The organism is Mesorhizobium sp. M1312 (genome assembly GCF_040318115.1).
In the GTDB taxonomy this organism is placed as follows: Bacteria; Pseudomonadota; Alphaproteobacteria; order Rhizobiales; family Rhizobiaceae; genus Mesorhizobium.
In genome coordinates this window covers 1-112,172 of record NZ_JAMYLQ010000017.1, presented here as the reverse complement: position 1 = coordinate 112,172, position 112,172 = coordinate 1, and the positions used below count along the sequence as shown (strand labels likewise).

Genomic DNA, 112,172 nt, shown 5'->3' with positions numbered 1-112,172 from the left:
GCCATGCCCGATATCGCCTGGGCGGCGTTGTGCAGCACGACACGAGACAGCCGGTTCAGGCCGGCCATATCGGTCACCGACGGCATCATGACGATGTCGGAGACATCGACGTAAGGCGCCGTGTCACCCGAGGCGAGCGTCGAGACCATGATCTTCGGCAGGCCGAGCGGCAGAGCGCGCATGCCTGATGTGATGATCGAAGTGCCGCCACCACCGCCGATGCCAATCACACCTGATATATCGGTGCGCGATTGGACAAACCGGGTGAAGGCGATGGCCATTGCCGCGACCGCGGTGCCGCGGTCGTCGATGCCCAATACGGCACTGCTGCCACCGGGATGGTAGCCGGCGACTTCTTTGGCCGCGACATCGACCGGCGCGGTGGCATCGCGCGTTCCGACATCGACGCGGGCGACAGCAGCACCGGTGGCAGCGACCGCATCGGCCAGAAAAGCGAGTTCCTCACCCTTAGTGTCGGCGGTGCCCACCACATAGACGCGCTTCATTGCGTTTCCCCGATCCCTGGGCGCGCTCGGCGTTGCCGCCTGCCGCTCTTTTGCCCGGCCGTTCGGCAGCGCGAAGGCCATTGCAATTTTTTGAGACGCGCGTATCGTATTGACATGAATGTCTCACGTCAACAAGCGGCGGTTTCCGACGACGCCGGCTCTGGAGCTGCGCGCGGACCGCGGGCACGCACAAGGCGGTTGATGCTGGAGACGGCGACAAGGCTGATGCAGGCGGGCGCCACGCCCTCGGTCAGCGAGGTCGCCGAAGCGGCGGAAGTCTCGCGCGCCACTGCCTATCGGTATTTTCCAAGCCAGGCGGCGCTGGTGCAAGCGGTGGTCAACGAAGGCCTCGGGCCGATCCTCACCTGGAAATCAGCCTCGACCGATCCCGAGCGCCGCGTCGTCGAACTTTTCGAAACGGCCATGCCTCGCATCGAGGCCTTCGAGGCGACCTTCAAGGCGGCGCTGAAGCTGTCGCTCGACCAGTGGGCGCGCCGGCAGGCGGGCACGCTGGGCGGCGAGCCGGCCTTTACGCGCGGCCACCGCGTCGATCTGCTCAAGGACGCGATCGCACCGCTCAAGGACCGGCTGCCGCCACGCGAATTCAAGCGCCTGGCCCAGGCCCTGTCGCTGATCTTCGGCGTTGAAGTGCTCATTGTGCTGAAGGATATATGGGGGCTGGACAGCCGCAAGAGGATGTCGGTAGCACAATGGGCAGCCGGCGCCCTGGTACGAGCTGCAGTGGTGGAATCGATGGCCAAAGGAGACAGAAGCGCGCCGGCGATAGCCGCGAAATAGTATCGATCTGGTTCGACCAGATTGGGATATCAAGTACCGACAATAATCGTGGCGCCGTAGCCAAAACAAGGCTCTTGCGTATCAAGGAGTAGGAAAATTTAAGAAAAACAGGCAGATTGCTGGAATCCGCTTGTCTGAGGGCCTGCCATCGTTCAAGAAAGAGCTTGACGTACGCCGGAAATTGGTAATACCAGATCAGGACAATAAAGCGGAATAAATGTGAGGGCTGCGAGCCATTTTCGGCTGGGCGAGGAGGCTCAAAACCGGAACGCTGCCATCACGGGAGGAACTACCAGGGTCGGCCTCGCCGCCGGCTCGCATGATACGGTAGAATGCGCACAAGGGAGGAAATCATTATGCGCAAGACAATGACCAGCATGCTTGCTGGTATCGGCTTAGTGCTCGCCTGCGGAACGTCCGTCTACGCGCAGGATAAGGAACTCACCATATTCTGGGCTGAATGGGATCCGGCGAACTATTTGCAGGAACTCGTCAATCTTTACGAAGCCGAGAGCGGCGTGAAGGTCACGGTCGAAACCACGCCTTGGTCCGACTTCCAGACCAAGGCATTCACCGAGTTCAACGCCAAGGGCAGCGCCTACGACATGGTCGTCGGCGACTCGCAGTGGATCGGCGCCGCATCCGAGGCGGGCCACTATGTCGACCTCACCGACTTCTTCAACAAGCACAATCTGAAGGAGGTGATGGCGCCGGCGACGGTCAAGTACTACGCCGAATATCCGTCCAACTCCGGCAAATATTGGTCGATCCCGGCCGAGGGCGACGCGGTCGGCTGGTCCTATCGCAAGGACTGGTTCGAAGACCCGAAGGAGATGGAAGCCTTCAAGGCAAAGTATGGCTACGATCTCGGCGTGCCGAAGGACTGGAAGCAGCTGCGCGACATCGCCGAATTCTTCCACCGTCCCGACGAGAAGCGCTACGGCGTCGCCATCTACACCGACAACTCGTATGACGCTCTGGTGATGGGCGTCGAGAACGCCATCTTCTCCTTCGGCGGCGAACTTGGCGACTATGCCAATTACAAGGTCGACGGGATCATCAACTCCGAGCAGAACGTCAAAGCGCTCGAGGCCTATAAGGAGCTCTATTCCTTCACTCCTCCTGGCTGGGCCAAGAGCTTCTTCATCGAGGACAACCAGGCGATCACCGAGAACCTGGCGGCGATGAGCATGAACTACTTCGCCTTCTTCCCGGCGCTCATCAACGAAGCCTCGAACCCGAATGCCAAGGCCACCGGCTTCTTTGCCAACCCTCCAGGGCCGAACGGCGACCAGTTCGCCGCGCTCGGCGGCCAAGGTATCTCCGTCATTTCCTATTCCGAGAACCAGGAAGAGGCGATGAAGTTCCTGGAATGGTTCATCAAGGAAGATACGCAGAAGAAATGGGCAGACCTTGGCGGGTACACGGCAAGTGCCAAGGTGCTCGAGTCGCCTGAATTCCAAAACGCCACACCTTACAACAAGGCCTTTTACGAAACCATGTTCAAGGTGAAGGACTTCTGGGCGACGCCGGAATATGCCGAGCTGCTCATCCAGATGAACCAGCGCGTCTATCCGTACATCACCGGCAATCAGGGCACGGCCAAGGAAGTGCTCGATTCGCTGGCCGCGGACTGGAACGCGACGTTCAAGAAATACAACCGCCTGAAGTAAACGGCACTAACGCTCGGAGGGGGCGGTAGCCCGCCCCTTCCGTTTTCTTTTCCGGACAAGGAAGGAACGGGCCTTGGCCACTGCAGTCATGACCACTCTGGATCCCAATTCGCGCTCCGCCGCTCGCGGTATGAGCGATCTCACGATCCGCAATCTCTTCATCATTCCGACGATCGTTTTCCTGATCGTCTTCAACATCTTTCCGCTGATCTATTCGCTCGGCTATTCGTTCACCGACTTTCGCGCGTCGAGCCCGGCGGCGGCCAATTTCGTCGGACTGCAGAATTACCGCGAGTTGCTCAACGACCCGTTCATCTGGTCGAATTTTGCCATCACCGCCAAATATGTCATCGTCTCCGTAGTCGGCCAGGTCATCGTCGGCTTCGGCGTGGCGTTGCTGCTCAACCGCGATATCCCGTTGAAGGGCCTGCTGACGACCCTGCTGCTGTTGCCAATGATGTTGTCGATGGCTGTAGTCGGCCTGTTCTGGAAACTGCTCTACGATCCGTCCTTCGGCATCATCAACTATACGCTCGGCCTCGGCACCTTCGAGTGGCTGTCCAACCCCGACATGGCGCTCTACGCGGTTGCCATCACCGACATCTGGATGTGGTCGCCTTTCGTCATGCTGCTGTCACTCGCCGGCCTGTCGGCAGTGCCGAAGCACCTCTACGAGGCGGCGGCGATCGACCGCGCCGGCTCGTTCTATACCTTCTTTCGCATTACGCTGCCCTTGGTCGCGCCGATCCTGATGATCGCGATCATCTTTCGCACCATGGAGGCGTTCAAGACCTTCGATCTCGCCTACATCCTGACCAGCCAGCCAACCACTGAGGTGATCTCGATCCGGCTCTACAAGATGGCGTTCCAGGAATGGCAGACCGGGCGCTCCTGCGCGCTCGCCTACATCGTGCTGATCATGATCCTGGCGATCACCAACATCTACGTCAAATACCTGAACAAGGTGAAGGAGCGCTAGAATGGCCGCTGTCACCACCTCTACCGAGCGTTCGCTCAACAAGCTGGCCATCGTCGGTGTGCTGATCATCACAATGATCTTCCTGGCGCCGATCTATTGGATAGCCTCGACGGCATTCAAGCCGCGCAACCTCGCCACCACCATTCCACCGACGGTGATGTTCCAGCCTGAGATATCACCCTTCGTAAAGCTCTTCACCAAGCGGTCGCAGTTGCGCACTGCGCCGACGCCGGAACAATACGCCGCCGCCCCGTGGTGGGAGCGGCTGGTGTTCGACGGCGGCGAGAAGGTGGTGCGCTCGGGCAGGGGCGAGGTGCAGTGGTCGGGTTATCCGAGCCGCTTCATGAACTCGCTGATCGTCGCCATCACCTCGACCGTCCTGGCCGTCGGCATGGGCACCTTCACCGCTTACGGGTTCTCGCGCTTCAAGATAAAAGGGGAACAGGACCTGCTCTTCTTCATCCTGTCGACGCGCATGCTGCCGCCGGTGGTGGTGGCGATTCCGATGTTCCTGATGTATCGGGTCGTCGGCCTCAACGACACGCATTGGGGCCTGATCATCCTCTACACCGCCTTCAACCTCAGCTTCTCTGTATGGCTGATGAAGGGGTTCATGGACGAGATTCCGAAGGAGTACGAGGAGGCGGCGCTGGTCGACGGCTATACGCGCATGGAGGCCTTCTTCAAGATCGTGCTGCCCGAGGCGGCCACCGGCATCGCCGCGACCGCCGTGTTCTGCTTCATCACGGCGTGGAACGAATATGCCTTCGCGCTGATCATGACCAACCGCCGCGCCCAGACGGCACCGCCCTTCATCCCCAGCCAGGTCGGTTCCGGCCTGCCGGACTGGACGGTGATTGCCGCCGGAACCTTCCTGTTCCTGCTGCCTGTCGCGATTTTCACCTTCCTGCTCCGCAACCACCTCTTGCGCGGCATGTCCTTCGGAGCGATCCGCAAATGATCCGCCATGCTACAATCCAGCGCACGGCCGAGATCGTGATGGTGTGCGGCATCATCGCGCTCTGCCAGCCGTGGAATCTCTTTCTGCACCGCTACGGGCTGACGATCATCATCGTCGGGCTGCTGACGTTCATGATCACCGGCTGGGTCGGTCCAAGACAGAAGCCGCAGGCGACCGGCACCCCGGAAAAAGAAGGTCACGCATGACCCAGATCGAGCTTCGTGGCGTCCAGAAATTCTTTGGCGCCGTTCAGGTCATCAAGGACCTCAATCTCAAGATCGACGACAACGAGTTCATCGTGCTGCTCGGACAGTCGGGCTGCGGCAAGACGACGACGCTTCGCGCCATCGCCGGGCTGGAGACGATCGACGGCGGCGATGTTCTCATCGACGGCAAGCCGGTCCAGCATCTCAAGGCTGCCGACCGCGACATCGCCATGGTGTTCCAATCGTTCTCCCTCTATCCGCATATGAGCGTCTACGAGAACATCGCTTTTCCGTTGCGCGCCATGCGCAAGAGCAAGGCGGAGATCGACGGCGAGGTGCGCTCGGTCGCCAAAGTGCTGCAGATCACCGACCTGCTCGGCAAGAAGCCGTCGGCGCTGTCGGGTGGCGACATGCAGCGCGTGGCGATTGGCCGGGCGCTGGTGCGGCGGCCGAAAGCGATGCTGATGGACGAGCCGATCGGTGCGCTCGACGCCAAGCTGCGCGAGGAGATGCGCGCGGAGATCAAGCGGTTGCACATCAAGCAGGGCTCGACCACCATCTACGTCACCCACGACCAGATCGAGGCGATGAGCCTAGCCGACCGAATCGTCATCATGCATGAGGGCGTTCTGCAACAGGTAGGCAGCCCATCGGAAGTGTATACGCACCCGGCCAATTTGTTCGTCGCGCAATTCGTCGGCTCGCCTGTGATGAACGTCGCCAACGCGGCGGTGACGATGAACGGCTCCGGCGCCAGGGTCACCGTCGACGGGGCCGCGGAAGGCTTCCTTTTCCCGGCCGAACTGCTCGGCCAGCTCGGCGCCGCGAACGTCGGGCAGGACCGCCTTGCGCTCGGCATCCGCCCCGAAGGAGTGATGGTCTCGCGCGAGGCGGCGGACGGTTATCTGCCGGTCGAGGCGCACATCATCGAACCGCTTGGCTCCTACGACATTGTCGACCTCAAGGTTGGGGCACAGATGTTGCGCGCCCGCACCCGTTCCGGTTTCGTCGGCAAGCCCGGCGTCCAGGTCTTCGCCAAGCTCGACCCGGCGCAGGCGCACTTCTTCGACACGACAAGCGGCAATTCGCTGGGGGTGAGACTCTGATGGCTCATATCCAGCTCAAGAACATCTCGAAGTCATTCGGCAACCACACCGCATTGACCGGGCTCAATCTCGACATCGCCGACGGCGAGTTCTTCGTGCTGCTCGGCGAGACCGGCGCCGGCAAGACGACGACGCTGCGTATGATCGCCGGCCTGGAAAAGCCGGACGAGGGGCAGATATTCATCGACGGCGCTGATGTCGCTGACTGGGGTGCGGCCGAGCGCGACGTGGCGCTGGTTCTGCAGCAATATTCGCTTTATCCGCGCTACACGGTGCGCGAAAACCTCGAATTCCCACTGAAGCCAAAAATCCGCCGCATCGAGCCCGACGAGATCAAGACGCGCGTCGACCGCGTTGCCAAGACCTTGCGCATCGAGCATCTGCTTGACCGCAAGACGGATCGCCTCTCCGGCGGCGAGATGCAGCGCGTCTCGATTGGTCGCGCCATCGTCAGGAAGCCCCGCGTATTCCTGATGGATGAGCCCCTTTCGGCGCTCGATGCCAAGCTGCGCGAGGCGCTGCGCACCGAGTTGAAGAACATCCAAATGAACCTTGGTCAGACCTTCCTGTTCGTGACGCACGACCAGATCGAGGCGATGTCGATGGGCGACAAGGTCGGCGTGCTCAACCATGGCCGCATCGTCCAGACCGGCACGCCGTATGAGATCTACAACAATCCGCGCGACACCTATGTGGCGAGCTTCGTCGGCTCGCCGCCGATGAACCTCATGGACGGCAAGCTCGTCAACGGCCGCGCGGTGATGGCACCGTTGAATTTCGAACTGCCTTTTACGGGGGGGGCCAAGACGAGCGGTGCGACCGACGGTCGCCCGCGCGTCTTCGGTATTCGTCCTGAGGATGTCTATCTCGAGAGCGGGGCGCCGGTGGAAGCGCGCGTCCACGATGTCGAGAACCATGGCGTCGAAAAGATCCTGACGCTGCGGGTCGGAGATGCCATGCTGCGGGCCACGGTGCCGGCCAGAACCGATGTCGAGATCGAGCAGCCGGTGCGCTTTGCCTGGGATCCGGACAAGGTGGTGCTGTTCGACAAGGCTAGCGGAATAAGCCTCCGTCACAGCTAGAGCGGTTCATCGTTTCACGGAAACGCCGAACCGCTCTATCTCTTTGTTTTTGCGCAGTTCCAGGGAAAGCGCTAAGCGCTTTTCCCGGGAAAACCGCTTCACACTTTTCCTGGAATTGCTCTAAAGCACGTCTGTTGGGCGGGGAGATGCTAAGCGGCTTGAAGCCCCTGGCCAGGCTTAGCCGGCTTGACGGGGCTCAGCCTGTTCCTCGGCCCGGAAATGGCTGGGAGCCGATCCGATGACGCGCTTGAACGCCCGACTGAAGGACGCATCGGATTCATAACCCAGGCGCGCGGCGACGACGGAAATCTTCAACCGGTCGCGGACCAGCCATTGTCGTGCCTGGTGCATCCTCACCTGGGTGACATATCTGGCCGGAGTTTCGCCGACGATCGTCGCGAAGCGTTCCGCGAAACCCGATCGCGAGGCGCCCATCATCCTGGCGAGCGTTTCCACGGTCCAATCGCGGTCCGGTTCGAGGTGGATCGCGGCCAGCACGCGTCCAATCTCCCGATCTCTCACCGCCGCGATCCATCCGGACGAGTCGCCGCAGCCGCGCTCGACCCATGACCGGATGACGGTGGCGGCGAGCACGTCGGCAAGCCGTGCCAGAATGCCGCCGGAGCCGACACGCTCCATCGTCACTTCGCGCGCCATGGCCTCCAATAAATGCGGGATGCCGGGTTCATAGGCTTCCAACTCGTGCGTGCGCATCACGTCCGGCATCATGCCGAGCAATGGGTGCAAACCGTCGAGATTGAAATACATGCTGCCGAAAAACAGCAACGTCCCCGGCCGGCGACCTTCATTGGACATGCAGTAAACGTCCTTGCAGACCTCGGCGACCTTGTAGCCCTGGATCGGCGAAGCCTCGATACCCGGCTCGCTCGCCAGGACGTGTGCTGCACCGCGCGGCAGAAGCACCGCGTCGCCCGCCTTGAGCTCCACCCATTCGCCGGAGGGCTGCAGCAGCCAGCATCCCTTGCGGCCGATGAAATGAAACCGCGCCGCTGTCTGGGCCGGAAACTGGAGGCCCCAGGGCTCCTGCATTTCACAGCGGCCGTATTCGACGCCGTCGAGCCGTAACCCGCGCAATATGTCTGTCAGCGGATCGCCGGTGATCGGAACTTTGGACGAATAGTCAAGCATGATGGTGTTTCTAGCATGGAAACTCCAGGCGGTCACTCCCTATGTTGCATTGCAGCCAAATGCTGCGCTGCAACCAGATCGGAGATTCCATCATGACCGAACCCGCGACAAGCGTCATGGACGCCGTTCTTGATCCCGCGGAAACCGACGAACGAGCCGAGCCGGCGTGGGGGGCGGTCGTATCCCTTGCGCTTGGTGTGTTTGGGCTGGTGACCGCAGAATTCCTGCCTGCCAGTCTGCTGACGCCGCTGGCGCAGGATCTCGGTGTGACCGAAGGCACTGCCGGCCAAGCTGTGACAGCGCCGGCCGTTGTCGGCGCGATAGCCGCTCCGACCATGGCCATCGTCACCAAACGGCTGGACCGCCGGCTGGTCATGTGGGGACTGACGGTGCTCCTGATCCTGTCGAACCTCCTGGCGGCGTTTGCCTCGTCGCTTCCCGTTCTTCTGATCGCTCGCATCATGCTCGGGGTCAGCCTCGGCGGCTTCTGGTCGATGTCGGCGGCCATGGCGATGCGGCTTGTTCCGATGCGGCTGATGCCGCGCGCCATGTCGATCATTCTCACCGGCGTTTCGGTGGCGACCGTCTGCGCCGCCCCGGTTGGTGCTTATGTCGGCGACATCTGGGGATGGCGAACGGCCTTCATGATCGCGGCTGTTGTCGGCGCCCTGGCGCTGCTCGTGCAGATCGCCACCCTTCCGAAGCTGCCGCCGGCGGGCGTGGCAAGTGTTCGGACCTTGCTGGAGGTGATGAAGCGGCCGATGATCAGGGTTGCGCTTCTGGTGGTCCTGCTGGTCGCCTCGGGACACTTTGCCGGCTTCACCTATGTCCGGCCGTTTCTCGAGAAGGTGCCCGCGCTGGACATCGAGACGATCTCGCTGGTGCTGCTCGCCTACGGCATCGGCGGCTTCTTCGGCAATTTTGCCGGCGGATTCATGGCCGAGCGCAGCCTCAAGACCGCCGTCGGTCTGGCGCCTCTGCTGATTGCGGTGGCGGCGCTCTTGCTGCTGACCATCGGCGCCTCGCCCGTGGTGGCGGCGATAGCGGTAGCCGCCTGGGGCTTTGCCTTCGGCGCGGTGCCGGTCGGGCTGCAAACCTGGCTGGTGCGAGCCGCTCCCGATCAGGCTGAAAGCGCCGGCGGACTGATGGTCGCCACCTTCCAGGTGGCCATCGCGCTGGGCGCCGTTTTCGGCGGCCTGCTGGTCGACAATGCCGGCGTTGCCAGTGCTTTCGCCTATTGCGGGATCGCGACCTTGCTGGCGGCCTTGGCGGCGTTCCTGCTCGGCCCGAGGAGCGCAACCTAAGCCATCCGTAGGTGCGTCCCACGTGGGAGGCCTCCAAGAAATGGCCCGAAAATCGGTTATTGTTTTCGGGCCGTGGCGATTGCGGCGACGAAAAGGCCCAGACTGTCTTCGACGTAGGATGCAACTTCGACTTTCGGGTCGAAACTCCACCAAAGCAGCGAACCTTGCCAGTGCGATGCCATCAGCAGGCCGATGTCCAACGGCGTGTCGACGACAGAGGCAAAGCAAGAGTCGAGGATGTTGCACAGGGATGCCTTCCACGACGCCCCCCGCGCGCGAAGCACCGGATCGCGCAGATCTTCGCGCAGGACGAGCAGGCCCTCGGCATAGGATTCGATGCCGCCATAGTCGCGTGACAGCGCCACCAGCAATTCGATCGCGCCAGCAGGGGTCCTCGGTGTCGCTTCTGCGAGCGTTGTCGTCTTCGCGTCCAGCCTGTCCCATGCCTGCAGCAAGGTTCTTTGCCTGAGCGTGGCCTTGTTCTTGAAACGCTGCACCAGGGTCGAGCCGGAGAGCCCGCAAGTTTTGGACAGCCGTTCAAATGTGAGGCTCTCCGGGCCATGCCTGTGGATCAGCCGGTGCGCCGCTTCCAGCACGTCCTCGTCGGATTGCGTTTTTTGCCGAGGCATCTTGACATCCATTTATAACCGAATGATCATTTATATATCTTAACTTTGAAGAAGGCCAGCATTGGTTGGTCAAAGCATTGGTTGGTCAGAGTCTGGGGAGGTTCAATGACGCTTGAGGGAAAGGTCGCTTTGGTCGCTGGCGCCACGCGCGGTGCGGGGAGAGGCATTGCTGTCGAACTGGGTGCCGCGGGCGCGACGGTCTACGTCACCGGGCGGACGACACGCGCGCATCAGACCGAATACGCCCGCCCGGAAACCATCGAGGAAACGGCGGAGCTTGTTTCAGCGCAAGGCGGCCATGGCATCGCTGTGCAAGTCGACCATCTGGTTGCCGAAGACGTGCGCAAGCTGGTCGACCGGATACGTGCCGAGCAGGGCCGCCTCGATGTGCTGGTCAACGACATTTGGGGCGGCGAGAAACTGTTCGAATGGAACAAGCCGGTCTGGGAACATGATCTCACGAATGGTTTGCGCATGTTGCGGCTGGGCATTGACGCGCATCTGATCACCGCGCATTACGCGCTGCCGCTTCTGATCGAGCGCCCGGGCGGCCTGCTGGTCGAAGTCACCGACGGCACCGCGGAGTATAATGCCGAGCATTATCGGCTCTCGCCGTTCTATGACCTCGCCAAAGTGTCGGTGACCCGTATGGCCTGGGCCCATGCCAAGGACCTCGCCCCGCACGGCGCCACCTCGATTTCGCTGACACCCGGCTGGCTGCGTTCGGAAATGATGTTGGAAGCTTTCGGGGTGACCGAGGACAGCTGGCGTGATGCGACAGCAAAAGTGCCGCATTTCGTCATTTCCGAGACCCCGCGCTTTATCGGGCGCGCAGTGGCGGCGCTTGCGGCGGACCCGGACCGTTCGCGCTGGAACGGACAGTCGCTGTCGAGTGGCGGGCTGGCGCAGGTCTACGGCTTTACCGATCTCGACGGCTCGCGGCCTGACGCGTGGCGCTACGTTCCCGAGGTTCAGGACGCCGGCAAACCAGCCGATGTGACTGGCTATCGCTAGAGCCATCGACGTCAGTGGGCTGGGCTGTTCGGGCGACAATAAAAAAGTAGACTGTGCCATGCAATCAGCCCGCGACCGCCTCGAAGCCGTCCTTTCGCGTCTCGCCGTCCGCGCCGACAATGAAAGCGTGTTCGTAAAACTCTATCCGGAAGCCGCACGAGCAGCAGCCGACGCCGCCGATGCCAGGCGCAGAGCCGGCGTGACGCTCGGGCCGCTCGACGGAACAATTCTGTCGATCGAGGACCTGTTCGATGTCGCCGGCGAGCCGACCACGGCCGGTTCATTGTTGCTCAGCATCGCGGCGCCGGCGCTGCGGGATGCCGTCATCGTGCGGCGGCTGCGGCAAGCGGGCGCGGTGATCTTCGGCAAGACCAACATGACCGAATTCGCCTTCACCGCAATCGGCGTCAACCCGCATTATGGCACGCCCGGCAATGCGACCGACGCCGGCCGGATCGCGGGTGGTTCATCCTCCGGCGCCGGTGTTTCCGTTGCCGAAGGCACGAGCGAGATCTCGATCGGTTCCGACACCGGCGGCTCGGTGCGTATTCCGGCGGCGCTGAACGGTGTCGTCGGCTTCAAGCCGACGGCGCGGCGGGTACCGCGCGATGGCGTCTTCCCGCTGTCCGACACGCTCGACTCTATCGGCCCGCTTGCGCGCACCGTCGCCGAATGTGCGGCAGCCGATGCGGTGATGGCGGGCGAGCAGCCTGTGGCTCTGGTTCCGCTTCCGTTTGCCGGACTGCGCATCGGCGTTCCCCACGGCGTGCTCTTCGAGGATACCGAAGAAGAGGTCGCGGCGGCGTTCGAGCGATGTGCTCGCAAGCTGGAACTCGCCGGTGCACGGCTCGCTGATCTGTCCATCGATGACCTCCTTGCCGATTTGCGCGCGGCAACCAGTCGGGCCTCGATCGCGGCAATGGAGGGCGCCGCGGTCCATGCAGATTGGCTGGCGACAGGTCCGACGACGCCGGTCGATCCGCGGGTGAGCGAGCCGTTGTCGCGCGCCGCCGCCGTTCCGGCCACGGCCTATATAAGGGCAATCCGCCGCCGCAGGGCGCTTGTCGCCGCCATGGACGAGCGGCTGGCGTCCGTCGATGTGCTGGCCCTGCCGACCACGCCGGTCACCGCGCCGACCATCGTGTCGATGACCAGCGACGAAGCTCTGTGTGAGCGCACGGAAGGCCTTCTGCTGCGCAACACGCAGGTCGCCAACCAGTTCGACCTCTGCGCGATCTCGCTGCCGATGCCGGGAATGGCGCGCCCGGTCGGGCTGATGCTGGTGGCGCGCAACGGCGACGACCACCGTCTGCTGCGCATCGCGGCGGAAGTCGAGGCACTGCTTGGCCGCTGAAGATGTGAACGTTATTGCGACGAACAGTGGCCGCGTTCCTTGTCCGTGGACGCGCGTTCGATACCGGTCGCGACCAGCCATCGCAGAGTGTATTGCTTGCCGTTGAGGGTCTGGGTTCGGTTCTCGATGGAGCCAACAACGACGACCTTGCCGGCGTAGAGCTTGTCCGCAAGATCGAGCGCCTTGTCCTGCTGCGGCAATTCCTCGATGTCGATCGACACGCCCTTGATGACCTTGCCCGTGGCAAGATCGAGCGCGCTGTTCGACGGACAGGGCGCCATCACGCACCGCAGGCCGTTGCGCAATAGACATAACTGCTCTCGGCCGCAGCGACCGAGTGCAGGACGCAGATCGAAACGATCGCAACGAGCAGCGGCGTGCGGCGAAAAACGAGCATGGGGTGCAGCGTCGTGCAGAAATTGGGCGATACGGCGACGGCGTTACGCGTCGGCCGGGAACCGCCGCCGGTAGTGCTCGACCACTTCGGGATTGCGCAGGTTGACCGGCAATTTGTTGGCCAGCACCAGCAGGGTTTCATCAGCCGAACCGACGCCCATGCGCATCATCGACTGCTCGGTGATGCCGGCCATATGCGGCGTGACAATGACATTGTCGAAGCCGAAATAGGGGTGATTGGGCGGTAGCGGCTGCGTCGCAAAGACATCGAGCGCGGCACCGCCGATACGGTCATTCTGCAGCGCTTCGATCAGCGCGTCGTCGTCAATCACCGGCCCGCGCGAAATATTGATCAGCAGCGCATGGGGCTTCATTCGGCCGATGCGCCCGCGGTTGATCAGGCCGCGCGTCTCCGCTGTCAGCGGACAGCACAGAACGATGATGTCGCTCTGCTCGACCAGTGCGTCGATCGACAGGAAGCCGACCCTGTCCGGCGCCGGCCTCATGCTGCGCGTCGTCGCCACCACGTTCAGGTCGAAACCATGCGCCGCGATATGGCCGACTGCCTGTCCAATGGCGCCGAAGCCGACAATGCCGATCGTCTTGCCGGCGAGCTCGCTGGCGAGAATGGTGTGGTCGCGGCCGGCCAGCCAGCCCTTCGCCCGCAAGTCGCGGTCCACCATGCGGAAGCGCCGCAGCAGTGCCAGGGCCGCGAACATCACGTATTCGGCGACCGACCGCGCATTAACCGCCGGCACGTTTGCCACCAGCACGCCGGCTGCAGTGGCCGCTTCCATCGGGACCATGTCGAGCCCGGCGCCGTGGCGGATCGCGGCCCGGAGCTTCGTCGCCCCTTCGAAAAGCGCTGATGGCAGTGGCGCGCGAACGATGATGATATCGGCGTCCCTCGCTTCAGTCGCCAACGTGTCCGCATCGAGGGCGGAGGCGACGACGAGTTCGCCGGCACCAGTCAGCATGGCGGAGGCGCGCGGGTGCAGCGTGTGTGTCGTCAAGAGTTTAGGCATATCAGACCTGTTCGAGCGCTGGGCTGTGAGGTTCTGCCCCGCCGCCCTCGATTAGGCCTTTCCAGTAGCTTTCCGCGCCTTGCAGATGGGCGCTCATCAGCGCCTGGGCGAGGTTGCCGTCGCGGCGCAGCAGCGCCTCGTAGATCTGGATGTGCTCGGCATGCGAGCGCACGCTGCGTTCGGGATCGTTGAAATAGATCGGCAGGCGTTGCTCGCCCATCATGTAATAGACGCTGCATATGTTGTGAAAAACGCTGTTCTTGGTTGCGCGCACGATCTCAAGGTGAAATTCGCGATCCTCCTTGGCGAGACCCTCGCCCGCCGCAATGCGCTCTTCCGAAGCCTTCAGGATTTCGCGCAGCCGCTCGAAATTTTCCTCGGTGGCACGTGAACAGGCAAGCTCGGCGGCCTTGATCTCATGGATCTTGCGCAACTCGACCGTCTCATAGATCTGGATCGGATCGAGCGGCAGGCCGGCCCTGGCAAAAAGCGCCATCGCCTCGACGCTGGCCTGCTTGGTGTCGATGTAGATGCCGGATTTTGCCCTGCGCTCGACGATGCGCATGGCTTCGAGGATGGCCAGCGCCTCGCGGATCTGGCCGCGGCTGACGGCGAAATGCTCCGCCAGTTCACGCTCAGACGGCGTTCGGCCCGTCGCCTTATCGGAGTGGGAGAACAGATAGGCGGCGAGTTCCGCGAGAAGGTTCTTTTCTTTCATGATCAGCCGCGTAGCGCGTGCGCCTCCAGGAACCGTTCCGAAAGGGTGAATCCCAGTCCGGGCTTCTCGGGGATCGCTATCATACCGTCCTTTGCTTCGACAGTCTCCTCGATCAGATCGTGGATCATCGGGTTGGCGCCAAGCGAATATTCGACGGTAAAGCTAGCCGGCGAAGCAGCGCAGACATGCAGCCCGGCGAAGAAGCAGGGGGCGCCGGCCCACAAATGCGGCGCGAAGCGCAGATTGAAGGCGCTGGCGATGGTGCCGATCTTCATCGCTTCGCTGATGCCGCCGCAGAAGGCGGGGTCAGGCTGGAAGATATCGGCGGCCTTGAGCGTGGCGAGGTCGCGGAAAGCATAGCGCGTCGCCTCGCTTTCGCCGGTGGCGATCGGGATGGAGCCGGACGCCCGCACTTCGGCCATCCCAGGCTTATCGTCGGCGATGACCGGCTCCTCGAACCAGGCCAGATCGAGATCGCCAGCGAGATGGATGAAGCGTTTGGCTTCCGCCACCGTATAGGTGCCATGGGCATCGACCATCAGGTCGACTTCAGGGCCGAGCGCCTGTCTGGCGGCGCGCACGCGGGCGGCGGAAACGTGCGGAGCGCCGTCCATCGCGCCGATCCGCATCTTAAGTGCCTTGAAGCCGCCCTTGGCGATATAGGATTTCAACTGGTCGCCGATCGCCTCGGTGGAGGCCCAGCCGCCGGAAGCATAGGCGGGCATGCGGTCGAGCTTGCGGCCGCCGAGCAGCCGCCAGACTGGAACCCCCTGCGACTTGCCCAGAATATCCCACAACGCGATGTCGACGGCGCTGATCGCAGCGACGCTGATGCCGCGCCGCGCCAGTTGCGGCATGGCGTGGCCGTTTTGCGCGGCACTGTCGTGGCGCACGCCATTGTAGAGCATCTCCCAGATCACCCCGATGTCGGCCGGATCGCAGCCGATCAGCTGCGGGCCGACCTCGTGGTTCAGCATGTGGACGAGCGCGCCATAGCTGCCGGTGCTGCCGGCAGCATTCTTGCCTTCGCCCCAGCCGACCAGCCCGTCGTCGGTCTCGATGCGCAGGATGGCGGCGTCAAACGTCGTCACCTGACCGAAGTCGCTGCGATGCTGCTTCGCTGCGTCGATCGGTATGCGGACCCACCAGGCTTGGACCGTCTTGATGCGCATGTTCTTCCCCGGCCCTGCCGCCGGTCAGGGCGGAAGGCTCATTCCCAAACGGATCGACTACTTGATCAGCGGCAGCAGCGTTTCGGCGTTGATGCGCATTTGATCGGTGTAGAACTTTTCCGTCAGCACGCTGGAACCATGGTCCTGAATGAACTTGAGCTGCTCCGGCGAGATGTCGACCGGATTGCGTTCGACCATGTCGGGATAGGGAGCGGCCGGCGTGCGGTCGACAGGGGCGACGAACTCGTTGGTCAGCGCGCCGTCGTAACCGACTTCCTTCAGCGTGCCGACGATCTTCGGCCAGTCGATCTGTCCGAGGCCGGCGGCGAAGCGGTTGTTGTCGGCGACGTGGAAATCAAACAGGCGCTTTCCGACCTGCCGGATGGCGTCATAGACGTTAAATTCTTCCATGTGGATGTGGTAGGCGTCGAGGCAGACACCGCATTCAGGGCTGACCGCATCGGCCAGCGCCAGCGCCTGGGCGCCGCGGTTGAACAGATAGGTCTCGAAGCGGTTGAGCGGCTCGACCGCAATCTTGACGCCCACTTTCTTGGCATGGGTGAAGCATTCCCTCGTGGCGTCAACCACCCATTTCCATTCTTCTTCTTCGGTGCCGTCCGGCACCACCTTGCCGACGGTGGCGGGAACGAGCGTGATGATCTCACCGTTGAGCTCGCTGACCATGGTCAGCACGTCCTTGACATATTGCACCGAACGTTCGCGCTGGCCCTGGTCCTTGGCGGCGAGATTGCGTTCGCCCAGCATCAACGTCACCGCCCCCCAGCAGCGGATGCCGTGCTCCGTCAGGAGCGCGCGCGTCTCGTTGGTCTTGTATTGCGCGGGCTCGCCGGAAATTTCGATCGACTCATAGCCGAATTTCTTGATGCGCTTGAGCGTCGTCTCCAACGGTTCAGCCCGCATCCAGTTGTGCGTCGAAAGATGCATGGTCTGTCCTTCCCAGAATTCGCCTGTAACAGATCGCCTGCAACGCACTCCACCAGATTGCGTTGCATGATTCCTCCCCAAGGTGCTCCAGCATTTGTCGTAAACTGGTTCTACCAATTGGGCGTGAAAAGAGGTCTACAGCAATTTCATCTGAACGGCAAGAAATCCTGCAAGGCAGCCCCGGATCATGATTATTTCCTTGATTAAACTGGCGTATTTGCCCGCTATCCGGGGATTTTCGCAGCGCTGGTTGCGAGCGGCGCCGCTTGACCAAATGACCATATTTGGTAATACCAGAATGACGGCGCCTTCTAGCGCCTGTCGAGAAAAGACCAAAGAGGCTGGCCCTGCTTTCAATCGGCGCTATGCTTGGTCGTGGACAATGAGGGAGGATGCCGATGCCGTCGACAATGAAGGGTCCTGGGCTGTTTCTGGCGCAGTTCGCGGGCGATGCCGCACCGTTCAATTCGCTGCCTTCGATCACCAAATGGGCGGCCGGGCTGGGCTACAAGGGCGTGCAGATCCCGACCTGGGACAGCCGGCTGTTCGACCTCGAGAAAGCGGCGTCTTCCCAGGCCTATTGCGACGAGGTGAAGGGCATCTGCAGCGATGCCGGCGTCGAGATTGCCGAGCTGTCGACGCACCTGCAGGGGCAGTTGGTGGCGGTGCATCCGGCTTATGACGCGCAGTTCGACGGCTTCGCGCCGCCTGCGGTACACAACAACCCGAAGGCCAGGCAGCAATGGGCGGTCGAACAGATGAAGTTCGGTGCCAAGGCTTCGAAGAATCTCGGGCTCAAGGCGTCGGTGTCGTTTTGCGGAGCGTTGGCCTTCCCCTACCTTTATCCTTGGCCGCAACGGCCGGCGGGATTGATCGAGGAAGCATTTTCTGAACTGGGAAAACGCTGGAAGCCGATCCTCGACGTCTATGAGGACAATGGCGTCGACATCGGTTACGAAATCCATCCAGGCGAGGACGTGTTCGACGGCGCGACCTTCGAGATGTTCCTCGACGCGGTGGGCGGCCACAAGCGCTGCAACATCAATTACGACCCGTCGCATTTCCTGCTGCAGCAACTCGATTATCTCGAATTCATCGACATCTATCACGAGCGGATCAAGGCGTTCCACGCCAAGGATGCCGAGTTCAATCCGACCGGCCGGCAAGGCGTCTATTCCGGTTATCAGAGCTGGACAAACCGGGCCGGGCGTTTCCGCTCGCTCGGCGACGGACAGGTGGATTTCGGCGGCATCTTTTCCAAACTCGCCCAATATGACTACGATTCATGGGCCGTGCTGGAATGGGAGTGCTGCCTGAAGCATCCGGAGGACGGCGCGGCCGAAGGCGCTCCCTTCATTCAGCATCACATCATCAGGGTGACGGAAAAGGCATTCGACGATTTCGCCGGCGGCGCGACCGATAAAAAGGTGCTGCGCGCCATGATGGGAATCTAGCGCCGCTATCCCTCCCCCTCGAGGGGAGGGTGGCCCGAAGGGCCGGGTGGGGTCGGTTCATGCCGAGCTCCACGCCCGGCGACCCCACCCCGACGCTACGCGTCGACCCTCCCCGCAAGGGGGGAGGGTAAGAAACAACGAGGGAGAAAATCATGGTCGGCGCATCGAAGTCGGAAACGGGAGGCGGCCCGATCCGCTACGGCATGGTCGGCGGCGGGCAAGGCGCCTTCATCGGTGCCGTGCACCGGATCGCGGCGCGCATGGACAATGAGTTCGTGCTGGTCGCCGGTGCCCTGTCATCCGACCCGGCGCGTGCCAAGGCATCGGCCGAGGAGCTCGGGCTCGATCCGGCGCGCAGCTACGGCTCCTTCGCCGAGATGGCCAAGGCCGAGGCGAAGCGGCCGGACGGCATCGAGGCGGTGGCCATCGTCACGCCCAACAATGTGCATGTGCCGGCGGCGAAGGCGTTTCTCGAAGCCGGCATCCACGTCATCTGCGACAAGCCGCTGGCGACGACGTTGGCGGAAGCGAAGAAGCTGGCGGCACTGGTCGAAAAGACCGGCAAGGTGTTTGTCCTCACCCACAACTACACCGCCTATCCGATGGTGCGGCAGGCGCGCGAGATGGTGGCCAAGGGGCAACTCGGCGACATTCGCATCGTGCAGTCGGAATATCCGCAGGACTGGCTGACCGAGGACCTCGCCGCTACCGGCCAGAAGCAGGCGGCGTGGCGCTCCGACCCCAAGCAGGCTGGTGCCGGCGGTGCGCTGGGCGACATCGGCACGCATGCCTACAATCTCGCACGCTTCGTCTGCGGGCTGGAGCTCGATTCGCTTTCCGCAGATCTCGACGCCTTCGTGCCGGGGCGGCAACTCGATGACAATATCAACGTCATGCTGCGCTTCAAGCCGGTCGGCAAGTCGCATCCGGCCAAGGGCATGATCTGGGCGAGCCAGGTGGCGCCCGGCCACGAGAACGGGCTGAAGCTGCGCATATACGGCTCGAAAGGCGGGCTCGAATGGGGGCAGGCCGACCCGAACTATCTCTGGTACACGCCGTTCGGCCAGCCGAAGCAGTTGATCACCCGTAATGGCGCCGGCGCGCTGCCCGTCGCCGGGCGCGTCAGTCGCGTTCCGTCAGGCCATCCGGAAGGCTATCTCGAAGGCTTCGCCAACATCTATCAGGAGGCGGCCCGCGCCATCCGCGCAGCGCGCCGCAAAGGCGGCAAGCCGGCTAAGGATGTCATCTTCCCTACCATCCAGGACGGTGTTGAAGGCATGGCCTTCATTGAAGCCTGCGTGAAGTCGTCGAAGAAGAATGGGGCGTGGACGAAGCTCTAAAGAATAACAACCGGAACTCAGGGGGGAGGGGGCGTCGATGAAAATCGGCATGTGCATGTTTTTGTGGACGACGGCCGTGTCGAAGAAACACGAGCCATTGCTCCGGGATATCAAGGCGACCGGTTTCGATGGCGTCGAGATACCGGTCTTTTCAGGCACCCCGGACGATTACAAAAAGCTCGGCGCGCTGCTTGATCGCATCGGGCTGGAGCGCACCGCCGTTTCAGCGATGGGCGATCCGGCGATGAACTTGATCTCGGCCGATGGCTCAACGCGCAAGGCCGGCATCGACTATATGAAATGGGCGATCGACTGCTCGGCTGCGCTCGGCGCAAAAACGTTGAGCGGCCCGCTGCATTCGACGCTCGGCGCCTTTTCCGGCAGCGGGCCGACGGCGGCGGAGAAGAAGCGCTCGGTCGCCTCGCAGCGGGCCATCGGCGACTATGCCGGCAAGAAGAACGTCACCATCGGGTTGGAGGCGCTCAACCGCTTCGAATGCTATCTGCTCAACACGATGGACGATCTGTCGGAGCATATCGACGCGATCGACCGGCCGCACATCAAGGCGATGTACGACACCTTCCACGCCAATATAGAGGAAGCCGACCCAATCGGCGCCTACACGCGCAACCGCAGGAACGTCGTCCATATCCATATTTCGGAGAATGATCGCGGCGTGCCTGGGCGCGGCCACATTCCGTGGCAAGAGACGTTTTCGGCGATCCGCAAGAGCGGCTATGACGATTGGCTGACGATCGAGGCCTTCGGCCGCTCGCTGAAGGATTTGGCGGCGGCAACCAAGGTCTGGCGCGACTTTTCGGAAAGTCCGGAAGCCGTCTACCGCGACGGCTACAAGCACATCAAGAGCGGCTGGAAGAGGGCTGGCGCTTAGCACGCAGCCGAGTTTCCTGTCAGGCGATCTGAGCCGCCGGCGGCAAGCCAGTTGGTGCGCGCCCGCGCCGCTCATCGTTGCCGTCTGCGACTATCCCCATCAGTTTGCGGCGGAGAAAACTGGAAATGTTGTCGAAGACAAAAACCACAAGCAGGATCAGCAGAACCATATAGAAAACATTGGCCCAATTGGTGTTGGTGCGCATCGCCTCCCACAATTTCAGGCCGATGCCGCCGGCGCCGACAGCGCCTATGATCGTCGCTGACCGCGTGTTCGATTCCCAGAAATAGAGGGATTGGCTAAGGAATACCGGCAGAACCTGGGGCAGCACGCCATAGCGCTGCACCATTGCCGGCGTGGCGCCAACCGAGCGGATGCCCTCGCGCTGCTTGTCGTCGATGTTTTCCAGCGCCTCGGAATAGAGTTTGCCCAAGGTTCCGGTGTCGGTGAAGAAGATCGCCGACATGCCGGCCAGCGGTCCCGGACCGAAGCCGCGCGTGAAGAACAGCGCCCAGATCAGCATGTCGACCGAGCGCAGGAAATCGAAGAAGCGCTTTGTTAGCTGGTTGGCTATCCGGCTCGGCGTGACGTTGCGCGCAGCCAGGAAGGCGAGCGGAAAGGCGACGATCGAGGCCAGCACCGTGCCGACAAAAGCCATGACGATGGTTTGCAAGAGTTTCAGCCACACGTCGCCATGCTGCCACTCGGCGTTGTTGAGGACGTTGTCCCAGGCGAGCGCTGCGTTTGACCGCGACGGGTCGATGCGTGCCCCGGAAACGATCAGTGAAGCGACTTCGCCGAACGGCTTTCCCCAGAATGGCGAATTCGTGTCGAACACGAAATTGGCCCAACCGAAGAAACGTCGCCAGGCAACCACTTCGTCATCTTGCACCTCGGCGCGGCCGAGAAAGCCGAACGAGACGTAGGCTGTCGAGCCTGGCCTGCGTTGCTCGATCCAGTCGGGCAGCGGCGTGCGCGGCGTGACAGAACTGTCCCTGGCAATATCGAAGATGACGCTTTCGGTGCCGCGCGTCACGGCGACGAGGTTTGGCGTGATGGCGATCCGGCATTGCCAAGGGTGACGGTCGCCGCTACGACGGCGTTTTCGCGCACCGTTTCAGGCGCAGCCGGGGCGGATTGGTCCGACGGGGCGGCCGGCTTCTCGGCGGTTGGCGCCCCAGGCGCCATGAACGAATCCTGCGACGACTTGTTGGTCGCGATCGCCGGTGCTGGCGCTGCGTCGACCCGCCGCTCGATCACCGCCACCTGCTTGGTCACCCAGTCGGGATCTGGATTGGACCCCAGATTGGAAAAGCGGGAGTAGTCGATCGTCAGATAATTGTCCTTGAACTCGATGTCGGGCCGGATTTCGTAGGACACCCAGTCGGCGAGATCAGCGCCGGCAAGGTTCCAGTTCGCCTTTTCGAGAACGGTGCCGATCGAGAAGACCATGAACAGTAAAAGGTGTAGAGAATGCAAAGAAGGATGCCGATCGGGGCGGCATAGCGCTTCCATAGGGATCGCCGGAACGCATCCGGATGGCGAGTGGCGATGTCGTTGATGGCGTCGGCGTTCATCGCATTACTCTCCGCGCCCGTATGCGAACGCTTGCCGGCCGACAAGACGATGTCTCAGCCATACCGAAAACTGGTCGACGGCGACAATCGTGCAGAACAGCAGAAAGACGATGGCAATCGTCTTGGCCTCATGGCCTCGGCCGATCGAAAGGCGCAGCGATTCGCCGATGCCGCCGGCACCGACGGCGCCGAGAATGGTCGAAGCGCGCACATTGATCTCGAAGCGGAGCAGGAATAGCTCATGAAGTTGGGCAGAACCTGAGGCACGATGCCGAACCACACCCGTTCGACCCAATTGGCGCCAACGGCGCGCAAGCCTTCTTCAGGTTTCATGTCGGCATTCTCGACCACTTCGAAGAACATTTTCCCGAGCGCGCCGATGGTATGGATGCTGACCGCAATGATCGCCGGAATGGGTCCAAGCGAGAAGATTGCCAGAAAAAAGCCGGCAATGACGATTTCCGGAAAGGCGCGGACGATTTCAAGGAAGCGGCGCGTGACGAAACGGAGCCAGCGGTTGGCCGTGATATTGCTCGCAGCGAGGAAGCAGAGCAGGAAACCGAATGTGGAGCCCACCAAGGTTGAAAACAGGGCCATGTTCAGCGTCTCGATCATCCGGTGGAAATACTCCGGAATGTAGATGCTTTGGGTCAGGTAGACCCGGCCTTCTGGGTAGTCGAACTCGAGGCTGCCTTCGTCGTAAGGGGATGGCAGGTCGAACAGCGCGCGCACCGGCTCGAACCAGTCGCGCGGCTTCAACTCGCCGAAAAAGTCGGCGACGTGGGGAAGGCGGTCGAAGAACTTTCCGGCGTTGGTTTCGTTTGCGAACCAGAGCGAGCCAGAGAGTGCAAGAAGCAGGAAAACCAGGCCTCCGATCGTGTAAAGGCGCCGGCGGGCGGCGAGGTCGCGCCAGTGCCGCTCGACAGTGGCTCCCTCCGGTGAAAGCGCAGGCACACGGTAAACGTCGGTCGCACTCATCGATAGATCCCCGGCCCCTGATGCGGCAACGCCGCCGGCGGCGCATGGCCCCGGCGGCGTTGTGGCAGTTTGCTTACGAGCCGATCTTCGCCTTGCGGGCGTCGATGATCGGCTGATAGAACTCTGGGGTGACCGGTGAATAGCCCTTGTAATCGCCGCCTTGTATCGCCGAGAAACAGGCCGGATCGGTTTCCGGAAGCTTGGTCAGGAAATCGGTGATCTTCTGCTTGGCGCCGGCGTCGATCGACGTACGCACGACCAGCGGGCCGTTCGGGATCAGCGGCGACTGCCACAATTCGACAAGGTCGTCCATTTTGAGGACGCCCTTGTCGACCATCTTGCGCAGGTTGCCCGAGCTGTAGCCGTCGTTGAAGTCGCCGACACCGGAGGCCCAGGTGGTGCCGGCATCGAACGTACCCTTCAAGACTTCAAGGACAAGCTGTTCATGGCCGCCACCGAAACCGGTCGACGCGAAGTAGCTCTTCACATCCATGCCGATGTCCTTGGGCAGTGACGTGACCGGGATCAGGTAACCGGAAGTCGAATCGGGATCGGCGAAACCGAGTTTCTTGCCCTTCATGTCGGCGAGCGTCTTGATGCCGGAATCAGCGCGGGCGACCATGACCGCACGGTAGCCGGTCGAACCGTCGGTCTGGATCGTCGTCAGGATCGGTTCAACCGCGTCCTTGTTTTCGAGATAGACCTTGGCGTAGGCGGAAGCGCCCAGCTCGGCAAAGTCAAGTGTGCCGCCGAGCAAGCCCTGGATGACGCCATCGTAGTCGGCGGCCGGGAACAGCGAAACTTTCTCGACGCCGAGGACGTCCTTGATGTGATCGGCGAAGCACTGGTAATTGCGCAGACGGTCGGCTTCGTTCTCGCCGCCCAGAATGCCGACGCGGAACTCCTTCAGGCCCTGAGCCTGAACCGCGCCCACCGCCATGGCGAGGATGGAAACGGCACCGAAAAGTATCTTTCTAAACATTTCGCGTCTCTCCTGTTGGTTCCGGCATCGCGCCGGCAGCGTTCGAATTTTGACAGCGCCAGGCGCTCATTCTGCTTTCGTATATTCGTATACCGGTATCCACTTGCCGGATCGTGGGCCTAGTAGCCGGGAAATGCGGGCTCGAGCGGTCCGGCGGATGCGGCGATTTTTTGCTTGATGATCACGCTGGTCGAGGTGATGGCCTCGGAGATTTCGCCGCCATTGCTGTCGGCGCCATAGACCGTGCGCACGGCCTCACGGTTGAGGTCCTCGGGCGGGCCGTCGAACACCACCTTGCCGGCGGCCATGCCGATGATGCGGTTGCAATAGGTGCGCGCGGTATCCAGCGTGTGCAGATTGGTGACGACGGTGATGCCCTCGCGCAGATTGATGTCCTGCAGCGAATCCATCACCACCTTGGCATTGAGCGGGTCGAGCGAGGCGATCGGCTCGTCGGCGAGGATGACTTTCGGCTGCTGCATCGTGGCACGTGCAATCGCGACGCGCTGCTGCTGGCCGCCGGACAAGGTGCCGGCCGGCTGCAGCGCCGTGCGGGCAATGTCGAGACGCTCCAGCGCCGCGATCGCCTCGGCCCGTTCCTCGCGGGAGAAGACACCGAGCAGATTGACAACGGTCGAGCGGTGATTGAGCCGGCCGAGCAGCACGTTGGTCAGCACGTCGAGACGCGGCACCAGGTTGAATTGCTGGAAGATCATGGCGCAATCGCGCTGCCAACGCCTGAGCAGCGAGCCGCGCAGGCTGGAAACTTCGGCGCCGTCAAAGAAAATCGACCCTTGGCTCGGGTCGATGAGGCGGTTGATCATCCGCAAAAGCGTCGACTTGCCGGCGCCCGAGCGGCCGATGATGCCGACCATCTGGCCGTGCGGGATCAAGATATGGACATTGCTGACGGCGGTGTTCTTGCCAAACCGGCGGGTGACGCCGCAGATTTCGAGCGTGGCTGAGGTTGCTGACATAGGCAAGTTCCAGTCCAGTCGCGTTTCGAAGGTCTGTTAACCTTCGCTAGCGCAGCCGCATGAAACTGCGGTGTCGGATTGATGTCAGTTTTGTTACTGCCCACAGGCTTGGGCGGCGCGCCGTGAATGGTGAATGTGAAATGGGTGAATAGTGAATGGTGAATGGTGAATGGTGACAGTGGCGGCCAGCAGAGGCTGGTGGAAGCTCTTTCTATTCACTATTCACCCCCTTCAGCCGCCGTACTTCTCCAGAAACGCCTCCGCCGAAAGCGCGCGAAAATCGCCGAGCGCCGCGCGCAGGCGGGCATGGTCCCAATCCCACCAGGCAAGTGCCTGATAGCGTTCCGCCGTGCGGCGGTCGAAGCGTTCGCGGATCGGCTTCGCCGGCACGCCGCCGACGATGGTGTAGGGCGCGACATCTTTCGATACCACGGCGCCGGCACCGACTGCCGCGCCGTCACCCACGGTGACGCCAGGCAGGATGGTCGAGCCGTGCCCGAGCCAGGTGTCATGGCCAATGGTGACGCGTTTGGCGCGTCGCTGGGCGAAGAATTCGCTCTCGTGCTCGGCGTCGTCCCAATAGTGCGAGGCGCGATAGGTGAAATGGTGCAGCGTCGGCCGCCAGGTCGGGTGGTTGGTGGCATTGATGCGCACGCTGGCGGCGATGTTGGCGAACTTGCCGATCGTCGCGCACCAGACGCCGCAGTTCCTGCATCATGTAGGAATAGTCGCCGATTGTGCTCTCGGAAACTCGGCAGCGATCGGCGATCTCGGTCCAGCGGCCGAGCGTCGAGTTCTCGACATCCGCCGTCTCGTGGACAAGCGGCGTTTCCGACAGTTTCCTGGTCATGCGGCGATTTTTCCGGCGGCAAAAGCGGTCACGTCGATGACGCGATCGGCCACTGCCTCGCGCACGTCGTGGTCATGGAAGATGCCTAGCAGGGCGACGCCGACCGACTTCTTGGCCGCGATCAGCGTGATCACGACGTCGCGGTTCCTGGCATCCAGCGAGGCGGTCGGTTCGTCGAGCAGCAGGATCGGATGCTCGGTGATGAAGCCGCGCGCGATGTTGACGCGCTGTTGTTCGCCGCCGGAAAAGGTCGCCGGCGGCAATGCCCAGAGTTTTTCGGGCAGGTTGAGCTGCGCCAGCAAGGCGCGCGCCTTGCCGCGCGCGACCTCACGGTCCTCGCCGCGCTCGACCAGCGGTTCGGCAACGACGTCGAGGGCGGAGACGCGCGGCACTGTGCGCAGGAACTGGCTGACATAGCCGATGGTGAGGCGGCGCACGGCAAGCACGGTGCGTGGGCTGGCCGTCGCCAGATCGATGAGCCCGTCCTCGTGCTGGACGATGATCTGGCCTTCGTCGACGGCATAGTTGCCGTAGAGCATCTTCAGGATCGAGCTCTTGCCGGCGCCGGACGGGCCGCCAAGCACGGCGCACTCGCCGCTCCTGATCGAGAACGACACGCCGGCGACGACAGGCAATTTGATGCCGTCGCGCAGATGCATGGTGAAGCTCTTGGCGACATCGGAGACGACGAGAGGGGTCGGCATGATCACACCTGCAGAATGGAAGAAACGAGGAGCTGGGTGTAGGGCGCGCGCGGGTCGTCGAGCACGCGGTCGGTGAGGCCGCTTTCGACGACGCGGCCGTCCTTCATCACCATCATGCGCTGCGACAGCAGACGCGCCACTGCGAGGTCGTGGGTGACGACGATCGCCGCCAGGCCAAGGTCGGTGACCAGGCCGCGCAACAGGTCGAGCAGGCGCGCCTGCACCGAGACGTCGAGGCCGCCGGTCGGCTCGTCCATGAACACCAGCCGCGGCCCGGTGACGAGGTTGCGGGCGATCTGCAGGCGCTGGCGCATGCCGCCGGAAAAGGCGCGCGGTTCGTCGTCGACGCGGTCCTCATCGATCTCGACGCGCGACAGCCAGTCGACCGCCGTCGCACGAATCCTGCCATAATGGCGGTCGCCGACCGCCATCAGCCGCTCGCCGACATTGGCGCCGGCCGAAACGGTCATGCGCAACCCGTCGGCGGGGTTCTGGTGGACGAAGCCCCAGTCGGTGCGCATCAGGAAGCGGCGCTCGGCCTCGCTCATGCGGTAAAGCTCGCGCAACTGGCCGTCGCGCATGCGGTAGCTGGCGGTGCCGGAGCTCGGCAGCAGCCGGGTCGACAGGCAGTTGAGCAGCGTCGTCTTGCCGGATCCGGATTCGCCGACCACTGCCAGCACCTCGCCCGGCCACAGGTCGAAGCTGACGTTCTCGCAACCAATGCGCGAGCCGTAGAACTTCGACAGCGCAGAAACGCGCAGCAGTGGTTCGTCGGTCATTGCGCCGGCTCCGTCGTCTCGGGCGCAAGGTGGCCGCGATGGCCTTGCTCGCGCCGCTTCTCGCAATGATCGGTATCGGAGCAGACGAACATGTGGCCGCCATGGTCGTCGAGGATGACCTCGTCGAGATAGACGTTCTCGGCCGCGCACAGCGCGCAGGGATGGTCGAAGGTCTGCACCTCGAAAGGATGGTCCTCGAAGTCGAGACTGACGACTTCGGTGAAAGGCGGTAGCGCATAGATGCGCTTTTCGCGGCCGGCGCCAAACAGTTGCAGAGCCGGCGAACGGTGCATCTTCGGATTGTCGAATTTCGGCGTCGGCGAGGGATCCATCACATAGCGGCCCTCGACCTTGACCGGATAGGCATAGGTGGTGGCGATGCGACCGTGCCTGGCAATGTCTTCGTAGAGCTTCACATGCATGAGGCCGTATTCCTCCAGCGCATGCATTTTCCGCGTTTCCGTTTCGCGCGGCTCGAGGAAGCGCAGCGGCTCGGGGATCGGCACCTGATAGACCAGCACCTGGCCTGCGGTCAGCGGATGTTCGGGAATGCGGTGGCGGGTCTGGATGATGGTCGCCTTGCCCGTCTCGGTGGTGACGGCGACATTGGCGACCTTCTTGAAGAAGGCGCGGATCGAGACCGCATTGGTGGTATCGTCGGCGCCTTGGTCGATGACCTTCAGCACATCGTCCGGGCCGATGATCGAAGCGGTAACCTGGACGCCGCCGGTGCCCCAGCCATAGGGCATCGGCATCTCGCGTGAGGCGAACGGCACCTGGTAGCCGGGAATGGCGATGCCCTTGAGGATCGCGCGGCGGATCATCCGCTTGGTCTGCTCGTCGAGATAGGCGAAGTTGTAGGTGGCGATGTCGGTCGGTTGTGCGGTCATTCCGCGGCCTCCCTTTTTTCTTCCATCTTGCCGTTCTCGCGGGCGTCATGCTCGGCGCGCATGCGGCGCACCAGGTCGAGCTCGGCCTGGAAGTCGACATAATGCGGCAGCTTGAGGTGCTCGACGAAGCCGGTCGCTTGGACGTTGTCGGAATGCGAGATGACGAACTCCTCGTCCTGGGCCGCGGCGACGACGTCCTCGCCGAATTCGGTTGCACGAAGAGCGCGATCGCAGAGCGCCATGGCCATCGCCTTGCGCTCGCTCTGGCCGAAGACGAGGCCGTAACCGCGGGTGAACTGCGGCGGTGCCTTGGCCGAGCCCTTGAACTGGTTGACCATCTGGCACTCGGTGACACGCAACGAGCCGAGCGGTACGGCGAAGGGCAGCTCCGGCACGTCGAGTTCCAGCTCGACCTCGCCGATGCGAACCTCGCCGACAAAGGGATGGTTGCGGGCATAGCCGCGCTGGGTGGAATAGCCGAGCGCCAGCAAAAAACCCTCATCGCCGCGTGACAACGCCTGCAGGCGAATGTCCCGTGCCATCGGAAATTCCAGCGGCTCGCGGGTGATGTCGCCTGGGACATGGTCTTGCGGCATGTCGCCATCAGGCTCGATCAGGCCTTCGCGGGCAAGGATCGCGGAGACGCGCGGTATGGCTTCCGCCTCGCTGGCACGCTGCAGCGGCTCGGCGACATGGCCGCCCGCGGCGAGTTCGGGATCGAGCAGCCGGTGGGTGTAGTCGAAGGTCGGGCCGAGCAGCTGCCCGCCGGGCAGGTCCTTGTAGGTCGCCGACACGCGCCGCTCGACCAGCATCGCGCCGGTGTCGATCGCCCTGGTGTAGCCGAAGCGCGGCAGCGTCGTGCGATACGCGCGGACCAGGAAGATCGCCTCGATCATGTCGCCGCGCGCCTGGACGATGGCCAGCGCCGCCAATTCCCTGTCGTAGAGCGAGCCTTCGCTCATCACCCGGTCGACGCCGAGCGCCAGTTGCTCGACGATCTGGTCGAGGCGAAGCGCCGGCACCGAGCGGTCGCCGCGGCGACGGTCGGCGAGCAGGGCGTGGGCGTTGGCAATGGCCGCTTCGCCACCTTTTACCGCGACATACATATCACGCCTTCAGCGTCTTGATGCGCGTGGTACGCGGCAGGCAGGCAACGCCGTCAGGGGTGGAGAGGACGATGTCGACACCACGCGGAAAACGCTGGTTGTTCTGCTTCCATTGTTCGACGAAGTGGCGCGGCATCTGCGCCGGCGCGATGGTCGCGGTTCTTTCGATGCCAGGACCTTCGAGCAACAGAGGGGCGCCTGAAACGAGATCGCCGACCTGCAGGATCAGCGTCGTCGAGCGGTCGGGATAGTCCTGGGTGCCTTGTGAAAAGCCGTCGAGCGCCATCATCTCGGCCGGCGTGGCGATCAGCGCGAAATGCGCGTCGGCCGGCGTATTGGCCAGTGGCGCGCCGGTGTGGAAGCCGAGCCAGGACCTCACCGTCGCTGGAGCCTGCAAAACGAGGTCAAGCCAGAGCGGCGTGTCGTTGTCGCACAGCGCCAGCGCGATGGCGCCCGCGGTGGCCGACAGCGGCGCCGGCGGACGGGCAAAGACCGGCAGGGGCTGCAGGGTGCCCGGCCGCGCCATCGCATCCATCACGGCGCGGAACACCGTCTGGGCGTTGAACACCGGATCGGAAAAGCCGCCCTCGATCGCTTGCGTTGCGATGTCCATCAGTCTTCTCCGCGTACCATGGTGAAGAAATCAACCTTCGTTGCCGCCGTCTCGGCGCGCCGCCGTTCACGTTCGCTGGCCAGTGCGGCCTGCAGCGGCGCAATGAGTTTGGTCTCGACCTCGCTACGGCGGGTGGGATCCTGCCAGAGCGCGTCGGCGATTGCCGCCAGTTTTGCTTTCTGTTTGTCACGGCCCAGCGCGTAGCAGTGGCCGACCTGTCCGGATGCGAGCCGGACGGTAGCGCGGGTGACTGTCGCCTCGCCGACATTGAACGGCGCGCCGCCGCCGCCGATGCGGCCACGCACGGTGACAAGGCCGGTTTCGGGGCCGCGCAGGAGTTCTGCTTGCGAAGGCAGGCCGGCTTCGTTCCAGAGGCGGACGATATCGTCGCCGGTCGACTGCGCTAGCGTCGCCATGACGGCCTTGCGCTCAAGCTGCTGATCGCGCGCTTCCTGTTCTCGCATGGCCGCTGTTCCTTCTCGTTCCAATTTGTATAATGATGTAGACAATTATACAAATCATACCTATTCTCTAAAGCCTGTCCATGACGGATGGATGACAGGGCGAAAAAGCTCGGGGCAAAGAGATGATCGGTCAGCAGATGGCCAGCAGCTTGGAGCGGCGCAGCGGCGTCTCGCTGTGGCGGCAGATCGCGGACCAGATCCTGCATTCGATCGCCGTCGGCGACTTTGCCGAGAATGCTGCGCTGCCACCGGAAATCGCACTGGCCGAGCGCTATGGTGTCAACCGACATACGGTGCGCAGCGCCATCGCAGCCCTGGTGCAGGATGGCGTGCTCAGGGCCGAACAGGGGCGCGGCACTTTCGTGTTGTCGCGCAGGCGCCTGTCCTATCCGATCGGAGCGCGCACCCGTTTTTCGGAGGGCCTGCAAGGGCAGGCGTCGGAGCGCCGCAGCGTGCTGCTCGAATCGGCGGTCGAGCCGGCCAGCCGGCGCGTCGCCGAAGGGCTGGGGCTTGCCAAGGGTTCGAATGTAGTACGCCTCGAGACACGCGGCGAAGCCGATGGGCAACCGGTCTCGCGTGCCACCGGCTGGTTCGACGCGGGACGCTTCGCCGGCATCGATGCCGTCATGGCCGAAACCGGTTCGATAACCGCCTCATTCCAGCGTTTCGGCATCGGTGACTATCTCAGGCAATCGACGGTGCTGTCGGCCCGCCACGCGGACGCCGCCGACCTTGCCGATCTCGATCTGCAGCCCGGCGCCATCGTGCTGGTCACGGTCGCCGTCAATGTCACGCCGGACGGCCAGCCGATCCAGTTCGCCGAAACGCGGTTTCCGGCTGAGCGGGTCGAGCTCAAATTGTCGGCGAACGAGTAGCGTCGTCATCCTTGGGCGAAGCAGGAGCGCAGCTCCGTCGCGGAGACCCAAGGATCCATGCCGTAACATTGGTCGAGGAGTGAAGCGAAGCAGAATTCTGCACCGTCGCGATACTTCAAGGTCACGGCATGGATCCTATGGTCTGCGCCGCGTCGCTTCGCTCCTTGCTTCGCCACAGGATGACGAAGCGATGGATGTTTCGACTAATCGCCAAAGCGCACCTATCGACCGCCGAATTTTTATGTCAGAATCGGCATCTCATCCGACCTGGATGACGGCCTTGATCAGGCCGGATTTCTCATGCGCCCAGCGGGCGATGTCGCGCGGCGTGTCGCCAAGCGTCGTGCGATGGGTGACGAGCTTTGCCAGCGGCACAGCACCATCGCGGATCGAGGCAGCGACATGGTCGAAGTCGGCGCGCAGCGCGTTCCGGCTGCCGATCAGCGTCATCTCACGCTTGTGGTATTCAGGATCGGAAAAGACGATGTCGTCCTTGACGACGCTGACCAGGACCAGCGTCCCGCCATGCGCGACATGGGCGAAGGCCGACTGGACGGACTGGGTGTTGCCGGTGGCATCGAAAATCACGTCAAAACCTTCGCCGTTGGTCGCCTCGCGCACCAGATCGGTCGCAGACTGCCGCGAACCGTCGAGGGTGGCGAAGCCGAGTTCGCTTGCAGCAAAACCCAGCCTCTCGGCACTCATGTCGAGCAGCGTCACGTCGAGACCGGCGATACGGGCAAACAGCGCCGTGCCGAGGCCGATCGGCCCGGCGCCGATGACCAGCGTGTGCGCGCCGGGATCAGCCAGCGAGCGGCGCACGGCATGCGCCCCGATCGCCAGGAATTCGACGGCGGCGGCGTCGGCCAGCGACAGGCCGCTGGCCGGATAGAGATTTTGCGCCGGCACCAGGATCCGTTCGCACATGGCGCCGTCGCGGTGTACGCCAAGCACTTCGATCTTGACGCAGCAATTAGGCTTGCCTTGGCGGCAGGCGATGCATTTGCCGCAAGCGAGATAGGGATTGATGATCACCGGCTCGCCGATTGCGAGATCGACGCCTTCGCCGGCCTCGATCACGGTGCCGGAAACCTCGTGGCCCATGATGCGTGGATAGGCGAGGAACGGATGCTTGCCCTCGAAGATGTGATAGTCGGTGCCGCAGATGCCGACATGACTGACCGCGACCAATGCCCAGCCAGAGGGCGGAGTGCCTGGGGCCGGGCGGTCTTCCAGAACAAGCTCACCGGGCGAACGGCAGACGACGGCTTTCATGCTTTTATCCAGTCTGTGCATGGACCCGCCGGCCCCGCTAGCGCCGGGCCGGCGGTTGTTAAGATAGTCTACTTGCCGCGGCGGCGCAGGCCGTCGAAATAGACGATGACGATGATCAGCACGCCGGTAATGATGCGCTGCCAGAAGGCATTGACGTTCAAGAGATTGGCGCCGTTGTTGATGGTGGCGAGGATGAAGGCGCCGAGCAGCGGCCCGTGCACCGAGCCTACGGCGCCAAATAGCGAGGTGCCGCCGATCACCGACGAGGCGATCGCCTGCAATTCCCAGCCCTCGGCCTGTATCGGATTGCCGATGCCAATGCGCGAGGCAAGCAGCACGCCGACAAAAGCCGCACAGAGGCCCGACAGCGTATAGGCCATGTAGATGGTGCGCTGGACGTTGACGCCGGACAGACGCGAGGCCTCGGCGTTGGAGCCGACCGAGAACAGATACCGGCCCCAGCGGCTATGGTGCAGGAAGATATAGGCGGGGATGCCGACCAGGATCACCATCCAGAACAGATTGGGAACGCCGAGGAACGAGCTGCGCGAGAAAAGCTGGAAGGCATCGTTGTTGATCGAGATCGAGTTGCCGTTGGTCATCAAAAGGCCGATGCCGCGCAGCGAGGTCAGTGTCGCCAGCGTGATGATGAAGGGCGGCAGGCCCATCTTGACGATGCCGAAGCCATGGAACATGCCGATGGCGACGCCGACCAGCAAGGTGACCAGGATGGCGAGGAAAATCGGCACGCCGGCATTGATCAGCATCGCCACGATGACGGTTGCAAAGCCAACAACCGCGCCGACGGAGAGGTCGATGCCGCCGGTGATGATGACGAAGGTCTGGCCGACCGCCAGGATGGCGATCATCGAGCCCTGCCGCAGCAGGTTCGAGATATTGTTGGCGGAGGCGAAGCTCGGCGTTGCCACCGACAGGATGATCCACAAAAGAACCAGCAGCGCCAGCAGTGTCAGCCCGAACAGGGCGTTGTAGTTGCGTTTGGGCCTTTCGGCCGGGATCGCCTCGGTGCTCATATCTGTCCTCCCGGTTTTTCTTGTTTCTCGGCCAGCGCCTGGGTGAGGATCTCCTCATGGTTGGCGGTGTGGAAACCATGAGTGGCCACCAGCTTGCCGCGCCGGAACACATGCAGCGTGTCGGCCAGTTCATAGACCTCAGGCAGGTAGGACGAGATCAGGATGATGCCGGCGCCCTTGGACAAAAGCGCACTGAACAGGCGGTAGATCTCGGCCTTGGTGCCGACGTCGACGCCAACTGTCGGCTCGTCGAAGATGAACAGCTTGGCGCCGTGCGCCAGCCATTTGCCGATGACGATTTTCTGCTGGTTGCCGCCGGACAGGCTGGAGGCGAGCGCGTTGCGCGTCGGCGTCTTGATCCTGAGATTGGCGATCTGGCGATCCGCCTCGGTCTTCTCCTGTGCGCTGGAGATCAGCAGATTGCTGGAGATGCGCTTGTAGATCGGCAGATTGAGATTGACGCCGACCGGCAGGTTGAGGCAGAGGCCCTGGTCACGGCGGCTTTCCGGCGCCAGCGCCATGCCGAGCCTGATAGCGTCATGCTCGGAGTTGACCTGAACCTGCTTGCCCTCCCAGAGGATCTGGCCGGCTAACTTGCGATGACGGCCGTAGAGCGTGGTGACGAACTCGCTGCGCCCGGCGCCGATCAGGCCGTAGAGCCCGACGATTTCGCCGGCACGGACCGTCATCGAGACATTTTCGAAACCCTTGCCGGAGAGATTTCTGGCTTCGAGCAGCGTCGCGCCCGGGGTAAAATGATCCTTGTGATAGACTTGCTCGATCGAGCGGTTGATCATCATCTTGACCAGCTCGGCGTCGTTGGTCTCGGCGATGTTCCTGGTGCCGACAAGCGTGCCGTCGCGCAGCACCGAGACGCGGTCGGCGAGTTCGAACACCTCTTCCATGCGGTGGCTGATGTAGATGATGGTGACGCCTTCGCCCTTCAGCCGGCGGATCAGCGTGAACAGCTGATCGGCTTCCTTCCGGGTGAGATAGGCAGTCGGTTCGTCGAAGATCAGGAACTTGGTGCCGCGCACGGTGGCGCGGGCGGCGGCGATCAGCTGCTGCTGGCCTATGGTCAGGTCACCCAGCACGACATGCGCCGGCAGATCGAAGCCGAGATCGTCGATGATCTTCTGCGCTTCCCGGACCATGGCCCGCTGCTGCAGGATGCCGAAGCGGGAATCCTCCTCGCCGAGGAACATGTTGGCCGCGACAGTGAGATGGCGGCACAGAACGACCTCCTGGTGCACAGCATTGATGCCCAGCGCCATCGCCTCATGCGGCGTCGCCAGCGCTGCTGGCTTGCCCTCCCAGATGACGTCGCCAGAGGTGCGCGGCATGACGCCGGTCAGCAGCTTGATCAGGGTGGATTTGCCGGCACCGTTCTCGCCGACGATGGCGTGAATTTCGCTGGCCTTGAAGGCGAGGTTAACCGGCTTCAGCGCGTGCGTGCCGGGATATCGCTTCTCCAATCCCTTGAGTTCGAGGATCGTCCTGCCCGGTCCCAGCGTTGGGGCCGGATGCAGTTCCTGCGCCGTCGACGTCATGACAATCCTCCCAGATCGGCCTCACAGATTGGCCTCACGATTGGCACGTAGCGCTGCTGGCCGGGTCGCATCGTCAAGGGTATCGAAGCCGGCTGATTTCGAAGCACTTTCAGGGTATTTCCGGGGCAACGAGGCCCCGGAAACGGTGCGCCAATGCCGGTGCTCAGTCGAGCTTCGGATTGAGCAGCGCGTCGATCTTCGGTTCTTTCATGTTAGCCTTGGTGACGAGGTTGGCGCCGGTGTCGACATTGGCCTCGACCTTCTCGCCCTTCGAGGCAGCGAGCGCCGTCTTGATGCCGTCATAACCCATCCGGTACGGATCCTGGACGACGAGGCCGGAAATGACGCCGTCATTGAGGAACTTGACCAGCTTCTCGTCGCTGTCGAAGCCGATCAGCCCAACCTTGCCGGCAAGGCTGTTCTCGGCGATCGCCTGACCGACGCCCTGCGCCATGATCAGGTTGGAGGCGAAGATGCCCTTGAGGTTCGGGTTGGCGGTGATCAGGTCGGTCGCGATGTTGAGGCCGGTGGTGGCTTGGCCGTCGGCGTATTTGTCGGCAATGAGCTTGAGGCCGGGATATTTGGCGGCAAGCTGTTCCTTGAAGCCCTGGGCGCGTTGTTCGAGCGAGCCGGCGCCGGGAAGCGCGGTGATCAGGGCGACGTCGCCCTCGATTTTGCCGCCATTGGCTTCGCCGATCGCGGCCGCCAGCCCGTCAGCGGCGACGCGGCCGCCCTGAATATTGTCTGTGGTCAGGAACGAGGTGAAGGCCTTGGAGTCAGCGCCGGAGTCGATGCCGATGATCTTGACGTTGGTGGCTGCCTCATCGATCGGCTTGCCGAGCGCCTTGGCCTCGGTCGGTGCGATAACGACGGCAGCCGGGTTGCCGGCGACGGCGTTTTCAAGGATCGAGATCTGGCCGTTGACGTCGGTTTCCGCCTGGGCGCCGAGTTCTGGCACGTTGACGCCGAGGTCCTTGCCGGCCTTGCGGGCGCCGGCCAGGACGATCTGCCAGTAGAAAGAGGTGGTGTCCTTGACGATGATCGGAATGGTTACGTCCGCCGCCGAAGCCGGGGCCGAATGCATCACGCCAGCAAGCATCGAGGCGGCGGTGAGCGCCACGAATGCGCGGCGGTTGAGAATGCTTGTCACGAATTTCATTATGCTTCCTCCCTAGGTCGCCCGGTGAATGTTGCGGAAGTCGGTTTGGATAGGCGCTGCCCAAACAGAACTTTATCAATAAAAAACATTTACCGCATTTTGATAGTGCATAGGTTGGGCCGGCGCAAGCGGTGTTTCGTATCGGTCTCATATGGCTAGACCGGAAGGGGAGCTTCCTTTCCGATCCTCACTGCCACCCAACAGATCCTCTCCGAAAAGTATGGAATATTAATTCCAATGACCCGTCAAGATGGAATATTCATTCTTTTTTGGAGCGTACGATTGTGACGCCTGCTGATCGCACCTTCCGCCGTTTAACCGGCGAAGGCGAAGGCCGCAGCGCATCAGCCGAGTTTCTGTACGACCGTGTAGGGATCATATTTGGCGAATTCTGTTTCGGGCACCTGGATGTCGAGCAGTTGGAGATTTCGCGCCAGATTGGCCGGTTTGGCGGTGCCCGTCAGCACAGAAGCTACCACAGGCTCGTGCAGCGGGAACTGGAACGCCGCCGCGGCAAGCGGATAGCCGCCCTCGGCGGCAATTTTTTCCATGGCGCCGACGCGGTCAAGAATGTTCTGGGTGGCCGGCAGGTAGTCGAAATGCGCACCCGGGACCGGGCCGGTCGCCAAGATGCCGGAATTGAAGACGCCACCGATGATCAGCGAGGTCTGCCGTTGCCGGCAAAGCGGCAGCAATTCGGCTTCGGCGGTGCGGTCGAGCAGCGAATAGCGGCTGGCGAGCAGGATGCAGTCGAGCGGCGCCTGGCGCAGCACATCGAGACAGATCTGCACCTCGTTGACGCCAAGGCCGTAGGCGGAAATGGCCTTGGACGACTTCAGCTCTTCCAGCGCCTTCAGCCCGCCATCCATCAGCTGGCGGAAATGCAGCTTCGTTTTCTCGACGCCATGCGTGTAGACGCCGATGTCGTGGACGAACAGGATGTCGATTTGATTGAGGCCAAGCCGCGCATAGCTGAACTCGACCGAGCGCATGATGCCGTCGTAGGAATAGTCGTAGTCGAGCGCAAAGGGCAGCGGATCGACATAGGAATGGTCCGGAACCTGGCCTTCCGGCACCGGCCGGAACAGGCGCCCAACCTTGGTCGACAGCACGTAGGAGTCCCGCGGCTTGTCGCGCAGGAAATCGCCGAAGCGGCGTTCCGAAAGGCCGAAGCCGTAGAAGGGCGCCGTATCGAAATAGCGCAAGCCGGTGTCCCAGGCGACCTGCAGCGTCTGCATCGCCGCTTCGCGCGGGCAAGCTCGGTAGAGGCCGCCGACCGCCGCGCCGCCGAAGCTGACCTCGGTTATTTCCAGCGCGGTGCTGCCGACACGGCGTTTCTTCATGCAAAGCCCTCCCACCGGCCATTTGCCTGGCCCGCGTCTTGAGTCAGTTGGTGGCTGTTCTAGAGGGTCGCTCCGAGGTGCCACGGCACGAACTCGTTGTCGCCGTAGCCGAACTCCTCGCTCTTGGTCTTGCGGCCGGAAGCCGTCTCGACGATCAGCTCGAAAATCTCGCGGCCCATGCCGGCAATTGTCTTTTCGCCCGAGGCGATGACGCCGCAATTCACGTCCATGTCCTCTTCCATCGTGTGGTACATGGTCGAGTTGCTGGCGACCTTGATCGACGGCGTCGGCCGGCAGCCGAAACAGGAACCGCGGCCGGTGGTGAAGACGATGACGTTGGCGCCGCCCGCGACCTGGCCGGTGGCGGAGACCGGGTCGTAGCCGGGCGTGTCCATGAACACCAGCCCGTGCCCGGTGACCTTTTCGGCATAGCCGAAGACGCCATTAAGCGGTGTCTGGCCGCCCTTGGCGACCGCGCCAAGCGACTTCTCCAGGATGGTGGTCAGGCCGCCGCGCTTGTTGCCGGGCGACGGATTGTTGTCGATGGAAGCGCCGTGCTTGGCGACATGGTCTTCCCACCACTTCACATAGCCATCGAGCTTGGCGGCGATCTCCGGGCTCGCCGCACGGTAGGCCAGCAGATGCTCGGCGCCGTAGATTTCTGTCGTCTCGGAGAGGATGCCGATGCCGCCGACGCCGGCCAGGATGTCGACGGCGGCGCCCAGCGCCGGATTGGCGGTGATGCCGGACATGCCGTCCGAGCCGCCGCATTGCAGGCCGACGACGATCTCGCTGACCGGGATCGGCTCACGCTCAAGCTTGCCGACCTCCTCGGCGATCTCGGCCAGCACCAGCAGCGCCTTTTCGACCGATTTGCGCGAGCCGCCGGCTTCCTGGATGTTGAAATGGCGTTTCCCCGCGGCGACGCCCTTCTGGCCATAGAGGGTGAGCTGGTTGACCTCGCAGCCGAGCCCGACCATCAGCACGCCGCCGAAATTCGGATGGCGGGCATAGCCGGCAAGCGTACGGTGCAGCACCATCATGCCGTCGCCGGTGGCGCTCATGCCGCAGCCCTGGCCGTGAACAATGGGAACGAAGCCGTCGATACCAGGGTATCTGGGCAGGAGCGTGCGGTTCGCCTCGTCGGCGATGGCGTGGCAAACGGTGGCCGAGCAATTGACGCTGGCGAGAATGCCGATGAAGTTGCGTGTGCCGGCACGGCCATCGGCGCGACGGTAGCCCATGAAGGTGCGGGCGCGGTCGGCCTCGGTCGCGTGCACGGCTTCGCTCGGCGGCACCACCGGCAAACGCCCGGACTCAAACACCAGATTGTGCGAATGAACATGCTCGCCGGGCGCGATGGCTTCAGTGGCGCGGCCGATCGCCTGGGCGTATTTGACCACGGCCTCGCCGGCGGCGATTGGCTTGATCGCCACCTTGTGGCCGGGTTCGATCAATGCTGTGGCAACGGCGCCGCCCGGCAGTACCGCTCCGATCTCGATGCGGCCATTGGCAACCGCGACATTGTCGGCGGGAGACAGAAGAATGCTGTTTGCGGCGTTCACGGGCAGTTTCCTGGGTATGTTCCTGGGACGGCAAGTGCATTGACACGCGCCTGGTAAAAGATAATGTCTTTTATCGTGAAAAAACAGTTTTGCGTCAATTGTTTTTTCGTGACAGCGCCGCGCGTAAATCCGGAAGCGCAGAGGATCAGCTAGTCCTGATGCTGGAAGGTGATTCCACTTTTTGAGGGCGTGCGCTAGGAACTTTTATATCATATCGCGCTTCAAGCTGGCCGCCGCAAGCGCCGGCGCGCAACGGGGCAGGGATGTCTAAGAGCAACAACGTCTACAAGGACGCCTACAATCGCGGTCTGCGGCTGCTCGACGAAACGAAAAGCCTGCCGTCGGAGCCAGAATTGGGTGCGCTGCTCGGCGTCAGCCGCACGACGATCCGCTCCATCCTTACGCGTATGGAAGAGACGGGGCTGATCGCCTGGAACAAGCGCAGCAAGACGGTTTTGCGCGTGCCGCGACAGGACGATTTTTTCCCCGAGGAAGAGACCGACACGCTGTCGCAGATCATCGAGCGCTCCTTCATGCGGCGGCTGCTTGCCGGCGGCGCCGAGCCCGGCATGCAGATCAACGAGCTCGAGCTGGCGCGCGAGATCGGCGTCGGCACCACCAGCGTGCGCGAGTTCCTGATCCGTTTTTCCCGCTTCGGGCTGATCGAGAAACGCCGCAACAGCCATTGGGTTCTGAAAGGTTTTACCCGCGCTTTCGCGCTGGAATTGACCGAAATCCGCGAGATGTTCGAGCTGCGCTCAGCCGCCGCCTTTGCCGCCCTGCCGGAAGACAGTCCGGTCTGGGCCGACCTCGACCTGCTGGAAGACGAGCATCGCCTGCTGGCGCGCGAGATCGCCACGCGCTTCAACGAATTCTCGGAGCTCGACGAGCGCTTTCACCGGCTGATCCACCGCGCGTCGCACAATCGCTTCATCGTCGATTTCTACGACGTCATCGCCATGATTTTCCACTACCACTACCAGTGGAACAAGGCGCAGGAGCGCGAGCGCAACGCAGTGGCGGTCGCGGAACACCTGGCCTATATCGCCGCGCTCAAATCGCGCGATCTCGGCAAGGTCGACGTCGCCTGCCGCAAGCATCTGAAGTCGGCGCGCAATACGCTGCTGACATCGATACCGGAAGGCCAGCAGCCGCAACGGGCTTAAAGCGCGTCGCGCCTGAACATTGCGACGCGCTTTAAGTTCTTGTTCTTGTGCATGTCGTTCTCCCAAAACCGCTGCGCACTTTTGGGCGACATGCATTGATCGCGCCGCGTTGCCGCAGCAGTGATTTGGCGATTTTCCGCCTGCTGAGCCCGTGCTAGATATCTGGCCGTTGCTGCGTGGAGAGGCAGGTCTTTGAATATCCGGCGGAGACGATGGAGCATGCCGGCCGCGTTCGCCGCGGCCTATTTGCTCGTGCTCCAGTCGATGCTTGGCGCATTCGCCTTCGGCTTAAGCCCGAATGCTTCGCAACTCGACGCATTCGGCAATGTCATCTGCACTCAGGAGGGCGCCGCCCAGCTTCCAGGCGGCGATCCGCAGCAGCACATGCCGGCTTGCTGCATGCTTGGTTGCGGCGTGGCCTCGGCTGCCTATGCGCCGCCGCCCGCTGCCGGCACGGTGTCCGGCAATTTTTCCATCGAAACCGTCGCTTTTGTGCTGCCGGCGTTCAGGCATCTCGACTTTGCCCGCGACCGCTCTCCGTCGAATCCGCGCGCGCCGCCGGTGACGGCCTGATCCGTTCCAGTTCGCCTTGCGGAAACCTTTCGCGAGCGCATTCATTCAACATCGAAACTGTTCGCGACCGACCGACGGCGCGATTTATCGGTTCTTGGAGCTATCATGTCTCACTCTTTCCGCACGCGGTTCGGCCGCAACAGCCGCTTCCTGCGCAGTTTCGAGGAGCGACTCGGCATCACCGTGTTCCTCCTCGCCCTCCTGTTCGTCAGCGCCCAGGCCGTTTTCGCGCATGAGTTCAGGGTTGGCGACCTCGAGATCGGGCATCCCTGGTCGCGCGCCACGCCGCCCGGCGCCAAAGTGGCCGGCGGCTATTTCACCGTCACCAATACCGGCAGTTCGCCGGATCGGCTGCTGTCGATTTCCTCGGAAATTTCGACCAAGGCCGAACTGCATGAGATGGGCGTGAGCGATGGCGTCATGACCATGCGGCCGGTCACCGGCGGCCTTGAAATTCCGGCCGGCAGCAAGGTCGCGCTGGCACCCGGCGGCTATCATCTGATGTTCGTCGGGCTGAAACGGCAACCGAAGCAAGGCGAGACGTTTCCAGCAACGCTGACCTTCGAGAAAGCCGGCAGCGTCACTGTCGACTTCGCCGTGGAAGGCATCGGCGGAACGGACGGCATGGACAATCACGCCAACTGACCAAACCAGATCCGCACAACTCGAGATTTTGAGGGACCATCATGAACAGTTATCTTTCGTTGGTCGGTGCTTTTGTCGTCTTCGGGGCAAGCGCGGCCTTTGCCCACGTCACGCTCGAAACGCAGGAGGCGGCGGTCGGTTCGACCTACAAGGCCGTCCTGCGCGTGCCGCATGGCTGTGAGGGCAAGGCAACGACCGCCGTGCGCGTGCAGATCCCGGAAGGGGTGATTTCGGTGAAGCCGATGCCCAAGCCGGGTTGGACGCTGCAGGTCAAGAAAGGCAGATACGAAAAATCCTACCAGCTCCACGGTGAGGCGGTGACATCAGGCGCTAGGGAAATCGACTGGAGCGGCGGCAGCCTGCCGGACGAATTCTACGATGAATTCGTCTTCCGCGGGACACTGGCGGCGGAGCTGCCGGCCGGCCAAACGCTCTATTTCCCGGTGGTGCAGGAATGCGACGGTGCTGCCGAACGCTGGATCGAGATTCCGGCCGTCGGCCAGGATGAGGATGCGCTGGAATATCCCGCGCCTGGCCTCAAGCTGCTGCCGAAGAAGTGATCCTTACGCGGCGGGCTCTATCCGAAAGCGCGCCGCTGTCTTTGTGGCGGTGACATGAGCGCGGCATCCATCCTGCGAACGGTCTGCACAACCGGCCGGCTTGCTATCGGTCTGCTGGCTGCGATCGTGCTGCTTGCCGCCATTGCGGCGCCAAATCAGGCCTTTGCCCACGCAGCGCTGGTCACAACCGAGCCCGCGGACGGCGCCGTGCTGGCGCAGAGCCCCGCGCAATTCTCGCTGACCTTCAGCGAGCCGGTGTCGCCGCTGGTGCTGACCCTGGTGCGGCCTGATGGAACGCCGGTTTCGCTGATCTCTTTTCGGCTCAACGGCCAGACGGTCGAGATCGATCATCCGCAAACGCTCGAATCCGGCACGCATGTGCTGAGCTGGCGGGTGATTTCCGCCGATGGCCATCCGGTCGGCGGCTCGGTGCTGTATTCCATTGGCGCGCCGAGTGCTGCGCCGGCCGTCTCCGAAGCTGTCGACCGGGGTCTGAGGTCGGCGATCTGGATCGGCAAGGTCTTTCTCTATGTCGGCCTCTTTCTCGGCGTCGGCGGCGCCTTTGCCATCGCCTGGCTGGCGAAGGGCGGGCGTTCCGGCCAGCGCTTCGTCATCGCCGCAATCCTGTGCGGCCTTGTCGCGGCGCCGTTGTCGCTCGGCTTCCAGGGACTGGACGCACTCGGTGCACCGCTCACCCGGCTGGCGCAGCCTGGCATCTGGCGGGCCGGGCTCGGCACAAGCTTCGGCTGGACGTTGCTGGTCGCGCTGGTGGCGCTCGGGCTTGGCCTGCTGTCGCTGGTCGGGCCGCGCGGCGGCGCAAAACTGTTTGCCCTTGCTGGCTTGGCAGGTATCGGTGCCGCCCTTGCCGCCAGCGGGCATGCAAGTGCTGCCGAACCGCAATGGCTGACAAGGCCGATGATGTTTCTGCACGGTGCCGGCATCGCCTTCTGGGCAGGGGCGCTGACGCCGCTCGGTCTCGCCATGAGGCGGAAACCGGTCGAGGCAGTGCCTTTCCTGCGCCGGTTTTCCCAAGCGATCCTGCCTGTCGTGGCCGTGCTCGCGACCACCGGCATCGTGCTGGCTATCGTCCAGGTGCAGGCGCCCGCAGCTTTGCTCGAGACCGCCTATGGCCGGCTGCTGCTGATCAAGCTGGCGCTGCTGTTCTTTCTGTTCACGCTCGCCGTCATCAATCGCTGGAAGCTGACCGGTCCGGCCGAAGCGGGAGAGACCGAAGTCCAGAGGAGATTGTTCCGCTCGATCGGCATTGAAATGCTGATCGTTCTGGCGATCTTCGGCGTTGCCGCCGGCTGGCGCTTCACGCCGCCGCCACGCGCCCTGGCGATCGCAGCAGCGCAGCCGGCATCGGTGCATATCCACACGCCGAAGGCTATGGCCGACCTCAGCATCACGCCCGGCCGTGTTGGGCCGGTTGCCGCCTCGATCGTCATCATGACCGGGGATTTCGGCCCGCTCGACGCTGAACAAGTGACGCTGGTGCTGTCAAAACCCGACTCCGGCATCGAGCCGATCAAGCGCGAGGCGACAAAGCCAGGCGACGGCACCTGGCGCGTCGACGATCTCGTCGTCCCGGTTCCCGGCCGATGGACGGCACGGCTCGATATTCTCGTCTCGGATTTCGAGATCGTGAAGATAGAGGCGCCGATCGACATCAGGCCGTGAGGACAAGCTGGCGGTCGGCAACACAATTCGGCGAGGCGGTTGACGCGGCCCTGAAGGCCCGTCAATCATCACGCCAAGGATGTTCATCGCCGCAAACTCGCGGCCTCAGCAAAAAGATCCGAAAGCAGGGAAGAAACGATGGAAAAAGCCGAAATCGGCCTGATCGGCCTTGGCACGATGGGCTCCAACCTGGCGCTCAACATCGCCGAGAAGGGCCACCGCATAGCCGTCTTCAACCGCACCGCCGCACGCACCGACGCCTTTGTCGAGAATGCCGGTGGGCTGAAGAACATGGTCGTGCCCTGCTACAGCCTGGAGGAACTCGCCGCCGCCATCCGGCCGCCGCGTCCGATCATCATCATGGTGCTGGCCGGCAAGCCGGTCGATGAGCAGATCGCGGCACTGCGCAGCGTGTTGTCGGCCAACGACATCGTCATCGATGCCGGCAACGCCAATTTCCGCGACACCATGCGGCGCTTCTCCGAGCTTTCTGGTTCGGGGCTCACCTTCATCGGCATGGGCGTGTCCGGCGGCGAGGAGGGCGCGCGCCATGGACCGTCGATCATGGTCGGCGGCACCGAAGAGTCCTGGAAACGCGTTGAAAAGGTGCTGACCGCCATTTCGGCCAAGTTCAGGGATGAGCCCTGTGCGGCATGGCTTGGCACCGATGGCGCGGGGCATTTCGTCAAGACCATCCATAACGGCATCGAATATGCCGACATGCAGATGATCGCCGAGATCTACGGCATCTTGCGCGACGGCTTAGGCATGGGGCCGAAGGAGATCGCACAGGTGTTTGCCGGCTGGAACAAGGGCCGGCTCAACTCCTATCTGATCGAGATCACCGCCAAGGTGCTGGCCGCCGACGATCCGAAGACCGGCAAGCCGGTGGTCGACATCATCCTCGACCGCGCCGGCCAGAAGGGCACCGGCAAATGGTCGGTCATCGAGGCGCAGCAGCTCGGCATTCCGGCCACGGCGATCGAGGCGGCGGTGGCGGCGCGCGTCTTGTCGTCGATCAAGGACGAGCGCCTGGCCGCCCAAAAGGCCTATGGCAATGGCGGCGTGACCAGGATTTCCGGAGACAAGGACGCGCTTCTTAGCGATCTCGAACTGGCGCTGTTCGCCGGCAAGATATCAGCCTATGCGCAAGGCTTCGCGGTGATGAGCGGCGCGTCGAAGGAATTCAACTGGAACCTGCCGATGCCGACCATTGCCAAGATCTGGCGGGCCGGCTGCATCATCCGCTCCCAATTGCTGGACACGATGGCGGAAGCCTTCGGCAAGGGCGGCGCGGCCACCAATCTTTTGATGGCGCCGGCCTTCATCGCGATGATGCAGGAGGCGCATCCATCGCTTCGGCGCATCGTGGCAAGGGCGTCGGAGGCTGGCTTGCCCGTGCCGGCGCTGTCGTCCGCGCTGGCCTATTTCGACAGCTACCGCCAGGGACGCGGCACCTCGAACCTGATCCAGGCGCAGCGCGACTTCTTCGGGGCGCACGGCTTCGAGCGCATCGACGGGTCGGGTGCATTCCATGGCCCGTGGGGGAGTGGCGGGGTAGCGCCTGATATCGGCCGTTGAGGTGACCGTTGCTACTGCCTGAAAGCAGACATTGTTGCAACCATTCTGGACGTCGCGGTTGCGGCATAACCGGTGATTCCCGCCACCACTCAACATCGGACGTTCGCGCGAAAACTGGAGCCGGAGTCTCAAGCGGTCGATACGTTGGGATTCAGTTCGCCGCGCCGACCCGCTTCCGCTTCCGACGTTCCAGCAGGTTCGTCAGCCAATCCGGATCCATCTCCGGCACGGAGGAAAGAAGCAGTTCGGTATAGGGAGCATGCGGCGGCGTCAGGACTTCGGTTTTGAGCCCCTGTTCGACGACTTTGCCGCGATGCATGACTACGATTTCGTCGGCGATAGCCCGCACCGTCGCGATGTCGTGCGTGATGAAGATGTAGCTGACCCCGAATTCTTGTTGGAGCCGCATGAGGAGCTTCAGGATCTCCTCTTGCACGATCTGATCGAGGGCCGAGGTCACTTCGTCGCAGATGATGAGATCCGGATTAGCGGCGATCGCTCGCGCGATGCATATGCGCTGTTTTTGGCCGCCGGAGAGTTCTCCTGGCAGCCGATCGAGGAAGCTTTCATCCATTTCGATCATATGCAGCAGTTCGTTGACCCGCCGGTCACGAGCCGCACCCTTGAGTCCGAGATAGAATTCTAGCGGGCGTGCGATCACCTCCTCGACGGTCTGGCGCGGATTAAGCGCATTGTCCGGCATCTGATAGATCATCTGAATGCGGCGCAGAACGTCTTTGGACCGCTCCTTCAGCGTGCTTGGCAGACGATGCCCCGCAAATGAGATCGAACCCGACATGGGCGGAAGGAGGCCGGTGACGACGCGGGCGAGTGTTGATTTACCAGAGCCGGATTCACCGACTACCGCTATCGTCCGTCCACGCGGCACCTTGATGGATACATCCTGCAGCACCTTGACAGTCCCGCCATAGGCGGCGGTGATGTTGTCGATCGTGAGCAGGTAATCCTCCGCCGGTACTTCGGGCTTGGCTAATTTTCTGACCGCCCAGAGCGTCCTCGTATAGTCTTCGGCCGGCGCCGCAAGCATGTGGCGTGTTTCGGCCTCCTCCACAGTGCGGCCATGGCGCAGAACCATGATCCGGTCCGCCATCTGCGCAACCACCGCAAGGTCATGGGTCACATATATCGCGGCGGTGTTGAATTCTTGGACAATCTTGCGGATCGAGGCGAGGACCTCGACCTGTGTAGTCACGTCGAGCGCTGTCGTCGGCTCGTCGAAGATGATCAGGTCGGGCCGGCAGGCCATGGCCATCGCCGTCATTGCCCGCTGCAACTGCCCTCCGGAGACCTGGTGGGGATAGCGGAAGCCGATGGTGTCCGGATCCGGCAGGTGGAGACGCCGATAAAGTTCGATGGCATCCCGATTCGCTGCCTCGCGACTGGCTATCCCGTGCGCCACGACCGTTTCGACGGTCTGATCGAGGAGCCGGTGGGCGGGGTTGAAGGATGCGGCCGCGCTTTGCGCGACATAGGCGATGCGCGAGCCTCGGAGCCGCCGCCGTGCGGTTTCGGTCATGGCGAGAAGGTCGATCCCGTCGAACTGGATGGATCCTTGCGTGATCCGGCAGCCTGGCTTGGCATATCCCATCGCGGCAAGCCCGATGGTGGACTTTCCGGCGCCGGATTCCCCTATGAGGCCGAGAACCTCACCGCGCTTTAGCGAGAGATCCACACCACGAACGATCGGATGCCAGCGCTCGTCGGAAAACCCTTCGACATGAAGGTTGCGAATACTGAGGAGCTTCGTTCCCTTTTCGCGTTGGCCAGAATTCCTATTTTTCATCGCGCAACCCGCTTGTCGCGTGCAAGAACCAGTCGACAACGAAATTAACCGAGACCGTGAGAAGGGCAATCGCGCCTGCCGGCAAGAGCGGAGTGATGTCGCCATAGGTGATGAGGGTCGCGTTTTCCCGCACCATCGAGCCCCAGTCCGCAGTCGGCGGCTGGATGCCGACGCCGAGGAAGGAGAGCGCGGCGATGGTTAGGAAAACGAAACAGAAGCGCAGGCCGAATTCCGCGATCAGTGGCGGCAGCACGTTGGGCAGGATCTCCTTGGTCAGAATCCATCTCGGCCCTTCGCCACGCAGTTGCGCCGCTTCGACATATTCCATGACGGCAACATTCAGCCCGACCGCGCGCGCCAGCCGGAAAACACGGGTCGAATCGAGCAGGGCGATGATGAGGATCAGGCTGGTGACAGACGAACCGAAGATGGATAGCAACATCAGCGCGAAGATGAGGCTCGGGATCGACATCAGCACGTCTACCGCGCGCGACAGAATCTGGTCGAGCCACCCCCGGTACATCGCGGCCAGCAAACCGAGCGTGACGCCGACCGCGAAGGACAGAAGCGTAGTCGCGAAGGCGATGCCGATCGTATTGCGCGCGCCATAGATCAGCCGGGTGAGCACGTCGCGACCGAGTTGGTCGGTCCCGACGATGAACTCCTGGCTCCAAGGCGCGAAAGCCTCGGTGAAAACCTGCGTCTCTCCGTAAGGCGCTATCCAGGGCGCTAGCAGCGCGACGAAGACATAGCCAAGAATGACCACGATGCCGAACCAGGCGCTGAATGGAGCCTTTTTGAGTGCGGTTTTTACCCGGGAGGCGCGCGTGCGCCTCTGTCTCGGAACAGCCACGACATGTTCGGTGCTGGTCATCGCGGGTGCAAAAGCCTCGGATTGGTGGCGATGGAAATGATGTCGGCGGTCAAGTTGAGCAGGATGTAGGTTGCCGCGAAGATTAGGGCGCAGGCTTGCACGACCGGAACATCCCTGGACTTCACCGCATCGACCATCAATTGGCCGATGCCGGGATAGACGAACACCACCTCCACCACGACCACGCCGACGATGAGATAAGCGAGGTTGAACGCAATCACCGTGACGATAGGCGCCCAGGCATTGGGCAGCGCGTGTCTGAGAACGATTGCCATCGGCGACATTCCCTTGAGCCGCGCCATGTCGATATAGGGGCTTGCCAGCATGTTGATAATCGCCGCGCGCGTCATACGCATCATATGGGCAACAATCACCAGCGTGAGGGTGATGGACGGCAGCGCTGCGCGCCAGACATGCTCCCAGAACGGCGTTTGGTCGCTGATATTCGCCAGTGTCGGAAATTTTGGAACCAGGTTCAGGACCCAGTTGATCGAGGCTGCGAGCCACTCGGGTAGAGATTGTGCGAACTCGGTTCCGATGAACGTGTCGCGCGATATGATGAGATAGGCCAGCATATAGGCGACGAAGAATTCGGGGAATGAAATCGTCGTCAGCGTCACCGTGTTCACCACACGGTCGAACCAGCTGTTGCGGTAGAGAGCGGCGAGAATGCCGAGTCCCAGCGCGAGTGGAACCGCTATAAGGGCGGTCATCACGGCGAGGAACATCGTGTTGTAGAGCCGGGGCGCAATGATCTCGGCGACCGTGCGCCGATAGCCGGTGCGGCTTGCGAAGGAAGAGCCGAAATCCCCCTGCATGATCTGTCCGACCCAGGCGAAATAGCGCTCAACCGGCGGACGATCGATGCCGATTTCGCGCTGGAATGCGGCGACCGTCTCGGGCGTCGCGGATTGCCCGAGCATCGCCTTGGCGAAATCGCCCGGAAGCATGGCAATCGCCGAAAAGATGATGATGGTGACGATGAACAGCGTGATCAGACCGAGGCCCAGGCGCTGCAGAACCGTCCTAACGACCGGATTCATGGGCGGTGCCTTCGAGCCTTTCCCTGAAAAGAGCGAACCGCCCGCGCCGCGGGCGGTTCGCTTGGCGAACCTCATGCGTTGGCTACCCACCAGCGCTCGGCCATCTTCAGTCCGTCATTCTCCCAGTTCGGCGCCAGCTCGCCATGCGCCAGTTTCTTGGACTTGGCGCTGACAAAATTGTTGAAGACCAGGACGATGGCGCCGCCGTCATCATGCGTCAACTGCTGCATTTCGGCATACATCGCGGAGCGCTTGGCCTCGTCGGTCTCCGCGCGTGCCTGGGTCAGCAGTTCGTTGAAGCGGGGATTTTTCCAGAACGTCTCGTTCCAGCTGGAATCCGCCGAGTAGGCCTGCGTGAACATCCAGTCGGCCGTTGCACGACCGCTCCAATAGGAGGCGCACCATGGTTTCTTGAGCCAGACATTGTCCCAATAGGCGTCCTCCGCCTCGCGCACCACATTGACATCGATGCCGCATTGGGCCGCCGTCTCGCGGATGAGGGCGGCTGCGTCCACGGCGCCGGCGAAAGCGGCGTCGGCGACGGAAAGGTCGACCTTGAGATTTTCCATTCCCGCTTTTTTCAGATGAAAGCGCGCCTTTTCCGGATCGAACTTGTGCTGCGGCTGCGGATTGATGGCGAACTTGATCGCTGGGGCGATCGGGTTGTCATTTCCGACGGTGGCATGCCCAAGGAAAATCTTCTGCGCGATCTCCTCGCGATCGATCGCCCATTTCAATGCCATGCGCACATCGGGGTTGTCGAATGGCGCCACTGTCACGTTCATCGGCAGCGTGTAGTGGCCGTATCCGGTGACCTCGAGGATCTCGATATTCGGCTTGCGCTTCAGCATACCGAGCGTTTTCAGGTCGGCGCGGCCGATATAATCCACCTCGCCGGTTGACAGCGCGGCCATACGCGCGGCGAGGTCGGTGATGGCGATAAACTCCACCTCGTCAAAATAGGGTTTGCCATTCTTGAAGTAGTTGGGATTGCGCTTGAGCTTGGCCGAGACGCCTGGCTGAAAGTTCTCAAGCACGAAGGCACCAGTCCGGACGCCCGATTCCCAGTCCGCCTTTCCGTCCCTGGCAGGCATGACGACAAGATGATAGTCGCTCATGATGTAGGGAAAGTCGGCATTGCCGCTTTTTAGCGTGAAAACAATCGTTTCCGGACCGTCCGCCTTGATGTTGGTCACCGATTCGAGCAGTGACTTCGCCGCCGATTTGGTGTCGGCTCCCATGTGGTACTGCATCGAAGCGACCACGTCGTCCGCTGTCACGGTCTTGCCGTTGTGGAAGGTCGCACCTTTGCGCAGCTTGAAGACCCATGTTGTCGCGTCGTCCGTGGTCTCAAAGCTCTCGGCAAGGTCCGGCTGGATGCTGCCTTTTGCGTCCACCTCGGTCAGGCTGTTGGACATGGCGCCCGAGAAGGCGGTTTGCGTGAATGTATCGGGATAGCCGGCCGGATCGATTGAATCCGTCGTCGCGCCATGTGCCATGCCGAGCTTGGCGAAGCCGCCCCGCTGCGGTTCAGCCCGCGCCACGCTCACGAAGAGCATATCGGCGGAGGCGACCGTCAGGCCTGCCGCCAGCCCTAGATGGATGAAATCACGGCGGGAAACCTTGCCGCGGCCGATCAGATTTTGCGCCAAGCGCAGTTTGTATTCAGATTCTGACACTGCTTCCTCCCATTGCGGATTTCCCGCATTCTTGTTGTTGGCATTTACCGAGCAGATCTGGCGGATTCAGCCGATTTGCCTCCTTTCGGTTTTTCCGCGGTTCGACGCAAATCTTACGCCGTTACATAGATTTCACCAGCTTCTACCGTGACCGGGAATGTTCGGGCACGTACGCCCGGATCGACCAAGGCTGCACCGGTTTTTATGTCGAATTCCCAGCCGTGCCAGGCGCAGCGCACGATCTCGTTCTCGCGGTGATAGATGAATTGCGCTTGGTCGACCGGCGCCGTGGTTCCGCATTGCGGTCCCTCGCAAAGCGGAGCGCCGCGGTGCGGACAAACGTTCAGCAAGGCATGGAATGAATCTCCGATGCGGAATACCCCGACTGAAAGGCTGCGGATTTTGGCGATGTAGGGAGTTCCGGTCTCGATTTCGTCGACCCGGCAAATGTATGTCTTCTCAGCCATTGTCTGCTCCCGTCAGGCGGCATTAGCCGCTTGCGTGCGGGGAATGCGTTTATAGACCTCGAGCGCATTCAATCCCATGATCTTGCTCCTCCAGGCGGGCGGGATGTGCAGCGTGTTGGCATCGTCATAATCCCAATGCGGGTAGTCGGAGGCAAACATCAACGTGTTCTCGCCGTCCATCGCTTCGAGAGTGGACCAGAGATGCTGTATATTCGCGGGCTGCTCCAGCGGCTGCGTGGAAAAGCGGATATTGCGCCGGCAATACTCAGAGGGCAGCATCTTCAGCCACGGCGTTTCCTTGCGCAGCGCTCTGTAGTCTGCGTCCAGACGCCACAATACCGACGGAACCCAGGCCACACCGCACTCTATGATCACGAAATACAGATCCGGCCATTTTTCGAAAACGCCATGCGCGATCATGCTTGCCACATGCGACAAGGCCGACATGTGAAGAATAGCGTGCGTCTCCCAGAAGAAGGTCGTGGGAGCCGGTGCCACCGCGTTCCAGTTGATGCCGCCATGGCCGCCCAGGTGGATCGCGAATGGCAGCCCGACTTCGGCGCAAGCCTCGAAAATGGGATGGTAGAACGGATCGCCGTAGGGTTTGACCGAGCCTTGGGAGGCCAAAACCTGTACCATACGGGGATGGTTGCCGAGGCGGCGGATCTCGGCTGCTGCGAGCTTCGGATCCTGCGGCGCGATGATGATGGAGCCCATAAAGCGACTGTCTTTGGGAAGCCATTCGGCGATTTGGTAGTCGTTATAGGCGCTGACCAGCGCACTGGCGTAATAGGGATTTGCCAGCGTGGAGGCTTCGATCGGCTCGTCGCCAGTGAGGATAGCGGCCCCGATATTGTATTTGTCGAGGTGCTTTTCTTTCATGATGAGATAGTTGTCGGCCTCCGTCTCGGGCCTGACGTCCTTCCGCGAGAAGTCCTGCGGGTGAAACCACGGACGGTGCCCGTGCGGGAAGGCGCCTCTCGGACCAGTTTTCTCGCCTTCTGTGAACATGTCTTTCCAGACGCCGGAAAGATAGGGCTCGAGCACCGTCGCGCTCGACCAGTAATTGTGACAATCGCAATCGACTATGAACACCCTATCCAACTCCCTGGCGCGGCAGGCCGGCTAACCCAGCCGGCTTCTTCAACCGCAGCTTCCGCCTTGGGAATTATTTGATCAAGCTTGTGATCTGGGGTAATACGATCGGATTTTTCGATTGCGAGGCGACATGCAGCTGGATCACATCGAGACCTTCCTCGACATCATGGAGTCACGAAATTTCAACCGTACGGCCGATCGTCTTGGGGTTACGCAGTCGACGGTCAGCACCCGCATCAGGAACCTGGAGCAGGCCATCGGTTCGGAGCTCTTCTTGAGGGGACGCGCCGGCGCCGAACCGACCGCGGCGGGGCGACGTTTCGAAGCCTATGCGCGATCCATGCTCTCGACATGGTCTCAGGCCCGCCATGACGTTCGGGCATTCAACCGGTTCGAGGGCACCTTGCGCGTCGCTGCGCAGGTCGGAATGACGCGCTCGATATTACCGGGTTGGGTGGAAACTCTGTTCCAGGTGCTGCCGAAATCGTCAATTCACGTAGAGTCCGACTACTCGCCGCAGATGATTTCCGATTTGAGCTTGGGAAACCTCGATATTGCTGTGGTCTACGCGCCCCGATACCTCCCTGAAATCTCCTACGATCCCCTCATGGTTGAAGAATATGTGATGGTGTCAGCGACGGCCAGGATCCTGTCGGAGGTCAACCCGGATACGTATATCCGGCCGGGCTACACGGTCGCGCTTGAAAAAGCCCACGCCGAGGCGCTGCCGCAATTGGCGATAGGCCGTCTTTCGATGGGCTCGGAAGCGCTCGCCGAAGCGATGCTGCGGCGCATGGGTGGCACTTGCTACATGCGCAATGACGACGCTCGGCGGTATACCGCCGAGCGGCCGTCTTTTGTGGTCGAGGGTGCGCCCGCGCTTCAGCAGCCGGTTCACACCGCTATTTTGGCGCGCCGCAAGCACGAGCCGATCATCCGTAGAGGGATTCGCGCGCTCCATCTGGCCGTTATGTCCATGGAAAGTTAGATCGAAATACCCGATTGAAAAGCCGACATCTACCGCTTTTTTGAAAGTATCCCGGCTGCCATTCTGGTCGGGTTAAGCAAAGTCAAATCATGAACGCGCACGCTCCCTTTTCGACCACCGATTTCGTGCCGGCGATGCGTCAACGGCAATGGGCGGAGAGCTCAAGACAGTTCGTGCGCTGCCGGCGCGTCATCGATGAGACGCACGACGTTAAGACATTCGTCTTCTCAGCCGCTTCTGGCCACATGTTCAGCTTCAGTGCAGGCCAGTATTTAGTCCTGCACCTGACGATCGGCGGCACCCGGGTAACGAGATCGTACTCGGTGTCGTCGCCGCCGACGCGACCGCTCGACCTGCAGATCACGGTGAAGCGGGTGAAGGGCGGGCTTGTTTCCAACTGGCTTCACGACAATCTCCGGCCGGGCCACGACATTGAAATCGAAGGGCCGGTCGGACGTTTCAACTTCGACGATCTACCATGCGAGAAGCCGCTTTTCCTTTCGGGCGGCAGCGGCATCACTCCCGTTATATCGATGCTGCGGGCGCTAACCGACCGGGCATCTGGCCATGACATCCGTTTCATTCACTGCGCTCGGACGGCGGACGACATCGCCTTCCGCTCCGAGTTGGAGGCGCTGGCCGCGCGATTCTCCAATGTCGATGTTAGCTTCATCTGCAGCCAGGAAGGTTCGGCGTGGCAGGGCCCAATCGGTCGCATCGACGGCCCCATGCTCTTGCGGCTGGCTCCAGACCTTCACCAGCGCACGTCTTACGTTTGCGGCCCCGAGCCGTTTATGCAGACGGTTCGGGCCTGTGTCGCGGGGATCGGCATCGCACCCTCCCAGTATCACGAGGAAAGTTTCGGCGGCGCTGTGGGCAATTCCATGCCTCCGCAATCGGGCGCTGGCGTTGCGCGCGTCCGCTTCGCCCGGACCGGCGTAGAGCATCTTTGTGCGCCCGAAGAGACCCTGCTCGATGCGGCGCGCAATTGCGGGCTCCACATTCCCACCGCATGCCAGCAGGGTATTTGCGGAACTTGCCGGACGGTCAAGCTGTCGGGTGAAGTCGCGATGGACGACCTTGGAGGACTCAACCTTGAAGAGAAGGCGGCTGGTTATGTGCTGGCTTGCTGCAGCCGGCCGCAAAGCACCGTTTGCCTCGATCTCTGACCTCATTGCGGACTGATGGCAAAGCCCGGCGCTGCGGGCATGCCGGTGGCTCACATGATTGGATAAACGGCGCGTGCACTCATGAGTCGATTCCGGCAACCTGCGCTTGGCTGTTGGATCCTGTCGGCTGTCGGGCGGCATCGCTAAGACAAATAGATGGAGCCCAGTTCAATTTGAACGTATCCGCTCTAGTCGGGACGGCGATAGGCCAGAACCTCGGTCGGCATGCTCAGGCTCTGCAAGGAGCCAGGTGCTGCGCCGCCGATCCAACCCAGCACCGAGCGGGCGAGCTCCGCGCCGGCCAGCCGGAAGTTCTCGTTGACCACCAGCAATTCCCTCCGGAACAGGTGCAGCAGGTCCGACGACTGCTTGGATACCACGTCGACCTCCCGGCCGAGCTTGAGGCCGGCGTCCTCGATGCCGGCGACGATGGCGAGGGTGGCTGCAGCGGCACTGCTGACGAAACCGTCGGGCCTGACGTCGCGGCGCATCAGCTGCGCGGTCCTCATCCTGATCTGCTCGATCGAATGGTCGATCGAAACGGTGTTGAACGGGATCTCGCTGGCGCCGACCTCGCTCAGCGCATCGGTGAAGCCGTTCAGCGTATGACTGTGGTAGGTCAGCTCGACTGGAGGCCCCAGCAGAGCCAGCCTGCGGCGGCCGAGGCCGGCCAGATGGCGTACAGCCTCGGTCGCGAACGCGTAATTGTCGAAATCATGATAGGGATGGATCAGCCCCATATCGGTGCGGCCGTGCGTGGCAAAGGGGATACCGCGCTCCAGCATGTAACGGGCCCTGGGGTCATTCGGCTGAGTGCGCGAAATGATGACGCCGTCGGCGGAGCCGGTCTCCACCAAATAGCGTATCGGGTCCAGGGGATCCTGCGAGCGTGAATAGGGTGTGACGATCAGGTGATAGGGCGTGTCGGCGATGACTTCCGAGACGCCGTAGATGATGTCCGAGACAAAGCTCATGATCTCGCGCTCGGTATTGAGCACGAGGCTGATGACGTTCGTCTTGCCGGTCCGCAGGCGCACACCGGCACGGTTGGGGCGGTAACCGATCTGCTTGGCGACGAGCTGGACGCGCCGTCTTGTTTCGGCGCCGATCTCGGGCGCGTCCTTCAGCGCCCGCGATACGGTGGTGACGCCCAGCCCGGTCATAAAGGCAAGCGTCTTCAACGTCGGCCGGCCCTGTGCCGACGCCTCATCGTCCTTTTCCGTCTGATGTCTGTCCATTCATCCCGCCCGTCAGGCGCATAGCAGTTGCCGTGCAGACCGGCAATCCGCGGATCGCGGCTCGCCCGCGACTCCGCCCTGATGAGCACTCTATATACTGAAACGTTACAGATTGTCACTTGCCATCGCGGCAGCGGTTGGTGGCAGGGTCTTTGCGCGGAGCGACGCTCTATTCGAGCGCAAGGTCGCTGGACGTCGGCAGGGCGTGCTCGCGCAACCAGATTCGCCGAACTTGAATGCATTGCAGCGTCATTTTTGCAATGCAACCTAATCTGCTGCGATGCAGCAGACAGGTTGCATGAGCGAATTTGTTCGCATCCTCACAAAATATTGAGCCGCTTCCTATTCAGGGGTTGCACGCCCCACGCAATTGCCGTATCGAAAATCTGTAACGTTTCAGATTCTGGGAGGAGCCGAAATGCGATACCAATTCATGACCGCTGCATTGGCCGTGACAACCGCACTGCCATTCGCCGGCCCGGCGGCAGCGACGGATCTGGAAGTCACCCATTGGTGGACTTCGGGTGGCGAGGCGGCGGCGGTCGCCGAGTTCGCCAAGGCGTTCGACGCGACAGGTAATCATTGGGTCGACGGCGCTATCGCCGGTTCCGGTGGCACGGCGCGGCCGATCATGATCAGCCGCATCACTGGCGGCGACCCCATGGGCGCCACCCAGTTCAACCACGGAAGGCAAGCGGAAGAATTGGTGCAGGCCGGTCTGATGCGCGACTTGACCGAGCTCGCCACCAGGGACAAGTGGGCGGAAATCGTACAGCCGAAGAGCCTGCTCGACGGCTGTACCCTCGACGGCAAGATCTATTGCGTGCCGGTCAACATTCACTCCTGGCAGTGGCTGTGGCTGTCGAACGCAGCCTTCGAAAAGGCAGGTGTGCCGGTGCCGAAGAATTGGAATGAATATGTTGCAGCCGCGCCTGCGCTGGAGAAGGCAGGCATCATACCGCTCGCGGTCGGCGGGCAGCCCTGGCAATCCTCGGGCGCCTTCGATGTGCTGCTTACGGCGGTCGGCGGCACGGACACTTTCTTGAAGGTCTATCGCGACAAGGACGCAGAATTCGCCGCCGGTCCGGAGGTCGCCAAGGTGTTCAAGGCCGCGGACGATGCCCGCAAGATGGCGAAGAACACCAATGTGCAGGACTGGAACCAGGCCACCAATCTCGTCATCGCCGGCAAGGCCGGCGGCCAGATCATGGGGGACTGGGCGCAGGGCGAGTTCCAGGTTGCCGGCCTGACCGCCGGCAAGGACTATACGTGTCTTCCCGGCCTTGGCCTGAACGAGGTCATCGCGACCGGCGGCGACGCCTTCTACTTCCCGCTGCTGCAGGACGCTGAAAAGTCCAAGGCGCAGGAAGCGCTGGCCGAAGCACTGCTCGATCCCAAGACGCAGGTCGCCTTCAACCTCAAGAAGGGGTCACTGCCGGTGCGCGGCGATATCGACCTCAAGGCGGCGAACGACTGCATGAAGAAAGGGCTCGATATCCTGGCCAAGGGCAGCGTCATGCCCTGGACGGACCAACTGCTGTCGCAGGACACCCAAAAGCAGAAGGAGGACCTTTTCTCCGAGTTCTTCGCTAAGCCGGACATGACTGTGGAAGAGGCGCAAAAGCGCTTCGCCGACATCGTCGCCTCGGCGGACTGACGATCGACGAACCGCTCGCTCCCGGCCCGCGACCGCGGGGCCGGGAGCTCCGGGTCAAGGTCTTGACCCGCCCGCCCTTACCCGATCCAGCCCGGCTGTGCAGATGAGCAAGAGCGAACGTCCCAACCAACTCTTCCGCAACCTTAACGCCAAGGTCGCCTCTATTCCGATGGTCCTCACCGCCCTGGTGATCTTCGTCGGCGGCAGCGCGTGGACGGTGCTCTATTCCTTCACCAATTCGAAGCTGCTGCCGCGGCTGAACTTCGTCGGGCTCGATCAGTATTATCGGTTGTGGTCGACGCCGCGTTGGCTGGTCTCGATTGAGAACCTCCTGGTCTACGGCGTGATGTCGCTGGTGTTCTCTCTCGTCATCGGGTTCATACTGGCGGCGCTGCTCGACCAGAAGATCCGCTTCGAGGACACGTTCCGCACCATCTTCCTCTATCCCTTCGCGCTCTCCTTCATCGTCACCGGTCTTGTCTGGCAATGGCTGCTCAATCCGGAGTTCGGGATCCAGGGGGTGGTGCGCGGCCTCGGCTGGGAAAGCTTCAGCTTCGATCCGCTCTACAATTCCGACATCGTCATCTATGGCATCCTGATTGCCGCGCTCTGGCAAGGCACCGGGCTCATCATGTGCCTGATGCTGGCGGGCCTGCGCGGCATCGATGAGGATATCTGGAAAGCCGCGCGGGTCGATGGGATACCCACCCTGAAGACCTATCTGTTCATCATCATCCCGATGATGCGCCCGGTCTTCATCACCGCGCTCGTCATCATCGCCGCCGGCATCGTCAAGGTCTATGACCTGGTTGTCGCCCAGACCAGCGGCGGTCCCGGCATCGCCTCCGAAGTGCCGGCCAAATATGTCTATGACTACATGTTTTTCGCCCAGAATCTCGGCCAGGGCTTCGCCGCCTCGACCATGATGCTGCTGTCGGTGGTGGTCGTCATCGTGCCGTGGGCTTACCTCGAATTCGGAGGCAAGAAGCGTGTCTGACCATGCCGTTTCCCTGCCTGCCGGTATGGGCTCTATCGGGCTTGAGGCATCCGGGCCGCGCGGGCCGAAGCCGCGGCATGTGTTCTCGCGCCGCAACATCTTCCTCTATGGCACGCTCATCGTTGTGGCGCTCTATTATCTGCTGCCGCTCTATGTGATGGTGGTGACGTCGCTCAAGGGCATGCCGGAGATACGCCTCGGCAACATCTTCTCGCCGCCGCTCGAGATCACCTTTGAGCCTTGGGTGAAGGCCTGGTCCAGCGCCTGCACCGGCCTAAACTGCGACGGGCTCTCGCGCGGCTTCTGGAATTCGGTGCGCATCACCGTTCCGTCGGTGATCCTGTCGATCGCCATCGCTTCGGTGAACGGCTACGCGCTGGCCAACTGGCGCTTCAAGGGAGCCGATACTTTCTTCGTCATCCTGATCGTCGGCGCCTTCATCCCCTATCAGGTGATGATCTATCCGATCGTCATCATCCTGCGCGAAATCGGCCTCTACGGCAGCTTAAGCGGCCTGGTGATCGTCCATTCCATCTTCGGCATGCCGATCCTGACACTGTTGTTCCGCAACTACTTCTCTTCCATGCCGGAGGAACTGTTCCGGGCGGCGCGCGTCGACGGCGCCGGCTTCTGGGGCATCTATTTCCGCATCATGCTGCCGATGTCGCTGCCGATCTTCGTCGTCGCCATCATCCTGCAGGTGACCGGCATCTGGAACGACTTCCTGTTCGGCGTCGTCTACACCCGCCCCGACACCTATCCGATGACGGTGCAGCTCAACAACATCGTCAACTCGGTGCAAGGCGTGAAGGAATACAACGTCAACATGGCCGCCACCATCCTGACCGGCCTGGTACCGCTCGTCGTCTACTTCGTTTCCGGCAAGCTTTTCGTGCGTGGCATCGCCGCCGGCGCGGTGAAAGGATGATGATGACAAGACTGGAAAATCCCAGCGTTTCAATCCAGGACCTGTCGCTGAATTTCGGCGCAGTGTCGGTGCTGGAGACGCTCAACATCGATGTCGCCGAGGGCGAGTTCATCGTGCTGCTCGGTCCGTCCGGCTGCGGCAAGTCGACTTTGCTCAACTGCATCGCCGGCCTGCTCGACGTTTCAGACGGCCGCATCTTCATCAAGGGCAAGAACGTCACCTGGGAGGAACCCAAGGACCGTGGCATCGGCATGGTGTTCCAGTCCTATGCCCTCTATCCGCAGATGACGGTGGAGAAGAACCTGTCTTTCGGGCTGCGCGTCGCCGGCATTCCCAGGGACGAGATCGCCAAGCGCATTGCGCGGGCCGCCGAGATCCTGCAGATCGAGCCACTGCTGCAACGCAAGCCATCGGCGCTTTCGGGCGGCCAGCGCCAGCGTGTCGCCATCGGGCGGGCGCTGGTGCGCGACGTCGACGTCTTCCTCTTCGATGAGCCGCTTTCCAATCTCGACGCTAAGCTGCGTGCGGAGCTGCGTGTCGAAATCAAACTGCTGCACAGCAAGCTGCAGAACACCATGATCTATGTCACCCACGACCAGATCGAGGCGATGACGCTGGCCGACCGCATCGCGGTGATGAAGGGCGGCGTGATCCAGCAGCTCGACGCACCGCAGACGATCTACAATCGCCCGGTCAATCGTTTCGTCGCCGGCTTCCTCGGCTCGCCGGCGATGAACTTTCTCGACGGCCGGCTGGAGAACGACAATGGCAACTGGCACTTCGCCGCCGAGGATGTGCGGATCTCTCTTGCCACCTATGCTTTCGAAAAGGAGCCGGTGCCGGGAGCGGCCGTGTTCGGTATCCGGCCCGAGCATGTCGCGTTCAACAGCGGCGCTGGATGGCCGTTCACAGCCACGGCAAATGTCGTGGTGGTCGAGCCCATGGGTTCCGACACGCTGGTCTGGCTGAAGCTCGGAAATCAGAATTTCACCGTGCGGGTGACATCTGAGCGCACGCCAAACAATGCCGACGCGGTGAGCATCGGTTTTGACCCGATGCGCGCTTCGCTGTTCGACGCCGCAACCGGCAACCGCTTGTAACTCCCCAAACCTCATTCCCAAGAATTTCACCTCAAGCCCCTCCATCCCCCAGACAACGGACAGAGACGATGAATTGGTCATTCCAACTTTACAGCGCCCGCCATTTCCAACCTTGGGCAGGGGTGCTCAAGATGCTGGGCGAGCTCGGCTATGCGCAGGTCGAAGGGTTCGGCGGCGTCTATGACGACCCCAGGGCATTTCGCGCCGAACTCGACAAGAACGGGCTAGCCATGCCGACCGGCCATTTCTCGATCGACGCGCTCGAGAATGATTTCGACGGCGTGCGCAAAATCGCCGACGCACTCGGCATCACTCTGCTCATCTGCCCCTATCTGGTCGCCGAGAGCAGGCCGACCGACGTGGCCGGCTGGCGCGGCTTCGGCGCACGCCTGGCCAAGGTCGGCGAGACGGCTGAGAAAGCCGGCTACGGCTTTGCCTGGCACAATCATGACTTCGAGTTCAAGAAGCTTGCCGACAGCTCGGTGCCGCAAGACCACATCCTGGCGGCAGCGCCCGACATCGGCTGGGAGATGGACGTAGCCTGGGTGGTGCGCGGCGGCGACGATCCGCTGCCCTGGATCGAGAAATATGGCAAACGCATCGCCGCCGTCCATGTCAAGGACATCGCCAAGCCGGGTGAGGGTCTCGACGAGGACGGCTGGTCGGATGTCGGCCACGGCACGATCGACTGGGCCGGCCTGATCCAGGCTCTGCGCGCCGAGAGCGCCGCCAAATACTACGTCATGGAACAGGACAACCCAAACGATATCGAGCGCTTCGCCCGCCGCTCGATCGCAGCCGCCAAGACCTATTAGGAGCAAACCAGCATGGCAAGAAAACTTGGGATCGGCGTTATTGGCTGCGGTAACATCTCGAAAGCGTATTTTTCATTGGCGCCGCTGTTTCGCGGCATCGAGATGCGCGCCTGCGCCGATATCAACATGGATGCGGCCAAGGCGCGGGCCAAGGAGTTCAAGCTGCGCGCCGAGACAGTCGAAGGGCTGCTCAAGGCCGGCGACATCGATATCATCGTCAACCTCACCATTCCGGCGGTGCACTACGAGGTGTCGAAACAGATCCTCGATGCTGGCAAGCACGTTTATTCGGAAAAGCCGTTCGTGCTGTCGGTCAAGGAAGGGCTCGACCTGAAGAAGCTGGCGGAGAGAGACGGACTGCGCATCGGCTCGGCGCCGGACACTTTCCTCGGTGGCGCGCACCAGCTTGTCCGCAACCTGATCGACACTGGCAAGCTCGGCAAGATCACCAGCGGCACATGCCATGTGATGAGCCATGGGATGGAGCATTGGCACCCCAATCCGGACTTCTTCTTCCAGCCTGGCGCTGGTCCGGTGCTCGATATCGGACCCTATTACATCACCAACTTGATCCAGCTGATCGGGCCGGTGAAGCAGGTGGCGGCCTTCGCTTCGATCCCGAAGACAGAACGCACGATCTCGTCCAAGCCTCGCGCGGGCGAAAAAATCCTGGTCGCCACGCCGACGACGATCCACGGCGTGATGGAGTTCGAGAATGGCGCCGTGGTGACGCTCAACACCAGCTGGGACGTGTGGAGCCATGGCCACGCGCCGATGGAACTCTACGGCGAGTTGGGCACGGTGTTTTTGCCGGATCCGAACTTCTTCGGGGGCGACGTTCTCTTCACCGACGCCGCCAAGCCAGTCAAGAAGCTGCCGAAATGGAAGCACCCGTTCGGCGTGGCCAACCAGATGCATTCGCACGGCATGATGGCCAACTACCGCACCGCCGGTCTTGCCGACACGGCGCTGGCGATTGCGGAAGGCCGGCCGCATCGCTGTTCGATGGAATTGGCGCTGCATGCCGTCGATGTGATGACCGGGATGTTGCGGTCGGGCGCGAGCGGAAAGTTCGTTGCTATGCAGACCACCTGCGAACGACCTGCGGCACTAGGCGTCAAGGATGCGGAAGCGCTTTTGGCGAAGAAGAAAGGGCTCTTGGCGAAGAAGAAGTAGGGTAAGCGCTTCAGTAATTGCGACACGTGCTGTTTACCGTTGACCCCCTCCCCATAGAAACGGGGAGAGGCTAAGGGTGAGGGGCAGAGCCGACTCACCCTTTTTTCGCGGTGGCCAGCTGCCGGGCTCGCTTTTAATTTCAGGATCTCCCATGCCCTATGTGCCCGCCGAAAACCGCTACGAGAAAATGGTCTACAATCGCTGCGGGCGATCAGGCCTGAAATTGCCGGCGATCTCGCTCGGGCTCTGGCACAATTTCGGTGACGACACGCCGCATCGGACCAAGCAGGCGATCGCGCGCAAGGCCTTCGATCTCGGCATCACGCATTTCGACCTCGCCAACAATTATGGCCCGCCGCCCGGTTCGGCGGAAACAGCTTTTGGCGAAATCCTGCGGACCGATTTCTCCTCCTATCGCGACGAGTTGATCGTCTCGACCAAAGCCGGCTATGAGATGTGGGCCGGACCTTATGGCGAATGGGGCGGGCGCAAATATGTGCTGGCCAGCCTCGACCAGAGCCTGAAGCGGATGGGTCTCGACTATGTCGACATCTTTTATTCGCACCGCTTCGATCCTGATACTCCGCTTGAAGAAACGATGGGTGCGCTCGATCACGCGGTGCGCTCGGGCAAGGCGCTTTATGCCGGCATCTCCTCCTACAGTTCGCAGCGCACGCGCGAGGCCGCCGACATATTGAAGCAGCTCGGCACGCCTTGCGTCATCCATCAGCCGAGCTATTCGATGCTCAACCGCTGGGTCGAGGACGATGGTTTGCTCGACACGCTGGAGGGGCTCGGCGTCGGCTCGATCGTGTTCACGCCGCTGGCGCAAGGCATGCTGACCGACAAATATTTAGGCGGCATCCCGCAGGGCAGCCGCGCCAGCCAAGGCAAGTCGCTGAAGGCGGCCTTCATCAACGACAGGACGATCGCCAACATCAAGGCGCTGAACGCGATTGCCGGCCGACGCGGGCAGACGCTGGCGCAGATGGCGCTAGCCTGGGTGCTGCGCAAGGGCAGGGTGACCTCGGCGCTGATCGGCGCCAGCCGGCCGGAACAGGTCGAGGATTGCGTCGGCGCGCTGAAGGCGCTCGACTTCAGCGATGCCGAGCTTGCCGAGATCGACACCTACGCGCGCGAAGCCGACATCAACCTGTGGGCCGCCTCCGCCGAGCGCAAGGGTCCGCCACGCAAGTGACTCAGGGCAATCACTTCAGGTTGACATCGAAAAATTGGTCTGAAGCGATTGCATGAACTGCTCCCGCTGGTTTCATTTACGCGGCCGCCAATGCCTCGGAGTTGGCCGGCTTCTGGGTCGTGCCGGCACAGAAACAGTAGCAAAAATGCCCGTCCGTCGCTATCTGGATAGAAATTGAAGCCGCTTACATGCGGATATGACGCGCGAGCGGCGCAAAACGGGTTGGAAACAGGATTATGGCGGCAAGGGATGTGCTGACGAAAAACCAGTTGTGCGTGCTCGAGAAACTCGAGGCCGCCAGCGGGCCGCTCAGCGCCTATACATTGCTCGACCAGCTTCGCGATCGGGGTTTTCGCGCACCGCTGCAGGTCTATCGCGCGCTCGACACGCTGGTGAAGTCCGGCTTGGTGCACAGACTCGAAAGCCTCAATTCCTTTGTCGCCTGCGCCGAGCCGCACGACCACAGCCATTCGATGACCGCCTTTGCCATCTGCGACACATGCGGACAGGTTACGGAATTTTCCGATCATGATGTCGGACACCGGCTCGACGAGTGGGTGCGCTCGACCGGCTTTGCCGCCAAGAAGGCGGTGATCGAGTTCCGCGGCACCTGTGCGAAATGCCTAGCCGAGCCGGCTTAGATGAGGGCAAAGCTCTAAGACAGGGCAAGGAAGCGGATCGGTCTTCGAAGCCTCGCCGGGTGCCAATGATGGGCTCCTAGGAAACGGGCTTTCTTGAGGTATGCCGGATGTGCAGGATCTCGATTGCATCGGCACGGGCGCGGTAGAAAACTTTGTAGGGATAGTGACCTATGAAGAGAACGCGACCGTCAGGGATGTCGGTCGCGTGGCCACTTTCTGGAAATTCGGCAAGTCGGGAAATCCCAGCTTGGATCAGGGAAATGACTGAATAGGAGCCCTGAGGCGACCGCTCTTCGAGGTAGTTGAAGATCGCTTCGCGTTCGGCAAAGGTTTGCCGCGTGAAACGGACCTTCATAGCCTGCGGCGAATGTCGGCAGCGCGAACCGTATCCTCATCTACGAAAGTGCCGTGATCGGCCTCTGCGAGTCCTGCTGTCACGGCGCGGCGCTCTGTTTCCGACGTGGCATACAGACCGGTTCGGCGCGCTTCGATGACGCGGGCGTAGTCGGCGAGCTCCTCCTGGTCTTCGCTAGGCCAAGCTTCCGCGTGCTTCACCAGATTCTCGAGTGCCTTGGTAATCATGGGGGGCAGTATAGCACACCGCTGCTTCTCGTGAACCTTGAACCGAAATACGGCTCAACTGCGGGTGCACCACCTGAGGAAAGTGAGCCACACCAGACACTGCCTTCCTAAACGGGAAGTCAATGAACTAATGAGCCTCTTCCCAATTGTTGGCGGCGCGGGCGTCGACATGCAGCGGCACCGACATCGACACCGCCGGCATCGCGGCGTTCTCCATCACATGGCGCACGACCGGGATCGTCGCCTCGACCTCCGCTTCGGCGGTCTCGAAGACCAGCTCATCATGCACTTGCAGCAGCATGCGGGCGGAAAGCTTCGCCTTTTCCAGCGCATCATCCATGCGGATCATGGCGCGGCGGATGATGTCGGCCGCGGTGCCCTGCAGGCGTGCGTTGATCGAGGCGCGCTCGTTGAAGGCACGGATTGAAGGGTTCGACGATCGTATCTCCGGATAATGGATGCGGCGGCCAAAGATCGTTTCGACGAAGCCGTGTTCGCGGGCATAGGCCTTGGTCGCGTCGATATAATCGCGGATGCCCGGGAAGCGTTCGAAATATTTCTTGATATAGGCGCCGGCCTCTTCGCGCGGGATCGAGAGCTGGTTAGCGAGACCAAAGGCGGAAATGCCGTAGATGATGCCGAAATTGATCGCCTTGGCGCGGCGGCGTATCTCCGCGGGCATGCCTTCGACCGACACGTTGAACATCTCCGACGCGGTGATGGCGTGGATGTCGGCGCCGTCGGCAAACGCCTGCTTGAGCTGCGGGATCTCGGCGACATGGGCGAGCACGCGCAGCTCGATCTGGCTGTAGTCGGCGGAAACCAGCTTGTTGCCCTTGTCGGCAATGAAGGCCGTCCTGATCTTCCGCCCCTCGACGGTGCGTACCGGAATGTTCTGCAAATTGGGATCGGAGGACGACAGTCGTCCCGTCGTCGTCGCGGCAAGGGCGTATGAGGTGTGGACGCGCTTCGTAGAGGGATGGACGAAACCGGGCAGCGCATCGGTATAGGTCGATTTCAATTTGGTCAGCTGGCGCCAGTCGACGATCTTGCGCGGCAGTTCGTGGCCTTCGGCGGCGAGGTCTTCCAGCAGCTGCGCCGAGGTCGACCACTGGCCGGTCTTGGTTTTGGAGCCGCCGGGCAGGCCCATCCTGCCGAACAAGATGTCGCCGAGCTGCTTTGGCGAGCCGATATTGATGCGCTCGCCGACGAGCTGGTAGATTTCATCCTCCAGCCGCGCGGCGCCCTGTGCCAGCTCACCGGAGAGCCGCGACAAGATCTGCCGGTCGACGGAGATGCCGCGCTGCTCCATCCTCGCCAGCACCGGCACCAGCGGCCGTTCCAGCCGCTCGTAGACCGAGACGAGGCCCTTGGCGGCAAGCCGTGGCTTCAGCACCCGCCAGAGCCTGAGCGTCACATCGGCGTGCTCCGCTGCATAGGCCGTTGCCTTGTCGATGTCGACCTGGTCGAAGCCGACGAAGCTTCTTCCAGAGCCGGCCAGATCCTTGATGGCAATGGTCGAGTGGCCGAGCCACTTTTCCGATAGAGCCGCCATGCTGTGGCCGCCGGACGTGCCTGCGTCGAGCACGTAGGAAATCAGCATGGTGTCGTCGAAGGGGGCGACATCGATGCCGTGGCGGCTCATGACGACGAGGTCGTATTTCAGCTCCTGCACGATCTTGAGAACCGACTTGTCCTCCAGCAACGGCTTCAGAATGCCAAGCGCCTCACGGATCGGGATCTGGTTTTCGACCACTCCGCCGCCGAGCAGGTCGCCGTTGCCGCTTTTGTGGGCGAACGGCACATAGGCGGCGCGACCGGGCGCGGTGGCTATGGACAGGCCGATCAGCTCGGCCTGCATCGGATCGGCTGATGTGGTCTCGGTGTCGAAGGCGACGATGCCGGTCTCCATCGCCTCGGCCACCCATGCCTTCAGCACTGCTGTGTCGCGGATGGAGACGTAGGCGCTGGTATCGATCTTGCTGGCAGTGGCGTCCTCGAAGCGAAGCGCCGAGAGAAGCGAAGGGGTGTCGCCTTCCTTGGGTTCCACTTTGATGGTGGCCGGCACCGCTTCCCCGGCCTCGTCTGTCACTGCGCCTGCCGCGCTTTCGGCTGCCGGCACTCCAAACCCGACATCGGGACCATGCGCGGTGTCGGCGCGCTCGATGATGACGGGAACGGCCTTGACATCAGCCGCTTCCGTTCCGGTCGCTTCCGCCACGCGGCGGGTCAGCGAGGAGAATTCCATCGTCTTGAGAAAGCCGATCAGCCTTGGTCCGTCGGGCGGGTGCAACACGAAATCGTCGAGCCCGCCGATCCCCGGCACGTCGTTCTTCAGCGTCACCAGTTCACGCGAAATGCGCGCCTTGTCGGCGTTGGCAATGATCGATTCGCGCCGTTTGTCCTGCTTGATCTCGTCGGCACGGGCGAGCAGCGTATCGAGGTCGCCGAACTGTTCGAGCAGTTGCGCCGCCGTCTTCGGCCCGATGCCGGGCACGCCCGGCACATTGTCGACCGAATCGCCGGTCAGCGCCTGCAGGTCGATCATCTTTTCCGGCGGCACGCCCCATTTCTCGATCACCTCGGGAACGCCGATCTGGCGGTCCTTCATCGGGTCGTACATGGCGACCGAAGGGCCGACCAGCTGCATCAGATCCTTGTCGGAGGAGATGATGGTGGTGTCGGCGCCGGCTTCGCAGGCAAGCCGGCAATAGGTGGCGATCAGGTCGTCGGCCTCGTACCCTTCTGTTTCGAGGCAGGGCAGGTTGAAGGCCCTGGTCGCCTGCCGGATCAGACCGAACTGCGGGATCAAATCTTCCGGCGGTGCCGAGCGGTTGGCCTTGTATTCGGGGTAGAGATCGTTGCGGAAGGTTTTCGACGAATAATCGAAGATGACGGCGAAATGCGTCGGCACGATGCCGACATCGGTGTTGCGGGCGTCCTGCGTCAGCTTCCACACCATGTTGCAGAAGCCGAGCACGGCACTGGTCGGCAGCCCGTCGGATTTTCGGGTCAGCGGCGGGAGTGCGTGATAGGCACGGAAGATGTAGCCGGAGCCGTCGACAAGGAAGAGATGATCGCCTTTTTTCATGGGACGAAGGGATAGCGCGGTGCAGCGTCGTGGTCCATGCCAAAGGCGGCCTCAACCACCGGTTCCGGCAACATCCCTGACAACTCGATCCGATCACGGGTATGTTACGAAAGTGTAATCTTCGTGCCCTTGAATCGCCACGTTCGGAGACACAGATAGACGCCATCGGCATTTTTTCGCCGAGGTCCGGAGCAAGGCCCGTCCCCCGCCTATCCCGGACACTTGCGGCAGCCTATCCCCCTCTCCGGGCTGCCGCATCGTTTCGAGTAAAGGCCGCCGTGGTTCCCCTCCACCACGGCGGCATTTTTTGCCTTTCGACGCCCGTGGTCCAACGACCGCCGGCTTTTCGTTTCTGTCTTGCAGCTTTAGGGTTGCCGCTCAGAAATCGAAAGGCTTGATAAAAATGTCCAGAATTTCTCCCGTACTCGATCGTCTCGACAAAAACCTCGACGAGAGCCTGGAGCGCCTGTTTGGCCTGCTCAGGATCAAGTCGATCTCGACCGATCCGAGCTACGCCGCAGATTGCCGCAAGGCGGCGGAATGGCTGGTGGCGGAGCTCAAGCTGATCGGCTTCGACGCCAGCGTGCGAGACACGCCAGGCCATCCGATGGTGGTGGCGCACCATGACGGGCCAGCGGGCGCGCCGCATGTCCTGTTCTATGGCCATTACGACGTGCAGCCGGTCGACCCGATCGATCTCTGGGAAAGCGACCCGTTCGCACCTTCGGTGAAGGAGATCGACCCCGGCCACCAGGTGATCACGGGACGTGGTTCGGCCGACGACAAGGGGCAGCTGATGACTTTCATCGAGGCTTGCCGCGCCTGGAAGCAGGTGCATGGTGGGCTGCCGTGCCGCATCACGATCCTGTTCGAAGGCGAGGAGGAGTCCGGCTCGCCATCGCTGAAGCCGTTCCTCGAGGCAAATGCCGCCGAACTCAAGGCCGACTTCGCGCTTGTCTGCGACACCGGCATGTGGGACCGCGATACGCCGTCCATCTGTGTCGCGCTGCGCGGGCTGGTCGGCGAGGAGATCACGGTAAAAGCCGCCGACCGCGACCTGCATTCCGGTCTCTATGGCGGTGCTGCCGCCAATCCAATCCGCATCCTGGCCAGAATCCTGGCCGACATCCACGACAAGAACGGCCATGTCACCATTCCGGGGTTCTATGACGGTGTCGAGGAGACGCCTTCGCAGATCCTGAAGTCATGGGAGACGCTCGGCGAGACCGCCGAGACATTCCTTGGGCCTGTCGGCCTGTCGATCCCTTCCGGCGAAAAGGGCCGCTCGGTGCTCGAACTCACCTGGGCGCGGCCGACGGCCGAGTTCAACGGCATTATCGGCGGCTATACCGGCAAGGGGTTCAAGACGGTGATCGCGGCGGAAGCCTCGGCAAAAGTGTCCTTCCGCCTCGTCCACAAGCAGAATCCGCAGAAGATCCGCGCCGCTTTCCAGGCCTTCGTCAGGGAGCGCATCCCGGCCGACTGCTCGGTCGATTTCCACCCGCATGGCGGCTCGCCGGCGATCCAGCTTTCCTACGACTCGCCGTTTCTTGCCAAGGCCAAGGACGCGCTGTCCGACGAATGGCCGAAACCGGCGGTGACGACGGGAAGCGGCGGCTCGATCCCGGTGGTCGGCGATTTCCGGACCTATCTCGGCATCGAATCCTTGCTGGTCGGTTTCGGGCTCGACGATGACCGAATCCATTCGCCGAACGAGAAGTACGAGATGAGTTCCTTCCACAAGGGACAACGTTCCTGGGCACGCATTCTCGATGCGCTGACACGCTGACAGGACAAGAATTCAACTTTCTGTTGATTTTTCATCGCATCGCGGCAAGGACGGGCTAGAGCGACGTGCGTCCAGTCGCGACCGGAGAAGACGATGAGCGATATCCGCTTCCATAAGAACGACCTACCGGGGCTCTTGCACTACGACGTCGGGGCGGTCGCCATCGACACGGAGACGCTGGGACTCAATCCGCATCGCGACCGGCTTTGCGTGGTGCAGATCTCGTCGGGCGACGGTTCCGCCGACATCATCCAGATCGCGCCCGGCCAGAAGAAGGCGCCAAACCTCGTCAGCCTGCTCAAGAACCGCAGCATAACCAAGCTGTTCCATTTCGGCCGTTTCGATCTCGCCGTGCTCTACAACGCCTTCGGCGTCATGCCGGAGCCGGTGTTCTGCACCAAGATCGCCTCGCGGCTTACCCGAACCTACACCGACCGGCACGGGCTGAAGGACATCTGCTTTGAGCTTCTCGGCGTCAGCCTGTCGAAGGCGCAGCAATCGTCGGACTGGGCGGCGGAGACGCTGTCGCCCGAACAACTCGAGTACGCAGCCTCCGACGTGCTCTATCTGCACCAGCTGCACGATGTGCTGACGGCGCGGCTGGCACGCGACAACCGAGCCAAGGAGGCCGAGGCCTGCTTCCGCTTCCTACCGACGCGTGCGAAACTCGACCTGATGGGCTGGGATGAGGCAGACATCTTCGCCCACAGCTAAGGTGGAACCAGGTGTTCGCCACGACGTTCTGTCGGTCGATGGAGGGGATGAAATGGCTGCCAGAAAACCAATCGACACAGCGCCCAGGGATGGCTCCAAGGTCACCGTCTACTGGAAGGACAGCGACGGCGTGATAAACGAATCCATCGCGCAGTACCGGTCGCTAGAGAGGCTGAAAGCGGCCGGCGGCGACTGGGACGAGAACGACACCGGCTGGTGGGCTTATACGGACGGTCATACGCAAAGGAAGGTCGAGCCGATTAGCTGGCGGCCTGCATCCGGGGATGGCGACGACGAATGACGCCGCTGGCGGCGCCGGCTCCTTTCCAATAGGTTGGACATGTTGCAATCGGAGGTCGATTCGGAGCTCTCTGCTCCGCGACCATTCGCTCGGGAGGGATCTGCAATGGGTACTGAGAGCCTGCTCGTCTTCATCATCATCGGTGCCATCGCCGGCTGGCTCGCCGGCCTGATCGTCAAAGGTTTCGGCCTCGGCCTGGTCGGCAATATCGTCGTCGGTATCGTTGGCGCCTTAATAGCCGGCTGGCTCTTCCCAAGGATGGGGTTCGCCATAGGCGGCGGTATATTTGCCTCCATCATCCACGCCACGATCGGCGCGGTGATCCTGCTCGTGCTGATCAAACTGGTGAAGCAGGCCTGATCCTCGAAGCACATCAAGGGCGCGCCATGAAACAGAACATGCTCTATCTCATCATCGGCGCGCTCGTCGTCGTCATCATCGCGCTCGGCGTCTATGTCTATCGCGAGCAAACCAGGCCGAAGGGCGTGGAACTCAAGATCGACGAGAAGGGTATTTCGATCCAGGAGAACTGAGCGCGCGGGGCTGGCGCGGCAAAGGTGCCGATGACCTACCCCATCAGGCCGAAAATTGACGATAAGGCAGGGGCCGCTCCATCCTTCGATGCACCCGGAGAGAAGCCAAGCTGGATATGGAATGAGAGTGACGTATCGACACATCCGCGGTATGATCTTGGTACAGGGAGTTTTGGGGCCGACCCACCTACATTAGGAGGTTGCCATGAGGCACCAAACACTGGACCAACTGCATACGGTGGCAAAGGTACACAGAGACCCAACACCTCCTGCAATGGACCGAACCCAGCGTCTCGAACGTTGGTCAAAACTTCTTGAACGGAAGCCCGACCGACTCCTTACCGCGCTTATCGGGACCGAATATCGTTCGTCGCCCGAGCGCGAAATTATGCGTGGCGAAGGCTCGCCAATATCTGTTGCCTTCGAGGATCCGATCCTGCGCGATGAGGGGCTGAAAGACGACACCTATGGCGAAGCGAAGCGTTTCTTCGAATTGACCGATAATGAGCTCCACGAAATTGTCTGCTACTGCCATGTGGGCGAGACGATGCAATCATCCTGGGCAGCGCTTTCCGTTCGTGCTGCGATTGGCTAACGAATGATCCCCCGGTGCGCGTGACTTTGGTGACAAGGTCATGCGTAGATTGGTTTAGACTAGAGCGCGATCGACCGCATGTTACCGATCGCGCTCTAATGACAAGCATAGATTGCGGCTACCTTGCTAGGGGCGGTCCGCGCCGAACGACTGCGGCTGGGCAGTTGATGAAGAGATGCGAGAAGGCTCCGCCGTCTCGCGAGGGACGCCATTGTCGCAGACCACCAGAAGCAGAACGCAGCGGTGACGTGCCGTAACGCATGCAATTAACTTTGAACCATTTAACCCGCCCTTAAATCGCCGCAACTACTCTTCACCCCGAACGCCATGGAGCGACGTGCGTCCGTTCGGAGAGTGCGCTCCAAGACTTTGAAGCTTCGCATCGTGCTTTCCGAAGATCGATTCTGATTTTCGGGTCGAAGCGACAGGCATCGGGACAGACAGCACAGCGCATGGCGAACCGCAGAGACAGCCGCATCGAACCGAGCTTCGAGGGACCGCCACGGGCGAAATCCTCGGCCGGTTTTTCGGTGAGCGAGGAGGATCGCGTCGTGCCGAGCAACCGCAAGACCTCTGCAAAGCGCCAATCGGCCAAGACAAGATCGTCGCGTCGCGGGCGCGGCAAAAGCCAGCGCGGCCTGTTCGGCGTGCTCGGCCGGTTGGCCTACTGGTGCTTCGTGCTGGCCATCTGGGGCGGCATCGCCACCGCCGGCATCGTGGTCTATTACGGTGCGAAAATGCCGGCGGCCACCACCTGGGCCATTCCCGACCGCGCACCCAATATCAGGATCGTCTCCGTCGACGGAAAGCTGCTTGCCAATCGCGGCATGAGCGGCGGCGAAGCCGTCGGCCTGCATGAAATGTCGGCCTATGTTCCCGAGGCCGTCATCGCCATCGAAGATCGCCGCTTCTATTCGCATTTGGGCATTGATCCGATCGGTCTGTCCAGAGCCATGGTGGCCAACGTTCTCGGCGGGCGTTTTTCGCAGGGCGGCTCGACGCTGACCCAGCAATTGGCGAAAAACCTGTTCCTGACACCCGATCGCACGCTGGAACGCAAGGTGCAGGAAGTGCTTCTGGCGCTGTGGCTCGAGCACAAGCACACCAAGGACCAGATCCTCGAAATGTATCTCAACCGGGTCTATTTCGGCTCTGGCGCCTATGGTGTCGAAGCGGCCTCCCGCCGCTATTTCGGCAAGGGCGCGCGTGATGTCACATTGCCCGAAGCCGCACTCCTCGCCGGCCTGTTGAAGGCGCCGTCGCGACTGTCTCCGGCGCGTGACCCGAAGGCCGCCGAGCAGCGCGCGCAGCTCGTTCTCGCCGCCATGCGCGACGAAGGCAAGATCAGCGCCAAGGAACTGACCACGGCGATGACCGCGCCGGCGTCGCGGGTTGCATCCTACTGGACGGGCTCGGAAAACTATGTTGCCGACACCATCGTGGAAGAACTGCCCGACCTGATCGGCGACGTGCGCGGCGACATCATCGTCAACACCACCGTCGACCTCACGCTGCAGAAGCTCGCCGAACAATCGATCCGCCGGCTGATCGACGGGAGCGGCAAAAAGCTCAATGCCAGCCAGGGCGTGCTGGTGTCGATAGACAATTCCGGCGCGGTACGTGCCATGGTCGGCGGCTATGATTATTCGACCAGCCAGTTCGACCGCGCCTCGGAGGCGCGCCGCCAGCCGGGCTCGGCGTTTAAGCCCTTTGTTTACATGGCGGCGCTGGAGGCCGGCCGTACGCCCGACAGCGTGCGCAATGACGCCCCGATCAGAATAGGCAAATGGACGCCAACCAATTACGGCGGCAAGTATTTCGGCAAGGTGACGCTGGCGACGGCGCTGGCGAAATCGCTGAACTCGGTGGCCGCCCAGCTGACGATGGAAGTCGGGCCTGACGCCGTGGTCGAGGCGGCGCATCGCATGGGTATCGGGTCCGACCTCACGGCCAACACCTCGATCGCGCTCGGCACCTCTGAAGTGACACCGCTGGAATTGACCTCGGCCTATGTCCCCTTCGCCAATGGCGGCTACCGGCCGGAAGTCCATTTCATCCGCCGCGTGACGACAGCCGGCGGCAAGGTGCTCTACGACAACAATGGCGGCGCCGCTCCGCGCGTCGTCAAACCCGAGATCGTCGGCATGATGAACTCGATGATGACCGGCACGGTCGAAATCGGCACTGCCAGGAAGGCGGCCTTTGCCTGGCCGGCCGCCGGCAAGACCGGCACCAGCCAGAATTCGCGCGATGCTTGGTTCATCGGCTATACCGCCAATCTCACCACCGGCGTCTGGTTCGGCAATGACGATGGCAGTCCGATGAAGAAGGTCACCGGCGGCGCGTTGCCGGCGCAGGCCTGGCATGAGTTCATGGTCGCGGCGCATGAAGGCGTGCCGGTGCGGCCGCTGCCTGGAACATGGCGGTCGACGCCTGCGGATACGATCGTGCAAGATGAAATACCGTCCAACACGCCGCAACCGGCGCCGGTGCCGTCCGCTTCGGTCAGCCAATCCGCGCCGTCCGCTCACAAAGGGTCATCGCCTCGGGTCGTGCGTCCCGCCGAAACGGTCGACGCCGACGGCTTCGGCTTGCCGGGCGGTGGCGGCGCAACCGCATCGATCAAGCGCCCGGTGCCGCCCGCCGATGTCGGCGGCCCGGTCAAGAAGCGGCAGACCTCGATACTCGACATCCTCACCGGCGGCTGACCCCCTCGTCATCGCTGCTGTGTTCCGCTACATCTCTGGGTTAAAAGTGCTAGAGCGTACTTTGTGCGTCCAAAGGGACGCACGTCGCCCTAAAGCGCGTCGCGTTTGACCGGCCTCATGTGACGCGCTTTAGGTTGTTGTTTTATGCATGTCGTTATCGCAAAACCGCTGCGCACTTTTGCGCCACATGCATTAGAGAGATCGTGAATGGCCGAGACCGACACCAGAAAGACAATCGTGCTGACCGGCGCCAGCCGCGGCATCGGCCACGCCACGGTCAAGCGCTTTTCACGCGAAGGCTGGCGCGTCATCACCTGCTCGCGCCAGGCCTTTGCCGAGGACTGCCCGTGGCCGGCCGGTCCGGAAGACCACATCAAGGTCGATCTCGCCGACCAGGAGGATGTCGGCATCGCGATCTCGGAAATCCGCCACCGGCTGGAGGCGCATGGCGGCCAGCTTCATGCGCTGGTCAACAATGCCGGCATCTCGCCGAAGCTCAAGGACGGCAACAGCCGCATGAATTCGATCGACACGCCGATGCATGTCTGGCGCGACGTGTTCCAGGTCAATTTCTTCGCACCGATCATGCTGGCGCGGGGATTGTTTAGGGAATTGGCGTCGGCCAAGGGCTCGATCGTCAACGTCACCTCGATCGCCGGCACCCGCGTGCACCCCTTCGCCGGCACCGCCTATGCGACGTCAAAGGCCGCGCTCGGCTCGCTGACGCGCGAAATGGCCCATGATTTCGGCCCGCACGGCATCCGCGTCAACGCCATCGCACCCGGCGAGATCGACACGGCGATCCTGTCGCCGGGCACGGAAAAGATCGTCGAGACGATTCCGCTGCGGCGGCTCGGAACCACGGCCGAAGTCGCCGACATCATCTTCTTCCTGTGCTCGCAGCAGGCCTCCTATGTGACGGGCTCGGAAATCCACATCAATGGCGGCCAGCACGTTTGAGCGATGTTTCGCTCCACTGAACGGAGCTACGTCGCCGGCTTCTCGACCGCCTTTACCGGCAACGCAGGTGCCGAAGCATGTCCGATCACCACTTCGACGATGCCCCGCGCGATCTCGCGCTCACCCATGATGACGGTGTCGGCTCCGAGCCCCTTGAGATGCTCGACCTCGGCATCGGAATGGGCGCGGGCAATGACGTTGATCTTCGGGTTGGCGGCGCGGGCGCGCAGCACGATCTGTCCCGCCTCGAAGGCGTTGGGGATGGCGAGGATCAGCCGCTTCGCGCCCTCGGGATTGGCTGCGGCGAACACCTCGCTGTTCGCCGCATTGCCGGATACGGTTTCGATGCCGTCGTCCCTGAGCTTCGCCAGCGTCTTGTCGGCATCCTCAATGACGAGGAACGGCAGGGCGGCCTCCGTCAATGACGCGCCGACGAGGCCGCCGACACGGCCATAGCCGACCAGGATGGAATGGCCGGCAAGCGCCGTCCTCGGCGGCGGGCCGTCCTCTTTCACCGGTGCTGCCACCGAAGCCAGCTGGCCTGGCTCCGTCGCGGGGCCGATCGGCTTTGCCTCGTCGAGCGATGCTGCCTTGCCGGCGCGCCTTTCCAGCCATGGTTTCATCCGGTCAACGGCAAGGAACATCAGCGGGTTGAGGACGATCGACAGGATAGCACCGGCGAGGATGAGGTCGCGTCCTTGTTCTGGCAGCAGCTTCAGTCCGACGCCGAGCTCAGCCAGGATAAACGAGAATTCACCGATCTGGGCAAGACTTGCCGAAATCATCAGTGCAGTCGGGATCGGATAGCGGAAGGCGACGACGATGGCGAAGGCGGCCAGCGATTTGCCGATGACGATGATGGCCAGTGTCGCCAGGACCGGCCAGCCGTTGCTGATCAGGCTGAACGGGTCAAACAGCATGCCGACTGAAACGAAGAACAGCACGGAAAAGGCGTCGCGCAGCGGCAGCGATTCCTCGGCCGCCCGATGGCTGAGTTCGGACTCGCTCATGATCATGCCGGCGAAGAAAGCGCCCAGCGCCAGTGAGACGCCGAATAGCTTGGCCGCGCCGAAGGCGACCCCGAGCGCGATGGCAAGCACCGCCAGCCGAAATAATTCACGCGACCCGGTATGGGCGACGTAGTGCAGGATCCAGGGGATGACCCGGCGCCCGACCACCAGCATGACGACGACAAAGGCCGCGACCTTGGCCAGCGTGATGCCGACGACACCCCAAATGCCGTAGCTGGCCGGCAGCGACAGCAGGCTGCTATGGGTCTCAACTTGCTGCTGGCCGCCCAGCACGCCAGCCAACGCCGGCAAAAGCACCAACGCCAGCACCATCGCCAGGTCCTCGACGATCAGCCAGCCGACGGCGATGCGGCCACGCTCCGTCTCGATCAGCCGCCGTTCCTGCAAGGCGCGCAACAGCACCACGGTCGAGGCGACGGAAAGCGCCAGCCCGAACACCAGCCCAGCGCCCATCGACCAGCCGAGCATCCAGGCAAGAACGGCGCCGAGTGCTGTCGCGAAGCCGATCTGCACGATAGCGCCGGGCACGGCTATGGCGCGGACCGACAACAGATCCTTCAACGAGAAATGCAGGCCGACGCCAAACATCAAAAGGATCACGCCGATCTCGGCCAGTTCATTGGCGAGGCCGGCATCGGCGACGAAGCCCGGCGTATTCGGCCCGACCAGCACGCCGGCGATGAGGTACCCGACCAGCGGCGGGATGCGGAAGCGATTGGCAATTGCGCCGAAGACGAAAGCCAGCCCCAGACCGGCGACGATGGTGGCGATAAGGGGCGTGTCATGCGGCATGGTCAATGGAGCGCCTTTCAAAATCACGATGTCGGATTGCGTCGCCAAAAAAGCCGCCGCTTTGGCAATATGGGGGTTTGGGTGGCCGCGAGGCAACCCACAACGTCATGAAATCGATGACAAGGATGGCAGAAGGCAAGCCGCCTCAAGGCTGGCAATGTTGCTGCAAAAAAGAAACGGCTTGCGCGCCTGATGCCAGCGATCAGGCCGCCTGCAGCAGGTTCTCGATGTCGACGATGGTGTGGTTGGTCAGCGTCTTTGGAATTTCCACTGTGATTTTCTCCGCAACTTCCTTGTGCAATTTTCGGCGCATGTCGCCCAGCACTTGCGGCGGTGCGATCAGCACCATTTCCTTGAACGCGCCGCGGTGCGCCAGCTTGTACAGCCGCTCGGCAATTTCGTCGGCGAAACGCTCCTTGCCGAGACGATGCCAGTCAGTGTCCTCGACTGCGCTGCGGTGGACGGAAGGGCCGTCGCTGTAGCGGCCGGGGCGGTCCGAGCCCTGCTCTCGCGTCGCCGGATTTGCCTGTTCCATCTCCTGCACGACCTGAAGATCGGGATATTGGGTATCGCCACGGTTCTCGAGGAACAGTGCCTTCTCGCCATCGGCCACCACCATCCACAGTCCGCGTTTCAGCTTTAGGTTGGTCACGGAGCGCTCCTTTTTTCTGTTTTTCATGGTTTTCTAGGCCCGTCTTTGGAGCCATTGCGCAGCTGAACAGCCAGACTCGGATTCGCAGGGCAAACGCGCGTTGAGGCAGGAATGTTCCGGCGTTTCGCGCATCGCAGCTTTAGTCTACTAGATTGGTAGAATTTAGAAAAAGTGTTTTGCGATATACTTCGCTTGTTGCTAGAACCGCCACAGATCAAGGCTCGCAACAGCGGCTTGGATCTGCTCCACTCGTGGGTGTGGAATTTTTTTCTCCTGCCTTTGGTGCTTGCAGAAAAGCGATTGCTTCGCACGAAGCGATGCGCGAGTGCTTTCCTTCTGCTTTTTCGCTCCCGCGCGTAGAACTGACAGCGTATTCAGGATTCCACTCGCCATGCCGCAGGCCACCCCCAAGCTTAACGCGTTTCCCGTCTTCATGCGGGTCGAGGGCGAAGCCGTGGCCGTTGTCGGCGGCGGCGAGGAGGCTCTGGCCAAGGCGCGGCTGATCGGCCAGTCGAGCGCCGTGCTGCGCATCATAGCCGATGCCGCCGAGCCCGAGTTGCTGGCCTTCATCGCCGCGAATGGCGCCATCCACATTGCTGCCGCCTATGAGGCCGCGCATCTCGAAGGCGCGGTGATGGTGTTTGCCGCCAGCGGCAATGGGGCGCTCGACCGGCGCGTTGCAGAGGATGCGCGCCGGCTGGGCATTCCGGTCAATGCCGTCGACCGGCCGGAGCTGTGCGATTTCTTCACCCCGGCGCTGGTCAACCGCGCGCCGGTCGCCATTGCCATCGGTACCGAAGGGGCGGGCCCGGTGCTTGCCCAGATGCTGCGCAGCCGCATCGACCGCACGCTTTCGCCGTCGCTTGGGCCGCTTGCTTCGCTTGCCGCCTCGTTGCGCGGCACCGCCGAGAGATTGCTGCCGAAAGGCAATGCCCGCCGGCGCTTCTGGAACGACTTTTTCGGCGGCGCGCCGGCCCGTGCCATGGACGCCGGCCAGCTTTCGCAGGCACATGACGCCGCCGTCGACCTGTTGCTTTCGAATGCGCCGGCATCGGGTCACATCGCCCTGGTGGGAGCCGGCCCCGGCGCTGAAGACCTGCTGACGCTGCGCGCCCACCGCTTGCTGATGGAAGCCGATGTCATCGTCCATGACGCGCTGGTGCCGGAGGCGATCATCGCCATGGGCCGCCGCGACGCCGAGCGTCTGCCGGTGGGCAAACGCAAGGGCTGCCATACCAAGAGCCAGGCCGAGATCAACGCGCTGCTGATCGAGCTCGGCCGTGACGGCAAACGCGTCGTGCGGCTGAAATCCGGTGATCCGCTGGTGTTCGGCCGCGCGGGCGAGGAAATGGCAGCGCTGCGCGATGCCGGTATTGCCTATGAGGTGGTTCCGGGCGTCACCGCGGCTTTCGCCGCCGCCGCCGATTTCGAGTTGCCACTAACGCTGCGCGGCGTGTCGTCGTCTATGGTGTTCACCACCGGCCACGACCTCAAGGGAAATTCGCTGCCCGACTGGGCAAAGCTCGCCATTTCCGGCGCCACAGTCGCCGTCTATATGGGCCGCTCAGTCGCGGCCGAGGTTGCCGGCCGGCTGATCGAGGCTGGCCTATCGCCGGATACGGCGGTCGCCGTGGTCGAGAATGCCAGCCTTGCCAACCGCCGCCGGTTCCACGGCACGCTTGCCGACCTGCCGTCGCTGGAGGTCCGCGCCGACCTTACCGGCCCGGTCATGACGATCATCGGCGATGCGGTCGCCGGCGCCAACTTCGAACGTTCCGAGCCGCTCGCGGCACACAGGCATGAAGGCGCGGCCCAAACAGCCGTCGAAGGAGCTGAACGATGAAAGTTCTGACCGCAAACCGCCTGACCGACGGCGAAGCCGTCTGGTACGCCAATGGCGGCTGGGCCGAGATCATCGACAATGCCGATGTCGCCCATGATAAGACGGCTGAAGACCGGCTGGAGGCGATTGGCGCCACGGCCTATGCCAACAACGAAGTGGTCGATGTTAATCTGATCGACGTGGCCGTCGCCAATGGCGTGGTCGAGCCGGTCCGGCTGCGCGAAAAGATCCGCGCCGCCGGCCCGACCAACCGCAACGATCTGGGCAAGCAGGCGCGCCCGGAAGCCGCCCGGGCGGCGTAAACGACCACATTGATGAAACGGGCGGACGCGCCCGGAAAGACCAGACATGTACCGTTACGATGAGTTCGATCACGATTTCGTCCAGGCCCGCGTCGCCGAGTTCAGCGACCAGGTCGCGCGGCGGCTTGCCGGCGAGATCACCGAGGATCAGTTCCGGCCGCTGAGGCTGATGAACGGCGTCTACCTGCAATTGCACGCTTACATGCTGCGCATCGCGGTGCCTTACGGCACGCTGAACAGCAAGCAGCTGCGCATGCTCGGCCACATCGCCCGCAAATACGACAAGGGCTACGGCCATTTCACGACGCGCCAGAACATCCAGTTCAACTGGCCGGCGCTGTCGGATATTCCGGCGATCCTGGCCGATCTGGCGAGTGTGGAGATGCACGCCATCCAGACCAGCGGCAATTGCATCCGCAACGTCACCGCCGACCACTTTGCCGGTGCCGCCGCCGACGAGGTGGCCGATCCGCGTCCATATGCGGAAATCCTGCGCCAATGGTCGTCGGTGCATCCGGAATTCTCGTTCCTGCCGAGAAAATTCAAAATCGCGGTGACCGGTGCCGAGCGCGACCGCGCCGCCATTCAGACGCATGACATCGGCCTGCATTTGAAGAAGAACGCTGCCGGCGAACTCGGTTTTGCCGTCTATGTCGGCGGCGGCCAGGGCCGTACGCCGATGATCGCCAAGAAGATCCGCGATTTTCTGCCCGAGGCCGACCTTCTGTCCTACTGCACGGCGATCCTGCGCGTTTACAACCTCTACGGGCGCCGCGACAACAAATACAAGGCGCGCATCAAGATCCTCGTCCACGAGACCGGTGTCGAGGAGATCACCCGTCAGGTCGAGGCCGAATGGCAGGAGCTGAAAGATGCGGATCTGAAGCTGCGGGAAGCCGACATCCGCGCCATCGATGCCTATTTCGCCCCGCCGGCTTTGACCGACCGGCCGGAAGGCGACGAGGCGGTCAAGCTTGCCCGCCTCGATTCCAAGAGCTTTTCGGAATGGCTCGATCAGAACGTGGTGACCCACCGCCATCCCGACTATGCCGCGGTGACCATCTCGCTCAAGGGCATCGGCGAAGCGCCGGGCGACGCCTCCGACAGCCAGATGGAAGCGGTCGCCGACCTTGCCGAAAAATATGCCTTCAACGAGCTGCGCGTCAGCCATGAGCAAAACCTGATCCTGCCGCATGTCGCGCGCGCCGACCTCAAGGCGGTCTATGACGCGCTGGTCGACATCGGACTGGCGACCGCCAATTCCAATCTGATATCAGACATCATCTCGTGCCCTGGCCTCGATTATTGCGCGCTGGCCACGGCGCGCTCCATTCCGGTGGCGCAGGAAATCTCGCGCCGCTTCGCTTCGCTCGAGCGGCAGCGCGAGATCGGCGAATTAAAACTGAAGATTTCCGGCTGCATCAACGCCTGCGGCCATCACCATGTCGGCCATATCGGCATCCTCGGGGTCGAGAAGAAAGGCGCCGAACTCTACCAGGTCACGCTCGGCGGCTCGGCCGACGAGAACACCTCGGTCGGCGAGATCATCGGCCGCGGCTTCAGCTCGGCAGAGATCACCGATGCCATCGAACAGATCGTCGAAACCTATCTGGGGCTTCGACTGGACAGAACCGAAAAATTCATCGACGCCTACCGCCGTGTCGGTCCCGCGCCGTTCAAGGAGGCGCTCTATGCTGGCGAAGCCAAGGCCGCTTGATCGGATCGTCGACGTCGAGGCCGGCATCGCCGCCGAAGCGGCGGGGCTCGATGCGCTCTATGGTCATCTGAAGCCGCTTGAGATCATCGAGCGGTCGGCCCAGGAGTTCTTTCGCGGCGAAATCGCCGCGGTTTCGTCCTTTGGCGCGGATTCGGCGGTGCTGCTGCACATGATCGCTAAGATCGACCGGAGTTTGCCGGTGATCTTCCTCGACACCGGCAAGCATTTCGACGAGACGCTCGGCTATCGCGACGCGCTCGTTGCCGATTTCGGGCTGACCGACATCCGGGTGATCACGCCTGACGAAGCGGCGCTCGAACGGATCGATCCGACCGGCAATCTGAACGAGACCGACACCGACGCCTGCTGCGACGTCCGCAAGGTCGAGCCGCTGGCGCGCGGCGTCGAGCCGTTCCGCGCCTGGTTCACCGGCCGCAAGCGTTTTCAGGCCACGACGCGGGCAGCGCTTCCGGTGTTCGAGGCGGTCGGTTCTCGCATCCGCGTCAATCCGCTGGCGCATTGGACGACCGCTGACCAGGCCAACTATATGCGCGCGCATGCGCTGCGTGAAAATCCGTTGGTTGCCTATGGCTATTTGTCGATAGGCTGCTTCCCATGCACGCAACCGGTGCAACCGGGCGAGGACGCGCGCAGCGGCCGCTGGGCAGGGCACGCCAAGACCGAGTGCGGCATCCATTTGTCGGGGCTGGAAAACTCGCTGACCGACGCATCGCTTTAGGATCTTTTTTGAGCGTTAGGAATTTTCGATGACCGAACTGACGCCAGAGACTGTTACCCGCCTCTGGACCCCGACGGGTTTTAGCGAGGACGAGTGGAGCCATGCCGAGAGTGCCGACGCACTGTCCGGAAATGGCCGCTTCATTCTGCCGTTGCAGGCGTTTCTCGACCTCGACCCAGCGGTGCGCCGGTCGGCGAAGGAACGCCTTGGCGTGCTGCTTCAGCCCGGCGACCAGCTCGAAAGGATCGCAGACCTGCTCGACCAGATATCGCTGGTCGCGTTGGCCTTTCCGGCTTTCAGTGACGGCCGTTCCTTCTCCAAGGGAGAACTGCTGCGCAGCCGCTACCATTTCGAGGGCGCGGTTCGCGCCACCGGGCAGGTTCTGGTCGACCAGCTACCGCATATGCTGCGCCTCGGCTTCGACGAGTTCGAAGTGTCGCATCCGGTGCTTTTGAAACGGCTCGAGGAAGGCCGCACCGGCGGTCTGCCGCTGTATTATCAGCCGACCGAGAAGCCGGAGGCCAAAGGCCCTAAATATTCCTGGCGGCGGGTGCACGCCGGCTGATCGCCTGCGAGAGCAGATCGCCGCATCTGGTCGGACCACCTTGCAGATTCAGTCTTTATTTTCGGTGACCTGCCATTAGGATAGGCTTATTATTTCGCGTTCCGAAATAAATTCGCCACCAAGGGAGGAACCGGAATGGCTGGTAAGAAGATATTGATGCTCGTTGGAGAGTTCAGCGAGGAATACGAGATTTTCGTCTTTGAACAGGCCATGCATGCGGTCGGCCACACTGTCCATGTCGTGTGCCCCGACAAGAAGGCGGGCGATATCCTGAAGACGTCGCTGCATGATTTCGAGGGCCACCAGACCTATACGGAAAAGCTCGGCCACGACTACATTCTCAATAAGACGTTTTCCGAGGTGAATCCGGCTGAATACGATGCCGTCTATGCGGCAGGCGGGCGCGGCCCGGAATATATCCGTATCGACAAGCGCGTGCAGGCGCTGGTGCGGCATTTCCACGAGACCGGCAAGCCGATCTTCACCATCTGCCATGGCGCGCAGATCCTGATGGCGGTCGACGGCGTGCTGCGTGGCAGGGAAGTCGCGGCGCTGCAGTATTGCGAGCCGGAAGTCACGCTCGCCGGCGGCACCTACATCGATGTCGCGCCGACCGGCGCCCATGTCGACGGCAATCTGGTATCGGCCAAGGGCTGGCCGGGCCTCGCCGCCTTCATGCGCGAATGCCTGAAAGTGCTCGGCACCGAGATCCACCATGGCGAGATCCTGATGCGCGACGAACGCAAGGCGGCTTGAGCCAGGCCTTGGAAAACCGCCGCTCCTGTGGTGAGGCTGTTCTACAGCGGCGCGCGTCCTTTCTGGACGCGCAAAGGACGCTGTAGCACATTGATTCTACGCATGATCCTCTCCGAAAATCGATTTCGATTTTCGGGGTCATGCGTTTACGCAGTCATCCGCGCTTCGCGAAACGACACCAGCTTGCTGCGGCTCTCATCCCACAGCGCCAGCTTGACGCAGCGCAGGCTGTCGAGAAGCGTGACGCGACCGATTTCGCGCAGTTCCGGATAGTCCCTCAGGACCTCCTGCAGCCGATAGCACGGCACCTTGGCGGAGAGGTGGTGCACGTGATGGACGCCGATATTGCCGGTGAACCAGTTCAGCACCGGCGGCAGGTCATAATAGGACGAGCCGTGCAGGGCCGCGTGCTGAAACTCCCATTCGGAGTCCTTTGCCCACTCAGTCTCTTCGAATTGGTGCTGGACGTAAAACAACCAGATGCCGGCGGAACCGGCGAGAACGACAATGGGCAAATGGACAACCAGGAACGCTTCGAGGCCGACGAACCAGACGAGGGCGGCGGCGGCGACCGCGATGGCCACGTTGGTCGCCATTGACGACACCCAGGGCGTCAGGCCGCCTCGCATCATGCCGACCGGCAGTCTCTGCTCAAAGATGAAAAGCCAAATGGGGCCGAGGCCGAACATGACGAGCGGATGGCGATAGAGACGATAGGCAAGGCGGCCCCGCCAGGACATTTGCCGATATTCCGCGACGGTCAACGTCTTGATATCGCCCGTGCCGCGCTCATCGAGATTGCCGGCGCTGGCGTGATGGGTTGCGTGGGCACGCCGCCAGCAATCGTAGGGCGTCAAGGTCAGGATGCCCAGGCCGCGGCCGATCCAGTCGTCGGCGGTGCGGTTGGCGAAGAAGGAACCGTGGCCGCAATCGTGCTGGATCATGAAGATCCGCACCAGAAAGCCGGCGGCCGGAAGGATGAGGATCAGACCCCACCAATGACCATGGGCATAGGCAGCCGAGGACAGTGCCCACAGCGTGGCAAAGGGGATGAGGGTGATAGCAAGTTCGACGGCGCTGCGCCGCCTGTCTGGTTTCTTGTAGCGCGCCAGGATTTTCAACCAGGCACGTTTGCTGTTCGCCACAGCTTCGGGGGAAATCATGTTCATCAGGAAGCATAGACGGACCATTCCGACGCCGCAAGGCAGGCATCACGCGAAGTTACTGCGCGTAAATGTCGCGCGATGCGCAAGGTACTGCAATGTGGAAGGGCATGCTTGGGTTCCGGCGGCACGAAAGTGTTGGTCTACCGCCTGTGGCCACCGGCGGCTACGCTGCTCTCGATGCCGTCCAGGCGGTCGAGCAATTCCCTGAAGCGATCGGGAATATCGTTCTCCGTCCGGAACGCCGGCAGCGCACGCAGAAAGCGCGTCGTTGCCTCGGTGCCGAACTGGCGCCTGATGCCGGCCGCGAGCCTTTCACGTCTTTCGTCATTGGCGCGGGCGCTATTCTTGTTATGGTCGCCGTTGTTGCGGGTCATCATCTCAAAATCCTGTGTCGGCTTCGAAACTCTTCCAGCAGACGAATGGTTCCCCCATCGCAGCATCTTGGCAAGCAAAGCCGGCGGTTACAGTAAAATTTGAATTAATATCGAAAGGTCTTCATGATGCGCCGTCAGAGCGCCAGCGGCCTCTTCAGTATCGCTTGCCCCTTGATTTTTGGCCGCCAAACCTCGATATCGGGCACAAAATCCACATCATTCGAAATGACGGGAAACGGCGATGAGCGACCAGGCAAAAGACGAACGCGCGCCCGATGAAGCCGAGACGACCGGGGCTGCCACCGAACACACGGAAGGCAGCGTCGACGGCGACTATGAAGCGCTTGTGCGGCTTCTGAAGGAAAACGACGAGTTGAAGGACCGCGCGCTCCGCGTCGCAGCCGAGATGGAGAATCTGCGCCGCCGTACCGCCCGTGACGTGCACGATGCGCGTGCTTATGCGGTTGCCAATTTCGCCCGTGACATGCTGTCGGTATCTGACAATCTGCGCCGTGCGCTGGATGCGATCCCGGCTGAGGCCAAGGCGTCGGGCGATGCCGGTTTCAAGGCGCTGATCGAGGGCGTCGAGCTCACCGAGCGCGCCATGCTATCGGCGCTGGAGCGGCACGGGGTGAAGAAGCTCGAGCCGGAAGGCGAGAAATTCGACCCGAATTTCCACCAGGCGATGTTCGAGGTACCCAATCCGGAGGTGCCCGCCAACACGGTGGTCCAGGTCGTGCAGCCAGGCTATTCGATCGGCGAGCGGGTGCTGCGGCCGGCCATGGTCGGCGTTGCCAAAGGCGGACCCAAGCATGTCGCCAGCGAAGCGCCGGTCGAGCCAGGGCCGGTGAATGAGCAGGCTGAGAAGGATGCGTAAGTTAGGGGAATAGGGGAACGCTACGTACGGTAAAGTGGGGCAATTGCCTACTCCGGCCGTTGCCTTCTCTCCCCCTACTGCCTTATCCCGCTACTGCCCTACTCAGGCCGCGAAACGCTGGGCTTCCCCGCCATAATAGTTGACGTAGCGGGCGCCGATCTCCTGGACCGGCATCACCACGAACACGTCGACCGTCGAGAATTCGCGGTCAATGACGCAGCCGTCGCCGATGCGCGCGCCGACGCGCAGATAGCCCTTGACCAGCGGCGGCATCGCCGCGATCGCGGCCTTGGCGTTGACCGCCTCGATCGGCATCAAGTCCATGGAACAGTAGCGCCCGGCGACCGCGCGCACGTCCCAGGCCGAATTCGTCCGGCAGTGATGGGCGAGATAGGTCAGCGCTTCGGCGTGCGCCGCCGGCACGGTGCCGTGGAACGAAGCGCAACCGGTCATCACGCCGATCCCGTAATGGTTGATATAGGTCCAAATACCCTGCCAGAGCGCCTCGATGGTGCGCTTCGAGCGGTATTCCGGCAAGACGCAGGAGCGGCCGAGCTCGAGGAAACGCTGGCCGGGGTGGCGGGCGATAAGATTGGTCAGCTCGAATTCGCCCTCGGAATAGAAGCCGCCGGCCGCTGCCGCGATTTCCTGCCGCAGCAGGCGGTAGGTGCCGACAATGCGGCGATGCTCGGGACCGGACAGCGAGGTGTCGAAGACGAGCAAATGATCACAAAGCGGATCGAAATGGTCGGCGTCACGGCGGTCCTGCACCTGGAACAGGTTCTTCCTGGCGCCAAGCTCGTCATAGAACACCCGGTAGCGCACTTCCTGCGCGGCGGCGATCTCAGCCTCGTTGCGGGCGAGCCGCACTTCGAGGTTGCCTATGCGGCCGAGCGCTTCGCCTTTTATGACGGCATCGACGTTCCGCCCGGTGAGCAAAGCACCGCTGGCGTTCGGCCGAGCGTCACATTCCGGCATAACTGTATGCACGAGTGATTCTCCTTCGAGCCATCCCTCTTGGCACGGGGATACGGTGTAGGTGCAACAGGATTGTGACAGTACCGTGATACGGCGTTGCCGGCAATACTTCGTCGGCTGGGTAATCCTTCAACCGGCTATGTTACGCCGGGAAACTTGGAAGGACAGCTCGGCAGATCACGCCGCCACCTGGCCTTCGACCGCATGGACAAGCGCGTCGGGGTCGAGCGGCTTGGTGACGAAGCCGCTGGCACCATGGGCGAGCACGGCGTGGCGGGTCTTTTCCTGACTGTCCGCCGAAAGCACCATGATCGGAACCGGCGGCACGGCGGTTTCCTCCTCATGCCGGCGAATGGCGGCGATGGCGTCCAGCCCGTCCATGACAGGCATGTGCAGGTCCATCAGCACCACGTCGAAGCGGTGCTTGTGACCCGTACCAGTGACGGCCTCGACGGCGGCCTTGCCGTTGCCGACCACTTTCACGCGATGCCCGGCCTTTAGCAGTGTGGCACGGGCAAGCATGGCGTTGATGTCGTTATCCTCGGCGATCAGCACGGACAGCCCCTGCCTGCGGCCGCCAATGGCACGGACGGATGGTGCGCCGGGCTTTTCCGGCTGTGGCTGGGTGAGGGCGGGCACGCTGCTGGTCAAAAGCACGCGCAGCAACGTCTCGCCGCGAACCGGCCGTGCCAGGAAGGTGGCGTAGCCGCTGGCGCGGAACTCGCCCAGCATGCCGCGGTCGGTCGGCGCGATCAGCGTGATCGCCTCGCAATCGGCAAAGCCGCTCTGGCGAAGGCGCTTGAGCAAACTGCCGTCGCCCTCCTCCATGGCCGCATCAACCAGAAGTACGTCGCAGCCTTCTGCGAAGGACGCTGCCTGGGCGGCGGTCGCAGCCAGATCGACCATGCCGCCATTGGCACGGATGGTGCGGGCGATGGCGTCGGCCTCGATGGCGTTCTTCGACAGTATCACCGCGCGCCGCCCTGACAGCGCATTCTGGCGGGTCTGCGGCGGCTCGGTGGCCGCTATTGCAGGGATTTCGAAGACGAACTCGGAGCCTTGGCCGAGGCGGCTCGACACCGAAATCGTGCCGCCCATGGCGATCACCAGGCGCTTGGAGATGGCAAGACCGAGCCCGGCGCCGCCATGCGCGCGGGTCGACGTGCCATCAGCCTGTTCGAATTCCTCGAAGATGCGCTCCATATCGTCCTCGTGCAGGCCGGGACCGGTGTCGGCGACGGTGAAGCATATGCGGTCGGTGGTTTCGGTGCGGGCACGAGCGATGCTCACCAATACGCCGCCGCTGTCGGTGAACTTGATCGCGTTGCCGATCAGGTTGAGCAGCACCTGCCTGACCCTTCCCGGATCGGCTGATATCATCTGCGGCACGTCGGGTTCGACGTGGCAGCCAAGGCCGATATTCTTGGCGAAGGCGCGCGCGGCCAAGAGTTCGACGATGTTGTCGGCGATCTCGCGCACCGACATTGGCTGCGGTTCGGGATCGAAGCGGCCGGCCTCGATCTTGGAATAGTCGAGCAGATCCTCGATCAGCGCCAGCAGCGCGCTGGCCGAGGTCGAGACGGCGCCGACATAGGTCCGTTGTTCGGGCGAGAGATTGGTGTCCGCCAGCAGCCTGGCCATGCCCATGATGCCGTTCATCGGCGTGCGGATCTCGTGGCTGACGGTGGCGAGGAAGCGCGATTTGGCCTGGCTTGCATATTCGGCTCGCTCACGGGCGGTGATCAGCGACGATTCGGCGTGCTTGCGGGCGGTGATGTCGCGGGCGATGGCGCGATGCGAGGCGCCGCCGTTCTCCTTGTCGCGCACGGACAGTTCGATCCATGAGAACCAGCGCGGGCCAGCCGGCGTACGAATGGCGACGTCGGTGGAGCTCAGGCATTCGTGGTCGGAAAAAGCGGCATCGGGAACGATGCCGACCTCGATGCCGAGTTCGGCAAGGGTCCTGCCGGCAAGGTCGCGCTGATCGGCTCCGACAAGATCGGCGAAAACCTTGTTGGCATAGACGATGTGGCCGTCACGATCGCGGTGGACGACGAGATCGCCAAGCGCGTCGATCAGCCCGCGAAAGCGTTCCTCGCTCTCCTGCATCTCCCACATGCGGTCGGCCAGGGTCTCGACCTCGGCGCGGCTGCGAGCTGCGGTCTCGCCAAGGAGGGCAACCGTACGACGCTCCTTGCGCCTGGCACGCAGATGCACGGCGAGACCGGCCATGCCAGTCGCCAAAAGGCCGAAAGTGATGAAGATCGGCGCTCCGGTCAGATGCGACAGACCTGCCAGCACGCCTATGGCGACGAGCGTCAGGAACGGCAGGCCTTCGCGATTGGCGGCGGACAGTTCGGGCGCCAGTGGCGGCGCTGCGATATGCTGCCGTCTTGGCGCCTCCGGGCCGATCTCGTCGACGTTTTCGGCGCTCTCCGTTTCTCTGATGCCGGATTCCGTGACCATGCGGAAACCCTTGCCAGACAGAGATTATGGAAAATTGCGACCGATCGTTCGAATTTTATCGGTCGCGCGGTTTTTTGTCTTTCTTTCGTGCAAAACGGCAGACGCCAGAACTCACATATCCACCACTACGCGGCCACGGATCTTGCCCTCGAGGATGTCGTGCGCGGCGTCGATGATGCCGTCAAAGCCGATGGTCGTGGACAGGCTGGCCAGCTTCTGGAGATCGAGGTCCGTGCCGATGCGGCGCCACGCCTCCATGCGGACCGGCTTCGGCGCCATCACCGAATCGATGCCGAGCAGACAAACGCCGCGCAGGATGAACGGGGCGACGCTCGCCGGCAGATCCATGCCGCCTGCCAGGCCGCAGGCGGCGACGGCGCCGCCATAGGAGGTCATCGAAAGGACGTTGGCCAGCGTGTGACTGCCGACCGCATCGACGCCGCCGGCCCAGCGTTCCTTGGCGAGCGGCTTTGCCGGCTGGGCAAGCTCGTCGCGCGAAATCACTTCCGCAGCACCGAGGTCGATCAGGTAGGGGCTTTCAGCGCTGCGGCCGGTCGAGGCGATGACATGATAGCCGAGGCTGGACAGGATCGAGACCGCGACCGAGCCGACGCCGCCGGCCGCGCCAGTCACTACCACCGGGCCGCGATCGGGCACGATGCCGTGCCGTTCCAGCGCGATGACGCAAAGCATGGCGGTGTAGCCGGCGGTGCCGATCGCCATGGCATCATGCGCGCTCATGCCCTGAGGCAGCGGCACCAGCCAGTCGCCGTTGACACGGGCACGCTCGGCATAGGCGCCAAAATGCGTTTCGCCGACGCCCCAGCCATTCAATATGACCTTGTCCCCCTTGCGCCAGTCGGCATGGGAAGACGAGACGACGGTGCCGGCGAAGTCAATGCCCGGTACCAATGGCCAGCGGCGGATCACCGGCGCGTTGCCTGATATGGCGAGGCCGTCCTTGTAGTTCACCGTCGTTGCCTCGACGGCGACGGTGACATCGCCCTCCATCAGGTCGGCTTCGGTGAGGTCGGTCACCGCGACCGACTGCTTCTTCTCGGCATCGCGGGAAACGAGGATGGCTTTGAAGGTTTCGGGCATGTCTTCTCCTCGGGCTTTGCGAATGGCCACTGTATGGCGGCAGGAGGCCAGGTCAATCGCTTGAGGGCTTGGCCTCGCGCCGCCAACCGATGAGTTCGTCGAAGACGACCACCACCGCGCCGACCGCGATGAAGGCATCGGCGAGGTTGAAGATGGCAAAGGACCATACCGGGGTGTGGAACAGGATGTAGTCGATCACGTGACCATAAGTAACGCGGTCGAACAGATTGCCGAGCGCGCCGCCGACGATCAGCGCAAAGCCGATGCGGGTAAGCACGTGGCTGGGCGGAGTGCGGGCCGCCAGATAGAGCACGAAAGCAACGACGAAAGCGGCGATAACCACCAGGCCGGTGTCGCCGAAGGACGAAAACATCGAGAAGGCAATGCCTGTGTTGTAGGTGCGATACAACGCCAGGAACGGCACAAGATCGACCTTTTCCTGAAAGGCGAGGCCGGTCTCGACCAGATATTTCACCCACTGGTCGAGCGCTATCGCGACGACGACCAGCAGGGCGTAGGGGAACCATGGTTTTGCCGTTGGGGATTTCACCATTTGGGATGTCACGGTCTGGCGTCCTCCGGGGCAAGTTTCAGCGCGCCGCGCCGGATCTCGAACAGCATGATGCCGGTGGCCACCGCGAGATTGAGCGAATCGGCCCGGCCGGCCTGTGGGATCCGCAGCAACCTGTCGCAGCTTTCGGCCAGGCTCTCGGGCAGGCCTTGCTGTTCGTTGCCCATAATCAGCAGCACCGGGCCTTTGGAAAAGTCGACCGAGCGGTAATCGACCGCACCCTTCAGATGCGTGCCGGCAACAAGGCCAGGAAAGCTTTTTCGCCACGCGAGGAAGGCGTCCGGCGTCGCCTTGGCAACCGGCACGGCGAAGATCGAGCCCATCGTGGCGCGCACGGTCTCGACGGAAAAAGGATCGGTGGTCTCGCCGACCAGGATGACGCCCTTGGCGCCAACGGCATCGACGGTGCGGATGACGGTGCCGAGATTGCCGGGGTCGCGCACGCGGTCGAGCGCCACCCAGACATCGCCGTCTCGGGCGCGGATGTCCTTCAGCGGCAGGAACTTCTGCGAAAAGACGCCGACCACCATTTGCGGGTTATCGCGGCGGGTGATGGCGACGAGCACTTTTTCCGAAACTTCGAGCACGGTGCCGCCGGCGGCAACCGTGCGCGCCGCAACCTTTTCGAGCGCCGCATTGCCGCGCCCGGCCTTGGCGAAAACCAGCGTCCGGATCGACCAGCCGAGGTCGAGCGCGTCGATGACCAGCTTCAGCCCCTCGGCCATGAAGGCGTTCTGCTGATCGCGGAACTTCTTCAGGGAGAGCGCCTTGATGTCTTTGATCAACGGATTGGCGAGGCTGGTGACTTCCTTCACCTGCCCTGGGGCGCCGGCGTGCCGCTCGCTCATTCAGGCCACCCAGCGTGAGAATAGTGACGTGGACAGCGCCCGGCCGGCGGATTTCTCGCGGATGATCAGTTCGCCGGATTCGACAGTGCCGCCCATGCCTGCAAACGTGTCGCGCATCAAGGCATGGATGGCGAAGAAGGAGGCGCGGATCGAATAGGCGGTCAGCACGACAGCAAGCGGCTTCGGCGTCAGGATCGAGCGGCAGAGGTCGGTCAGATCAGGCAGGTCCTCGAACAATTGCCAGACCTCGCCCTTGGGGCCACGGCCATAGGCGGGCGGATCGAACAGGATGATGTCGTAGCGGCTGCCGCGGCGCTCCTCGCGCTCGGCGAATTTCATGGCGTCGTCAATGATCCAGCGGATCGGCTTTTGCGACAGGCCCGCCATCTCCTGGTTCTCCCTGGCCCAGCCGATCGCCTTCTTGGACGCATCGACATGGGTGACCTCGGCGCCGGCGCGCGCCGCCACCAGCGAGGCAAGGCCGGTATAGCCGAACAGATTCAGCACCTTGACCGGTCGCTTCGTCGCCGCGATCAGCCCGGCCATGTGGTCCCAGTGCGACGTCTGCTCGGGGAAGACGCCGACATGGCGAAACGAGGTGAAGCGGCCGAGATAGTCGATGCCATCATGCTTCATCGGCCAGGTCTCGCCGAGCGGCGTCTTGGGGAAACGCCAGCGGCCGATGCCTTCCTCGTCGGTGTCGCCGGTGAAAATGGCGTCGGCGCGGTCCCAGTCCTTGGCCGGCAACGCTTTTTGCCAGATCGCCTGGCCTTCGGGCCGGACGATGCGATAGGGCCCGTACTGCTCGAGCTTTCGCCCGGCGCCGCTGTCGAGCAGCGCATAGTCGGCGTTGGGCGCCACTTCGAGAATCAGCGGCAGGTGTTCGGCGGGCAGAGGGCCGTCGCGGCGCGAAAGGACGCGCGGCGCCGTCTTCGGCTCGGAGCGGTTGCCCGATGCTGTGCCGGTCCTGCGCGGCGCCTGTTCCGTCCCGCCCTTTACGAGCTGATGCGAGCGGCTGTCGCGGCGTTTGTCGCGAAAAGATTTCAAGAAGAGCGTCTCCGGGGCGACTTGGCCCGCTTCTGCCACAGCACATTCACCGGTGCAACAAACGCGGTCGCTCGAGATTTCCGAAACGGTCAGCCGCGCCTGATCCAAAGCAGGGCGACAACCAGCGATACAAAACCGACGGCCTTGAAGCCGGCGACGCTCATATGGCCGGTTTCCCAACGCAGCCGGATCGCTTCGAAGTTTTCCGGGATCGGTCCCGGCGCCCAAGTGGCCAGAACATCGTTCGCCGGCTTGACGAGAGCAAACCACGTCGCAAGAGACACCGCATAGAGCACGGCAGCGGCCAACGCGTACCAGAACGCCGGACGGTCGTTACGCAGCATCCATGCGAGAAGTCCCGGACAGCCGATCGCGGCCACGTCCAGTGGCGCGCCAATGACGGCAAACAGCTGGAACTGGGCGTTGAAGACGGTCGTCTCGCGCCAGAGAGAAGGTGACCACTTCGTCAGCCGAGGAGCCGATTCCAGGACATGGGCGAAGGATGGTCCAAGGCTAAGCGCCGCGACGACGGCGGCCAAAATGGACCAGAACAACAGAAACCCGCGTATCTCCATAACGTCCGAACAACGGTGTGACGCCGGAGACGTTCCCAGCGGAAGGGAGTAGGGCAGTAGGGGAATAGGGAGTAAGTGAATAGGGAAAATATGACTTGCAGGAAGCCGCACGATTGGTAGAGCTCCCCTACTCCCCTACTCCCCTACTCCCCTACTCCCCTACTCCCCTACTCCCCTACTCCCCTACTCCTGAGCGCCTTGTACACTGCAATGCCGGCGGCGAGGTCTTCGAGGGCTGCGCCGACCGATTTGAACAGCGTGATCTCACCGGGGCTTTGCCGGCCCTTCTTCTGGCCGCGCGCCAATTCATGCAGGTCGGCGACGATGGCTTGCGCCTTCAGCACGCCCGAGGCCAGCGGCTGGACGATATCGCCCGCCTCCTTGGTGGCGCCTGCCCGGGTATCGACATAGACGCGGGCACGCGCAATCGCATCGTCGTCGCTTTCGCGCATGGCCGGCGTGAAAGCGCCGACCAGATCGACATGGGTTCCCGGCTTCAACAGCGCGCCCTTGATCAGCGGCGTGGTCGTGATCGTCGCCGACGAAACAATGTCGGCCTGGCCGAGTTCGGCGTCGAGATCGCTCGCGGCGGTGGCGGCAAAGCCCTCGGCGCGCAATTCCGCCGCAACCTTTTCGGCATTGGCCGGCGTGCGGTTCCAGATGCGGATGGCGGTGATCGGCCGCACCGCTGAATGCGCCCGGGCGAGGAACGGCGACAGCGCGCCGGCGCCGACCACCAGCAGCCGCGAAGCGTCCTCGCGGGCTAGATAGGAGGCGGCCAGCGCCGAGGCGCAGGCCGTGCGCCACTGCGTCAACCGCTGGCCATCGATCATGGCTTCAGGCTCGCCGGTCGCGCCGTCGAGCAGGAGGTAAAGCCCCATCACAGCGGGTTTGCCTACGGTGTTGTTGTCGGGCGACACCGTGACGATCTTGACGCCGATATGGCCGCCTGCCGAGGTGCCGGCCGCATCGAAGTCGGTCCAGGCCGGCATCAGGAGCAGAGTCGAGGCCGCGCCGTCGGGCCGTTCGACCGTATGGTGATGCCTGATCGGTTGTATCGCGCCATCGCGAAAGGCCGCGCGCAGCGTCTCGACCAGGCCGGGAAAGGTCAGCGCATGATCGACCTCGGCCGCCGAAATGGTCAGCATGGGAAACTCCGTGGAGAGAAATACGCCTAACGCATAACCGCGGAAATCGGAACCGATTTTCGGAAAAGATCATGCGTAATCAAAATGGCACGGCGTCCTTTGTGCGTCCCAAAGGACGTGCGGCGCTGTGTTGGCTCAGCTGGTCGGCTTCGATAAGGCCGGGCCTTGTGGCGCAGCCGGCGCACGGCTGACCGCCTGGCGCAGGTTCTCGGCCTCGACGCCGCGCTGGCGCGCCAGCCTGCGGTAGCGGCCCTGCTTGATCCAGGTCGCCAGGCTGCCGACGACCATGCCGATGGCGAGAGCCAGGAACAGGAAGATGAAAAGCGGCAGCGTCAGCGTCAGCGCCGGATTGCCGGGGTTGAACGGATCCAGGGTGAAGGCAACCGGATCGCGGTTGGCGACCGCCAGCGCGATCAGGATGACGGCCAGCGGCACGAAGACCACGATCAGCATGAAACGATTGAACATAGAATTTCCTGTCGAAGGCGGGCTCTACCGCGGGCCGGGCCCTACTGAAAAGGCCGGCATGCTGCACGAGCTCGCGCGGCGCCTATTTGCCGCCGTTCAGCCTTTCACGCAATTCCTTGCCGGTCTTGAAGAACGGCACCCATTTCTCCTCGACCTCGACGGATTCGCCGGTGCGCGGGTTGCGGCCGGTGCGGGCGGGGCGGTTTTTCACCGAGAAAGCACCGAAACCGCGCAGCTCGACCCGGTTGCCTTCGGCAAGCGCGTCGGTGATCTCGTCGAAAATCGCGCCGACGATGTTTTCGACGTCGCGCAGAAAAAGGTGCGGGTTGCGTGTGGCGATGATCTGCACAAGTTCGGATTTGATCATGAGAAGGCTCCCCGTGAAAACACTGCGGTCAAAATTATGAGGATGATTTTATTTGCTTTTTTCACTCGTCTCAAGGGTGCCAGACGGAAACGAGACCGTCAAGAAACAAGCGGTCGGCACCAAATTCGTGAATGATCTCGCCGCCATAGTCGGGCAGGCCGAGCGCACTGCCGATGGTTCGCGCCATCGCTTTCGAGAACAGGAAGCCGCCGCTTTCTGCGTCCTTCCACTCCACCACCTTGAGCTTGGCGTCGACGCCCTTTGTCGCGAGCCAGTCGATCGCTTCGGTCTCGCCGCCGACCGCGTCGATCAATTTGTTGGCAACAGCCTGCCGGCCGGTGAAGATCGACCCGTCGGCCAGGGCCAGCGCCTCCGGCTTGGTCATGTTGCGTCGTTCGGCGACGACGCCGACGAACCAGTCGTAGCTGTCCAGGATGAGCTTGCGGACCATGGTACGCTCGTCGTCATTGGTCGGCTTGAAAGGCGATGGCGAGGCTTTTAACGGCGAGGATTTCACTTCCTCCAGCTTGATGCCGAGCTTGTCCATAAGGCCGCTGACGTCCGGATACTGGATCAGCACGCCTATCGAGCCGACGATCGACGATTTGCGCGCGACGATATGATCGGCCGCGGTGGCGATCATGTAGCCCGCCGATGCGGCCAGCGTGCCGACCTCGGCCACCACCGGCTTCTCGGCGGCCAGCTTGCGCACTGCCTCGTAGATCGATTCGCCCCCGACGGTGGTGCCGCCGGGTGAATCGATCGACAGGATCACAGCTTTCACCCTCGAGGATTGACGGATGGTATCCAGTTGTTTGATCAGGTCTTCGTCTTCGGTAATGGTGCCCTCGATCTTGACCTTGGCGATATGGTCGACCGCCGTGCCAGTGAAGTCGTCACCGTAAATCCAGCTCGAAAAGGCAATCAGCCCGACTGCTGCGACAACAAGCGCTGCAACGCGCCAGAATGTCAGCTTGCGGCGCAAGCGGCGGCGGTCGATCAGGTCGTCGGCTCTCAGTGCCATGGTCAGCCTCATAGTCGGTGGAAGCAGATGCTTTTAAAGCAACCATCCGCGCCCGGCTACCGATTCCTGACGAGCTTGCGCCAAAGACAGGGTTCGACGTTCGCGCGCCGGCGTTTTCAAGAGACATCAAGACCAATCCACAGGCCCCTAACGCTGTGCGCCTGTATCTGGTATGAGATGCAAGTCGTGCCGGTTTTCATTTTCGTTTGTGCAACAGCAACCGTCACACTTTTGCGGTTTTCCTCCGCTTGTGCTTGCTTGAGGGCGCCGGCATCCCACCTATAGGGGTGCTTGGCGGCAGGGGTTTAAAAGAAAGCAGTTATGTTAGCGCGACCGATCGAACCGACCAACACCGAGACGGAGTTGGCTCCCCCGGACGTAGGCCCGGCGCGGGTCGACGCCTTCGGCATTGCCCGGCGCCATTCGCGCCGCGTGCGGATCTTGAAGCTGGCGGTGCCGCTGGCCGCTGCCGCAATCGCGGTCGCCTTCCCGGTCTATTCCTATCTCGCGGCGCCTGGCTCAATCCAGGTCCAGGCCGACGGCAGCGCCTTCGCCAATGGCAAGCTGGTGATGGCCAACCCCAAGCTCAACGGGTTCACCAAGCAGAAACTGCCCTATTCTATGACGGCTTTGCGCGCCATACAGGACGTGACCAAGCAAGGCATCATCAATTTGGAGGGCATCGACGCCAAGCTGCCGATATCGACCGACAATGTGGCGGCCATCAATGCCTCGCACGGCACCTATAATCGTGACGGCAACACCATGAGCCTGACCAGCGATGTCACCATAACCACCACTGATGGCTTGGCGGCAAAGTTCAAATCGGTCTTCCTCGATATGGGCAAAGGCACTATGAAGACGAACGACCCGGTCGACGTCAGCCGCGGCGGGTCGCGGATCACCGCAGATTCGATGTCGATCCAGGACAACGGCAAGATCGTGGTTTTCAAGAACAGAGTGCGTGTCAACATCGATCCCACCAGCTTGAAGGCGGCAGAGGCAATGAGCGGAGAATCCAATGCGGTTCAGTAGTTCGACACGGCTCGTGGCCGCAGCTTCGGCGTTGCCGGCCCGTGGGCTGGCTTTGGGGCTGGCTTTGGGGCTGGGCCTGGGGATGGCGCCAGCTCTGGCGCAGTCCAAGGCCACCAGCCAACTGTCGGGCCTCAAACTGTCCGGCGACAAGCCCATCCAGATCGAAAGCGATAAGCTCGAGGTTCGCCAGGCGGATAGCGTCGCGGTATTCACAGGCAATGTAAGCGTTGTCCAGGGTCCGACCTTGCTCAAGGCCGGCAAGATGACGGTCTATTACGTCAAGGACCCCGACGCTGACGCCAAGGATGCGCAGGCCGCAGGTGCCGCGATGACCGGCTCGGCCAACATCGACCGACTGGAGGTCGCCAACAAGGTCTATATCAAATCGGACGACCAGGTCGCCACCGGGGACAGCGGCACCTTCGATATGAAGACGGAAGTGCTGGTGCTTTCAGGCAGCAAGGTCGTGCTTTCGCAAGGTGACAATGTACTGGTCGGCTGTAAGCTCACCGTACAGATGAAGAGCGGCCTGGCCCAGGTCGACGCCTGCGGGGGCCGCGTGATGATGTCGATCACGCCGCCGGCGAAGTCGGGAGCGGCGAACCCCTGATGGTCGACGTAGCATCGCTGATGGCGCGTGTTTCAGGACGCGCCGCCAGCAAACTTGCGGCACCGGCCACGGTCAACGTCGAGCAGGTAAAGTTCAAGGGAACCTTGATCGCCAAGGGCCTGACCAAGAGCTACAAGGGCCGCAAAGTCGTCAGCGGCGTGACGATCGGCGTGCGCGCCGGAGAGGCGGTCGGACTGCTCGGTCCCAACGGCGCCGGCAAGACGACCTGCTTCTACATGGTCACCGGCCTTGTGCCGGTCGACGAAGGCACAATCGAAATCGATGGCTTCGATGTCACCTCGATGCCGATGTACCGCCGCGCCCGCCTTGGCATCGGCTACCTTCCGCAGGAAGCGTCGATCTTTCGCGGCTTGAGCGTCGAGCAAAACATCCGTGCCGTGCTCGAAGTCGTCGAAAAGAACCGCAAAAAGCGCGAACATAGTCTCGACGAACTCCTGGATGAGTTTCACATCAGCCATCTGCGCAAAGCCCCGTCGCTGTCGCTTTCCGGCGGCGAGCGGCGGCGCCTTGAAATCGCGCGCGCACTGGCGACCCGCCCCGCATACATGCTGCTCGACGAACCTTTCGCCGGTATCGATCCGATCGCCGTCGCCGATATCCAGCAACTTGTGCGCCATTTGACGGCGCGGGGCATCGGCGTGCTCATCACCGATCACAACGTCCGCGAGACGCTCGGCCTGATCGACCGCGCCTACATCATCCATGCCGGCCAGGTGCTGACCCATGGCCGGGCCGAAGAAGTGGTCGCAAATCCGGATGTGCGGCGGCTTTATCTCGGTGAGGGATTTACACTCTAAGCGGGAAAATTCCTCTCGAAGCGCGATTTTTGGCGCGAGATGGGCTTCTTTTCCGATTTCTCGTCCGAATAACGCACCGACAGGCGAGTTTTGATCGCCGTCGCCTTGACAAGCAAAAGCCGGGCCAGTTTCTATGCCCAACTCCTTCCGGCGGTCCGGATGCGTAGACAAGGCGTTTGAAACCGAACCATGGCGTTGGCGGCAAAACTACAGCTACGACAATCCCAGTCGCTGGTGATGACGCCGCAACTCATGCAGTCGATCCGGCTGCTGCAGTTCACCCACATCGAACTGGAACGCTTCATCGACGACGAGATCGAGCGCAATCCACTGCTCGAGCGCGCCGAGCCGCAGGACGATGCCGTCAGCGACCAGACGCAGAAGATCGAAGCTGCGCCGGAAGCGGCCACCAGCGGCGACTGGTTCGAGAAGGAAACGGCGTGGAGCGCCGAGGCGATCTCGGAAAAGCTCGATACTTCGCTGGAAAACCTGTTTCCCGACGACCCCGGCACCAGCGAGCGGCTCGGTCCCGACCTGACAGCCCAGTGGAAATCGGCGTCCGGTAATGGTTCCGCATCCTCTTCGGACGGCTTCGACGTCGGCGACATGGCGGCCGCCGCCATCACGCTGCGCGAGCATGTCGGCGAACAGGTCGCGCTTGCCTTTGCTGACCCGGCAGCACGCCTGATCGCCGGCGAACTGGCCGATGGCCTTGACGAGGCCGGCTACATGCGCGCCGACATGGCTGAGATCGCCGCCCGTCTCGGCACCGACAGAGCGGCGGTGACGAATGCGCTCGCTCTCTGCCAGACATTCGAGCCCGCCGGCATCTTTGCCCGTGACCTCGCCGAATGCCTGTCGCTGCAGCTTGCCGTCCGCGACCGGCTCGATCCGGCGATGAAGGCTTTGGTCGCCAATCTCGAACTCCTGGCGCGGCGCGATTTCCAGACCCTGAAACGGATTTGTGGGGTCGACGAGGAGGATCTGCTAGACATGCTGGCCGAGATACGTGCGCTCGATCCGCGCCCGGGGATGGCGTTTTCGGGTGGCGCCAGCGACGCGATCATCGCTGATGTCGAAGTGCGGGCGGCTAATGACGGAAGCTGGGTGATCGAACTCAACCCCGAAACGCTGCCGCGCGTGCTGGTCGACCATATCTATTTCGCCCAGGTATCACCGCATGCGAAAAACCAAACGGAAAAGGATTTCCTGGCGGAATGCCTGCAAAACGCCAATTGGCTGACGCGCAGCCTCGACCAGCGGGCGAAGACCATCCTTAAGGTTGCCTCGGAAATTGTGCGCCAGCAGGACGCCTTCCTTGTGCATGGCGTGCGTCACCTGAAGCCGCTCAACCTGCGCACCGTGGCCGACGCGATCGGCATGCACGAATCGACCGTCAGCCGGGTCACCGCCAACAAGTACATGCTGACGCCGCGTGGTGTGTTCGAACTGCGCTATTTCTTCACCGCTTCGATCGCTTCTTCGGGTGGCGGCGACGCGCATTCATCTGAAGCAGTGCGCGACCGCATCAAGCAGTTGATCGACGAGGAGAAGCCTGCCGACGTGCTTTCCGACGACGCGCTTGTAGATATGTTGCGGGAAAGTGGCGTCGATATCGCCAGGCGCACGGTCGCCAAGTATCGGGAGGGCATGAATATTCCCTCGTCGGTGCAGCGGCGGCGTGAAAAACGCGCTTTGGCCAGCGCCGGACGTTGATCTCCGACGGAATTTCCACAGCTTTCGCGCTTCATTGACAAGCCGCAATGAAGTGGCTAGAAGCCCGCCCGCATGGGACGGGCTACTGCCCGCATGCGGATGGTCCGTCACGACGTTGGCCACGGGACGGTCAAAGAAGGCGGCTTGTGATCAACCGGAAAGTTCGGATTTAAATCGGCGCAAGTGACGCCGCAAAGCTTGTGCGCACAGACCACGGGTATAAACTCGGGACAGTTTGAAGCCTGAGCAAGGAAGGTCAGTTTTCAGATGACACTGCGCATATCAGGAAAACACATGGATATCGGCGATGCGTTCCGTACGCGCATCAACGACCGTGTCGGAGAAGTGATCGGGAAATATTTCGATCGGGGCTTTTCAGGGCAAATTGTAGTCGTCAAATCGGGGTCGCGCTACACGGCCGATTGCATGATCCGGCTGGATTCCGGCGCTTCGCTGCAGGCGACCGGTGAAGCCCAGGACCCGACGCTCGCTTTCGAGGCCGCGGCGGATCGCCTCGAAACCCGCCTTCGGCGCTACAAGCGTCGGCTGAAGTCGCATAATTCAGGCAATGCCAATGGCGAACTCACCGACATCGCCTATACGGTGATGGCGCCGCTTGCTGACGACGACGAGGAAATACCGGAGAATTTCGCGCCAGCCATCGTCGCCGAATCAACCATGACGCTGCGGACCATGTCGGTGGCGTCAGCCGTGATCGAGCTCGACACCAAGGACAGCCCGGTTCTCGTCTTCCGCAACGCCGGAAACGAGCATCTCAATATCGTCTATCGCCGGCCGGACGGAAATATCGGCTGGATCGACCCGTCTACGACCAAGGTCGCGCAGGGATGACGACCCAGGGTCGCACAGGGATGACGGCCAAGGCCGCACTGGGATAAGGCACCAGCCGCACGCGAGAGTGAGGGCTGGCGACGGCAGGCGAACAAGGGATTTCAAGTATGGATCTGAGCGATCTTGTCAACGTTCCGGCGATCTTGCCGGCGTTGAAGGCGAACTCCAAGAAGCAACTGCTGCAAATGCTGTCCGAAAGGGCAGCGGCGATTTCCGGCATTCCGGAACGGGAGGTGTTCGACACCATCCTGCAGCGTGAGCGGCTGGGCTCGACCGGTGTCGGCAACGGCATCGCCATTCCGCATGGCAAGCTGGCCGGGGTGAAGCGGATCGCCGGGGTTTTCGCCCGGCTGGAGACGCCGGTAGATTTCGAGGCGCTGGACGACCAGCCGGTCGATCTGGTGTTCCTGCTTTTGGCGCCCGAAGGCGCCGGCGCCGACCACCTCAAGGCGCTGTCGCGCATCGCGCGGGTGCTGCGCGACGCCGACACGGTGGCCAAGATCAGGGGCACCCGCGACGCCGCAGCGATTCACGCGCTTTTGTCGGACACGCAGGCCTCGCACGCGGCCTGAGTTTTTTGATTGGATCCGTTGAAGGGCCGCCGCGAGCGGCCCGGTCCGTTTCCAACCAGATCGCTGCGCCGTATTGTTAGTGGATGGCGACGGGGATCAGGTCGTTTTCCAAGGCGCTAGCCAGCGCCCGGTCGCGAGCGTCCGAAAGCAGGATCGGCTGGCCATTGGCGGCAAACAGGGCCCACAGTTCCAGCCCGGGCGCGATTTCGCCGAGACCCGGGAAACGGCCGCGCAGATCGTCGCTCGACACCTTCCTGAGGTAGGCGACCGAGCCTTCGCCGAGATGGGCGAATTCGCCGCTTGTCATGATAAGATTTTCGTCAGTTCTGGTCATTCAAGCCTCCTTGGCGCGAGGACGCCGCTCAAGGCCGCCTCGCATGAGAGCCATTAGAGCGCCGTGTGTCCAATTGGACACACAAAGGACGCTCTAACACTTCAATTTGCTGCATCTTTCGGAAAATCGATTCCGATTTTCCGGCCGATGCAGTGGTAAAGATCAGTCTTTCACCGATATGTTTATTTTCCGTACCAACCGCTCGGACTCGGGCCGATCGAGATCGATCGACAAAAGGCCGTTCTTCAGCTCCGCCGCGATCACCCGCATGCCGTCGGCCAGCACGAAACAGCGCTGGAACTGGCGCGCAGCAATGCCGCGATGAAGAAATTCGCGCTCGGTGTCGTCGTTCTGACGGCCGCGCACGACCAACTGGTTCTCCTCAGTGGTCACATCGAGATCGTTTTCGGCGAAACCGGCGACAGCGAGCGTGATACGCAGCCTTTCGGCCTTGCCGTCGGCACCGCTGAGGCGCTCGATGTTATAGGGAGGATAGCTGTCACCCGACTTCGCCAAACGCTCCAAGGTCTTTTCCATGGCGTCGAAACCCAGGAGAAGCGGGCTGGAAAAAGGCGTCATTCGGCTCATGTTACACTGTCCTCTCAAGAGCGACATAAAGTGGAAAAACCCAGATGGCATTTTTCCCGATGGTCTTGATATGGTCCGCCCCGCGGTCAAGTTCAAGCCGTCAAAAGCCCCGCCCAAAAAGACTGCCCAAACAAGGAATTGAAATGCCCCAATCCCGCAAGATCATCATCGACACGGATCCCGGCCAGGATGATGCCGTCGCCATATTGCTTGCGCTCGGCAGCGCCGAGCTGGAGATCGTCGGCTTGGCCGCCGTCGCCGGCAACGTGCCGCTGAGGCTCACCGAAAAGAACGCACGCAAAATCTGCGAACTGGCCGGCCGGCCCGACGTCAAGGTCTATGCCGGCGCCATCCGGCCGCTGGCGCGCGAACTGGTTACTGCCGAGGAGGTGCATGGCGAGACCGGTCTCAACGGGCCGCAATTGCCCGAACCGACAATGAAGCTGCAGGACCAGTATGCGGTGGATTTCATCGTCGAGACACTGATGAAGGAAGCGAGCGGCACGATCACGCTCTGCGCGCTCGGACCGCTCACCAACATTGCGCTGGCGCTGATCCGTGAGCCGAAGATCGCGCCGCGCATCAAGGAAATCGTACTCATGGGCGGTGGCTTCTTTGAAGGCGGCAACGTCACGCCGACCGCCGAATTCAACATCTATGTCGACCCGCATGCCGCCGATGTCGTGTTCAAATCCGGCATCCCGATCGTCATGATGCCGCTCGACGTCACCCACAAGGCGCTGACCACCGCCAAGCGGACCCAGGCCTTCCGCAATCTCGGCACCAGGGTCGGCACGGCTACGACGGAGATGCTGGAATTCTTCGAGCGCTTCGACGAGGAGAAATACGGCACCGACGGCGGTCCGCTGCACGACCCTTGCGTCATCGCCTATCTGTTGAAGCCGGAGCTGTTCAGGGGCCGCAACTGCAACGTCACCGTGGAAACCGCCTCGGAGCTCACTATGGGCATGACCGTAATCGACTGGTGGGGCGTGACCAAGCGACCGAACAACGCCATGGTGATGCGCGACATCGACCATGATGCGTTTTTCGCACTGCTGCTGGAAAGGCTGGGGCGGCTTTAGGGCCGCTCACCACGCCGCTCATTCGTTGAGCAATTGGTATGTGTCGGTACCGTTCTGGTGATGCTGCTGTTCGAACTTCCGATCCGATCATATGTGGTGAGCCCACTTCGCCTTGCACGAACACCCGCATCCCGCTGTCGCGCAGACGGACTTAGTACATGTACCGGATTCCCCGGCCGACAATGGCTTTGGGACTAAGAGGCGTCGTCGTGACGTTTTCGACGACGCCCATAATATTTTGCAATCCGCATAAGTCCACGCATAGACATGAATCCCTCAGCGCAAATTCATGTGGTGGCACGAAGGCTGACTTTCAATTAGCCCTTTTTGTTCCGGCGATGTTACTGTTGGTGACGCCGGCCTCGCCGCCGTTACTTCGCCTTTGAAAACGCCAGCCACAGGCCGCCGCCGATCAGGAAACTGCCGCTGATTCTGGACATGAGCTTGATGCGGCCGGCCGAGAGCAGGCGTCCGGCGCGGCCGGCGGCCAGCGCGAAGGTCGAATCCGACACGGCGGCGAAGATCAGTGCGGTGAGACCCATGACGACGATCTGCAACGCGTAGTTGCCTTCAGGGGCGATGAACTGCGGAAAAAAGGCGCCGAAGAACACCAGCGTCTTAGGATTGCTGATCGCCACCAGCAGGCCTTGCAGGAAGAAGCCGCCGCGCGGTGCCTTCGCCGATCCGTCGGCGTTCAGCTTACCCTTGGAGCGGAACATCTGCACGCCCATCCAGATCAGATAGGCGGCGCCGATCAGCCTGACCCATTCGAACCAATGGCCCATCCCCGCGATCAGCGAAGTCAATCCGATGCCGACAATGGCGATCATGATGGCCAGCCCGGCCTGCGTGCCGGCGACATTGGCGAGGCCGGCGCGGGAGCCATGGCGGATGCTGTTGGCGATGATCAGCGTGACCGTCGGTCCAGGCACCAGGACAATGACGATACAGGCAACGACATAGGTAGCGTAGAGTTCCAGCGACATGGTTTTCCTCGACAATATGCGGCTTGCGACGCGGCCGACCGTGATCAATGCATGACAGCAACGCCGGTGCAAGCCGGCAGCATGTGTCGCTGGCAACCTTGACCTGGATTTAGACGCCGGCCTGCCACGGCAGCGTCGTCTCATAGGCTGCCGCTGCTCTCAACACGGCCATGTCGCCGCGCGGCCGCCCGATCAGTTGCATGCCCATTGGCCTGCCTCTGGCATCGAAGCCCGCCGGTACGTTGACTGCCGGGCAGCCGCCCAGCGTAGCGAGCGCTGAAACCTGCATCCAGCGGTGATAGCTGTCCATGGCACGCCCGGCCACTTGCGTCGGCCAGTGGGTGGAGACCTCGAAGGGGAAGACCTGCGCAGTCGGCAGTGCGACGAGGTCGAAGCGGTCGAAGAGCGACAGTAGGGTTTTGTGCCAGGACGAACGCCTCACCGTGGCGGCGTGGATCTGCGGCGCCGTGAGCTGCAGCGCATGTTCCACCTCCCACACGGCCTCCGGCTTCAGAAGACTGCGTTTGAAGGGATCGTCGTAATGCGCCTTGAGCGCGCAACCGCTGCTTGCCTGGCGCAGCGCCACAAAGGCCTGCCACAGCGCTTCCAAGTCGAAATCCGGCACCAGTGCTTCGGTCTGAAAGGATATTTCGGCGAACCGGCCGAGAGCGGCCTCGCAAAGACCAAGGATGCCGGGTTCGACCGGCAGATGACCACCGAGATCGCCGAACCAGGCGATGCGGCCGCCGGGCGCTGCCGTTTGCAGCCCTTCGAGGAACGAGCCGTGCTTGTGATGTGAGAGCGGCGCGCGAGGGTCGTAACCAGCCTGCTCGTCGAGCAGCAGCGCCATGTCGCGCACGCTGCGGCCCATCGGCCCTTCGACGCCCATCTGTGCGTGATAAACGTCAAGCTCGGGGCCGGCCGGGACAAGTCCCTGCGTCGGACGGAACCCATAGACGTTGTTGTAGGCGGCCGGGTTGCGCAGCGAGCCGCCAAAGTCGCTGCCGTCGGCGACAGGCACCATATCAAGCGCCAGCGCGACCGCCGCGCCGCCGCTCGAACCGCCGGCGGTCAAGGCCGGGTCGAAAGCATTGAGCGTCGGGCCGAACACGGTGTTGTAGGTGTTGGAGCCAAGGCCGAATTCGGGAACGTTGGTCTTGCCGATGATGATGGCGCCGGCCTTGCGGATGCGCTCGACGAAGAAATCGTCTTCCTGCGGCACGAAATCGGCGAAGATCGGCGAGCCGAAGCTGGTCCTGAGGCCCTCGGTCTGCGCGAGATCTTTGATGGCGATCGGCAAGCCGAATAGGGGTCCGGCATGCCCTGCATGCGCCAGATGCGCGTCCGCCTTGTCGGCCTCGCGCAAGATGTCGGCACGGTCGCGCAGCGAGACGATGGCGTTGACCAGCGGGTTTACGGCGTCGGTCCGGTCGAGGAATGCCGTCACCACCTCGCGCACCGACAACTGACGGCGCCGGATCGCGTCGGCAAGGTCCGCGGCGGACAGGCGGCAGATATCGCCGGCAGGCGGCACGGCATGTTTTGTGGCCGGACGCATGGCTCTCACCTAGCTGGCGGATTTTTGCAGCGCCGCGTCGACTTCCTTCGCCAGCGGGATCGCCGGCTGGGCGCCGGGCTTCAGGCAAGCGAGCGAACCAGCGGCTGCAGCACGGGCGAGCGCCTGATCGAGCGGCAGGCCGGATGACAGCCCGGCGGCGAAATAGCCGCAAAACGTGTCGCCGGCGCCGACTGTATCGACGGGAGTGATCTTCAGCGCCGGAACCATCAGATGATCGGCTGGCGTGGCAGCCAGAACGCCGTCAACGCCGAGCGTGACGACAATTGTGCGGCCGGTCTTCCCGGCGTAATCGCGCATCCGCGCCGGGCGATCGCGGCCGCTCAGCGACAGCGCCTCACCATAGAGGTCGAATTCGGTCTCGTTGGCGACGACATAGTCGGCCTTGCCGAGGAAGGCGGCCGCCTCGCCACGGAATGGTGCCGTGTTGAGCACGGCAACCGCGCCTGCCGCCCGGGCCGCGTCCAGTGCTGCCTCGACCGTCTGCAACGGGATCTCCTGCTGCAAGAGCACGACATCGCCCTTTTTCATGAAGGCCTTGGAGAGGTCGCCTGTCACGACCGAATCATTGGCGCCCGGTACTACGGCTATCACGTTCTCGCCGTCGTCGGCGACCATGATCAATGCCGTGCCGGTCGAGGCGAAGGTTTCACCGACACCGGACAGGTCGATCTTGCCGTCCCGCAACAGCGCCAGCGCTTCAGTGGCGAAGTTGTCCTTGCCGACCGCGCCGACCATGTGCACCTTGGCGCCGGCGCGCGCGGCGGCCAGCGCCTGGTTGGCGCCCTTGCCGCCAGGTGCGGTGGTAAAGCCGGAGCCCCGAACCGTCTCGCCCGGTGCGGGCAAGCGGTCGACATTGGCGATAAGATCGAGGTTGATCGAGCCGATAACGATGATCAAGTGGTGCCTCCCTGCTGACGCATCGTGCTTTCCGAAATCGGAAAGCACGATGCGTAGAATTAAAGTGTTTAGAGCGTACTTTGTGCGTCCGAATGGACGCACGTCGCTCTAATTGCGCGGGAAGCTACTCCGTAAGGCCGCTGCTTGCCAGACCGCGCGAGATGAACCCGCGCTGCCGGCCCTAATCTATTGACGTTTTATCAAGATCCGACCTGTCCCGCTTCCCAGCCAAGGATAGCGCGTTTGCGAGTCAGGCCCCAGTGGTAGCCGGTGAGCGCGCCGGATTTGCCGAGAGCCCGGTGGCACGGCACCACGAAGGACATCGGATTGGCGCCGACCGCGGCACCCACCGCCCGGCTGGCGCTCGGTGCACCGATGCGGGCGGCGATCGAGGAATAGGTGCAGGCCTTGCCCATCGGGATGCGCAGCAGGGCTTCCCAGACGCGGACCTGGAAGTCGGTGCCGATCATGACGACCCGCAGCGGCTGGTCGGCGCGCCACAGTGCCGGATCGAAAATGCGCGCGGCATAGGGCGCCGTCGCGGCCATGTCCTCGACATAGTTTGCGTTCGGCCAGCGGCAGGACATGTCGGCGAAGGCCGCCCGCTCGCCGCCGGCATCACTGAAGGCGAGGCCGGCAAGGCCGCGGTCGGTGACCATGATCAGGGCGATGCCGAAAGGCGAAATATGATAACCATAGCGGATCGTCAGCCCGGCGCCGCGCGTCTTGTAGTCACCCGGCGACATCGCTTCGTGGGTGACGAAAAGGTCGTGCAAACGGCCGGGGCCTGACATGCCGACCTCGAAAGAGGCCTCGAGCAGCGGCATGCCGGAATCGAGCAGTCTGCGGGCATGGTCGAGCGTGACGGCCTGGAGGAAGGCTTTGGGCGACAGGCCGGCCCAGCGGGTGAAGAGCTTCTGCAGGCCGGTTGGCGTCTCGCCGACCTCCTCGGCCAGTATTTCGAGCGACGGCTGGTCGCGATAGTCAAGGCTGATCTTCTCGATCGCGCGCCGAACAACTTCGTAGTCACCGCCTTCGGGCGTGATGTCTTTCTTCAGAATAGCTGTCTGTGCGTTCATGGGACTGTCTCCTTGAGCGTGAATATCGCCCTTCGCGGCTCCGATCACCACCCGAAACTTGCCTTCTCGCGGCACATACCCAGATAGAATTGGCTTTGAGGAAGGAGCCGATGGTGGCTAGCGAAAAGGTGCATCTCACCAAGGAGAAGGAGACGCTGCTGATTACCGTCTATGGCAAGGCACTGGAGCGCCGGTCGCCGCAAGATCGGCAGGTTTGTTGAGGTATCGGTTTTAACGCGCCTTCGCGGTCGCCAGCGCCCTTGAAAAAGCAGTGGCAAAGCTCTCTCGGTCGTCGGGATTGAGGAAGCCGCCGATCGGCACATTCTGGCCTTGTGCTTCCACCGCCATCCTGGTGATGCCGATCTCGGCGTGGCGGGCGACCGAAAAACGCGCCCAGAACGGATTGAAGCGATGCGCTTCCGATTTGCCTGATGGCGCGGTCTTGCGAATGTCGAGGCTGGTGCGCGAGACCGACACTTCCTCGCGGGCGCGGGCGGCACGATAATTGGCGCGAAAGGCGATGTAGACGGCAATCAGGTCGAGACCCAAGAAGCCGAACACCGGCCAGGCGCCGCGCGACAGGAAAAACGCTCCGGTCGCCAACGAGCCGAACAGCAGAGCGCCCATCAGGATGGCAAAACCGGTTTTGCCCAGCGACCGATGCGGTATCAGCAACGCCTGGAAGAATGGCTCGTCGGCCTGAAATGAGGCGTTTGTGTCGCTCATGACGGGATATTATAGGAAGGGGATGACGAGCCCCAAGCCCAAAAATTCCTCTACACCCAAAAATGAACTGACCCCCGGCCGACGCGACGGCGCGAACGCCAAACCGCGTGCCCGGCCGGAGCGGTCCCACTCACTCTACAGCCCGGCCGAGGTGCATGAGATTTTCCGACGCTTTTCCCTTCAGCGGCCCGAGCCGAAGGGCGAGCTCGAACATGTCAACGCCTTCACGCTGCTGGTGGCGGTGGTGCTTTCGGCACAGGCGACCGATATCGGCGTCAACAAAGCGACGCGGGCGCTGTTCAAGGTCGCCGATACGCCGCAAAAGATGCTGGCGCTCGGCGAGGCCAAGGTCGGCGAATATATCCGCACCGTTGGTCTCTGGCGCAACAAGGCCAAGAACGTCATCGCGCTGTCGGAGGCGCTGATCCGCGACCATAGCGGCGAAGTGCCCGACGACCGCGACCAACTGGTCAAGCTGCCGGGCGTCGGGCGCAAGACCGCCAATGTCGTGCTCAACATGGCCTTCGGCCAGCACACGATGGCGGTCGACACGCATATTTTCCGCATCGGCAACCGGCTGGGACTGGCGCCCGGCAAGACGCCGGAGCAGGTCGAGCAGGGACTGTTGAGGATCATTCCGGACGAATATATGCGCCATGCGCATCACTGGCTGATCCTGCATGGGCGCTATGTCTGCAAGGCGCGCAAACCCGATTGTCCGGTCTGTGTCATCGCCGATATCTGCAAGGCCGAGGAGAAGACGAATGATGTTCCGGCGCCGCTGGTCGAAATTGCGCCACTCGAACCCGTAGGCGAAATTCAGTAGCCATAGCCGCGCGCCATCGCCGCGGCGAAGACCGGGATCAGCAGGAAGATGAAAGCTTCGGCGCGGACATAAGTTCGAACGGATGCAAGTTGCGCCGCCGGCACTTGAAAACCGGGGCTGGCCGAGGCCTGCCTGTTCCAGGAAACAAAGCGGACCGTCGGGATGATCGACAGCAGGCCGACAATGACGAAGGCCGCCATCTTTGCCCAGAACGCCCAGTTGTAGACGTAGAATTCCCAGCCCTTCAGGCCGTAGATGACGCGGCCGATGCCGACGACGATGATCAGCATGGCGATGATGCCATAATGGCGATCGATGCCGACAAGCCGCCGGAGCGTCGCGTCGGGCAGATCGCCGCGGATCAGGACAAATTCGGCGCCGATGATGCCCGCCAGCGAAAACACCAGCAGATGATGAAAGATGGCAAGCAGAAGATCGGTGGTATCCATGCCCTTTTCCCTCCGTCGGACGGCACAGCGGACGCTGAATCAGCTGCTGGTAAAAGTAGCACCGCTGGGCAGGATTCACATTGGAAGATGATCTGCACAGGCTTTGGCTCTTGTTTGGTGCAGGCGATTGGATCTCTGTCGCATATCGCTGCCCCCAAAATCACCGAGCACTGGGCGACATGCACTAAGCACAGGCAAACGCAACCGAGGCATGACATATGATCGACCCACAGACGCTCGTCGCTCCCGTCATCGAAACGCCGCGCACCGTGCTGCGGCCACACCAGTTCGACGACTTTGATGCCTACGTCGCCATGTGGGCCGATCCGGCCGTCATCCGCTTCATCGGCGGGAAGCCGCGCACACGGGAGGAAAGCTGGATGCGCTTCCTGCGTCATGCCGGCCTGTGGTCGCTGCTGGGCTACGGCTTTTGGGCGATCGAGGATAAAGCGACCGGCCGCTTCCTGGGCGAGGCCGGCTTTCACGATCTGAAGCGCGACATGGTGCCTTCGATCGAAGGCGTTCCGGAAGCCGGCTGGGCGCTCATCCCGGCAGTCCACGGAATGGGCTTCGCCAGCGAAGTCGTCGGACGGGTTCTCGCCTGGGGCGACGAGGCATTCGGGCGTGCAAGGACGGTCTGCATCATCGATCCGGAAAACACCGCTTCACTGAACGTCGCGGCAAAATGCGGCTACAGGGAAGTGTTGCGGACCACCTATCACGACGATGCGACGATCCTGCTGGACCGGCAGCCCTAGGCCGTGTGGACAGTTACCGCAACCATAGGACAATAGCCGCGAGAGTGACAACGGCGCGGTAATTGCGGGCGGTTTTCTCGA

The 112,172-nt window shown here is 62.4% G+C and carries 109 protein-coding genes and 3 pseudogenes (1 of these 112 running past the window's edge); 54 read left to right on the top strand and 58 right to left on the bottom strand.

Going from position 1 to position 112,172, the window contains the following annotated elements; genetic code table 11:
• On the bottom strand, positions 1-506 hold the beginning of the coding sequence (locus tag NKH36_RS20160) for a Tm-1-like ATP-binding domain-containing protein (RefSeq protein ID WP_352964085.1). Its footprint begins 691 nt before the window's first position; the window shows 506 of its 1,197 coding nt (coding positions 1-506); its start codon is at positions 504-506; the stop codon falls past the left edge of the window.
• 114 nt (positions 507-620) lie between these two features.
• Between NKH36_RS20160 and NKH36_RS20155 the strand changes: the two genes are divergently transcribed.
• From NKH36_RS20155 to NKH36_RS20125, 7 genes are all read left to right on the top strand, one after another.
• Positions 621-1,304 carry a TetR/AcrR family transcriptional regulator gene (locus NKH36_RS20155; protein WP_352964082.1) on the top strand — a complete coding sequence of 228 codons (684 nt, stop codon included), beginning with the start codon at positions 621-623 and terminating at the stop codon, positions 1,302-1,304.
• A 356-nt stretch (positions 1,305-1,660) separates the two neighbouring features.
• The gene (locus NKH36_RS20150; protein WP_352964079.1) at positions 1,661-2,977 is read left to right on the top strand and encodes an ABC transporter substrate-binding protein; all 1,317 of its coding nucleotides are present in this window, start codon (positions 1,661-1,663) and stop codon (positions 2,975-2,977) included.
• A gap of 73 nt (positions 2,978-3,050) precedes the next feature.
• Entirely contained in the window at positions 3,051-3,956 is a 906-nt protein-coding gene (locus NKH36_RS20145; RefSeq protein WP_352964076.1) for a carbohydrate ABC transporter permease, read from the top strand.
• A 1-nt stretch (position 3,957) separates the two neighbouring features.
• On the top strand, positions 3,958-4,917 hold the full coding sequence (locus tag NKH36_RS20140) for a carbohydrate ABC transporter permease (RefSeq protein ID WP_352964073.1): 960 nt from the start codon (positions 3,958-3,960) through the stop codon (positions 4,915-4,917).
• Entirely contained in the window at positions 4,914-5,123 is a 210-nt protein-coding gene (locus NKH36_RS20135; protein WP_128284699.1) for a hypothetical protein, read from the top strand. The genes NKH36_RS20140 and NKH36_RS20135 overlap by 4 nt, the downstream gene beginning before the upstream one ends.
• A complete protein-coding gene (locus tag NKH36_RS20130; protein WP_352964070.1) occupies positions 5,120-6,229 on the top strand; it encodes an ABC transporter ATP-binding protein in 1,110 nt (369 codons plus the stop codon). The genes NKH36_RS20135 and NKH36_RS20130 overlap by 4 nt, the downstream gene beginning before the upstream one ends.
• Positions 6,229-7,311, top strand: coding sequence for an ABC transporter ATP-binding protein (locus NKH36_RS20125; protein WP_352964067.1), 1,083 nt, complete (start codon positions 6,229-6,231; stop codon positions 7,309-7,311). Before NKH36_RS20130 ends, NKH36_RS20125 begins: the two co-directional genes overlap by 1 nt.
• Positions 7,312-7,488: 177 nt before the next feature.
• Here the strand turns inward: NKH36_RS20125 and NKH36_RS20120 are convergent, their stop codons facing one another.
• The gene (locus NKH36_RS20120; protein ID WP_352964064.1) at positions 7,489-8,460 is read right to left on the bottom strand and encodes an AraC family transcriptional regulator; all 972 of its coding nucleotides are present in this window, start codon (positions 8,458-8,460) and stop codon (positions 7,489-7,491) included.
• Positions 8,461-8,552: 92 nt separating this feature from the next.
• Here NKH36_RS20120 and NKH36_RS20115 point away from each other — a divergent pair, with 92 nt between their 5' ends.
• Positions 8,553-9,764, top strand: a complete 1,212-nt coding sequence (locus NKH36_RS20115; RefSeq protein ID WP_352964062.1) for an MFS transporter — start codon at positions 8,553-8,555, stop codon at positions 9,762-9,764.
• Between the two features lie 56 nt (positions 9,765-9,820).
• Here the strand turns inward: NKH36_RS20115 and NKH36_RS20110 are convergent, their stop codons facing one another.
• Positions 9,821-10,393 carry a TetR/AcrR family transcriptional regulator gene (locus NKH36_RS20110; protein WP_352964060.1) on the bottom strand — a complete coding sequence of 191 codons (573 nt, stop codon included), beginning with the start codon at positions 10,391-10,393 and terminating at the stop codon, positions 9,821-9,823.
• 105 nt (positions 10,394-10,498) lie between these two features.
• Here NKH36_RS20110 and NKH36_RS20105 point away from each other — a divergent pair, with 105 nt between their 5' ends.
• Positions 10,499-11,407: an SDR family oxidoreductase gene (locus NKH36_RS20105; protein WP_352964059.1), complete on the top strand. Its 909-nt coding sequence runs from the start codon at positions 10,499-10,501 to the stop codon at positions 11,405-11,407.
• 58 nt (positions 11,408-11,465) lie between these two features.
• Positions 11,466-12,761: an amidase gene (locus NKH36_RS20100; protein ID WP_352964056.1), complete on the top strand. Its 1,296-nt coding sequence runs from the start codon at positions 11,466-11,468 to the stop codon at positions 12,759-12,761.
• Between the two features lie 11 nt (positions 12,762-12,772).
• Here the strand turns inward: NKH36_RS20100 and NKH36_RS20095 are convergent, their stop codons facing one another.
• The 5 genes from NKH36_RS20095 to NKH36_RS20075 form a co-directional block, all read right to left on the bottom strand.
• Positions 12,773-13,042 carry a hypothetical protein gene (locus tag NKH36_RS20095; protein ID WP_352964053.1) on the bottom strand — a complete coding sequence of 90 codons (270 nt, stop codon included), beginning with the start codon at positions 13,040-13,042 and terminating at the stop codon, positions 12,773-12,775.
• 159 nt (positions 13,043-13,201) lie between these two features.
• Positions 13,202-14,182, bottom strand: coding sequence for a hydroxyacid dehydrogenase (locus tag NKH36_RS20090; protein ID WP_352964050.1), 981 nt, complete (start codon positions 14,180-14,182; stop codon positions 13,202-13,204).
• 1 nt (position 14,183) lies between these two features.
• Positions 14,184-14,900, bottom strand: coding sequence for a FadR/GntR family transcriptional regulator (locus NKH36_RS20085; RefSeq protein WP_287100123.1), 717 nt, complete (start codon positions 14,898-14,900; stop codon positions 14,184-14,186).
• Positions 14,901-14,902: 2 nt separating this feature from the next.
• A complete protein-coding gene (locus NKH36_RS20080; protein ID WP_352964047.1) occupies positions 14,903-16,072 on the bottom strand; it encodes a mandelate racemase/muconate lactonizing enzyme family protein in 1,170 nt (389 codons plus the stop codon).
• Positions 16,073-16,129: 57 nt separating this feature from the next.
• Positions 16,130-17,017: a sugar phosphate isomerase/epimerase family protein gene (locus tag NKH36_RS20075; protein WP_352964044.1), complete on the bottom strand. Its 888-nt coding sequence runs from the start codon at positions 17,015-17,017 to the stop codon at positions 16,130-16,132.
• Between the two features lie 398 nt (positions 17,018-17,415).
• Between NKH36_RS20075 and NKH36_RS20070 the strand changes: the two genes are divergently transcribed.
• The 3 genes from NKH36_RS20070 (at position 17,416) to NKH36_RS20060 (ending at position 20,703) form a co-directional block, all read left to right on the top strand.
• Positions 17,416-18,471: a sugar phosphate isomerase/epimerase family protein gene (locus tag NKH36_RS20070; RefSeq protein ID WP_352964041.1), complete on the top strand. Its 1,056-nt coding sequence runs from the start codon at positions 17,416-17,418 to the stop codon at positions 18,469-18,471.
• A gap of 152 nt (positions 18,472-18,623) precedes the next feature.
• Positions 18,624-19,811 carry a Gfo/Idh/MocA family protein gene (locus NKH36_RS20065; RefSeq protein ID WP_352964038.1) on the top strand — a complete coding sequence of 396 codons (1,188 nt, stop codon included), beginning with the start codon at positions 18,624-18,626 and terminating at the stop codon, positions 19,809-19,811.
• Between the two features lie 37 nt (positions 19,812-19,848).
• Positions 19,849-20,703 (top strand): sugar phosphate isomerase/epimerase family protein, encoded by an 855-nt coding sequence (locus tag NKH36_RS20060; RefSeq protein WP_352964035.1) that lies wholly within the window; start codon positions 19,849-19,851, stop codon positions 20,701-20,703.
• Between the two features lie 19 nt (positions 20,704-20,722).
• Here the strand turns inward: NKH36_RS20060 and phnE (NKH36_RS20055) are convergent.
• The 11 genes and pseudogenes from phnE (NKH36_RS20055) to phnG all read right to left on the bottom strand — a co-directional run bounded on the left by phnE (NKH36_RS20055) (position 20,723) and on the right by phnG (position 30,623).
• Positions 20,723-22,280, bottom strand: a pseudogene (phnE, locus tag NKH36_RS20055) (phosphonate ABC transporter, permease protein PhnE).
• 4 nt (positions 22,281-22,284) lie between these two features.
• Positions 22,285-23,258, bottom strand: a pseudogene (gene phnE / locus NKH36_RS20050) (phosphonate ABC transporter, permease protein PhnE).
• A 73-nt stretch (positions 23,259-23,331) separates the two neighbouring features.
• Positions 23,332-24,240 (bottom strand): phosphonate ABC transporter substrate-binding protein, encoded by a 909-nt coding sequence (phnD, locus tag NKH36_RS20045; RefSeq protein ID WP_352964032.1) that lies wholly within the window; start codon positions 24,238-24,240, stop codon positions 23,332-23,334.
• 119 nt (positions 24,241-24,359) lie between these two features.
• Entirely contained in the window at positions 24,360-25,217 is an 858-nt protein-coding gene (gene phnC / locus NKH36_RS20040; protein ID WP_352964029.1) for a phosphonate ABC transporter ATP-binding protein, read from the bottom strand.
• Between the two features lie 231 nt (positions 25,218-25,448).
• Positions 25,449-26,067, bottom strand: a pseudogene (locus tag NKH36_RS20035) (DapH/DapD/GlmU-related protein).
• Positions 26,064-26,771: a phosphonate C-P lyase system protein PhnL gene (gene phnL, locus NKH36_RS20030; RefSeq protein WP_352964026.1), complete on the bottom strand. Its 708-nt coding sequence runs from the start codon at positions 26,769-26,771 to the stop codon at positions 26,064-26,066. Before phnL ends, NKH36_RS20035 begins: the two are co-directional and overlap by 4 nt.
• A 2-nt stretch (positions 26,772-26,773) precedes the next feature.
• Positions 26,774-27,550, bottom strand: a complete 777-nt coding sequence (gene phnK, locus NKH36_RS20025; RefSeq protein WP_352964023.1) for a phosphonate C-P lyase system protein PhnK — start codon at positions 27,548-27,550, stop codon at positions 26,774-26,776.
• A complete protein-coding gene (locus NKH36_RS20020) occupies positions 27,547-28,440 on the bottom strand; it encodes an alpha-D-ribose 1-methylphosphonate 5-phosphate C-P-lyase PhnJ (RefSeq protein ID WP_352964020.1) in 894 nt (297 codons plus the stop codon). The genes phnK and NKH36_RS20020 overlap by 4 nt, the downstream gene beginning before the upstream one ends.
• Entirely contained in the window at positions 28,437-29,546 is a 1,110-nt protein-coding gene (locus NKH36_RS20015; RefSeq protein WP_352964017.1) for a carbon-phosphorus lyase complex subunit, read from the bottom strand. Before NKH36_RS20015 ends, NKH36_RS20020 begins: the two co-directional genes overlap by 4 nt.
• Before the next feature lies 1 nt (position 29,547).
• Positions 29,548-30,159, bottom strand: coding sequence for a phosphonate C-P lyase system protein PhnH (gene phnH / locus NKH36_RS20010; RefSeq protein ID WP_352964014.1), 612 nt, complete (start codon positions 30,157-30,159; stop codon positions 29,548-29,550).
• On the bottom strand, positions 30,159-30,623 hold the full coding sequence (phnG, locus tag NKH36_RS20005; RefSeq protein WP_352964011.1) for a phosphonate C-P lyase system protein PhnG: 465 nt from the start codon (positions 30,621-30,623) through the stop codon (positions 30,159-30,161). Before phnG ends, phnH begins: the two co-directional genes overlap by 1 nt.
• A gap of 122 nt (positions 30,624-30,745) precedes the next feature.
• Here phnG and phnF point away from each other — a divergent pair, with 122 nt between their 5' ends.
• On the top strand, positions 30,746-31,498 hold the full coding sequence (gene phnF, locus NKH36_RS20000; protein ID WP_352964008.1) for a phosphonate metabolism transcriptional regulator PhnF: 753 nt from the start codon (positions 30,746-30,748) through the stop codon (positions 31,496-31,498).
• A 258-nt stretch (positions 31,499-31,756) separates the two neighbouring features.
• On the opposite strand, the gene NKH36_RS19995 is transcribed toward phnF, so the two are convergent.
• From NKH36_RS19995 to NKH36_RS19970, 6 genes are all read right to left on the bottom strand, one after another.
• Complete coding sequence (locus NKH36_RS19995; protein ID WP_352964005.1) at positions 31,757-32,773, bottom strand: zinc-binding alcohol dehydrogenase family protein; 1,017 nt, start codon at positions 32,771-32,773, stop codon at positions 31,757-31,759.
• A gap of 68 nt (positions 32,774-32,841) precedes the next feature.
• The gene (locus tag NKH36_RS19990; RefSeq protein WP_352964002.1) at positions 32,842-33,807 is read right to left on the bottom strand and encodes an ABC transporter permease; all 966 of its coding nucleotides are present in this window, start codon (positions 33,805-33,807) and stop codon (positions 32,842-32,844) included.
• Positions 33,804-35,357, bottom strand: coding sequence for a sugar ABC transporter ATP-binding protein (locus NKH36_RS19985; RefSeq protein WP_352963999.1), 1,554 nt, complete (start codon positions 35,355-35,357; stop codon positions 33,804-33,806). The genes NKH36_RS19990 and NKH36_RS19985 overlap by 4 nt, the downstream gene beginning before the upstream one ends.
• 163 nt (positions 35,358-35,520) lie before the next feature.
• Positions 35,521-36,516, bottom strand: coding sequence for an ABC transporter substrate-binding protein (locus NKH36_RS19980; RefSeq protein WP_352963996.1), 996 nt, complete (start codon positions 36,514-36,516; stop codon positions 35,521-35,523).
• Positions 36,517-36,860: 344 nt separating this feature from the next.
• Positions 36,861-37,859: an aldo/keto reductase gene (locus tag NKH36_RS19975; protein WP_352963993.1), complete on the bottom strand. Its 999-nt coding sequence runs from the start codon at positions 37,857-37,859 to the stop codon at positions 36,861-36,863.
• 59 nt (positions 37,860-37,918) lie between these two features.
• Positions 37,919-39,424, bottom strand: a complete 1,506-nt coding sequence (locus NKH36_RS19970) for a UxaA family hydrolase (RefSeq protein WP_352963991.1) — start codon at positions 39,422-39,424, stop codon at positions 37,919-37,921.
• A gap of 263 nt (positions 39,425-39,687) precedes the next feature.
• Between NKH36_RS19970 and NKH36_RS19965 the strand changes: the two genes are divergently transcribed.
• The 6 genes from NKH36_RS19965 to gnd all read left to right on the top strand — a co-directional run bounded on the left by NKH36_RS19965 (position 39,688) and on the right by gnd (position 45,629).
• Positions 39,688-40,590 (top strand): GntR family transcriptional regulator, encoded by a 903-nt coding sequence (locus tag NKH36_RS19965; protein ID WP_352963989.1) that lies wholly within the window; start codon positions 39,688-39,690, stop codon positions 40,588-40,590.
• Positions 40,591-40,809: 219 nt separating this feature from the next.
• A complete protein-coding gene (locus NKH36_RS19960; RefSeq protein ID WP_352961520.1) occupies positions 40,810-41,163 on the top strand; it encodes a DUF2946 family protein in 354 nt (117 codons plus the stop codon).
• A gap of 105 nt (positions 41,164-41,268) precedes the next feature.
• A complete protein-coding gene (locus NKH36_RS19955; RefSeq protein ID WP_352961522.1) occupies positions 41,269-41,808 on the top strand; it encodes a copper chaperone PCu(A)C in 540 nt (179 codons plus the stop codon).
• A 41-nt stretch (positions 41,809-41,849) separates the two neighbouring features.
• A complete protein-coding gene (locus tag NKH36_RS19950; protein WP_352961525.1) occupies positions 41,850-42,368 on the top strand; it encodes a YcnI family copper-binding membrane protein in 519 nt (172 codons plus the stop codon).
• A 54-nt stretch (positions 42,369-42,422) separates the two neighbouring features.
• On the top strand, positions 42,423-44,048 hold the full coding sequence (locus NKH36_RS19945) for a copper resistance CopC/CopD family protein (RefSeq protein ID WP_352961528.1): 1,626 nt from the start codon (positions 42,423-42,425) through the stop codon (positions 44,046-44,048).
• Positions 44,049-44,186: 138 nt separating this feature from the next.
• The gene (gene gnd / locus NKH36_RS19940) at positions 44,187-45,629 is read left to right on the top strand and encodes an NADP-dependent phosphogluconate dehydrogenase (RefSeq protein ID WP_352961531.1); all 1,443 of its coding nucleotides are present in this window, start codon (positions 44,187-44,189) and stop codon (positions 45,627-45,629) included.
• Between the two features lie 151 nt (positions 45,630-45,780).
• Here the strand turns inward: gnd and NKH36_RS19935 are convergent, their stop codons facing one another.
• The 6 genes from NKH36_RS19935 to NKH36_RS19910 form a co-directional block, all read right to left on the bottom strand.
• Positions 45,781-47,433, bottom strand: coding sequence for an ABC transporter ATP-binding protein (locus tag NKH36_RS19935; RefSeq protein ID WP_352961534.1), 1,653 nt, complete (start codon positions 47,431-47,433; stop codon positions 45,781-45,783).
• The gene (locus NKH36_RS19930; protein WP_352961536.1) at positions 47,423-48,307 is read right to left on the bottom strand and encodes an ABC transporter permease; all 885 of its coding nucleotides are present in this window, start codon (positions 48,305-48,307) and stop codon (positions 47,423-47,425) included. Before NKH36_RS19930 ends, NKH36_RS19935 begins: the two co-directional genes overlap by 11 nt.
• Entirely contained in the window at positions 48,304-49,350 is a 1,047-nt protein-coding gene (locus NKH36_RS19925) for an ABC transporter permease (protein WP_352961537.1), read from the bottom strand. The genes NKH36_RS19930 and NKH36_RS19925 overlap by 4 nt, the downstream gene beginning before the upstream one ends.
• 71 nt (positions 49,351-49,421) lie before the next feature.
• Positions 49,422-51,029, bottom strand: a complete 1,608-nt coding sequence (locus NKH36_RS19920; RefSeq protein ID WP_352961540.1) for an ABC transporter substrate-binding protein — start codon at positions 51,027-51,029, stop codon at positions 49,422-49,424.
• A 113-nt stretch (positions 51,030-51,142) separates the two neighbouring features.
• On the bottom strand, positions 51,143-51,496 hold the full coding sequence (locus tag NKH36_RS19915; protein ID WP_023797723.1) for a Rieske (2Fe-2S) protein: 354 nt from the start codon (positions 51,494-51,496) through the stop codon (positions 51,143-51,145).
• A gap of 12 nt (positions 51,497-51,508) precedes the next feature.
• The gene (locus NKH36_RS19910) at positions 51,509-52,591 is read right to left on the bottom strand and encodes an amidohydrolase family protein (protein ID WP_352961544.1); all 1,083 of its coding nucleotides are present in this window, start codon (positions 52,589-52,591) and stop codon (positions 51,509-51,511) included.
• Positions 52,592-52,724: 133 nt separating this feature from the next.
• On the opposite strand from NKH36_RS19910, the gene NKH36_RS19905 reads away from it, so the two are divergent.
• Together NKH36_RS19905 and NKH36_RS19900 are read left to right on the top strand one after the other, a co-directional pair.
• Positions 52,725-53,582 (top strand): LysR family transcriptional regulator, encoded by an 858-nt coding sequence (locus NKH36_RS19905; protein WP_352963982.1) that lies wholly within the window; start codon positions 52,725-52,727, stop codon positions 53,580-53,582.
• An 89-nt stretch (positions 53,583-53,671) separates the two neighbouring features.
• On the top strand, positions 53,672-54,751 hold the full coding sequence (locus tag NKH36_RS19900) for an FAD-binding oxidoreductase (RefSeq protein WP_352961549.1): 1,080 nt from the start codon (positions 53,672-53,674) through the stop codon (positions 54,749-54,751).
• 188 nt (positions 54,752-54,939) lie between these two features.
• Here the strand turns inward: NKH36_RS19900 and NKH36_RS19895 are convergent, their stop codons facing one another.
• Positions 54,940-55,989 carry a LacI family transcriptional regulator gene (locus NKH36_RS19895; protein WP_352961551.1) on the bottom strand — a complete coding sequence of 350 codons (1,050 nt, stop codon included), beginning with the start codon at positions 55,987-55,989 and terminating at the stop codon, positions 54,940-54,942.
• 418 nt (positions 55,990-56,407) lie between these two features.
• Here NKH36_RS19895 and NKH36_RS19890 point away from each other — a divergent pair, with 418 nt between their 5' ends.
• The 8 genes from NKH36_RS19890 (at position 56,408) to NKH36_RS19855 (ending at position 64,501) form a co-directional block, all read left to right on the top strand.
• Complete coding sequence (locus NKH36_RS19890) at positions 56,408-57,646, top strand: ABC transporter substrate-binding protein (protein WP_352961554.1); 1,239 nt, start codon at positions 56,408-56,410, stop codon at positions 57,644-57,646.
• Positions 57,647-57,749: 103 nt separating this feature from the next.
• Positions 57,750-58,643, top strand: a complete 894-nt coding sequence (locus tag NKH36_RS19885) for a carbohydrate ABC transporter permease (RefSeq protein WP_352961557.1) — start codon at positions 57,750-57,752, stop codon at positions 58,641-58,643.
• 25 nt (positions 58,644-58,668) lie between these two features.
• The gene (locus tag NKH36_RS19880) at positions 58,669-59,571 is read left to right on the top strand and encodes a carbohydrate ABC transporter permease (protein ID WP_352961637.1); all 903 of its coding nucleotides are present in this window, start codon (positions 58,669-58,671) and stop codon (positions 59,569-59,571) included.
• A 2-nt stretch (positions 59,572-59,573) separates the two neighbouring features.
• Positions 59,574-60,671: an ABC transporter ATP-binding protein gene (locus NKH36_RS19875; protein ID WP_352961640.1), complete on the top strand. Its 1,098-nt coding sequence runs from the start codon at positions 59,574-59,576 to the stop codon at positions 60,669-60,671.
• Between the two features lie 68 nt (positions 60,672-60,739).
• The gene (locus NKH36_RS19870) at positions 60,740-61,486 is read left to right on the top strand and encodes a sugar phosphate isomerase/epimerase family protein (RefSeq protein WP_352961560.1); all 747 of its coding nucleotides are present in this window, start codon (positions 60,740-60,742) and stop codon (positions 61,484-61,486) included.
• A gap of 12 nt (positions 61,487-61,498) precedes the next feature.
• The gene (locus tag NKH36_RS19865) at positions 61,499-62,662 is read left to right on the top strand and encodes a Gfo/Idh/MocA family protein (protein WP_352961563.1); all 1,164 of its coding nucleotides are present in this window, start codon (positions 61,499-61,501) and stop codon (positions 62,660-62,662) included.
• Positions 62,663-62,813: 151 nt separating this feature from the next.
• Complete coding sequence (gene mgrA, locus NKH36_RS19860; protein WP_352961566.1) at positions 62,814-63,860, top strand: L-glyceraldehyde 3-phosphate reductase; 1,047 nt, start codon at positions 62,814-62,816, stop codon at positions 63,858-63,860.
• Positions 63,861-64,096: 236 nt separating this feature from the next.
• A complete protein-coding gene (locus tag NKH36_RS19855; protein WP_352961567.1) occupies positions 64,097-64,501 on the top strand; it encodes a Fur family transcriptional regulator in 405 nt (134 codons plus the stop codon).
• A 76-nt stretch (positions 64,502-64,577) separates the two neighbouring features.
• On the opposite strand, the gene NKH36_RS19850 is transcribed toward NKH36_RS19855, so the two are convergent.
• The 3 genes from NKH36_RS19850 to polA form a co-directional block, all read right to left on the bottom strand.
• A complete protein-coding gene (locus NKH36_RS19850) occupies positions 64,578-64,856 on the bottom strand; it encodes a type II toxin-antitoxin system RelE/ParE family toxin (protein WP_352961569.1) in 279 nt (92 codons plus the stop codon).
• Positions 64,853-65,056 carry a hypothetical protein gene (locus tag NKH36_RS19845; RefSeq protein WP_352961571.1) on the bottom strand — a complete coding sequence of 68 codons (204 nt, stop codon included), beginning with the start codon at positions 65,054-65,056 and terminating at the stop codon, positions 64,853-64,855. The genes NKH36_RS19850 and NKH36_RS19845 overlap by 4 nt, the downstream gene beginning before the upstream one ends.
• A 154-nt stretch (positions 65,057-65,210) precedes the next feature.
• Positions 65,211-68,174 carry a DNA polymerase I gene (gene polA / locus NKH36_RS19840; protein WP_352961572.1) on the bottom strand — a complete coding sequence of 988 codons (2,964 nt, stop codon included), beginning with the start codon at positions 68,172-68,174 and terminating at the stop codon, positions 65,211-65,213.
• Between the two features lie 403 nt (positions 68,175-68,577).
• Here polA and NKH36_RS19835 point away from each other — a divergent pair, with 403 nt between their 5' ends.
• The 8 genes from NKH36_RS19835 (at position 68,578) to NKH36_RS19800 (ending at position 75,774) form a co-directional block, all read left to right on the top strand.
• Complete coding sequence (locus NKH36_RS19835) at positions 68,578-69,963, top strand: M20/M25/M40 family metallo-hydrolase (RefSeq protein WP_352961574.1); 1,386 nt, start codon at positions 68,578-68,580, stop codon at positions 69,961-69,963.
• Between the two features lie 93 nt (positions 69,964-70,056).
• Complete coding sequence (locus tag NKH36_RS19830; protein WP_352961575.1) at positions 70,057-70,677, top strand: ribonuclease D; 621 nt, start codon at positions 70,057-70,059, stop codon at positions 70,675-70,677.
• Between the two features lie 52 nt (positions 70,678-70,729).
• Positions 70,730-70,978, top strand: coding sequence for a hypothetical protein (locus NKH36_RS19825; protein WP_352961577.1), 249 nt, complete (start codon positions 70,730-70,732; stop codon positions 70,976-70,978).
• A 105-nt stretch (positions 70,979-71,083) separates the two neighbouring features.
• Positions 71,084-71,338, top strand: a complete 255-nt coding sequence (locus tag NKH36_RS19820; protein ID WP_065010153.1) for a GlsB/YeaQ/YmgE family stress response membrane protein — start codon at positions 71,084-71,086, stop codon at positions 71,336-71,338.
• 26 nt (positions 71,339-71,364) lie between these two features.
• Positions 71,365-71,511 carry a hypothetical protein gene (locus tag NKH36_RS19815; RefSeq protein ID WP_352961579.1) on the top strand — a complete coding sequence of 49 codons (147 nt, stop codon included), beginning with the start codon at positions 71,365-71,367 and terminating at the stop codon, positions 71,509-71,511.
• Positions 71,512-71,716: 205 nt separating this feature from the next.
• The gene (locus NKH36_RS19810) at positions 71,717-72,106 is read left to right on the top strand and encodes a hypothetical protein (RefSeq protein WP_352961582.1); all 390 of its coding nucleotides are present in this window, start codon (positions 71,717-71,719) and stop codon (positions 72,104-72,106) included.
• Between the two features lie 452 nt (positions 72,107-72,558).
• A complete protein-coding gene (locus NKH36_RS19805) occupies positions 72,559-74,814 on the top strand; it encodes a transglycosylase domain-containing protein (RefSeq protein ID WP_352961584.1) in 2,256 nt (751 codons plus the stop codon).
• 207 nt (positions 74,815-75,021) lie between these two features.
• A complete protein-coding gene (locus NKH36_RS19800; RefSeq protein WP_027153080.1) occupies positions 75,022-75,774 on the top strand; it encodes an SDR family NAD(P)-dependent oxidoreductase in 753 nt (250 codons plus the stop codon).
• A 26-nt stretch (positions 75,775-75,800) separates the two neighbouring features.
• On the opposite strand, the gene ybaL is transcribed toward NKH36_RS19800, so the two are convergent.
• Together ybaL and NKH36_RS19790 are read right to left on the bottom strand one after the other, a co-directional pair.
• Positions 75,801-77,597: a YbaL family putative K(+) efflux transporter gene (gene ybaL, locus NKH36_RS19795; protein ID WP_352961586.1), complete on the bottom strand. Its 1,797-nt coding sequence runs from the start codon at positions 77,595-77,597 to the stop codon at positions 75,801-75,803.
• Positions 77,598-77,799: 202 nt separating this feature from the next.
• A complete protein-coding gene (locus NKH36_RS19790) occupies positions 77,800-78,249 on the bottom strand; it encodes a baeRF12 domain-containing protein (protein ID WP_352961587.1) in 450 nt (149 codons plus the stop codon).
• Between the two features lie 391 nt (positions 78,250-78,640).
• Here NKH36_RS19790 and cysG point away from each other — a divergent pair, with 391 nt between their 5' ends.
• From cysG to NKH36_RS19760, 6 genes are all read left to right on the top strand, one after another.
• Positions 78,641-80,092, top strand: coding sequence for a siroheme synthase CysG (gene cysG / locus NKH36_RS19785; protein WP_352961589.1), 1,452 nt, complete (start codon positions 78,641-78,643; stop codon positions 80,090-80,092).
• Complete coding sequence (locus NKH36_RS19780) at positions 80,089-80,394, top strand: DUF2849 domain-containing protein (RefSeq protein ID WP_352961591.1); 306 nt, start codon at positions 80,089-80,091, stop codon at positions 80,392-80,394. Before cysG ends, NKH36_RS19780 begins: the two co-directional genes overlap by 4 nt.
• Before the next feature lie 46 nt (positions 80,395-80,440).
• Positions 80,441-82,111: a nitrite/sulfite reductase gene (locus NKH36_RS19775; protein ID WP_352961593.1), complete on the top strand. Its 1,671-nt coding sequence runs from the start codon at positions 80,441-80,443 to the stop codon at positions 82,109-82,111.
• Positions 82,086-82,850, top strand: coding sequence for a phosphoadenylyl-sulfate reductase (locus NKH36_RS19770; RefSeq protein WP_352961595.1), 765 nt, complete (start codon positions 82,086-82,088; stop codon positions 82,848-82,850). The genes NKH36_RS19775 and NKH36_RS19770 overlap by 26 nt, the downstream gene beginning before the upstream one ends.
• A gap of 28 nt (positions 82,851-82,878) precedes the next feature.
• Complete coding sequence (locus NKH36_RS19765) at positions 82,879-83,415, top strand: DUF934 domain-containing protein (RefSeq protein WP_352961596.1); 537 nt, start codon at positions 82,879-82,881, stop codon at positions 83,413-83,415.
• Positions 83,416-83,550: 135 nt separating this feature from the next.
• Entirely contained in the window at positions 83,551-84,171 is a 621-nt protein-coding gene (locus tag NKH36_RS19760; RefSeq protein WP_352961598.1) for a DJ-1/PfpI family protein, read from the top strand.
• Positions 84,172-84,317: 146 nt separating this feature from the next.
• Here the strand turns inward: NKH36_RS19760 and NKH36_RS19755 are convergent, their stop codons facing one another.
• Positions 84,318-85,340, bottom strand: a complete 1,023-nt coding sequence (locus NKH36_RS19755) for a fatty acid desaturase (RefSeq protein WP_258122174.1) — start codon at positions 85,338-85,340, stop codon at positions 84,318-84,320.
• Positions 85,341-85,477: 137 nt separating this feature from the next.
• On the bottom strand, positions 85,478-85,714 hold the full coding sequence (locus NKH36_RS19750; RefSeq protein ID WP_352952279.1) for a hypothetical protein: 237 nt from the start codon (positions 85,712-85,714) through the stop codon (positions 85,478-85,480).
• Between the two features lie 238 nt (positions 85,715-85,952).
• On the opposite strand from NKH36_RS19750, the gene grpE reads away from it, so the two are divergent.
• Entirely contained in the window at positions 85,953-86,588 is a 636-nt protein-coding gene (gene grpE, locus NKH36_RS19745) for a nucleotide exchange factor GrpE (protein ID WP_352961600.1), read from the top strand.
• Positions 86,589-86,690: 102 nt separating this feature from the next.
• On the opposite strand, the gene olsB is transcribed toward grpE, so the two are convergent.
• From olsB to sppA, 11 genes are all read right to left on the bottom strand, one after another.
• The gene (olsB, locus tag NKH36_RS19740) at positions 86,691-87,566 is read right to left on the bottom strand and encodes a l-ornithine N(alpha)-acyltransferase (protein ID WP_352961643.1); all 876 of its coding nucleotides are present in this window, start codon (positions 87,564-87,566) and stop codon (positions 86,691-86,693) included.
• Positions 87,567-87,743: 177 nt separating this feature from the next.
• Entirely contained in the window at positions 87,744-90,032 is a 2,289-nt protein-coding gene (locus NKH36_RS19735; protein ID WP_352961602.1) for a hybrid sensor histidine kinase/response regulator, read from the bottom strand.
• 111 nt (positions 90,033-90,143) lie between these two features.
• Positions 90,144-91,133: an acrylyl-CoA reductase (NADPH) gene (acuI, locus tag NKH36_RS19730; RefSeq protein WP_352961604.1), complete on the bottom strand. Its 990-nt coding sequence runs from the start codon at positions 91,131-91,133 to the stop codon at positions 90,144-90,146.
• A gap of 52 nt (positions 91,134-91,185) precedes the next feature.
• Entirely contained in the window at positions 91,186-91,686 is a 501-nt protein-coding gene (lspA, locus tag NKH36_RS19725; protein ID WP_352961605.1) for a signal peptidase II, read from the bottom strand.
• Between the two features lie 8 nt (positions 91,687-91,694).
• Positions 91,695-92,552, bottom strand: a complete 858-nt coding sequence (locus NKH36_RS19720; RefSeq protein ID WP_352961607.1) for a TrmH family RNA methyltransferase — start codon at positions 92,550-92,552, stop codon at positions 91,695-91,697.
• Complete coding sequence (locus NKH36_RS19715; protein ID WP_352961609.1) at positions 92,553-93,599, bottom strand: RsmD family RNA methyltransferase; 1,047 nt, start codon at positions 93,597-93,599, stop codon at positions 92,553-92,555.
• Positions 93,600-93,688: 89 nt separating this feature from the next.
• Positions 93,689-94,174 (bottom strand): DUF1772 domain-containing protein, encoded by a 486-nt coding sequence (locus NKH36_RS19710; RefSeq protein WP_352961612.1) that lies wholly within the window; start codon positions 94,172-94,174, stop codon positions 93,689-93,691.
• Positions 94,175-94,341: 167 nt separating this feature from the next.
• Entirely contained in the window at positions 94,342-95,322 is a 981-nt protein-coding gene (gene lhpI / locus NKH36_RS19705) for a bifunctional Delta(1)-pyrroline-2-carboxylate/Delta(1)-piperideine-2-carboxylate reductase (protein WP_352961613.1), read from the bottom strand.
• 135 nt (positions 95,323-95,457) lie between these two features.
• The gene (locus tag NKH36_RS19700; RefSeq protein WP_352961615.1) at positions 95,458-95,790 is read right to left on the bottom strand and encodes a LapA family protein; all 333 of its coding nucleotides are present in this window, start codon (positions 95,788-95,790) and stop codon (positions 95,458-95,460) included.
• A gap of 82 nt (positions 95,791-95,872) precedes the next feature.
• Complete coding sequence (locus NKH36_RS19695; RefSeq protein ID WP_006200394.1) at positions 95,873-96,157, bottom strand: integration host factor subunit beta; 285 nt, start codon at positions 96,155-96,157, stop codon at positions 95,873-95,875.
• A gap of 70 nt (positions 96,158-96,227) precedes the next feature.
• Positions 96,228-97,181: a signal peptide peptidase SppA gene (gene sppA, locus NKH36_RS19690; RefSeq protein WP_352961617.1), complete on the bottom strand. Its 954-nt coding sequence runs from the start codon at positions 97,179-97,181 to the stop codon at positions 96,228-96,230.
• A gap of 321 nt (positions 97,182-97,502) precedes the next feature.
• On the opposite strand from sppA, the gene lptC reads away from it, so the two are divergent.
• The 6 genes from lptC to ptsN all read left to right on the top strand — a co-directional run bounded on the left by lptC (position 97,503) and on the right by ptsN (position 102,784).
• On the top strand, positions 97,503-98,216 hold the full coding sequence (gene lptC, locus NKH36_RS19685) for an LPS export ABC transporter periplasmic protein LptC (protein WP_352961619.1): 714 nt from the start codon (positions 97,503-97,505) through the stop codon (positions 98,214-98,216).
• Positions 98,203-98,826: an LptA/OstA family protein gene (locus NKH36_RS19680; RefSeq protein ID WP_352961622.1), complete on the top strand. Its 624-nt coding sequence runs from the start codon at positions 98,203-98,205 to the stop codon at positions 98,824-98,826. Before lptC ends, NKH36_RS19680 begins: the two co-directional genes overlap by 14 nt.
• Positions 98,826-99,644, top strand: a complete 819-nt coding sequence (gene lptB / locus NKH36_RS19675; protein WP_352961624.1) for an LPS export ABC transporter ATP-binding protein — start codon at positions 98,826-98,828, stop codon at positions 99,642-99,644. Before NKH36_RS19680 ends, lptB begins: the two co-directional genes overlap by 1 nt.
• Before the next feature lie 189 nt (positions 99,645-99,833).
• Positions 99,834-101,360: an RNA polymerase factor sigma-54 gene (gene rpoN / locus NKH36_RS19670; RefSeq protein WP_352961626.1), complete on the top strand. Its 1,527-nt coding sequence runs from the start codon at positions 99,834-99,836 to the stop codon at positions 101,358-101,360.
• 267 nt (positions 101,361-101,627) lie between these two features.
• Complete coding sequence (hpf, locus tag NKH36_RS19665; RefSeq protein WP_258122201.1) at positions 101,628-102,212, top strand: ribosome hibernation-promoting factor, HPF/YfiA family; 585 nt, start codon at positions 101,628-101,630, stop codon at positions 102,210-102,212.
• 107 nt (positions 102,213-102,319) lie between these two features.
• A complete protein-coding gene (gene ptsN, locus NKH36_RS19660; protein WP_352961628.1) occupies positions 102,320-102,784 on the top strand; it encodes a PTS IIA-like nitrogen regulatory protein PtsN in 465 nt (154 codons plus the stop codon).
• A gap of 76 nt (positions 102,785-102,860) precedes the next feature.
• Here the strand turns inward: ptsN and NKH36_RS19655 are convergent, their stop codons facing one another.
• Both NKH36_RS19655 and NKH36_RS19650 read right to left on the bottom strand, forming a co-directional pair.
• Positions 102,861-103,118, bottom strand: a complete 258-nt coding sequence (locus NKH36_RS19655) for a BQ00720 family protein (RefSeq protein WP_352961629.1) — start codon at positions 103,116-103,118, stop codon at positions 102,861-102,863.
• 162 nt (positions 103,119-103,280) lie between these two features.
• Positions 103,281-103,706, bottom strand: a complete 426-nt coding sequence (locus NKH36_RS19650) for an Hsp20 family protein (RefSeq protein WP_023797450.1) — start codon at positions 103,704-103,706, stop codon at positions 103,281-103,283.
• 143 nt (positions 103,707-103,849) lie between these two features.
• Here NKH36_RS19650 and NKH36_RS19645 point away from each other — a divergent pair, with 143 nt between their 5' ends.
• On the top strand, positions 103,850-104,791 hold the full coding sequence (locus NKH36_RS19645) for a nucleoside hydrolase (protein ID WP_352961632.1): 942 nt from the start codon (positions 103,850-103,852) through the stop codon (positions 104,789-104,791).
• Positions 104,792-105,162: 371 nt separating this feature from the next.
• Here the strand turns inward: NKH36_RS19645 and NKH36_RS19640 are convergent, their stop codons facing one another.
• The 5 genes from NKH36_RS19640 to NKH36_RS19620 form a co-directional block, all read right to left on the bottom strand.
• Positions 105,163-105,777, bottom strand: coding sequence for a LysE family translocator (locus NKH36_RS19640; protein WP_352961634.1), 615 nt, complete (start codon positions 105,775-105,777; stop codon positions 105,163-105,165).
• Positions 105,778-105,886: 109 nt separating this feature from the next.
• Positions 105,887-107,335 carry an amidase gene (locus NKH36_RS19635; protein WP_352961635.1) on the bottom strand — a complete coding sequence of 483 codons (1,449 nt, stop codon included), beginning with the start codon at positions 107,333-107,335 and terminating at the stop codon, positions 105,887-105,889.
• Between the two features lie 9 nt (positions 107,336-107,344).
• On the bottom strand, positions 107,345-108,253 hold the full coding sequence (locus NKH36_RS19630; RefSeq protein ID WP_352963961.1) for a ribokinase: 909 nt from the start codon (positions 108,251-108,253) through the stop codon (positions 107,345-107,347).
• Between the two features lie 200 nt (positions 108,254-108,453).
• Entirely contained in the window at positions 108,454-109,332 is an 879-nt protein-coding gene (locus NKH36_RS19625) for a methylated-DNA--[protein]-cysteine S-methyltransferase (protein WP_352963959.1), read from the bottom strand.
• A gap of 231 nt (positions 109,333-109,563) precedes the next feature.
• Positions 109,564-110,058 carry a DUF2244 domain-containing protein gene (locus NKH36_RS19620; protein ID WP_352963957.1) on the bottom strand — a complete coding sequence of 165 codons (495 nt, stop codon included), beginning with the start codon at positions 110,056-110,058 and terminating at the stop codon, positions 109,564-109,566.
• Between the two features lie 22 nt (positions 110,059-110,080).
• On the opposite strand from NKH36_RS19620, the gene nth reads away from it, so the two are divergent.
• The gene (gene nth, locus NKH36_RS19615; protein WP_352963955.1) at positions 110,081-110,884 is read left to right on the top strand and encodes an endonuclease III; all 804 of its coding nucleotides are present in this window, start codon (positions 110,081-110,083) and stop codon (positions 110,882-110,884) included.
• On the opposite strand, the gene NKH36_RS19610 is transcribed toward nth, so the two are convergent.
• A complete protein-coding gene (locus NKH36_RS19610) occupies positions 110,878-111,333 on the bottom strand; it encodes a DUF2214 family protein (RefSeq protein WP_352963953.1) in 456 nt (151 codons plus the stop codon). The genes nth and NKH36_RS19610 overlap by 7 nt on opposite strands.
• 218 nt (positions 111,334-111,551) lie before the next feature.
• Here NKH36_RS19610 and NKH36_RS19605 point away from each other — a divergent pair, with 218 nt between their 5' ends.
• Positions 111,552-112,091 carry a GNAT family N-acetyltransferase gene (locus NKH36_RS19605; protein ID WP_352963950.1) on the top strand — a complete coding sequence of 180 codons (540 nt, stop codon included), beginning with the start codon at positions 111,552-111,554 and terminating at the stop codon, positions 112,089-112,091.
• Positions 112,092-112,172: the final 81 nt, after the last annotated feature.

Bases quoted from the DNA above. Each gene is read 5' to 3' on its own strand.
- NKH36_RS19680 (WP_352961622.1), top strand. From the start codon at position 98,203: ATGCGGTTCAGTAGTTCGACACGGCTCGTGGCCGCAGCTTCGGCGTTG.
- NKH36_RS19710 (WP_352961612.1), bottom strand. From the start codon at position 94,174: ATGGAGATACGCGGGTTTCTGTTGTTCTGGTCCATTTTGGCCGCCGTC.
- NKH36_RS19620 (WP_352963957.1), bottom strand. From the start codon at position 110,058: ATGAGCGACACAAACGCCTCATTTCAGGCCGACGAGCCATTCTTCCAG.
- NKH36_RS19815 (WP_352961579.1), top strand. From the start codon at position 71,365: ATGAAACAGAACATGCTCTATCTCATCATCGGCGCGCTCGTCGTCGTC.
- acuI (WP_352961604.1), bottom strand. From the start codon at position 91,133: ATGCCCGAAACCTTCAAAGCCATCCTCGTTTCCCGCGATGCCGAGAAG.
- NKH36_RS19655 (WP_352961629.1), bottom strand. From the start codon at position 103,118: ATGACCAGAACTGACGAAAATCTTATCATGACAAGCGGCGAATTCGCC.
- NKH36_RS19635 (WP_352961635.1), bottom strand. From the start codon at position 107,335: ATGCGTCCGGCCACAAAACATGCCGTGCCGCCTGCCGGCGATATCTGC.
- NKH36_RS19735 (WP_352961602.1), bottom strand. From the start codon at position 90,032: ATGGTCACGGAATCCGGCATCAGAGAAACGGAGAGCGCCGAAAACGTC.
- NKH36_RS19895 (WP_352961551.1), bottom strand. From the start codon at position 55,989: ATGGACAGACATCAGACGGAAAAGGACGATGAGGCGTCGGCACAGGGC.
- NKH36_RS20015 (WP_352964017.1), bottom strand. From the start codon at position 29,546: ATGTATGTCGCGGTAAAAGGTGGCGAAGCGGCCATTGCCAACGCCCAC.
- NKH36_RS20020 (WP_352964020.1), bottom strand. From the start codon at position 28,440: ATGACCGCACAACCGACCGACATCGCCACCTACAACTTCGCCTATCTC.
- NKH36_RS19605 (WP_352963950.1), top strand. From the start codon at position 111,552: ATGATCGACCCACAGACGCTCGTCGCTCCCGTCATCGAAACGCCGCGC.
- ybaL (WP_352961586.1), bottom strand. From the start codon at position 77,597: ATGCCGCATGACACGCCCCTTATCGCCACCATCGTCGCCGGTCTGGGG.
- nth (WP_352963955.1), top strand. From the start codon at position 110,081: ATGACGAGCCCCAAGCCCAAAAATTCCTCTACACCCAAAAATGAACTG.
- NKH36_RS19990 (WP_352964002.1), bottom strand. From the start codon at position 33,807: ATGAGCACCGAGGCGATCCCGGCCGAAAGGCCCAAACGCAACTACAAC.
- NKH36_RS19955 (WP_352961522.1), top strand. From the start codon at position 41,269: ATGTCTCACTCTTTCCGCACGCGGTTCGGCCGCAACAGCCGCTTCCTG.
- NKH36_RS20090 (WP_352964050.1), bottom strand. From the start codon at position 14,182: ATGCCTAAACTCTTGACGACACACACGCTGCACCCGCGCGCCTCCGCC.
- NKH36_RS19930 (WP_352961536.1), bottom strand. From the start codon at position 48,307: ATGACCAGCACCGAACATGTCGTGGCTGTTCCGAGACAGAGGCGCACG.
- sppA (WP_352961617.1), bottom strand. From the start codon at position 97,181: ATGGCACTGAGAGCCGACGACCTGATCGACCGCCGCCGCTTGCGCCGC.
- NKH36_RS19805 (WP_352961584.1), top strand. From the start codon at position 72,559: ATGGCGAACCGCAGAGACAGCCGCATCGAACCGAGCTTCGAGGGACCG.
- phnC (WP_352964029.1), bottom strand. From the start codon at position 25,217: ATGTCAGCAACCTCAGCCACGCTCGAAATCTGCGGCGTCACCCGCCGG.
- NKH36_RS19650 (WP_023797450.1), bottom strand. From the start codon at position 103,706: ATGAGCCGAATGACGCCTTTTTCCAGCCCGCTTCTCCTGGGTTTCGAC.
- NKH36_RS19625 (WP_352963959.1), bottom strand. From the start codon at position 109,332: ATGAACGCACAGACAGCTATTCTGAAGAAAGACATCACGCCCGAAGGC.
- NKH36_RS19820 (WP_065010153.1), top strand. From the start codon at position 71,084: ATGGGTACTGAGAGCCTGCTCGTCTTCATCATCATCGGTGCCATCGCC.
- mgrA (WP_352961566.1), top strand. From the start codon at position 62,814: ATGCCCTATGTGCCCGCCGAAAACCGCTACGAGAAAATGGTCTACAAT.
- NKH36_RS19925 (WP_352961537.1), bottom strand. From the start codon at position 49,350: ATGAATCCGGTCGTTAGGACGGTTCTGCAGCGCCTGGGCCTCGGTCTG.
- cysG (WP_352961589.1), top strand. From the start codon at position 78,641: ATGCCGCAGGCCACCCCCAAGCTTAACGCGTTTCCCGTCTTCATGCGG.
- NKH36_RS20080 (WP_352964047.1), bottom strand. From the start codon at position 16,072: ATGCGCATCAAGACGGTCCAAGCCTGGTGGGTCCGCATACCGATCGAC.
- rpoN (WP_352961626.1), top strand. From the start codon at position 99,834: ATGGCGTTGGCGGCAAAACTACAGCTACGACAATCCCAGTCGCTGGTG.
- hpf (WP_258122201.1), top strand. From the start codon at position 101,628: ATGACACTGCGCATATCAGGAAAACACATGGATATCGGCGATGCGTTC.
- ptsN (WP_352961628.1), top strand. From the start codon at position 102,320: ATGGATCTGAGCGATCTTGTCAACGTTCCGGCGATCTTGCCGGCGTTG.
- NKH36_RS20095 (WP_352964053.1), bottom strand. From the start codon at position 13,042: ATGGCGCCCTGTCCGTCGAACAGCGCGCTCGATCTTGCCACGGGCAAG.
- NKH36_RS19640 (WP_352961634.1), bottom strand. From the start codon at position 105,777: ATGTCGCTGGAACTCTACGCTACCTATGTCGTTGCCTGTATCGTCATT.
- NKH36_RS19950 (WP_352961525.1), top strand. From the start codon at position 41,850: ATGAACAGTTATCTTTCGTTGGTCGGTGCTTTTGTCGTCTTCGGGGCA.
- NKH36_RS19800 (WP_027153080.1), top strand. From the start codon at position 75,022: ATGGCCGAGACCGACACCAGAAAGACAATCGTGCTGACCGGCGCCAGC.
- NKH36_RS19980 (WP_352963996.1), bottom strand. From the start codon at position 36,516: ATGAAATTCGTGACAAGCATTCTCAACCGCCGCGCATTCGTGGCGCTC.
- NKH36_RS19610 (WP_352963953.1), bottom strand. From the start codon at position 111,333: ATGGATACCACCGATCTTCTGCTTGCCATCTTTCATCATCTGCTGGTG.
- NKH36_RS19830 (WP_352961575.1), top strand. From the start codon at position 70,057: ATGAGCGATATCCGCTTCCATAAGAACGACCTACCGGGGCTCTTGCAC.
- polA (WP_352961572.1), bottom strand. From the start codon at position 68,174: ATGAAAAAAGGCGATCATCTCTTCCTTGTCGACGGCTCCGGCTACATC.
- NKH36_RS19890 (WP_352961554.1), top strand. From the start codon at position 56,408: ATGCGATACCAATTCATGACCGCTGCATTGGCCGTGACAACCGCACTG.
- lspA (WP_352961605.1), bottom strand. From the start codon at position 91,686: ATGGTGAAATCCCCAACGGCAAAACCATGGTTCCCCTACGCCCTGCTG.
- gnd (WP_352961531.1), top strand. From the start codon at position 44,187: ATGGAAAAAGCCGAAATCGGCCTGATCGGCCTTGGCACGATGGGCTCC.
- NKH36_RS20140 (WP_352964073.1), top strand. From the start codon at position 3,958: ATGGCCGCTGTCACCACCTCTACCGAGCGTTCGCTCAACAAGCTGGCC.
- lhpI (WP_352961613.1), bottom strand. From the start codon at position 95,322: ATGCTGACCATTTCGGCGGCCGAGGTCGATCATGCGCTGACCTTTCCC.
- NKH36_RS19765 (WP_352961596.1), top strand. From the start codon at position 82,879: ATGACCGAACTGACGCCAGAGACTGTTACCCGCCTCTGGACCCCGACG.
- phnH (WP_352964014.1), bottom strand. From the start codon at position 30,159: ATGGACATCGCAACGCAAGCGATCGAGGGCGGCTTTTCCGATCCGGTG.
- NKH36_RS19965 (WP_352963989.1), top strand. From the start codon at position 39,688: ATGTCTAAGAGCAACAACGTCTACAAGGACGCCTACAATCGCGGTCTG.
- NKH36_RS19855 (WP_352961567.1), top strand. From the start codon at position 64,097: ATGGCGGCAAGGGATGTGCTGACGAAAAACCAGTTGTGCGTGCTCGAG.
- NKH36_RS20130 (WP_352964070.1), top strand. From the start codon at position 5,120: ATGACCCAGATCGAGCTTCGTGGCGTCCAGAAATTCTTTGGCGCCGTT.
- NKH36_RS19985 (WP_352963999.1), bottom strand. From the start codon at position 35,357: ATGACGTCGACGGCGCAGGAACTGCATCCGGCCCCAACGCTGGGACCG.
- NKH36_RS19810 (WP_352961582.1), top strand. From the start codon at position 71,717: ATGAGGCACCAAACACTGGACCAACTGCATACGGTGGCAAAGGTACAC.
- phnK (WP_352964023.1), bottom strand. From the start codon at position 27,550: ATGACCGACGAACCACTGCTGCGCGTTTCTGCGCTGTCGAAGTTCTAC.
- NKH36_RS20065 (WP_352964038.1), top strand. From the start codon at position 18,624: ATGGTCGGCGCATCGAAGTCGGAAACGGGAGGCGGCCCGATCCGCTAC.
- NKH36_RS19935 (WP_352961534.1), bottom strand. From the start codon at position 47,433: ATGAAAAATAGGAATTCTGGCCAACGCGAAAAGGGAACGAAGCTCCTC.
- NKH36_RS20110 (WP_352964060.1), bottom strand. From the start codon at position 10,393: ATGCCTCGGCAAAAAACGCAATCCGACGAGGACGTGCTGGAAGCGGCG.
- NKH36_RS20135 (WP_128284699.1), top strand. From the start codon at position 4,914: ATGATCCGCCATGCTACAATCCAGCGCACGGCCGAGATCGTGATGGTG.
- NKH36_RS19775 (WP_352961593.1), top strand. From the start codon at position 80,441: ATGTACCGTTACGATGAGTTCGATCACGATTTCGTCCAGGCCCGCGTC.
- lptC (WP_352961619.1), top strand. From the start codon at position 97,503: ATGTTAGCGCGACCGATCGAACCGACCAACACCGAGACGGAGTTGGCT.
- NKH36_RS19700 (WP_352961615.1), bottom strand. From the start codon at position 95,790: ATGTTCAATCGTTTCATGCTGATCGTGGTCTTCGTGCCGCTGGCCGTC.
- NKH36_RS20115 (WP_352964062.1), top strand. From the start codon at position 8,553: ATGACCGAACCCGCGACAAGCGTCATGGACGCCGTTCTTGATCCCGCG.
- NKH36_RS19825 (WP_352961577.1), top strand. From the start codon at position 70,730: ATGGCTGCCAGAAAACCAATCGACACAGCGCCCAGGGATGGCTCCAAG.
- NKH36_RS20155 (WP_352964082.1), top strand. From the start codon at position 621: ATGAATGTCTCACGTCAACAAGCGGCGGTTTCCGACGACGCCGGCTCT.
- NKH36_RS19880 (WP_352961637.1), top strand. From the start codon at position 58,669: ATGGGCTCTATCGGGCTTGAGGCATCCGGGCCGCGCGGGCCGAAGCCG.
- NKH36_RS19780 (WP_352961591.1), top strand. From the start codon at position 80,089: ATGAAAGTTCTGACCGCAAACCGCCTGACCGACGGCGAAGCCGTCTGG.
- NKH36_RS20150 (WP_352964079.1), top strand. From the start codon at position 1,661: ATGCGCAAGACAATGACCAGCATGCTTGCTGGTATCGGCTTAGTGCTC.
- NKH36_RS19875 (WP_352961640.1), top strand. From the start codon at position 59,574: ATGACAAGACTGGAAAATCCCAGCGTTTCAATCCAGGACCTGTCGCTG.
- NKH36_RS19760 (WP_352961598.1), top strand. From the start codon at position 83,551: ATGGCTGGTAAGAAGATATTGATGCTCGTTGGAGAGTTCAGCGAGGAA.
- NKH36_RS19995 (WP_352964005.1), bottom strand. From the start codon at position 32,773: ATGAAAGCCGTCGTCTGCCGTTCGCCCGGTGAGCTTGTTCTGGAAGAC.
- grpE (WP_352961600.1), top strand. From the start codon at position 85,953: ATGAGCGACCAGGCAAAAGACGAACGCGCGCCCGATGAAGCCGAGACG.
- NKH36_RS19945 (WP_352961528.1), top strand. From the start codon at position 42,423: ATGAGCGCGGCATCCATCCTGCGAACGGTCTGCACAACCGGCCGGCTT.
- NKH36_RS19975 (WP_352963993.1), bottom strand. From the start codon at position 37,859: ATGAAGAAACGCCGTGTCGGCAGCACCGCGCTGGAAATAACCGAGGTC.
- NKH36_RS19915 (WP_023797723.1), bottom strand. From the start codon at position 51,496: ATGGCTGAGAAGACATACATTTGCCGGGTCGACGAAATCGAGACCGGA.
- NKH36_RS19850 (WP_352961569.1), bottom strand. From the start codon at position 64,856: ATGAAGGTCCGTTTCACGCGGCAAACCTTTGCCGAACGCGAAGCGATC.
- NKH36_RS19750 (WP_352952279.1), bottom strand. From the start codon at position 85,714: ATGATGACCCGCAACAACGGCGACCATAACAAGAATAGCGCCCGCGCC.
- NKH36_RS20070 (WP_352964041.1), top strand. From the start codon at position 17,416: ATGCCGTCGACAATGAAGGGTCCTGGGCTGTTTCTGGCGCAGTTCGCG.
- NKH36_RS20075 (WP_352964044.1), bottom strand. From the start codon at position 17,017: ATGCATCTTTCGACGCACAACTGGATGCGGGCTGAACCGTTGGAGACG.
- NKH36_RS20085 (WP_287100123.1), bottom strand. From the start codon at position 14,900: ATGAAAGAAAAGAACCTTCTCGCGGAACTCGCCGCCTATCTGTTCTCC.
- NKH36_RS19695 (WP_006200394.1), bottom strand. From the start codon at position 96,157: ATGATCAAATCCGAACTTGTGCAGATCATCGCCACACGCAACCCGCAC.
- NKH36_RS20105 (WP_352964059.1), top strand. From the start codon at position 10,499: ATGACGCTTGAGGGAAAGGTCGCTTTGGTCGCTGGCGCCACGCGCGGT.
- NKH36_RS20120 (WP_352964064.1), bottom strand. From the start codon at position 8,460: ATGCTTGACTATTCGTCCAAAGTTCCGATCACCGGCGATCCGCTGACA.
- NKH36_RS20100 (WP_352964056.1), top strand. From the start codon at position 11,466: ATGCAATCAGCCCGCGACCGCCTCGAAGCCGTCCTTTCGCGTCTCGCC.
- NKH36_RS19960 (WP_352961520.1), top strand. From the start codon at position 40,810: ATGCCGGCCGCGTTCGCCGCGGCCTATTTGCTCGTGCTCCAGTCGATG.
- NKH36_RS19645 (WP_352961632.1), top strand. From the start codon at position 103,850: ATGCCCCAATCCCGCAAGATCATCATCGACACGGATCCCGGCCAGGAT.
- NKH36_RS19870 (WP_352961560.1), top strand. From the start codon at position 60,740: ATGAATTGGTCATTCCAACTTTACAGCGCCCGCCATTTCCAACCTTGG.
- olsB (WP_352961643.1), bottom strand. From the start codon at position 87,566: ATGCCGGAATGTGACGCTCGGCCGAACGCCAGCGGTGCTTTGCTCACC.
- NKH36_RS19885 (WP_352961557.1), top strand. From the start codon at position 57,750: ATGAGCAAGAGCGAACGTCCCAACCAACTCTTCCGCAACCTTAACGCC.
- NKH36_RS19720 (WP_352961607.1), bottom strand. From the start codon at position 92,552: ATGAGCGAGCGGCACGCCGGCGCCCCAGGGCAGGTGAAGGAAGTCACC.
- phnG (WP_352964011.1), bottom strand. From the start codon at position 30,623: ATGCGAGAACAGGAAGCGCGCGATCAGCAGCTTGAGCGCAAGGCCGTC.
- phnD (WP_352964032.1), bottom strand. From the start codon at position 24,240: ATGTTTAGAAAGATACTTTTCGGTGCCGTTTCCATCCTCGCCATGGCG.
- NKH36_RS19900 (WP_352961549.1), top strand. From the start codon at position 53,672: ATGAACGCGCACGCTCCCTTTTCGACCACCGATTTCGTGCCGGCGATG.
- lptB (WP_352961624.1), top strand. From the start codon at position 98,826: ATGGTCGACGTAGCATCGCTGATGGCGCGTGTTTCAGGACGCGCCGCC.
- NKH36_RS19865 (WP_352961563.1), top strand. From the start codon at position 61,499: ATGGCAAGAAAACTTGGGATCGGCGTTATTGGCTGCGGTAACATCTCG.
- phnL (WP_352964026.1), bottom strand. From the start codon at position 26,771: ATGCCGACCCCTCTCGTCGTCTCCGATGTCGCCAAGAGCTTCACCATG.
- NKH36_RS19770 (WP_352961595.1), top strand. From the start codon at position 82,086: ATGCTGGCGAAGCCAAGGCCGCTTGATCGGATCGTCGACGTCGAGGCC.
- NKH36_RS19905 (WP_352963982.1), top strand. From the start codon at position 52,725: ATGCAGCTGGATCACATCGAGACCTTCCTCGACATCATGGAGTCACGA.
- NKH36_RS20125 (WP_352964067.1), top strand. From the start codon at position 6,229: ATGGCTCATATCCAGCTCAAGAACATCTCGAAGTCATTCGGCAACCAC.
- phnF (WP_352964008.1), top strand. From the start codon at position 30,746: ATGATCGGTCAGCAGATGGCCAGCAGCTTGGAGCGGCGCAGCGGCGTC.
- NKH36_RS19835 (WP_352961574.1), top strand. From the start codon at position 68,578: ATGTCCAGAATTTCTCCCGTACTCGATCGTCTCGACAAAAACCTCGAC.
- NKH36_RS19755 (WP_258122174.1), bottom strand. From the start codon at position 85,340: ATGAACATGATTTCCCCCGAAGCTGTGGCGAACAGCAAACGTGCCTGG.
- NKH36_RS20060 (WP_352964035.1), top strand. From the start codon at position 19,849: ATGAAAATCGGCATGTGCATGTTTTTGTGGACGACGGCCGTGTCGAAG.